A 115,343-nucleotide genomic window follows, 5' to 3' on the forward strand; every position below is an offset into this window, starting at 1 on the left:
CGGAAGAGGCGGCGATCAGGAACATCACGATGGCCGTCGTCTCCACGGCCTTCACCAGGATGGCCGGCAGCTGGTCGACCTTGATCTCCCGGTAGATGAGTACCGACAGCAACAGCGAGTACAGGACCGCGATGGCGCTGGCCTCGGTGGCGGTAAAGAAACCGCTGATGATACCGCCGATGACCAACACGATCAGGAACAGGCTGGGTACCGCGTCCAGTGAAATCTTCAGTGCCTCGCGCCAGGGAGTGACCTCACCCACCGGGTAGCCCTTGGCCTTGGCCCAGACTCCGCACACCATCATCAGCCCCAGCGCCACCAGCAGGCCCGGCAGGTAACCGGCGATAAACAGCGCCGCAATGGAAACGCCGCCACTGGCCAGGGAGAATACGATCAGGATATTGCTGGGCGGAATCAGCAGGCCGGTGGTGGATGAGGCCACGGTGACCGCGGTATTGAAGTTCTTGTCGTAACCCTCCTTGTTCATGGACGGAATCATGAAACCGCCCACGGCCGAGGTGGCCGCTACTGCGGAACCGGAAATGGAACCGAACAGGGTGCAACTGATGATATTCACAAAGGCGAGCCCGCCCGGCAGCATACCGACAAGCACCCGCGCAAAGGCGATGATCCGCCGCGCAATACCACCGCCGCCCATCAACAACCCGGACAGGATAAAAAACGGAATCGCCAGCAGTGCAAAGCTGTCGATACCCGTGGCCATCCGCTGGGCCATGGTGATCAGCGCCGGCAGCGGATCGATGGTGACCAGCATGGTCAGCAACGTGGCCACACCAATGCTGATGGAGATGGGGACGTTCAGAGCCAGCAGGATCAGGAAGCTGGCCAGCAGTACCGCAATTGAAATTTCCATGGAGTGCTCCCTTTCTACGCCTGCGCCGGGGCGAGTTCTGCCGATTGGTCGCCGGACGGATGCACGACACCTTCACCGCCCAGTACTTCAAGCAACTGCGTCACACCGAAAATACAGATGAGTGTGCCGGACAGGGGAATCACGCCGTAGACATACCCCATGGGAATATTCAGTGCGGCAGACACCTGGTTCAGCTCGAAGGTGAGCATCACCAGTTGGATACCGCCGAAGACCATCACCGCCGCGGCAAACAGGAAACACACACTGATGGTAAATAGCTGCGATACCTTGCGCGCCTTCGGCGGCAGGTTGCTGGTGAGCAGGTCGATGCCGATATGGGATCTGGTCCGATAAGCGTAGGCGGCGCCGAGCAGGCCGATCCACACCAGCAGGTAGCGCGCCAGCTCCTCGGTATAGGAGCTCGGGCTCATGGGCAGGAAACGCGTCAGTATCTGCCAGGTGACATCTAGCACCATCAGTGCCATCAGGCTGCCGAGGGTTATTTCGAGCAGCCGGTCTACTCTCTTCATGATCATCTCTGCTGTACCTTTTTATCTTTATTTTTTATGCCCCCACCACTGTTATTGGAGGGGGAGAAAAAGGGAGCGCTACATGCTGGCGATCTGCTTCAGCAGTTCGCCCACTTCCGTTCCTTCGTAACTCTCGTGCAACGGCTGCACCGCATCGATAAACGGCTGCTTGTCGGGCCGGATCACTTCGACGCCGGCGGCCTTCACCGCGGCCAGAGACTCGCGCGTGGACTCCTGCCACAACTTGCGCTGGTACTCGACGGACTCGTCCACCGCCTGCTGCAGCCAGGCCTGCTGCTGGCTGTCGAGCTTGTCCCACACCTCTGTGCTGATCAGCAGCATGTCCGGCACATAGGTGTGCTCGTCGAGAGTGTAGTAACGGGAAACCTCGAAGTGCTTGGAGAGATAGAAACTGGGAGGGTTGTTTTCGGCCCCCTGCACCACGCCCTGCTGCAGGGCGGTGTAGAGTTCGCCCCAGCTCACCGGTGTGGCGGCGCCGCCGAGGGTATTGACCATCTTGATCGCGGTCTGGCTGTTCTGCACACGGATCTTCAGGCCATCGAGATCGTCCGGGGTGCGGATGGGCCTGTCGTTGACATAGAAACTGCGACTGCCGGCGTCGTAGTATCCCAGCCCCCGCAGGCGCGCCACTTCCCCGGCTTCCAGCAGGCGGCGGCCAATGTCGCTCTGCAGTACTTTCCAGTAGTGCTCCGAATCGCGGAAAACGTAGGGAATATTGAAGATTTTCATCTCCGGCACGAAGCCCTCCATGGGGCTCGCGGAGACCTTGGTCATGGCCAGGGTGCCAATCTGCAGCAGTTCGATCAGTTCGCGCTCGCCACCCAGCTGGCCGCCGGAGTAGATATCCACCTTCATGGTGTCGCCGGACAGCTCCCGCAACCGTTTGTCCATGAACTCCATGGCCCGGTGCACCGAGTGCTGCTGGTCGAGGGTGTGCGCCAGTTTCAGCGTTACCTGCGACTGTTCGAAACCACAACTGCCAAGCAGCAGAAGCAGGCTCGCCATTGCCACCGCTTTCAGCGGCAGTGCTCTCTTCATCATCTTGTGTACCTGCTGTCTATTGTTATTACTACAGGCTTTGGGCATTACCAGAGGTCAAACAGGGACCAATGGGGCAGACCAGATTGGTCTTACCATTCTATCCATAGAAGGGCTGGAGATGCAATGCGCTTGCAAACACGCATGATAGCGCTACCATAACGCTTTGTTCAGGCGCGCGCCAGGCCGTCGATCGGTGCACCGTTGTCCGGCTGGTAGCCGGCCGCGGGAATGATGGCCCCGCGGTGGCGGATCACCTGGGCGGCACAGCGGTTGCCGGCCGCGACAGCCAGTTCCGGTTCCACCCGTTTGAGGCGCGCCGCCAGGTAACCGGCATTGAAAGCGTCACCGGCGCCGGTGGTGTCGACGATATCGCTCACCGGCGGCACATCCAGCGCCGTGAGCTCGCCGTCGTATTGCAGCAGTACCGGCTCGGGGCCGCGCTTGAGTACCAGTTCTGCCAACTGGTGGCGACCGTTGCGGTCCAGGCATTTGCCGGCGTTGCGATCGCCCCACAGCAGCTGTTCGTCCTCCAGGGTCAGCAGCGCGATGTCCGACTGCTGCAGGGTGGCAGCCACCGCCTCCCGGGCAACCTCCTTCGAGGCCCACAGGCGGGGGCGGAAATTGCTGTCGAAGGCGACGCGACCACCGTCGTGTCGATACTGGCGCAGGAATGCGAGTAAGTGCTCACGCGCCTCCGGTGCCATGATTGCCAGGGTGATACCGGACAGGTAGAGACAATCCATCTGTCGCAGGTGGTCCTGCAGCTGCGCGCGGCGATGCCCGTCGGCGAACAGCTCGCGGGCCGGTGACTCGCGGCGCCAATAGGTGAACTGACGCTCGCCGTCGGCGCTGTTCTGGATCGTATAGAGCCCCGGGCAGCGGCCGGGAAGCTGTTCGATCGCCACGGTGTCGATCCCCTCGGCGGTCATCGCCTGCAGCATGCGCTCGCTGTAGGGGTCGTCACCGAGCAGGGTCGCGTAGCTGACCTGGACGCCATTGCGGGCGATATAGATAGAGGTGTTGTAGGTATCACCGGCGAAGGATTGCGCGAACAGCGGCGCGGCGGCGCCCTGCCCCTGTTGCGGCGCAAATTCCACCATGACTTCTCCCAGTGCTGCCAGTTTCAATGTGACCCCCTTTTATTGTCTGCTTATGATCGTCGATTGTTTAACCGTTTAGGTCTTACCATAATGGTTGACTGGTATAACCAATTTTTGGCACCATGACAACACCAGCCAAATGCTGCTGGGTTTCTCCACGCCTGGTGCGGCCAGTCCAAGGGCCGCACAGTTTCCCGCCCCCGCTGTATCCGGGGCGGGCCTTTTCCAGGTGTGCGCTACCGCATTATGCTTCAGGAACACCGATAACAAGAGCCACGCCCCTATGACACGCCCTCTGCAATTGCATCCGGACCGCCTGTTCCCCGCCGACAAGACCAGCCGGGATATCGCACGCAAACTCTACGAGAGCGTCGTGGACCTGCCGATCATCAGCCCCCACGGACACACCGACCCGTCCTGGTTTGCCGACAACGACCCCTTCGGCAACCCCGCGGACCTGCTGATCAAACCGGACCACTATGTCTTCCGCATGCTCTACAGCCAGGGTGTGCCGCTGCAGAGCCTGGGTATTCCCGGCCGCGAGGGCACGCCGGCGGAATCCGATCCGCGCGCCATCTGGCAGAAGTTCGCTGAACACTACCACCTGTTCCGCGGCACCCCGTCGCGCATGTGGCTGGATACCGTTTTCCACGATGTGTTCGAACTCGATGTGGCCCTGGATGGCGAAACGGCCGAACACTACTACGAGCGTATCGACAGCTTCCTGAAAAAACCGGAATTCCTGCCGCGGGCACTGTTCGAGCGTTTCAATATCGAGGTGATCGCCACCACCGAATCGCCGCTGGACGACCTGCACCATCACCAGAAGATCCTCGACAGCGGCTGGGGCGGCCGGGTGATCACCGCCTACCGCCCGGATCCGGTACTGGATCCGGAATTCGAGGGCTTCGCCGATAACCTGCGCCGGCTCGCGGAAATCACCGGCGAGGACACCGGCAACTACGCCGGCTACCTGGCGGCACTGCGCAACCGGCGCGAGTATTTCAAGAAGTTCGGCGCCACCTCCACCGACCACGGCCACGCCACCGCCACCACCGCCAACCTGGGCCGCACCGATGCCGAGGCGCTGTTCCAACGCGTGCGCGACGGCGGCGCCTCTGCGGAAGATGCGGAACTGTTCCGCGGCCAGATGCTGACGGAAATGGCGCGCATGAGTATCGACGACGGCCTGGTGATGCAGATTCACCCGGGCTCGGTGCGCAACCACAACCCGTGGCTGTTCGAACATTACGGCCGAGACAAGGGCGCCGATATCCCGTCGCGCACCGACTATGTACACGCCCTGCGGCCACTGCTGGAAGCGGTGGGCAACGAACCGGACCTGACCATTATCCTGTTTACCCTCGACGAGACCAGCTACAGCCGTGAACTGGCACCGCTTGCCGGTCACTACCCGGCGCTGAAACTGGGCCCGTCCTGGTGGTTCCACGACAGCCCCGAGGGCATGCGCCGCTTCCGCGAACAGGTGACCGAGACCGCCGGTTTCTACAATACCGTCGGCTTCAACGACGACACCCGCGCCTTCCTGTCCATCCCCGCGCGCCACGACGTGGCTCGACGTATGGACTGCACCTGGCTGGCACAACTGGTGACTGAACACCGGCTGCCGGAAGACGAGGCCTTCGAAGTGGCGCAGGACCTGAGTTACAACCTGGCGAAGAAGGCTTACAAGCTCTGAGACAAACGGGACTCGGGACTCGGGACTCGGGACTCGGCCAAAAGTATTCGATTTATCTCTCCAGCCTAAAACAATCTCCCCCTCTCACTACGAGAGAGGGGGGAAAGGGATCCAGACGAAGCCTGCTCCGCTAATAACGACTGGTAGCTGTGATCCTTTGCCTATCCTACGAGGGAAACAGAAAATCAATGACTGAAAAAATCCTGAATAACCACACCCTGGAACAACTTCCGGCCTCCGTCACCAGACCTGGCTACGACCGCAACGCCGTCACCCCCGGCATCGTTCACCTGGGTACCGGCGCCTTCCACCGCGCCCACCAGGCGCGCTACACCGAGGAGGTACTGGAAAACGGCGAGACCGGCTGGGGCATTATCGGCTCCAGCCTGCGTTCGCCCACGGTGCGCGACCAACTGGCGCCACAGGATTATCTCTACTCGCTGGTGGAAAAAGGCAATGACGGTGAGAAGATCCGCGTGATCGGCTGTATCCAGGACTTGCACGTCGCGCCGGAAAGCCCGCGCGCACTGCTCGATACACTGGCCCGAGACGAAATCCGTGTCGTCTCCCTGACGATTACCGAAAAAGGTTACTGTCACGATCCCGCCACCGGCAACCTGAACCTGGACCACCCGGATATCCGCCATGACCTGGACAATCCCCAGGCACCGAAAAGCGCGCTGGGTTTTATCGTCTACGCACTGCGCGAACGCATGGAGAAGGGGCTGCCCGGCTTTACCCTGCTCTCCTGTGACAACCTGCCCAGCAACGGCAAACTGCTGGAGCAGATGGTGTCCGGGTTTGCCCGCGCCGTGGATTCCGGGTTGGCGCAGTGGGTGGCGGAAAACACCAGCTGTCCCTGTACCATGATCGACCGCATCGTTCCCGCCACCACCGATGCCGACCGCGATGCACTGGAAAAAACACTCGGTGTGCGCGACAACGCCGCGGTCATGGCCGAGCCCTTCACCCAGTGGGTGGTCGAGGACAATTTCGTGCGCGGACGCCCGGGCTGGGAAAAGGCCGGCGTGACCTTTGTCGACGATGTGGAACCCTACGAGTGGATCAAGCTGCGCCTGCTGAATGGTTGCCACTCGCTACTGGCCTACAGCGGTTACCTGGCCGGTTTCGAAACCGTCGCCGACGTCATGGCCGAACCGGCGTTTGCCGCCCTGGCGAAGCAATTTCTGGCCAATGAGGCCAGCGCCGCGGTAGAGGCGCCGGAGGGCTTCGACCTGCAGCACTACCAGCAGCAGCTGCTGGAGCGCTTCTCCAACCGCGCACTGCGCCACCGTACCTGGCAGATCGCCATGGACGGCTCGCAGAAAATTCCGCAACGCTGGCTGGGCACCCTGCGCCACCAGTTGGAAAACGGCGGTGCCATCGACCTGCTGACGTTCGCCCTGGCCTGCTGGATCCGCTATGTCGGCGCCGAGGACGATGCCGGAAAACCGATCGAGGTCTCCGATCCCCTCGCTGTGGAACTGAAGGCACTCTGCGACCGCCACCGCGATACCCCGCGCGAACTGGCCGACGCCTTCCTCGCCTACACGCCGGTGTTCGGCAGCGACCTGCGGTATAATCAGCGGCTGCAGGAGGCTCTCACAAATTGGCTCACCACACTCGGCAGCCAGGGTGTGTTGAAGAGTGTGCGCATGCAGATGCAAACCAGCGTGGCCTGATCTCACGGACCCCGGCAGCGCCGGTACCGGCCCTCAAGCTGCCGCAGAACACTAACCTCCGCCCACAAAAAAGGCGGGTCAAACAGCCCGCCGAAAGATTCACGACCAAGAAAGGTAGAAAACGCTCCCCTCCGCTGTGCGGAGGGGAGCGGATTACTGCCGCATCAGAAGTTCGCCCTCAGACCCACCAGTATTTCCCGACCGGTGGTGTTGTATTCACGCACCAGATCCATATCGCCCAGCGGGCCGGTGGTGTAGAGCCGCTCGGTCTCATTGGTGAGGTTGATGCCCTCCAGTGTCAGCTGCAGGTAGTCGGTCAGGTTGTAGAACGCCGACATGTCCACCCGGGTCGGGCCGGTAGTGCCGTGGGAGGCGTTGCCATTGGAGCCGGTCTGGTCGGTGACATAGTCGTCGCGACCATTGACCATCACACGGCCACCGAACAGGTCGGTTTCGTAGTAGAGGCCGAAGTTGTAACTGTTCTCCGACAGCCCCTCCAGCGAACCGCGCACACCGTTGCCGAAATCCGCGCGGGATTTCACGTGGGTGAAATTGGCCAGCACACCGAAGTTGCTCGCCCAACCCGGCAGGAAGCGCAACGGCTGCTGGTAGCCGAGCTCATAGCCCTCCAGGCTGGCCCCCTCGCCGTTGACGCTGGTGGTGATATTCCAGCCCTCGGCGCCCGGCTGGATCGCATTTTCCTCGTACAGGGCGCTACCGGGATCATACTCGGGGCGCGCGGCCACGATTGCCAACAGGTCCGACGGCAGTGCCTGGTCTTCCAGGGTTTCGCCGGTGATAAAGCTCTCGATCTGCTTGTGGAAAACCGTGAATGCCAGCACTGACTCGTCGGCGAAATACCACTCCAGCCCCAGGTCCGCGGAGTTTGCACGTACCGGCTTCAGGTCCGGGTTGCCGATGCTCACATTGCCATTGATCGGTGTGACCTCCACAGTGCCGGCCAGGCTGCCCAGTCCCGGGCGGGACATATTACGGGCCAGACTCAGGCGCAGCAGCAGGTCTTCCTGGAATTCCCACACGAAGTTGGTGGACGGCAGGATCTCGGTGTAGCTGCCCTCCCGCTCGGTGGGCACAAAGTTGCCGGTGCCGTCGTTGGCCACGCCGCGGGACGTCACCTCGGTATCCACCACCCGCACACCGGCATTGACCGTCAGAGGCAGCCCCAGCAGTTCCGTTTCCACATTGCCCTCGACATAACCGCCCAGGGATTCCTCCTCGATGTCGTAAGTACTGGAGTCCTCCGGGTTCAGCTCCCACTCGCCCACGCCCCAGGCCTCGGCGGCCGCGTCGTAGTCCGCCACCAGCCAACTGGTGGGATAGCCGGAAGGCGCGTCGATACCATCGGCGTAATCGTCGATCACATTGCCGAGCCCGTCGGACAGGTTCGCGGCCACCACCTCGCCATTCAGGTCATTGATATTGATGGCGTCCCAACGTTCCGACTGGACCGCGCGGCTGTTCCAGATAAGGCCGGTCTTGATATTGGAAGTGTCACCCTCGATCGTCAGGTCGGCGCGGAAGGTGTCGTTATCCCGCTCGACAACATCCCGGCGCAGGGTCGGGCCGGTCCATTCGTACTGCGATGGGTCGAGGATATCGAATCCGTAGGACATCTCGGCGATATTGCTGTCCTCGAGGAAGGAGTAGGAAAAGCTGTGTCCCTCACTGGCGGTCTGGTTGAAACGGAGCTGGTCTTCCGTGTGCTCGGAAACCGCATTGCCGTACATCACGTCCAGCACCATGCTGTCGCTCAGGTCAAACTGGCCGGACAAGACGACCTGGCGGAAGTCCGTCTCGCTGAACTGGCCGCGGCTCTCGGAGCGCGGTGTGACGTTATCGAATTCACCGGCGACGATATAGCGGCCGCTATCATCCAGCGTCACACTGGTGGGCACTATCTGGTCGTAGGTATTGCGGAACTGGGCAAAATAGTTGTACGACGTAACGTCCGCTTTCAGGTTCGACGTCAGTACATCCAGGGAGAACTCCATTGCGTCGGTGGGGCGGAACTGCAACGACGTGGTCAGGCCCAGGCGCTCCTGGTCGCGGTTGAAGGAATCCATACGCGGCAGGCGTGGAGTCCACATATAATCCAGCGGCAACCTGTCCCCGGCGACCGAGTCGCCGTTGGCGGACGGATTCGGTGTGCCACTAATTGCCGGGTCCATAATATTGTTGTGTTCATAACCGGTAATTCTCTCGGGATCTTCCGGATCCTCATACAGGGCCGTACAGTCCCAGCACATGCCGTTGGCATCCGGACTGGTCCAGCGCACGGAGCCGAACCCCTCCTGGCGCACCGTGCGTTCGGAGTAGGCGGCACTCACCAGCACACCGAACCTGTCGTCGAGAAAGGTATTGCTGTACAGGCCGGTCAGGCGCGGATTCGACTCGCCGGCGAAGCTGTCGGCCATAAACTGGCCGCCGAAGTGTACCTGCTGGCCCGGGTTATCGAAGGGTTTTGCCGTGGACAGTTCCACGGTCGACGCCAGGCCGCCCTCCTCTACGGAAGCGATCGGCGACTTGTGAATGGTGATGCGGTTGAACAGCTCCGAGGCGAACACATTGAAGTCGAAATCCCGCCCGCGGTTGACACCACCGGACGAGTCCAGGCCACCGGTGCTGGCCGGTACTTCCATGCCGTTGAGCGTGGTGCGGGAAAAACCCGGCCCCAGGCCGCGCACGGTGATATTGCGGCCCTCACCGCCCTCGCGGGAAATGGCAACGCCGGGCACCCGCTGCAGGGATTCCGCCAGGTTCAGGTCCGGCATCTTGCCGATGTCCTCGGCGATGATACTGTCGGTATTGTTGGCGCTCATGCGCTTGGTATCGAGCGCGCGTTCCAGCGACTGGCGGAAACCGGTCACGGTGATCTCCTCCAGGGATGCACTGCCGGGCGCCTCCTGATCCTGGGCCATCGCCGGAGTCGCGACTGTCATGGCCAGTACGAGCGGTTTGAGTGGGTATCTCATCATCTGGTCTCCTTCTCTCATTTGTGCAGGACTTGTAATGCTTATTTCTCTTTGCCCTTACTTCTTTTTTATTCTTCTCGCCAGCTCAGTACACCATCGATCTGCTGGCTTCCGAGCCTGACCTTTTCAAACGTCAGGCCGGCTGCGTTTTCGACAATCAGGGGCGTATCCACCTTTTCGACACGAACATTCCGGAACTGCACTTCCTGCAGCGGGGCCGCCGCCGGTGCGTGCACTTCCAGAAAAGTGCCGACTTCCCGTGCCCGGATGTTTTCAAACACGATGTCCCGGTATCTGGACGGAAAAAAACCGCCCAACTCACCGGGATAATTCAGCTGGAACCAGAAGAGATTGTCGAAGGATTCCACCTGCAGGTTGCGCAGGTGGATATTCTCCACCAGGCCGCCGCGATCCAGGTTCGCCTTGAACCGGAACGCGGATTTTCCCTGGCGCAGAATATTGTCGCTAAAGAAGACGTCGCGGATGCCACCGGACATTTCGCTGCCGAGCGCGATACCGTCCTCCCCTCCCATATCGTTGTTGCGCACGACGATGCGCTCGCTGGGCACGCCGATGGTGCGGCCGTCGAGATCGCGCCCCGACTTGACCACCACCGAGTCGTCGCCGGTGCGGAACCAGCTGTCTTCCACCAGGACATTCCTGCTGGACTCGATATCCACACCGTCATTATTGGGAAAATGGCTGTCGACGCGGATACCGCGTACTGTCGCGTCCTCGGTATAGACCAGGTGATTGACCCAAAAAGGGGAGTTCAGCGCAGTGTAGCCCTGCAGCAGTACGCGCTCGGCGTGGAAGAACTGTATCAGCGGCGGGCGCAGGAAGGCGCCCTCACCGAACCGCCGCTTCTCCACCGGCACACCGCTGGCACCCATTTCGCGCAGCTTCTGCATATCCGGGCGCGCCTTGCGATACCACGGCAGGAACGCACTGTCCGCATTGCCATCGATGGCACCTTTTCCGGTAATCGCCACGTCCTCGACGTCGGCGGCATAGATCAGCGGCGAATAGGTATAGACCTCGGTGCCCTCCCAGCGCGTCTTCACTACCGGCAGGTAATCTTCGGGATCGGGAGAGAACAGCAGTTTTGCGCCCTCGGCCAGGTGCAGCTCGATGCGGCTCTGCAGAACCAGTGGACCGGAGACTGTCCAGGTGCCCTCCGGCACCAGCACGCGACCACCGCCGTCTTTCGAGGCGGCCTCGATTGCCGCCAGTATTGCCGCGCGCGCATCGGCAGAGGCGCCGAATTCGGTAATCGGATAGTCGCGCTCGGGGATTTCCGGCTGGCGGATTTCCTCCACGATCTGCGTGGCCAGCGCCCAGTCTTCGGCACTGGCGGACAGCGTGCCGCACAGGAAAATTGCCGCCCACAGCAGCGGAGCGGGGATACCCTTTCTCATCATGGCAGTTGACCATTGGTCGTTATTATTATGCGGAGGAGTACTGCCCCTCTCTCCTCCGCTTTGCGATAGCAGGTTCCGGCGCGCATCCGCGCGCCGCGGTGACTATTCGTTCGAGGGCTTGCCGATGGTCGCCAGTATGCCGCCGTCGACATAGACGATCTGGCCGGTGACAAAATCACTCGCCTCGCTGGCGAGGAATACGGCGGTGCCCTGCAGGTCCTCCGGGTTGCCCCAGCGTCCAGCCGGCGTACGGCCGATGATGAATTCGTTCATCGGGTGGCCATCGACGCGGATCGGCGCCGTCTGGCTGGTGGCAAAGTAGCCGGGGCCGATACCGTTGACCTGCACATTGTGCCTGGCCCACTCGGTGGCCATGTTGCGGGTCAGCATTTTAAGGCCGCCTTTGGCGGCGGCGTAGGCAGAGACCGAATCGCGCCCCAGCTCGCTCATCATCGAGCAGATATTGATGACCTTGCCGGCGCCGCGCCCGATCATGCGCTTGACCACCGGGCGGCTCATGGTGAAGACACCGGTCAGATTGGTATCGATCACCTGCTGCCAGTCCCCCAGCTCCATTTCCAGCAGTGGCACGCGGCGGATGATGCCGGCGTTGTTGACCAGGACATCGATCGGTGCGACTTCGCTCTCGATCTGGCCCACCGCGTCGGCAACCTGTGCCTCGTCGGTGACATTGAACAGGTAACCGTGGGCGTCGAAGCCCTTTTCGCGCAGCTGGGCGACGGCGCCGTCGAGTTTTTCCCGGGACGAGTGGCCGGTAATCACCAGCGTCGCCCCGGCGTTACCCAGGCCTTCTGCCATGGCCATACCCAGGCCGTGGGTGGCGCCGGTGACCAGGGCGAGTTTTCCGGTTAAATCAAATAGGGAACTCATAAAATTGAACCTCTAAATTCGAATCATGAACCATGAAACTTCCACAATCGTCATCCCGGACTTGATCCGGGTCGGAGTTCCTTGATTCCGGCCTTCGCCGGAATGGCGACAAAAGGGTCAGCGCAGCTGGTTCGGCTGCACGAAATCCATATCGCTGTAATCCTGGTTCTCCCCGGCCATCCCCCAGATAAAGGTGTAGTTGCAGGTGCCGACACCGGAATGCAGCGACCAGGTGGGCGAGATGACCGCCTGCTCGTTGGCCATCCAGATATTGCGGGTCTGCTGCGGCGGCCCCATGAAATGGCACACGGCCTGGTCTTCCGGCAGGTTGAAATAGAAGTAGGCTTCCATGCGGCGACTGTGGGTATGGCAGGGCATGGTGTTCCAGACGCTGCCGGGCGCTATCTCGGTCATGCCCATCTGCAGCTGGCAGGTTTCCAGCACATCGCTGACCAGCAGCTTGCGCAGCGTCCGCTGGTTGCAGGTTTCCTTGCTGCCGAGTTCGATTACCTGTGCGTCGCCCTGCCCCACCTTGCGAGTGCTGTACTCGCGGTGCGCAGTGGTGGAGTTCAGGTAGAACTTGGCCGGGGCAGAACTGGAGTTGCTGCTGAATTTCACCTCGCGCGCACCGCGAGTCACATACAGCGCCTCCCTGGTACCGACTTCGAATACCTCGCTGTCCACCTCGATGCAGCCGGGTCCGCCGACATTGATCGCGCCCAGCTCCCGGCGCCGGAGGAAGTACTCCGCTTTCAGCGGGGCGATTGCCTCCAAGGGCAGTACCTTGTCCACCGGCATGGCACCGCCGATGATGATGCGGTCGATATGGGTATAGGTCAGGCGAATCCTGTCCTGCTCGAATACCGTCGGTACCAGGAATTCCTCGCGCAGGCGATCGGTATCGTAATTTACGTAATCGCGCGGATGTACAGCGTAACGCTCTTCGTAAACGGTGGTCATGACTGGCCCCACTTTTCCGGATGAATCAGTTGTATTTGCTCAGTAGTTTATGCATCTCGACACCGGCCATAATGAAGGGACCGGTACCTTTCGGATCGTCGGTAAAGACCGGTTCGCTCATGTAATAGCGGTAGCTGCCATCGCGGCCGTAACCGAGGCCGGCCACCTGGCACATGCTGGTGATACTGACAGTGCCGTCGGCGTGAACCTGTACAAACTCATCCAGCAGGCCCCGGTAGGCCTTCTTCGCCGTGCCGACATAGTCCTCGGGCAGGTAGCCGTTGTTGATGGCCTTGGCATAGAAATAGGTGAACATGATGCTGGCGGTGGACTCGCGGTAGTTGCCGCGCTCTGCAGCCATATCGATCATCTGCCACCAGGTGCCGGTCTCTGCATCCTGGTATTTCTGCAACACCGGTGCCAGGCCAGCGATCATGTCCAGCAGGTACTGGCGATCCTCGGTATTGTCTTCCGGTATGAACTCCAGCACGTCGACCAGCGCCATCGCCAGCCAGCCCATGCCGCGGGACCAGTGGTAGCCGGACAGGCCGGTTTCCGCATCGGCCCATTCCTGCGCGCGCTTTTCGTCCCATGCGTGGTAGAAAAGGCCGGTCTCGGGATCGCGCAGCTTTTCATTGACGACCTTGAATTCCGCCAGCACCTCTTCGAAATCCGGATCTTCGTGCATCAGCTGTTCGTAGTGCGCCAGGAACGGAATACCCATATAGACGCCGTCCAGCCACACCTGGCCCGGGTAGCGCTTCTTGTGCCAGAAGGCGCCGGCGGTCGTGCGCGGGTGGTTTTCCAGTTGCTGGTACAGGGTATCCACCGCGGCCTTGAAACTCGGCTTCTGGTTGCGCTCGAACAGACGCAGCAGCATCTTGCCAGCGTTGATGCTGTCGATATTGTATTTCGACTGCACATAGCCGTTGATGCTGCCGTCGGGATTGACGAAGGACCCCATGACTTCCTTCACCGCCCGGCTGTAGCGGGGATCCGGCGCGACCTGGTTCAGGTCGTCGTAGCCCTGCATCAGCAACCCGGTGGTGTACTCGAAATAGGACGGGCGCTTGCGGATCGGGTCGAAGCCGCCAAACGCGTAATCCATGGTTTTGCGTTCCAGTTCCGAATCCGCCACGCGCTGGCTCCAGCGCAGCGCGGACTTCGCCGTCAGCGGCTGTTCAGTCAGCGCCTCGCTGGCGGCGGTGGTGAGGCGGCGGCGCAGCGGCATGGTGAGCTTTTCCGCCTCGTGTTGCAGGTAAGTGCGGAACTGCTCGACATCGGTGATCGGGCCGTGTTCGCTCGGAACTTCCTTTTCCCAGGCGGCGGTGAAGTAATACTCGATCTCACTGGCCTTTGGTTCGAGTACCAGCAGGTGGTTGTGTTCATCCTCGGCAACCTTCTCGATTGCCTTGCGTTTCGCCAGCAGGCCCATGCCCAGTTTGCTGCCGTCCAGGCTCTGCTCGCCGTATGTGCCGAGATAGGTCCACTCATTGCCGGGAATATCCAGGTCGCCGACAATCAGCTCGGTGCCCGGATGCTTGACCAGGCCGGCCACCATGGGGCCGATTTCAGAAGCCGTTTTCGCACGGACCTTCACCAACCGGCTGCCGGCGTGCATGGACAGCACCGTGTCCAGGTCGGTCTGCTTTTCCGCCGCAGGTTTCCAGCCGGCATACTGCAGCGCAAACGACGAGTAGAGATCGCCGTTGTCGACGATCTGCGCGCTCCAGTCCTGCACATCGCTGACACGCACGGCCTTTTCGCCATCCCAATAGCCATAGCCGCCCATGCCCAGCGCGTCGCCGACCTTGAGGATATCCATGCCCCAGTCGGACATTTCATGGTAGGAGTCAAATCCATCCTGGCCCACGCCCTGCAACACCGGCTCCCGCGTGCGCTTGCCAAAAATGTCGAAGCCGTTGCGCCAGTCCAGGTAGACCCGGTAGCCCACCAGATCGGACTCGATACCCGGGCCCTCGTAGCGGATAAACCACGAGTGGTCGGTGTGTTCCGGCGGTACATCCAGCGCATTCACATTTTCGAAACGGCCACCCTGGTATTCGCGCTCGACCCACTCGCCGCCGGTCTTGCGGGAGATTTCCGCCTGGGTGCGCTTGTCGCCCTGCGCCGGCTCGCCGCCGGTGATACGGAGCTCCAGTTCCTGGTCCACAGCCACGTCGACGGTAAACAGGATACCGTCGTCGATGCCATCGGCATCGCTGTCGACAGCCTGTGCCGGAATTTTCTCCTGCTGCTGCCATACTGCCAGCGCCTGTGACTGGTCCGCCGGCAGGCCAAGCTCGTGATAGCTCAGGTAAACGGCTTCATCGAGGCGCGCGAAATCCGACGGGTTGGAGAGCTCCAGGCGCGCGACCTCCGACGGGCCCGACGCGGCCACCTCGCTTTTTTCCGCTTTCGCAGCCGAAACCGCACTGCTTGCTGGCTTGTTTGCCTCACCGCAGGAAGCGAGTGTCGCCAGCGCTATGGAAATCAGACTGAGTTTTCCCAACAGTTTCACAGCTATCTCCAGAAATCCGGTTTGTTTATATGCTCTAGTGGGCCTTCTCCCGATCAATTCAGGTTCGGGTAACCGTCACCGGTAAGCAGGCTCCTGTAAAAACAGCAAAAAGGCGGGGCGCCGTTGCCGGCGCCCGCCTTTTTTATTCAAGCCCTTGTCAGAACTTGTATTGGGCCCCGACGTAGTACTGTCGACCATAGGTATGGTCCACCACGATACGACCGGAGCTATCGATCATCTGGCGGTTGGGCTCGTCGGTCAGGTTGATCCCTTCGAGACTCAGCTTCCAGTTGTCGTTCAGGTGATAGCTGGCAACGAAATCGATATTGGAAGTACCTTCGGTGTACTCGATATCGTTGTCGTTACGACCCTGCCCCTGTGCCTTGGTGTTGTAGTCATCCCGTGCGGCATAGGACAGACGCGCGCTGAAGTCGTCGTCTTCATAGTAAACGGTGGCGTTGTACGAATTTTGGGACTGGTTGTTCAGCGGGCCGTAGTTCGGCTCGTCCTGGGTACCGTGGTTCATTTCCGAATCCACGTAGGTGTAGTTCAGGATCAGGCCGTAGTTGTCGAAGAACACCTGCTGGTACTGCAGCTCGAGACCGGAGATCTCACCACCTTCGCCGTTGAAGTTGCGTTCGATATCCCATTCATCGTTTTCGTCGTAGGTCCCCTCATCGGTCAACGTGGAAGCATCCAGGCCGGTATCGGCCCAGGACTGGTTCTCAAAGGTATCGGACTTGATGAAGGTCTCCACGTCTTTGTAGAAGTAGGCCGCCGCAAAAACCGCATCCTCGGAGAAATACCACTCGTAAGAGAGGTCGTAGGCGCGCGCACGGAACGGATCCAGTTTCGGGTTGCCGTATTCGACCACACCGTTGTACTGATCGATCTTGCCGCCGGGGGTCAGATCACCCAGAGCCGGGCGGGCCATCACGTCGGACACAGACGCGCGCAGGATCATCTCGTCGTTCAGGTCGTAAGCCAGGTTCAGTGACGGCAGGGTATCGGTGTACTCGTTTTCCACCTGTACCGGGATCAGCTCACCACCGAGGTCGGTCAAACCACTGGAGACCACTTCGGTTTTGACCTGGCGCACACCGAAGTTACCGCGCACCGGCAAGCCGGCAATTTCGCTCCAGCCCAACTGCAGGTAGTAACCGGTATCGTCTTCCTGCACGTTGCGGATATCGCTGGCGCGCGGCGCCATGCTGTCGGCCACCGCATCGGCGTAGGCATCCAGGGTGGACCCCACATCCGGGGAGAACCAGGTAATACCGTTCATACTGGTTGTGCTGCCCTGCAACTCGGTCGCCGAAATACCGCTGAACTTCGGTCCCGCGCGGTTTTCCTCCACGTCGAACTCGAAGCTCTTGCTGGAGAAACCACCTTTCAGGGACATGGTGTCGTTCAGGTCGAACTCCAGGTTGAAGGCAACCGTGTCGAAGGTGTTGTCGACGGTATTCGGACGGTGGCGCAGTTCGACGAAGTCGAAGTTTTCCGGGTTGGAGGTATCGAAGTCGGCAAAGTCGATGGTGCCGCCGCTGGTAGTGGCGTTGTAGGTGAACTCGTTCTGGACGTTGATCGCATCGACAATCGCCGTGGTCTGCATCGGGTTGCTGAAGTTGGACTCGGAAGAGCCCCACAGCACATCGCCGCGCAGGCGATCGGTAAACTCGTGTGACGCGCGCAGCGAGAGCTGGTCGAACTTGGTTTCCAGTTCGTCGTAACGGTGTTCGACACGCAGGTCGTAGTTGTCGACGGTCATGGAGGTGATGGTGTTATTGCTGTCCATCACATAGTCAGTGACATCGTACTCCGGGAAGTTGCCGCCGTCTTTCAGGCTCACGGATACGAACTCTTCCTCACGGGTCGCGTCGAAGCGCGAGGTCAGGTAGTCCAGCAGGATCTCGGTTTTTTCCGTGGGGCGGAACTGCAGGGTACCGGTAAAGCCCTGGCGTTCCTGCTCGTGGGTGAACTTGCCGTAGCGCGGGATACGCGGGAAGAAACCTTCGTTCAGCGCTGCCAGCTCGGCATCGTCAGCACAGGCGGAACAGTTGGCGATCTCCTCTTCCCTGGTCCAGCGCACGGTGGAGAAGCCCTGCTCCAGCACGTTGCGGTCGGACTGGGAGTAGGTCGCCAGCCAGCCGAAGGTGCCTTCGTCGTTCTGTCCACCCACCATGAACGAGGTGCGTGGGTCCGCTTCCTCGGAGGCGCTGTTGTAGCCCATCTGCGCATTGGCGGCGAAGATGAAATCGTCCGCCATATCCAGCGGCCGGCCGGTGTTCAGGTCTACCGTGGCACCCAGGGACCCCTCGTCCAGCTCGGCGGAGGAGGTCTTGTGCACGGTCAGGTTGGAGAACAGCTCGGAGGCAAAGGTGTTGAAATCGAAGGTGCGGTCGCGGTTGGCGCCACCGGAGGAATCGGCACCACCGGTGGTGGAGACCGCTTCCAGGCCGTTGATCCGCACGCGGGTAAACTGGGCACCCAGGCCGCGCACGGAAATATTGCGGCCCTCACCGGCGTCGCGGGTAATGGCCACGCCGGGAATCCGCTGCAGGGACTCCGCCAGGTTCAGGTCGGGGAAATCGGCGATATCTTCCGCCAGGATTGCATCCTTGCTGCCCACCGAATTGCGTTTCTGGTCGAGCGCTTTGGCGAGGCTGTCGCGATAGCTGGCGGTGACCTCGATTTCCTCGAGGACTGCATCGCTCTCTGTTTGTGCCAGTGCCGGAACCGCGATGACGGTCATGGCAAGGGCCAGGGGTTTGAGTTCGAATGTCTTCATGACTCTCATCTCCGCTTCTCATTTATTTTTGGTATACCTTTCTGGTAATACCACTTATTAGTAAAGCGAGCTGATAATGGCACACGGATGACCAACTGACAACATTTTGGGCTGACCAATTCTGGTTAAAGCCGTTTTCTGCCGCCTGACCGATGAATATAGCGCCAATCATCAGTTGCTACCGGCCTTGCCCGCGGGTCAGCCGGGGCGGAAAGCCTCCCCGTTGATACTGACGCGACTGACGGTCAGGCCGGTTACCTCCTCGATCACCCCCAGCGAGGCCGCCTGCTGAATGGCGCTGTCGGAGATGTGGAGGCCGCGGATCGGCGCCCGCTCGAAGCCGCGGATATGGAAGGCGCGCTCGGCCCGGTCGCAGCGCAGGTTGTCGACGAAGATGTTGTAGACCTCCGGGTCGAACTGGCCCCGATCCCCCTCTTCGTAGAAGAAGTTGATCACGATCACGTCCTGCACCTGGCCGATACTGACGTTGCGCACGTAGATATCGTGAATCTCACCACCGCGCATGGCATTGGTCTTGATACGCAGGCCGCGCTTCAGGTGGGGGCTGCTCATGACACAGTTTTCCAGGAACACATTGCGCACGCCGCCGGAAATCTCGCTGCCCATCACCAGGCCGCCGTGACCATCGCGCATCTGGCAGTCCCTGATGACGATATTTTCACTGGGTGCGGCCAGTCGGCGGCCGTCGGCGTTGCGGCCGGACTTGATCGCGATGCAGTCGTCGCCGTTGTCGAACAGGCACTTCTCGATCAGCACGTTGCGGCAGGACTCGGGGTCGCAGCCGTCGGAGTTGGGACCGTGGCTGCGGGCGGTGATATTGCGCACAGTGACACTTTCGCAGAGCACCGGGTGCACGACCCAGAAGGGGGAGTTCTCCAGGGTCACATCCTCGATCAGCACATTGCGGCACCCGTAGAACTGCACCAACGGCGGGCGCAGGTAGCTGCCGTCGGCATAGAGGCGCTCGGCCACCGGCACACCCCGCTCCGCATCGGCGAACAACGCCTGCCGGCCGGGCTGCTGGGTCGGGCTTTCGACGAACTCGCACTTGGCGTTCTCGCCCTTCCAGGGCCACCAGGTGTCGCAGTCGGCGCCGCCGTCGATACGCCCCCTGCCGGTGAGCGCGATATTTTCGCAGTCGCGCGCGTAGATCAGCGGTGAATACCCCATCAGCTCCACGCCTTCCCAGCGGGTCTTGACAGCTGGCAGGTAGCGCTCGGGCTCGGGGATGAAATGCAGGCTGGCGCCTTCCTCGAGGTGCAGCTCGGTGTTGGACACCAGATGGATCGGACCGCTGCGGTAGTCGCCCGCCGGAACCACGATACGACCGCCACCGACCTTGCCACAGGCGGCCAGGGCAGCGGCAAAGGCCGCACTGTCGTCGGCGACGCCGTCGCCCCTGGCGCCAAATTCGCGGATATTGAAATCCCGCGCGGGAATGCGCGGCAGTTGAATACTGTCCAGGATTTCCGGTACCCGGCCCCAGGGGCCACTGTAATCCGCCGCCGGCGGGCGGCTCATGGCCCGCGGCACTACCGGAATCGCGGCCGCAGCCAGCCCGGACGCCAGGAAATTGCGTCTGCTCAGTCTCATCATTTGCCCCCTGGGAATTTATTCTTTTGCTGCAGAACCCCGCCCCTGCCAAAGCGGCAAGACCAGAGTGGAGGTTTCGCTCAGTCTGTCATACCAATTCTGGGAGGTCAAAGACCGGATCACAAAAAAACGGATAGAGGAAAAGCGTCATTGCGGAGCGATCGGGGAGAGCGAGAAGGGCCGAAAGCCGGGAAAATCCGGGGAGGAGTGGATAGGCAAATGGCCGACAGTGCCGGCCACAAAAAACGGTCTGCTTGTGCCCGCTTCGGCTTCAGGGCATCGCGAAGCGTTCGCGGGCGGCGTTGACCTCGCGGCGGGCGGCCTCCAGAGCCTCCGCCTCGGTTGCATCCAGCAGCTGCTGCACCACCCGCGACAGGTGGTCGCGCATGGCGTTGCGCGCGGCGTCGGCGTCGCGGTTCTTGATCGCGTTGAGGATATTCAGGTGCTCCTCGATGCGCGGCTTGGAGCCGGCCTGGCGCACCTTCTCCAGGATGCGCGCGGACACCGTGGAACTGTTGCGCAGCTGCCACAGGTGTTCACAGACGGAGACCACCGCATCGTTGTGGGTACCGCGGGCGACATGCAGATGGAACTTCTCGTCCGCCACTTCCGCCTTGGCCTCGGTGGCATTCTCGGCGATCATTTCCTGCAGGATACGCTCCAGCCCGGCGATCTCCTCTTCGGACATCTGCCGCGCGGCCAGGCCCGCGGCCTCCCCCTCGAACATGATGCGTGCCTGCAGGATCTCGAAGGGGCCGATATCGGAATCTGCGGCCTTGAAGGAGCCCGCCTCGGCGTCCACCACATAGACCCCGGAGCCGCCCTTCACTTCCACGCAGCCCGCAAGCTCCAGCGCGATGATCGCCTCGCGCACCGTCGGCCGGCTGACCTCGAAACGCTCGGCCAGCTTGCGCTCCGCCGGCAGGCGTGTGCCCGGGGGATAATCCCCGGCGGCGATGGCGGCGGCCAGCTGCTCGGCCACCTGTTGGTAGAGTCGCGCACCCTGCATGAGGTGTGTCTCCCTTTAGGGTAGTTACGGTGTCGGGCGAGTTTAGCAGATGGGGTTAAACCGCCACAACAGATTATCTGCCACCACAGTCTTACCAAAATCTTGTAAAATCAAGATTGCGGCCTTACCAATATAGTGCTAGATTGCAACCATTCACAGAGTTAACGGTTTGCCTGGATACCGGGCCGCGAGCTGCTCGCGGCCGGTTGGCGGCGGGGAACCCGGACACAGGTTTGCGCACCTGCCCCGGGCCCTTCAAGAACAATAAGATTTCCAGCCGCCGGCAGCGCTGTAGATTACCGGCCCGGTACGGAGTCAGTGCACAGATGGATCTAATTCATATACACGAAAACGACAATGTGGCCCTGTGCCGCGCCAGGCTGCCCGCCGGCAGCCTGGTGAACTGGCGCGGTTCCATGCTGGAACTGGTGTCGGCAGTACCCGCCATGCACAAGGTGGCGGTGAGCCCGATCGCCGGCGGCGAGCCGGTACTGAAATACGGCCAGGTCATCGGTTTCGCCGCCCGTGCGATCGCCGCCGGCGAACATGTGCACGAGCACAATATGGTGGCCAGGAGCCATCACGCCGACTACGCCTTCTGCAGCGAGGCCAGCCCCACCGATTTTGTCAGCGACGGTGAGCGCGCCACCTTCATGGGCTTCCGGCGCCCCAACGGGCGCGCCGGCACGCGCAATTTTCTCGCCGTGGTCTCCACCGTCAACTGCTCGGTCACCGTGTCCCGCGCCGTCGCCGCGCACTTCCAGCACAGCGGCAAGCTGCGCGACTATCCCAATATCGATGGCGTCGTGGCCCTGGGCCACGACAGCGGCTGCGGCATGTCCACTGCCGACGAGGGCTACCGCACGTTGATGCGCACATTGAACGGCTATATCGGCCACCCGAATTTTGCCGGAGTCCTGATGATCGGCCTCGGCTGCGAGGCGATGCAGGTCAACAGTGTTCTGCGGGAAAACGGCCTGGAGGTCGGCCCGCTGTTCCAGACGCTGACCATCCAGCAACAGGGCGGCACCCGCGCTGCGGTGGAAGCCGGTATCGAAAAGCTCACCGATATGCTGCCGGCCGCAAACGCCTGCCGGCGCGAACCGGTGCCGGTATCGGAACTGACACTGGCGGTGCAGTGCGGCGGCAGCGATGCCTATTCCGGTATCACCGCCAACTCGGCGCTGGGCGCCGCGGCGGACCTGCTGGTGCGCCACGGCGGTACCGTGATCTATTCGGAAACCCCGGAAATCTATGGCGCCGAGCACCTGCTGACACGCCGCTCGGCGACGCCGGAGATCGCCCGGAAACTGGTGGACCGGATCCACTGGTGGGAACACTACACCGAGATCAACGGTGTGGCCCTGAACAACAATCCCTCGCCGGGCAACAAGGCCGGCGGCCTGACGACCATCGCGGAGAAATCCCTCGGCGCCCAAGCCAAGGGCGGCACCAGCACGCTGCAGGGCGTGTACCTGTACGCGGAGACGGTGCGCACCAAGGGGCTGGTATTCATGGACAGTCCCGGCTTCGACCCGGTGTCGGTGACCGGCCAGATCGCCTCCGGCGCCAACGTGGTCTGCTTTACCACCGGTCGCGGCTCCGCGTTCGGCGCCAAACCGGTGCCCAGTATCAAGCTCGCCAGCAATTCGGAGCTGTACCGGCGCATGAGCGAGGATATGGATATCGACTGCGGCGGTATCCTCGAGGGCGAATACACGGTGGCCGAACGCGGCGAGTTCATTTTCCAGCGTATCCTGGCCATCGCCTCCGGCGAGCAAAGTGCCAGCGAAAAACTGGACTACGGCGACAACGAGTTCGCACCCTGGCGTATCGGCGCGGTGATCTGAACGGTAGGAACGACCGTCAGGCACAGGAAAACAAACAGCCGTACGGGACTGGCATAGCGTACCCGACGCCGGGCGACATATTCACGCGACAGGCAACCGGGTCGGGCAATCAGGAAAACACGGCGCGCTGCCAGAAGGGCACTTTTTTGCGCAGGTGTGCCGGGGTTTCCTCCGGCGGGACCTTGTAGACAAACCTGCGCCGCGCCCGGTGATACTCCGATTGCGGGTCGAAAAATACGGCCGCCATTTTTTCCAGTTCCCGCTCGCGGTAGCCCTGCAGCGGGCTGCGCTTTTCATCCGCCTCGCGCATGGCCGCCTTGGCCCTGAGCTGCGCGTCCAGGTCCGCGCTCTGCGCGATGCGCTGGCAGAAACTGTCCAGTTCGCGCCAGTAGGCCTGCCAGTCCTCGTCGAACACTTCGTCGCCAAACCCGATCTGCAGCGCCTCGCTGGCGAGCAGCGGTAGGCATTTCCGGGTCAGCGCCGCGGCCGTCTTCTTGCCCAGGCGACGGGGTAGCAGGTAGGTCCAGTATTCGGAGCCGTAGAGCCCCACGGCCCGATAGTGCGGATTCAGGACCACTCCCTCCCGCAGCAGGATATGGTCGCAAGCCAGCGCCATCATGGCGCCACCGGCGGCGGCATTATTGCGCAGCGCCGCCACGGTAACCGTGTCGGTGGTATCGATCAGCGCCGCGACAAAATCGTCGATCGCATTGATGTTTTCCCAGGATTCCCGCCCCGGATCTTCCGCTGCCTCGATCCGGTTCAGGTCGATTCCGTTGCTCCAGAAATCCTCGCCGCCCATCAGCACGATCACGCGGGCATCGCCGGACTGCAGCTCGCGGTAATGTGCCAGCAGGCGGCGGCACTGGTCCGCGTCCATGGCGCCGCCGGCGAAATTGAAATGGAGGTAGGCCACATCCCCGAGCCGCTCGCTGTAGATATCCTCAATCGCAATGGGGATGGCATCGAGTGGGTCCGGGGTGCTGTCCAGCAGTGGCAACAACACCTGCGCGGCGGGTAACTTGATTCCGCCTTCCCGCCGGGCCTGCATGATCCAGACAGCACCATCAATGGTGGCGCGGCAGATGGCGCCGTTACTGTGGGCGATAAACTCACCGGGTGCGCCGCCCAGGGAATCCTCCCTGCGCACGCCATAGAGGAATACCGACTGGCCGCCGACCTCTTCCCGCACACCCGGTGCACTGTCGGCGGCGCGCAGGCGCGAGATGACGGCATCGGTGGTGTGACGCTGCCAGTCGATGGCCCTGTCCGCCTGGGTCATCGCCGGCAACAGGCGGCCGGGGGCGGCCTGCGGGTCGAGCGGGCGCGGGCGGAAATCCGGGTCCTGCAGTGCGGCAACGGCCTTTTTGACCAGGTCCGCAGCGGCGGCGGTGACCTCGCGCTGGTAGAGTCCAGTCTTGCTGGCGGCGCGCAGCGGAAATACCGCGGTGCCCCAGATATCCCCGGCATCCATTTCCCCACAGGCCTGCAGCAGGGTCACCCCCCACTCGATACAGTTGTATTCGATCGCCCAGTCCAGCGACGACGGGCCGCGATCGCCCTCGATGCCCGGGTGTACGACCAGGCACGGGATTTTTTTCCAGATGGCGGCGGGAATACGCCGGGTCAGGAAAGGACAGACAATCAGGCGCGGGCGAAAATCGGCGACCGCTTTTTTCATATCCGCCGCACCGGAGACCAGTTGTACCGACACATCGCAGCCGAGCAGCCGCAGCTCGCAGTGAATCCGCTGGCTGAGGCCATTGAAGGCATTGCACAACAGCAGAATGCGCATGAAGTGACACTCCTTGTTACTTTATTGCTTTTTTGACGGTATCTGCGCGCCACCGTTCCGAACCGGTTACCTGTCGCGCCGACGGCAGCGGCACGCCCTCGCCGCTGCATTCGCCCTGTATTTTTTACTGCTGTCGAAAAAATAAAGCAGGAACTGTGCCCGGTTTTGATGCACAGTTCCAGCGCCAATTACCGAACGGGGATTCAGCTTTCCTGCAGGAAGCGGGCAATGGTTCTCAGCCCGTGTCCTTTGGCGCCCTGGGCCCACAGGTCATTGGCGCCCGGCTGGTAGGAGCCGGACAGGTCCATGTGTACCCAGCCGCGCCCTTCATCGCGCACGAAGCGGGCCAGGAAGGCGGCGGCGGTGGAGGCCCCGGGGCTGCCGTCGGCACCCACGTTGGCGATATCGGCGAAGCCGGACGGGATCTGCTCCAGGTGGAACTTTTCCAGCGGCAGGCGCCAGGCCTTTTCATTTTCGCCGGCCGCGGCATCCAGCACTTTCTGCGCGGTGTCATCCTCGAAACTGAGCACCGAGTTGTAATCGCGGCCGACGGCAATTTTGGCGGCGCCGGTCAGCGTGGCCGCGTCCAGGATCCAGCGCGGGTCCTGTTCGGAGGCGGCGATCAGGCCATCCGCCAGCACCAGGCGCCCCTCCGCATCGGTATTCAGAATCTCCGCGCTGACACCGTTCTTGTAGCGGATGATATCGCCGAGCTTGAAGGCGTGGCCGGACACCAGGTTTTCCGCGCAGCACAGGTACAGCCGCACGCGCTTCTCCAGCCCGCGGGCAATCGCCAGCGCCAGGCCGCCGGTGACCATGGCGGCACCGCCCATATCGGATTTCATCGTCGCCATGCCGGCGGACGGCTTGAGGCTGTAGCCGCCGGAATCGAAGGTGATGCCCTTGCCCACCAGGCAGGTGTCCACCGGCGCGCTCTCATCGCCGGACGGGTTGTAGTCCAGTTGCAGCATCGCCGGCGGGCGTTCGCTGCCGCGGCCGACATTGTGGATACCGACAAATTGCTCCTCGAGCAGTTCGTCGCCGGCAATGATCCGGTAGCTGACGGCGTCCGGCGCCAGTTCTTTCAGCAGGTCCGCCGCGCTCTGTGCCAGCACTTGCGGCGAGACATCCTCCGGCGTGCCGTTGGTGATCTCGCGCACCCAGCGCGCGGCTTGCTCGCGCGCTCCGAGTTCGGCCAGTTCGATCTTGTCTGCGGTGCCCCAGTCCAGCGCATTGTCGCGCGTCGGGTTGTAGTAACCGGCCCAGAAGGCCCAGCGCCGCTCCAAGTCCCAGCCGTCGCCGGCCAGTTGCACCGCCGGCACCCCCATACCATCCAGGCGCCGCGCGGCGCGCTGCGCGGCCACCAGCGGGCCACCGGTGGCCTCAATGGCGTGAATCGTCGCGCCGCTGCCATCGAAACTGACCAGCGCCTTGTCGCCCCAGGCCTCCGCCGCCGCGGTCTCCGTCAGCTGTACCTGCATCGCGTTCGTCATACTGCAATCCTGTTTTTCCGTCATTTTCCGGGCTTTGCCCGCGATCCGGACAGTATTTTAACACCTGCGCTCCGGGGCGCAGTGCGGGCGGACAATTGCGCCGCCGCACCAGCGGCCGATAAACTGCGGGGCGGCATCCGGGCGCCGCCCGGTAACCAGGGAAATAACGATAACCGACAGGGAAAAATGTATGGCCGAGCCGTGTAACTATCACTCGGGGCGCGACGCCAGCTGGCATTGCCAACCCTGCGGGCGCCACTACTGCGGCCGCTGTATTCCCGGCGCCGCCGCCAACTATCCCACCGGCCGTCCGGACTGCCCGCTGTGCCACAAGCCGCTGGCATTCATCGGCGCCAGCAACAGCGCCCGCCCCTTCTGGCAGATGGGGCTCTTCTATTTCCGCTATGCGCTGCAACCGGGGCCGCTGACCGTGCTGGCGCTGGCCTCGGCGGCCAGCCTGATGATTTCCGGCCTGGGCATCCTGTCGTTGGTCATCCTGGTGGCCGCCATCGCGCTGGTCAGCCGCTACAACCTGCTGGTCATCGACACCCTGGCCCACGGCAACCTGGAGGCGCCGGCGTTCGGCGACGCGCTGGACGGCAACAGCGCGCCGCTGTTCGCCAAGGTGATCGGCATGACCCTGATCGCCGGTTTTGTCGGCTACCAGTTCGCCAAACTGGGCCAGGGTGCGCTGCAGCTCTACTCCATCGCCCTGTCGCTACTGGCGCCGGCGGCGATGATCGTACTGGCGCTGGAACGCAGCCTGCGCGCCGCCATCAACCCACTCAAGCTGTTGCAATTCACCCTGGTGATCGGCTGGCCCTACTGGTTGCTGTGGCTCGCCACCAGTACCATTTCCGCCGCGCCCGGCTACCTGGTCCAGATCGTCGCCAGCAAACTGCCGCTGTGGGCGCTGATGCCGGTGGTGGCCGCCGTCACCAGCTATTTCTATATCGTCACCAGCGCCATGATGGGCTACATCTGTCTGTCGCGGCAGCAGCGCCTGGGTCTCACCGCCGAGCTGGACGACGGAGACGACTATCTGGAGGAGGCGGAATTCAACCGCGCCCGCGCGCTGGCCGACGCGCAGATACTGATGCGCGAAGGCGACTTCAAGGCCGCCCGCCGCGCCCTGGTGGAGGCCCTGCGCCGCTACCCGGACGACGCGGCCCTGAACGAACACTACTACCGGTTGCTGCTGGCCACGCAGGATAAAAAGGCCCTGCGCGAACTGGGCCCGCACCTGTTGGACAAGTTCATCCGCATGAACCGCGCCCACAAGGCGGCCGAACTCTACCTGGCCACGGAGCCGCTGCCGACCATCGACAAATCCCACCTGCGCCACGGCCTGGCGGAGGCACTGTTCCGGCAACAGAAATACCGGCCGGCGGCACAATTGCTGGTCAACCTGCACAAAGAAGACAGCGACTACGGGCGCCTGGATGCGGCCTACCTGCTACTGGCACAGATCTATCTGGACGGTTTCAACCGGGAGGATATGGCCAAGAAACTGCTCGCATTTGTGCAGCAGAAGTTTCCCGACAGCCGGTTGCAGGAGCAGATTTCAACCCTGCGGGAAGTACTCGACAAGGCAGCCGTGCCCGGGTGAAGGGCCGGTATAACCCCTCAAAACCCTTCAAAAAAACACAGGAAAATACGGACCGCGAAATGGAATACAGGGACAGCAAGGGCAAGCTGGATACGGCCCGGAAAATCCTGAAGGTCAATCACGCCGGGGAGTTCGGCGCGATAAATATATACCGCTCTCAACTGTTGGTCGCCAGGTTGTTCATGCGCGACCTGGTGCCGCTTCTGGAATCATTCCTGACGGATGAAAAGCGACACCTGCAGGTGTTCTGGGACGAAATCTGTTCACGCAAGGGCGTCAAGTGCAAGAGCTTCTGGCTCTGTGGACTCGGCGGCTACTTCATGGGGTTTGTATCCGCCCTGTTGGGCCGGAAAGGCATCATGGCCTGTACCTGGGCCGTAGAATCCGTGGTCGTCGACCACCTGCGTACCCAACTCGCCTACCTCGAACGCAAGTCGGACAGGGCCGCCTACGATACCGTGGCCTATATTCTCGAAGACGAAAAGAACCACCGGGATATCGGCAGCCGACACGGCGGGGCCGACAATTTCTGGTACCACCCCCTCAGGTTTTCCATCAGTCTTTTTACCGAAGCGGTGATCCGGCTGGGGATGCGTTGAAAACTATCCTTACCACTGGTGTGCTGTGTGGGATTAGTGTGCTGTGTGGGATCCACTCTCACATTTCTCCACACTACGACTGCCCCGTCACCTCCAGCGACGGGAACAGCGCCATGACCTCCCGTGCCCGCGCCTCTTCGCCGCGACGCCGGTAGTGGGCCACCAGCGTATCGCTCAGTTTGACCAACAGCGGGTGCTGGACATTCTGGCGTCGCAACCGGCGCAGCAGCTCCTCCAGCCAGTTCCAGTTCCCATCCCTGGCGGCGCGGCGCGCCAGCAGCAGGCAGGCCTTTGGCGATAGTGCGCGGGGATTTTCACTGGATTGCAGGTAGCGGCGATAGCCCTCGGCGAGAGTGCGGCCGTCCACGTCGGGATCGTCGGCCAGCGCGAACAGTGCCAGGTTGGCGCGGTGGTGGGCCTCGCTGTCCGGGGCCGCCGCGGTCAGTTCCACTGCGCGCTCGACCAGCAACAGCGATTTGGGATACTGGCGCACGGCGGCGCTGGCCGCCTCCCCGGCCTCCAGCAGTTTGCCCTGCTCGCGGAGGCGCTCGATACGGGCCAGGGTGCGCTGCTGCGGCGAGGGCGATTCGGGCTCCACCGGCATCGTCTCCAGCGGCGGGCGGCGGCTGATCAACACCAGGGTGGCGACAAAGCCGGCCACCAGGCCGCCGGTGTGGGCCCAGTAGGCGATACCGGCATCGCCGTAGAAATAGCCGAAGATTTCCTTGCCCAGCCACAGCGGCAGTACCAGCAACGCCGGTGCCGTGAATTCGCCGAACACAAAGCCGGCGGTGTAGAAGAAGCGCAAGCGGCGCACACCGTAGACGGCCACGAACATGCCCATGATCGCCGATACGGCGCCGGAGGCGCCCACCATCGGCATGGGACTGCCCGCTTCCACGGCCATGTGCAGGCCGGCGGCGGCGAGGCCGCCGAGCAGGTATAAGCCGGCGAACCAGAGGCCCCCAAGGGCCAGCTCCACCGACAGGCCGAACAGCAGCAGGAATACCATATTGCCGATCAGGTGATCCCAGCTGCCGTGCAGGAACATGTGGCCGAACAGGCCGGACAGGGTCGGTTCCGCAGGAGTCAGGCCGTAGGCAAAACTGCTCAGCCGGTCGCGCAGCTCACCGAACCGCTGCCGTTGCCGCAGCCACTCGGCCTCGCCCTCGGCGCGCAACTGCGGCAGCAGCCACTGGTGGAACTCGCGGTTGGCGAGCAGCTCCCGGTAGACGAACTCCTCGCCCTGGGTGTCCACCTGCATGCGCCACTCGGGGTGTTCCTCGTTGACGTAGATCAGGAAGCGCTGCTCTTCGTATTCCGGCAGCTCGCTGGAGAAGTAGTACTCTTCGGCCTGCTGCCAGCGGGCCTCGTCGCGGCCCTGGTAGAGGGTGAACACCAGCAGGTTGAGCGCGATCAGCACAAAGCACATCAGCGGCGGCCGGCGCCAGTCGGGCCTGTTCTGGATGGGGATGATCAGCACGGGGCCGGCCTGTCTCTGGTTGCGTGAACAGCGTCCCAGAATACAGCGGGACAGGGTCCGGAACAAACCGCGGCGACGGCCCGCAGTGACCGGTCGGTACCCGCCCTCTAATCGCCGCTGCGGCGGGCCATCTTCACCGGCACATCCCAACTGCGCAGGTGCAGATCCCGCTGCGGGAAGGGAATCTCGATACCGCGGTCGTTGAACTCCCGCAGCAGCTCCAGGTTATAGAGCGCGTAGGGATCGTCCAGCGGCGACACCATATTGCTGTTGACCCACACCACCAGTTTGAATTTCAGTGCGTAGTCGCCGAACTCCATCAGCCAGACCTCGGTCTTGCGCTTCCAGTCGGTGTGGGTGATGTTGACCTGCTCGGCAGCTTCCGTGGCCGCCTCGCGCACCAGGTCCGGATCCGAGCCGTAGGCCACATTGAAAGACACATGGATACGGCGCACCGGATCGTCCAGCGTGTGGTTGATCACGCGACCGGCGACGAATTCGGTGTTGGGGACCAGGATGTCGATATTGTCGCGGGTGGTAACGCGGGTTGAGCGCACATTGATATCGCGGATACGGCCGAAGACCCCGGACTCCAACTCCACCAGGTCGCCGACCCGCAGCGGCTGTTCGAACAGCAGTATCAGCCCGGAAATGAAGTTGGAGAAAATCGCCTGCATGCCGAAACCGATACCCACGGACAGGGCACCGGCCACCAGCGCCAGCTTGGACGCGTCCAGCCCCAGCATCACCAGCGCCACCATCAGCGCGATCCCGATAATGCTGTAGTGCAGTACCCGCCCGAGGTTGTACATCGACTGTTCGCTGGCGTGCTTCTTGCGCACCAGGCGATTGAGGAAGCGGCGGACCAGCCCGGAGATCAGCCAGGCGATCACCAGCACGAAGATAATCCGCGCGATCCCCCGCAGCGTGATCGGGCTCTCGGCGATGGTAAACAGCTCGTGGTCAGCCAGCCCCCGCCAGCGGGTATAGGCCATATTGAAGAAGTGGCCGCTGCGTTCGCGCACCGTCGCCCACCAGCCCTGGCGCTCGCGGTAGACCTTCAGTTGCGCCGCCTCGTAGCGCACCACATCGTCGATCAGGTCGGCCGCGCGACCCAGCGCGCTGTCGATGCGCTCGAAGTAGCGCCACCAGCGGCTCATGTCCTCGCTCTCATCGTCCGTCCAGGCGACCACCTGGCGCTGGCGGATGTTGAGTTCGCGCGAGGTGCTGTCGATCAGGTTGCGCGCCGTTTCCAGCAAGTCGCGGTCCATCACCAACTGGTGGTCGGGAAGCTCGGGGTTGAGCACGCGGTTGATCGACTGCAGCAGCTCATCCTTGCGTTTTTGCAGGTAGTTCTCCAGCAGCCTGGTCTCCAGCTCCATCAACTGCAGGTCCCGCTGCATGTTCACGTCCGGCTCCGCGGACTGCAGGGTGCTGCTGCGCAGTTCCGCCCGCTTGGCGGTGAGCTGCTCTATCTTGTCGCTCTTGCCATTTAAGCTCTCCTGCAGTTTTTCCCCGGCCTCGGCGCTGTAGCGGATCTCATTCAGCATGCGCGCAAGCTGGGCCTCTCCCAGGTCGATCTGCTCCTGCCAGACGCGCATCTGCTCTTCCAGCGCGGAACGCTGTTCGATGATGTTGATCTGGTTGAGCTGCGCGGCGAGCAGCGACAGGGCGGCCAGCTGCCGGTCGAGCCCCTCCGAGCCCGCCTCCCGCAATACCACCACACGCTGGCGCAGGCGACTGAGAGACTGGCCCAGGGTGTCGTCCACCTGCCGCACTTCCAACTGCAGGCTTACCAGCCGCTGGCGACCGCGCGCGACGGCGGCATCGGATTCCGCCCAGGCCAGTACACTGGGATTGCGGGGAAATTCGACCTCCGGCAATACCGCGACTTTCTGGTATTCGCCGAATTTATCCCAGGTGACGCGAATGCCCTTGAGACTTCTCTCGACTTCGTCGGCGCGCTCCTGCAGGTCCTCGTTGTCCGGCAGCGTGACGCGCCAGTCCCGCCAGGCCTCGTCCAGCGTATCGAGCCACTGCTTTTTCTCTTCCGTGGAGGCATCGGGCCAGCCGGTCCACCAATCGGCGCTGGGGGCACTGAAATCGGGAACGACCGGCTCGAACGACTCGGGCTTTTTGCCCGGTAGCTGCGCAGTGGTGGGAAGCGCGGAGCACAGGAACAGCGCGCCGAGCAGGAGGGCCAGCAATACTCGAGCGCCGCAACCGGAGTGACCGGAGTCACTGCGCGCAGTGCGAATGGGGGAAAAACTACAGTCGCCCGCCATAGCCCGTATCTATCCGTGACAGGGAATCCGACGCATCAACAAACGCGGAAGTGTGATGATCCGTTTTTTTCAGTGTAGCCGGGGCCGCGGCTGGCGTTCAGCGGGCGGAAGGACACGCCAACTAGTGGTCCATGCGGAAAGTTGTGTAACTGTTCGCGTCGCCAAAGCGCCCAGCTCTGCGTTGAGAAAGCTTGAAATAGAACCACTATTCCTGCGCTTTCTCGCCTTGATCTGAACACTTTGGCTGTGCTCCTTAGTCACCAAACTTTCCGCATGGACCACTAGCGCATGCAGCGCTCGTATTCGTCGCTGTAACTGCCCGGCTGGCGGCGATAGGGACCCACCCTGGCGCGGCGCGACTGGTCGTCGGCAATGCGACGGCAGGTGGATCGGCGCTCCTCATAACTTTCATCGCGAATATTGTCGCGGAAACCGTAGCGACCGTAGTAGCCGCCGCCGGGATAGCTGCCGTAGTAGTCGCTGCGGTAAGCCCCGCCCCCCGGCTCGGCGCGGTATCCGGGCTCTGCCCGGGGATAGGCTCGGGGAATTGCCCGGGGCTGTTCGGGCGCCGCGAGCGATTGCAGTTCCGGCGACCCGCGGTAGTAATCCCGCCAGCCGGGAGGCGGTGAGACAACCGAATAGTCGCCGCCGCGGGGATCGTACAGGAAGAAGGAACCGCTGCCGGTCACGACATAGCGATCGCCGCCGATGGTGAAGCTGCCGGCATCGCCGGGTACATCGGGTACCCGCGCGCCCAGTGGCGGATCCACGCGCAGGTAACCTCTGCCGTCGGGGCGGTAAAAGGCGCCGCCCGAATAGTAGTAGGTTTCACCGCGCACGAGCAGTTGCGAGGCACCGGCGGGCAGGGCGCCCGTCCGTTCCTGGGCCCAGGTCAAGGAGACTGCGAGGCCGAGCAGGAGTGCAATGGCGTAATGCATGACGGCATCCCCTCACTTGCAAACTACGGGAAGTCTACTCGGCGGCGACACCGATCCCCAATCGCATCAGCGCTATTCCCGAATCAAAAAAATCCGCCCCCGCACCGCAGTAGGCGGTACTGGAGCGGATTTTTTGTCCGGCAGATCCGTTGCCGCAATCACCGGTTTCCGTTTAGTTCTGCCTGGCCATATTCATGCAGCGGTTGAACTCCGCGATATAGACACGACCGCCGGTTTGCGGGTTGCGGTTGGCCAGGTCCGCAGCCTGGTTGCGGCAGCCGCGTTCGATGCTCTGATCGACGCTGGGACGCTGCTGCGACATGTCGCGGCGATATTCATGCGCCTGGCTGCTTCTGGAGGCAGTCGGCGGCACTACCTCATAGTAGTAGCCACCCTGCGGATGGAAGCGATAATAGGTATCGCCGTGTTGGTAGTATGTCTGTCCCCTTACCTGGATTTCCGAGGTATTGGCGGGCAGCTCGGTGAGTCGGTCCTGCGCCTGGCTATAGCCGGCGAGGGAACACATCAGTAGCAGTGGGATTAGAAAACGCATAGGGACTTTCTCCTCTCTTTCGTTTCGCCCCGAAGTCTATTTACTCCGGCGTCCAGTCCCCAACTTAATTGGGAAAACCGGCGATCGAGGGGAGATGCCCGCCGGACGCGGCGGGCGGGCAATCCCTACAGGAAATGCTGGACCTTGTTCTTGTAACTGCGGCTCATCTTCAGGCGCTCGCCGTTATTGAGCACCAGGTGGTATTCACCGTTGATATGGGCACAGATTTCGCGCACCCGGCTCAGGTTGACGATGGTCGAGCGGTGAATGCGCTGGAAGACCTTGGGATTCAGTTGCTGCTCCAGCTCCTTCATGGTGATGCGCATCACGTGGGTCTCGCCGTTGGCGTGCACACACATGTAGTCGCCGGCGGCGTCGATCCAGTCGATCTCGCGCGACGGTACCAGCGTGATCTTGCCGGAATCCTTGATCGCGATCTTGTCCGGGTACTGGCTGCCAGACAGTTCCCCGGCCACCAGTTTCTGCTCCAGGGCCTCGGGCGACTCACGGGTCAGGTCTGCCACCGCCTCCAGCAGCTGCTCGCGCTGGCTGGCGATATCGGCGCTGGCCAGTTTTTCCCGCACCCGCTCCAGCGCCCGCGCCAGGCGATCGTCCTCGATCGGTTTCAGCACATAGTCCACCGCGTTGACCTCGAACGCCTCCACGGCGTACTGGTCATAGGCGGTCACGAACACGATCTGCGGCAACTGGTCGCGGGGCAACTGCTGCACCAGTTGCAGGCCGTTGACGCCCGGCATCTGGATATCCACGAAAACCACATCCGGCCCATGCTCCAGTATCTGCCCGCGCGCTTCGCGGCCGTTGCCGCTCTCGGCGATCACCTCGATTCCCTCCATGGCCTCGAGCCGCAGGCGCAGACCGCGCCGCGCCAGGGGTTCGTCATCGACGACGATGGCTTTCAGTATCTGCTGTGCACCACTCATCCGGTTCTTCCTGTCTCGTAGGGAATTCTTATATGGACCGCCAGCCCGCCGCCATCGCGGTTGCGGAAGCGGACTTTCTGCTCCTCGCCATAGAGCGCCCTGAGGCGCTCGCAGGTATTGCGGATACCGACGCCGTAGCCGGAGCCCAGCGCCGCCAACTTGTCTTCCGGCATTCCGGGGCCATTGTCGCTGACCTCCAGCAACAGTTCACCGGCGAAGACCCGCGCCTTGATGGTGATCTCCCCGCCCCACTCGCACTGGGAGATGCCGTATTTGATCGCATTTTCCACCAGGGGTTGCAGCAACAGACTGGGCACCAGCGCGCGCGGGGACTCCCCCTCCAGGTCCAGGCTCACCCCCAGGCGATCGGCAAAGCGCACCTTTTCGATATCCAGGTAGAGCATCAGCGCCTCCACCTCCTTGGCCAGCGTGACCTTCAACATCGGGTCGTTGTCGAGTGAGTAGCGCAGGAACTGGGACAGCCGCGAGACCATGTCGTTGGCCGTGCGACCCTGCTTGTCGAGAATCAGGGTGGAAATCGCGTTCAGGGTGTTGAACAGGAAGTGCGGGTTCAACTGGTAGCGCAGCATTTTCAATTTGGCCTGGTGTGCCATGGATTCCGCCCGCAGGGCTTTCTCCTGCTGGGTCTGCGACGTCTGGTAGTACTTGATGCCGTAGTAGAGCGCCGCCCAGGTCATCATGATCAGGAACGAATAGGAGAACCAGTAGATGGCCAGCACCGCCGGGTGCTCGTCGCGCTCCTTGCCGTAGAGCCACAGGGAACCGCCGAACTTGATCGCCGCCCACACCAGCGCCGCCAGGATCACCACCCCCAGGGTCCCGAACAGGCGCGCGGCATCGGGCTTGTTCCAGAGACGCTGGAAACAGCGTCGCATGCACTCCGACAACATCACGCCGGAAGAGGTTGCCACGGCGATATAGCCGGAGTGCAGCCAGTGGTTCTCGACCCAGAAAAAGCTGCCGACAAAGATCAGCAGCGTATAGCCGCCCCAGCCGGACAGCTGCAGCGCCCAGTACTGCCACTGTGGTGCTGCCAGCCTTTCAGACAGCCATTGGAATGCGTTGTGACCCATAAAATCCCGTACTGCGCCGCTCAGCTCCGCGGCGGCCATTGATATATTGCCGGGCTTCATACTAAATGGCGATACCCGCTGGCGGAATACCATCGGGCGCAGCATCGGGACAGACTGCCGCAGGAGCACAGCGTGAATTACTGGCTTTTCAAATCCGAACCGGACGAATACAGCATCGATGACCTGGCGGCCGAACCCGGCCGCGTGGGCCGCTGGGACGACATCCGCAACTACCAGGCGCGCAACTTTCTCCGCGACCGGGTCGCCGGGGGCGACTGCGTCTTCTTCTACCACAGCTCCTGCAAAGTGCCGGCCATTGTCGGCACCGCCGAGGTGGTGCGTGCGGCCTATCCGGATCCGGCCCAGTTCGACCCGGAGAGCAAATACTTCGATACAAAGGCGAGCGCCGACCGGCCGCGCTGGTTCTGTGTCGATATCCGCTGGCTGAGCAAGTTTGCGCGGCCGGTGCCGCTGGCGGAGATCAAGCGGAACCCGGCACTGGCGGAGATGGTGCTGGTAAAGCAGGGGCGGCTGTCGATCCAGCCGGTGACGGCGCAAGAGTGGAAAACCGTGCTGGCGCTGGGCGATATGTAACCCGGATATCGCCGCACCACCTGCGGGGCAGGCTCCCACGCTTCAGCGATATACAGCGTCCTACAGTATCATTAGCTCGGCGGATGCACCCGCTCCCGCACCACCGCGGCCAACGCCCGCGTCAGCGTGGCGGTGGACACACCGATCATCAGCGCGCCGTTGATCGCCTCCAGCGGGCCCAGCAGGCGGTGCTTTTCCGACATCACGATATCCCCGTAGCCGAGCGTGGCGAAGTTCACGCCGGAATGATAGAAAGCCGCCTCCCAGTCCCCGAACTCGCCCAGTGCGTAAAACAGCAGCGCCCAGGCCGCGACCTGCGCGAGGCAGGTGAAAATCAGGATCAGCATCAGCCCGGCCACCACCGCCACCGCCCGGCGAAAGGTCGAGTGCAGCCGCTGTTCGCGGCGCGTGTAGTAGCGCAGCGCGGCCACCACGAGCAGACTCTGCAGCAACAGGCACAGCGTCATGACGGCGATACCGAGCAGCAGATCCAGCAGCATCAGCGCCACTCCCGGCGGGGCCCGCCACCCGCCCCGGTACGCCACCATTCCAACAGCGACATGGCCAGCAACGCGTATACGGTGACGCCCAGGAACAGGGCCATGCGCACGGCGAAGGCCTGGTAGACGTCCTTGCCGCCGGCGCTGTCCTGCACCGCGGCGCCGAGCAGGATCAGTGCCGTCACCAGCGCATTGATCCAGAAGCCGGGCGTCAGCCGGTTGCGGAAAACCCGGTAGGCACCGGCGGCCAGCAGCAGGCTGAGCAGCAGCATCCAGCCACTGAAAAACCACAATGTCACCGCCAGGCGCAGGCACCACCAGACACAGATTGCACAGGCGCCGCCGAGCAGCGTGGAGCCGACAAGCTCGCGGCTGGCACCGCGCAATTGTATGTCCCCGGCCTCGCGCCCCAGCAGGACGCTCTTTACCAGGAACGGCAGGTAACTGGCCGGGTTCACCAGCGTAAACACGAACGCCGGCAGTACGATCAGGGTCGCGCGCAGGGACCGCCAGTTCTGCTGCGCCGGCGCCGCCGGTTTCACCGGCGGCACCTCAGCGTCTTCCGGAAACAGCGGGTACACCAGCCACAGGCAGCCAATGGCCACCGCCATACCCAGCACCATGGCGGCAACGAGCGCCGCCGACAGCGCCGGGCTGGCGGCTTCGGCGGCGGGAATAACGGTAAAACCGAAGGTCAGCAGGGTGGCCGGGATTTCCCTGCCGGCGACCATGGCCAGCCGGTTGCTGAAAAACACCCCCAGGGCGATCAGCAGCAGCGCGGGCAGCGGCGCCCGCTGCAACAGCGGGCCGAGCAGCAGCCCGATCCCCAGCGCCAGTGCCAGCAACAGCAGCAACGCCAGCGCCTGTGCCGGCGCCGGCGGTCGCGCCGGCCGCGCCGCCAGCAGCACGGCGAACAGCGGCGCGACAAAGGGCACGCCCAGGTCCAGCCCATAGCACAGGGCCAGCGCCAGGCCGGTGGCGAATGCCAGCCGATAGCAGCGGCGCGCGGCCAGCGGCATCCGCCTGCGGGGAAATGGTCTCCTGTCACCGGGAATCGCCATCGTATGCCCCGTCAGTATGCGTAGGACAGGTAACTGAGCACGCGGATATACAGTTTGCCCAGCAGCCGCAACAGGCCGTCGTCGTCGCTGTAGGCAATCACCGAGGCCTGGCCACCGACGCGCAACTGGCGCAGCACTTCCGGCGGTGGCGGCGAGCTGAACTCGACCCGCACCGGAAACCGCTGTGCCCGGCGCAGCCAGTCGCGGTTGTTGTCCACGTCCGGCAGGGTACCGGGCGGTGGCGCGCGGCCGGCGCTGACACCGATACCGATATCGCGCACCCGCCCCCGCAGCACCTGCCCCGGCAGTGCGTCCAGCAGTATCTCCACCGGCGTGCCGCGGCGCAGGCGGCCCAGGTTGTTTTCCGTGTAGTCGGCGCTGATCCACAGGTCCTCGAATGCGATCAGCGTCAGTACCGGGCTGCCGGCGCCGGCGTACTGGCCGACCTCGGTGCGCAGGTCGGTGATGACGCCATCGGACTGCGCCAGCACGGTGGTGTTATCGAGATCCAGTTGCGCCCGGTCGACCTCGGCGCGGGCCAGTTGCAGCAGGGTGTTGGCGCCCTCGCCATTACCGCCCTTCTGTTCGATGGCCTGTACGATGGCCGCTTCCGCCGCCGCGACCCGGGCGCGCGCCTGCTCCAGGCCGGCGTGGGAGTTTTCCAGGCGGCGCTCGGAAATCGTGCCCGGGTCGTCCCGCCACAGGGCCGTGAGCCGCGTGTAATCCTGCTGCGCCTCCTGCAGGCCGGCGAGCGCGGCGCGCAAATTGGCGCGCTCCCGCTCCACCGCCGCGTCCCCGGCCGCCACCTGCTGCCAGGTGTTGTCGAGGTTGGCGCGCGCGCTCTGCAGTGCCAGTTGGTAGCGGGCGCGGTCGACGGCGAACAGTTTCTCGCCGGCCTTCACCGACTGGTTGTTATCGACCCAGACGTGGGTGACCACACCGGCGACCTCCGGCGCAACACCCACCACATAGCCCTGCACCCGCGCCTGGGAGGTGTAGGGGGTGAAGCGGTCCGCCAGCAGGGACCAGCAGAGCGAGGCCAGGATCACCGCCAGCAGGATCTTCACGCCGCGCGCCACCGCGACGCGCGATTCGGTTTCGGCGCTCTCCAGCGGCCCGGCCGGCGCGGCGCCGGCTCGCTCGTCGACCTCGCTCACGGCTCAGCTCTCCGTTCCGGCCCGGCCGGCAGGGGCGCGTCCAGCAGCCCGCCCCAGTCGGTGCGCTCGCGCATGCGGCGGCGCATCGCGGGCGGGATAATCCCGTCGATGGTCGCCGCCCGCCAGCCGCCGCCCAGTGACTTGTACAGGTCGATCACGGCCGCCACATGGTCGCCGCGGTTGATCACCGCCTGATCGGACTGGGCAAACAGTGCCGCCTGGGCGTCCAGTACCCGCTGGAAATCCGAGTAGCCCTCCCGGTAGCGGCGGCTGGCGATCTCCAGCGAGCGTTCCGCCGCCGCCAGGGATTCGTCGAGGATCCGCTGGCGGGCCGCGGTCCGCGCCATGCGGCTGGCGGCATCGTCTATCTCGCGGGCGGCGTCCAGGACCCTGGCCTGGAAGTTTTCCAGCGCCTGCTGCAGGCGCGCGTCCTGGACCCGTACATTGTTTTCCAGGCGCCCGTAGCTGAAGATGTTCCAGCTCAGCGCCGGCCCCGCCACCAGGCTCGACACATCGCCCACTTCATCGAGGCTGTTGCCGGCCCAGCCCACCGTGCCGAACAGCGAAATGGCCGGGTAGAGATCCGTCATGGCCACCCCCACCTGCGCCGATTGCGCCGCCGCCTGCCAGGCCGCCGCGCGCACGTCCGGTCGCCGCAGCAGCAGGTTCGCCGGCATCTCCGGCAGCGCGATGCGGTCCGCCGGCGGCAGGCTGCCATCGATCCCCGCCAGTTCCGGCAGCTCCCCCGGCGCCCGCCCCAACAGTGCGCAGAGCGCGTTGCGCTGCCGGGTCAGTTCCAGCTGCAGCGCGGGGATGATGGCCAGGGTGGCGAGGTACTGGGTGCGCGCCTGCTGCAGGTCTAGCTCGGATTCCTGGCCGCTCTCGAACAGCTTGCGCGTGATCTCCAGGCTGCGCTGCTGCACCGCGACATTGTCGCGCGCTATGGCGATGCGCTGCAGCGTGGTCTTGTAGCCGTAGTAGAGCGTCGCCACCTGCGCCGCCAGCAGCACCTGCACGTCGCGCTGGTTGGCAACGGAGGCGAAGAAAGCCGCATCGGCCGATTCGATGCCGCGGCGGAAGCGGCCCCAGAAATCCATTTCCCACTGAATGTCGAAGGCGATATCGCCGGTGCGGAATTCCCGATGGCCGTCGTCGGGGCCGCCGTCGATATATTCGGAGACGTAGGCCCCGGCCGCGTTGATCTGCTGCAGTTGCGGGTATTTCAGGCCGACGGCGATGCCGAGCGCAGCGCGGCTCTCGAGAATGCGCAGGCCGGCGATACGCAGCCCGGGATTCTCCCGCCGCGCCTGTTCGATCAGGCCCGCCAGCACCGGGTCGCCAAAGCGCCGCCACCAGCGGCCGATGTCATCCGCCTGCGGGTCCGGGGCAACCTGGCCATACAGATCCGGCTGCCAGGCCGCCAGCCAGTCGATATGCGGCTCGCTGAAGTCGGGCCCCAGCGGCGCGCAGGCCACCGCGCTCACCAGCAGCGCCGGCGCCAGCGGGCGTGCGCCGGGACGGACGGCCGCCCGGATCATCCGGCGTTCGCGTCCGGGCCCGTATCGGACGGGCGCTCCGGCTCCATCGCGTACACCCAGGCGCGGAAAATCCGGTAGGCCAGCGCGAGGGCGACGGCGCCGACGAACAGGCCGATCAGGCCGGCGGAGATCATGCCGCCGATGGCGCCCAGCAGCACCACCGGCATGGGCACGGCCAGGCCGCGCCCCAGCAGCAGCGGCTTGAGCACATTGTCCGCCAGCCCGGCCAGCAGCAGGTAGCCGGTGACCAGTGTATTGGCGCCGGTGGAAGCCTCCCCCTCCATCCACAGCCAGGCCAGCACGGGAATGACGAGCAGTATCGCCGGGACCTGGGCGATGCCCAGCAGCAGCGCCACCAGTGCCAGCAGACCGGCCGCCGGCACACCGCCGAGCAGGAAACCCACCCCCAGCAACACCGCCTGGATAAAGGCCACGCCGATCACCCCGGCCGTGACCGAGCGCACCGTGGCGACGGACAGTTCGAGCAGCTGCGGTCCGAACGCCGGACCGCAGATGCGGCTGAAGATACGCCGCGAGGATTCCTCGCCGGGCGCGGCGTAGGCCAGCATGATACCGGCGACGATGAAGGCGCCGACGAAGGCCAGCAGCCTGGCCATGGTGCCGCCCACCGCGGCGGCCGCACCGCGCGAGAGTTCGTGCAGTTGCGGTTGGTAATTGCCGGCAAACTTATCGAAATCGGCGGCGGCCGCCTGCCAGGCGGCGTACAACCGGTCGCCGACCAGCGGCCACTCCTCCAGCGCGGGATTCGGTGGCGGCAAAACGACGCGGCCCTCGGACAAGCCGCGATAGAGTTCCAGCGCATGGTCGACAAAGGAGATACCGAGCAACAGGGTGGGCGCGCCGAGCAACAGCAACATCAACAGTACCAGCAGTGTAGCGGCACGGCCCTTGGACGTTGCCAGCGCGGCGGCCAGCCTGCGGTTGAGCGGATACAGGGATACGGCCAGCACCAGCGCCCAGGCCATCAGCACAAGAAAGGGCGCAAAGGCGCGCGCGGCCAGCCACGCCAGCAGCGCAAACACGGCCAGGCGCACGGCGATATCGACGAAGGCATTGGGGCTGAAGGCGCGTTGATTGTTTTCGGGCGCGTCCATGCACTGAACTCCCTGTTCGGCGGGCGGGAGATCCGCTCCCCGGCACGGCCCGCTTGCGGCAGGAATTATAGCAGCCGGTCGATGGCGAACTTGGTCGCGGGCGTGCAGCAGCCCCCGACTGCGGCTGTCAGACCACGCCTTTGGTACGCGCGATCAGTACGCTGACCAGCGACAGCAGGGTGAGCACGCCGACGATCACCGCCAGCAGCAGCCAGGGCCGGAACGGTTTGCGCTCCACGTCGTTGACGCCGCTGTGCAGGTAGCTTTCGACCCTGGCCTGGTCTTCGTCGGAGAGTTTCTTTGCGGGGGTGTCGTCGGGCTTGTCGGACATGGTGGCGGCAGCTGGCTGGTTATTGTTTGCCACGAGTGTAGGAGAAAGGCCGGATACAAAAAAGCCCCGCGCTGCGGGGCCCGATCGGCAGATCGAATTTGTCCGGTGGGAACCGGCCCGCCGAATCTTCAGACTGTAGCCTGGATGGAGCGAAGCGGAATCCGGGATTCCCACCCCGCGCGCGCTCTCGCAATGCGGGAGAGCACGCGGGAGAGGGTCAGAAGAGCTCTTCCTCGATATCCATCAGCGTGGCACTGCCGGCGTTGACGCTGGCGGCCAGGGCCCGCGCCTGGGGCAGCAGGCGCGCGAAGTAGAAGCGCGCGGTCTTGAGCTGGCCCCTGTAGAAGTCGTCCCCGCCGGTTTTCGGCAGCGCGACCGAGGCGATCCTGGCCCACATGAAGGCGTAGGCCACGGTGCCGAACAGGTGCAGGTACTCGACTGAGGCGGCGCCGGGCGCGTGCGGGTCTTCCTTGGCCGCGGCCAGCACCTTGTCCGTCGCCTCGCGCAGGCGCTGCAGCTCGGCCGCCAGCGGCTGCACGAATTCCGCCATCTCCTCGCGGTCGACCTCACTGTCGATAAATGCCTGCACGTCGGCGGCAAACAGCTCGAACAGGGCGCCGCCGTTGGCGACCGTCTTGCGGCCCACCAGGTCCAGCGCCTGGATGCCATTGGTGCCCTCGTAGATCTGGGTGATACGCACGTCGCGCACCAGCTGTTCCTGGCCCCACTCGCGGATATAGCCGTGGCCGCCGAACACCTGCTGGCCGATCACGGTGCAGTCCAGGCCCTTGTCGGTGAAGAAGGCCTTGGCGACTGGAGTGAGCAGCGCGACCATGCCTTCGGCGTTTTTCTGCTCCTCGCCCTCGCCGAACTTGGCGATATCCAGCCACTGCGCCACGTAGGTGGACAGCGCCCGGCCGCCGCCAATCAGCGCCTTCTGGGTCAGCAACATGCGGCGCACGTCCGGGTGCACGATGATCGGGTCGGCGCTCTTGTCCGGTTGCTGCGCGCCCGCCGGTGAGCGGCTCTGCACCCGCTCGCGGGCGTATTCCAGCGCGTTCTGATAGCTGCGCTCGGAGGCGCCCAGACCCTGGATACCCACGCCCAGGCGCTCGTAGTTCATCATCGTGAACATGGCGGCGAGGCCCTTGTTTTCCTCACCCACCAGCCAGCCCTTGGCGCCATCGAAATTCATCGCGCAGGTGGCGGAGGCCTTGATGCCCATCTTGTGTTCGATGGAGCCGCAATTGACCGCGTTGCGCTCGCCGAGGCTGCCATCCTCGTTCACCAGGTACTTGGGCACGATAAACAGGGAGATGCCCTTTGGGCCCGGGGGTGCGTCCGGCAGCTTGGCCAACACCAGGTGAATGATGTTCTCGGACAGGTCGTGGTCGCCGCCGGTGATGAAGATCTTGCTGCCGGTGATGCGGTAGCTACCGTCGTCCTGCGGTTCCGCCCTGGTGCGGATGATGCCCAGGTCGGTGCCGGCGTGGGGCTCGGTCAGGTCCATGGCGCCGGCCCAGGTGCCCTCGTACATCTTCGGCAGGTAGCGCTCCTTGAGTGCCTCGCTGGCGTGGGCGTCGATCGCCAGGCAGGCGCCGGCGGTCAGGATCGGGTAGAGCGCAAAGGAGATATTCGCCGCGGTGATCATCTCTTCCACCTGCGCACCGAGCATCTTCGGCATGCCCATGCCGCCGTATTCGGGGTTGCCCAGCAGCGCGCCCCAGCCGCCCTCGCAGAAGGTGGCGTAGGCTTCGGGAAAGCCTTTTGGCGTGGTGACCTCACCGTCGTTCCAGTGACAGCCCTCCTCGTCGCCGGAGCGGTTGATCGGATCCAGGGTATTGGCGGCCAGCTTGGCCATCTCTTCCAGGATCGCGTCCGCGGTCTCGCGGTCCACGGCGCCGTCCAGCCCGGGCAGGCGCGCCCAGAGTTCGTCCGCAGCAAATACTTCGTGCAGCAGGAAGTTCATCTCCCGCAGTGGTGCCTTGTACTCGGCCATGCTCCCGGTCCTCATTCAAGCGTTTCAAACGGTTGTTTGAATCTAGGCGCGGACGCGGGGATTGTCAACTGGGAGCGGCGACCGGGGGCGTATTCGGCTTTTTCATGTGGGGTGGCTACGCGATGCGCGCGGCACCCCGGCGGGCTACAGGTTGTTGTAGCCCGGATGGAGCGCAGCGGAATCCGGAATCACCCGGGCAACAGTGGCGTCGGGTCCAGGTGGGCGGCGGCGCTGCGGTAGTCGGCCTGCGGGTCGAACGGCAGCACGCCCAGCAGCGGCGCGGGCAACAGGGTTTTCAGGGTGGCCAGGTTCTCATCCGGGCGCGACATTGGAACGGGAGAACGGAAGTTCGCCACCCAGCCGGCCAGCGCCAGGCCGTCGCGGTGGACGGCCTCGGCGGTCAGCAGCGCGTGGTTGATGCAGCCCAGTTGCATGCCCACCACCAGGATCACCGGAATATCCAGCTCCCGCGGCAGCTGCGACAGGAAAGTGCGCGGTCCAAGCGGCGTGCGCCAGCCACCGGCGCCCTCGATCAATACCAGGTCGGCGCCGGCAGACATGACGCCGCGGCAGACGCCCGCCATGCGGGATACATCCAGCCGCCTGCCCGCCTCCATCGCCGCGATATGCGGGGCAATGGCGGGTTCCAGTGCGATCGGGTTGACCTGCTGGTAGGGCAACTCCAGCGTCATCGCCCGCTGCAACAGCAGCGCGTCGGCGTTGCGCAGGCCGTCCGCCGTCTCCTCGCAGCCGGAGGCCACCGGCTTCACGGCCGCCGTCGTGAGGCCGCGCTGCGCGGCACTTGCCAGCAGTGCGGCGGTCACATGGGTCTTGCCGACTTCGGTGTCGGTGCCGGCGACAAAATAGCTCTTCACGATCGATCTCCGGTTTTTTGTTGACGCCCCTTTAAACGTCATCATATTGGTGATAAATTACCCAAACAGTGCAATTTTCATCCGCTCAACCCCCTTCTTTCTGTAGGGCTTTAGGATGACTGCCTAGAAACAGCAGAGGACAACGCTGTCACCGCATTGCGCCACAAATTTCCGTTGGGCGAGACTGCGGGAGCACGGAGGCCGCCGTTTTACGGAATAACTGAAAACGAAACCAGCTTGCCAAGACCATGAGATACCTGACATTTGCCCTGCTGATGCTGGCGCCTCTGTTCGCCTCCGCCACCATCAAACCCGTCGACCATGTGGTCGTGTATAAATCCAAAGGCCTGATGCAATTGATTCGCGACGAGCGCGTGGTCAAGAGTTACAAGGTGGTTTTCGGGGAAAACCCGAAAGGCCACAAGATGCAACAGGGCGACGAGCGGACGCCGGAGGGACGCTACTACCTCGACTGGAAGAACCCCAACAGCCGCTTCTACCGTTCGATCCATATCTCCTACCCCAACAAGCGCGACCGCGCGCGCGCCGCGCGCCGGGGCGTCGATCCCGGCGGTGCCATCATGATCCACGGCATCAAGCCGCAGTGGAAAGGCATGGAGACCTACCTGCAGAAAATGAACTGGACCGATGGCTGTATCGCCGTGACCAACCGCGAGATGGACGAGATCTGGGCGATGGTGAAGACACCGACACCGATCGATATCTATCCGTGAGGCCGGGACTCGGGACTCGGGACTCGGGACTCGGGACTCTCAGTAGGGTGCGCCGTGCGCACCGGCCGATCAATGCCGAAAAAGAGTTCCGAAGCCGAACCAGAAGGCCCTATCAACGGTGCGCACGGCGCACCCTGCCACTCCCTGTAGCGGCTTTTGCCAGCTTCAGGTAGATCACCTCGTAACTCGCCGGCAGCCCCGCCGGCGATCGCCATTCCTCATAGGCGTCAGCCAGGCGTCGCAGTTTTTCCCGGCCGGACAGCCCCTTGCCCGCATCGCGATTCACGTTGTGCGCGCCGATGCTTTTCAGTTCCCGCATCAGTTGTCGCACACCGTCGAAATGCAGTACCCGCTCTTCGCGCTGCACCCGGCCCGGCAGGCCGCTGTCGGCGGCGGCGCGCTGCCATTCGTGCAGGGGCAGGAAACGGTTTACGTGCACACAGTTGTCCACCCGCGCCCAACTGTGTTTCAGCTCCCGCAGGGTGCCGGGACCGAGGCTAGATACCAGGCAGTGGCCGCCGTCGGCCAGTACCCGCTGCAACTCGCCGAAAAGCTGCGGCAGCCGGTAGCACCACTGCAGCGCCAGGCTGGAAAACACCAGCTCCACACTGCCATCCGCGAGCGGCAGCTGTTCCGCGTCGGCGGCAATATGAAAATCCGCCGCCGGGCGCTCTGCGCGCGCATAGCGCAACATGCCCTCGGCCAGGTCCAGCGCGATGATCCGCGCCTGTGGAAAGCACCTGCGCAATAGTTCACTGCCGTAGCCCGTGCCGCTGCCCAGGTCGAGAATGGTGCTCGGCGCGGGCGCGCCGTCGAGTTCGGCCAACAATTGGCGGCAGACGGCCCGCTGCAGGTGAGCGGCATCGTCGTAGCTGGCGGCGGCGCGGCCGAAGGAGCGGGCCACGGCAGATTTGCTGAATGGGACCTCCCGGGAGCGCGGAGCTCCAGCTCCGCTTGCGGGCCGCAGGCCCGCCACAAGGCCGCGGAGCAACGCCGCAACCCGTTCCGGTCGCGAAACCTGCGGCGCGTGACCGCAACCGGGTAAAATCTCGACCTGCGCGCCCGCTGCGCGCATTTTCGCTGCCGCGGCCGCCGGGACCAGCGCATCGCGCTCGCCGAGCAGATGCAGCGACGGTATTTCCAATTGCCCCAACAGGTTCCGGTTATCGAGATGACCGAGGCAGTCGAGAGCGTCCAGCCACTGATCGCCGATCTCCCGCGGTCGCCAGCTTTTCAGCTGCTTCAGCAGCGGGCGCATGGCGCTGTCGCCGCGGGCCTGCAGGCCGCAGAATTTTTCCCGGGTTTGTTGCGGTTCACTGCGCATCGACTCGCGAAAATCCGCAAACACCTGCGGATTCATGCCCGGCCAGTCGCCGCGCTGTACAAAACTGCCGTTGGCGGCGATGGTGATCAGCCCGGCTATTTTTTCCTGCCCCGGCAATGCTGCCAGCCGCGCAGCGAGCATGCCGCCGAGCGAGTGCCCTATCAACAGGCAGTTGTGCGGCAACTGCCTGTAGAGACTCTGCAGCAGTGAGTCATCTCCCGGCCAGGCCTGGCGGTTGTCTCCAAAACCCGGCAGCTCCAGACAGGTTACCGGCCGATCGAAATCGCCGCAGTCGAGCAGCGGCTGCCAGATACGCGCGTCGCCGCCCCAGCCGTGCAGCAGCACCAGGTGTTCCACCCGCATCACGCGCCCACCGCCCGCTGCGCGCGCAGGGCTTCCGCCAGTGCCTCGAGCAGGCCATTGATCTGGTCCTGGCTGTGCGCGGCGCTCAGGGTGATACGCAGTCGCGCGGTACCGCCCGGCACCGTCGGCGGGCGTATCGCGCCCACCAGGAAACCGCGTTGCTGCAATGCGGCGGCGACTGCCATGACGGTTTTCTCACAGCCCAGCAGCAGCGGCTGGATAGCGCTGGCGGACTCCGCCAGCGGCAGGGCGAGCTGCGCCGCGCGGTCGCGCAAATAACGGATATTATCGGCCAGGCGCTCGCGGTGCCGCGGCTCGCGCTGCATCCGTTCGATCGCCGCCAGGCTGCCGGCGGCAACCGCCGGCGGCATGCCGGTGGTGTAGATATAGGGCCGCGCAAACTGCACCAGGTAGTCGATCAGCGCCCGCGAGCCGGCTATAAAGGCGCCGGCGTTGCCGACCGCCTTGCCCAGCGTGCCCATCATTACCGGTGCGTCATCCTGAGCCAGCCCCGCGGCGGCAACGCTGCCGGCAATGGGCAATCGCTCGCTGCCCATGACACCGAAGCCGTGGGCCTCGTCCACCATCAGCCAGGCATCGTAGTGGCGGCACAGCGCGGCGATTTCCGCCAGCGGCGCGCAGTCGCCGTCCATGCTGTAGACGCCGTCGACGGCGACCAGGATATTGCCGTCCGATTTCGCCGCCCGCTGCAACTGCCGTTCGAGCGCGCCCAGGTCGCTGTGGGCAAAGCGCAGGCTGGCGGCGCCGCACAGGCGCGCGCCATCGATCAGCGAGGCGTGGTTGAGTTTGTCGGAGATCACGGTGTCGCCGCGGCCGACCAGCGCGCCGATGGTGCCGACATTGGCCATATAGCCGCTGGAAAATACCAGTGCCGCCTCGCGCCCGGTCGCCTCGGCAATTTTGTCCTGCAGTTTTTCGTGAATCTGCAGGTGGCCGTTGACCAGGTGGGAGGCGGTGGCACCGGCACCGAGCTCGGCACCGGCCTGCTGGGCGGCGATCACGGCCGGGTGGGTGGCCAGGCCCAGGTAGTCGTTGCTGCTGAAGGCGATCAGCTCGCGACCGTCCACCTGCGCCACCGGTCCCGGCGCCGCGGCCAGGGTCTTCAGCTCGCGGTACAGATCGCGCTCGCGGCGCCGAGCAAGGCGCCGGCGCAGCGTGGTTTGCAGGTTCATTTTGCCGCGTCGTAGAAGAAGGGGTCGTTCTGCTGTTCACTGACCTGCGCTGCCAGGTCCGCTTCCACTTCGGCGTCGTCGGCGTACTGCTGGTATTCCTCCGGCTGGATCCCCAGGCGGCTGAACAGCTGCATGTCCTTGTTGGTTTCCGGGTTGGCGGTGGTCAGCAGTTTCTCGCCGTAGAAAATCGAGTTGGCGCCGGCGAGGAAGGCCAGCGACTGCATCTCGTCACTCATCTCTTCGCGACCGGCGGACAGGCGCACATGGGATCCCGGCATCATGATGCGGGCCACGGCGATGCAGCGGATAAACTCGAACGGGTCCAGGTCCTTCTCGCTTTCCAGCGGCGTGCCGGCCACCTTCACCAGCATATTGATCGGCACCGATTCCGGGTGCTCCGGCAGGTTGGCCAACTGCATCAGCAGGCCGGCGCGGTCTTTCTCGCCCTCGCCCATGCCGACAATGCCGCCGGCGCAGACCTTCATGCCCGCGTCGCGCACCCGCTGCAGGGTTTCCAGCCGGTCCCGGTAAGTGCGGGTGGTGATGATCTCGCCGTAGTATTCGGGGGAGGTGTCCAGGTTGTGGTTGTAGTAGTCGAGCCCCGCTTCGGCCAGCTCCCGCGCCTGCTCGTCCTTCAGCATGCCCAGGGTCATGCAGGTCTCCAGCCCCAGCGCCTTGACCTCGCGCACCATCTGCGTGACGTAGGGCATGTCCTTTTTCTTCGGCGAGCGCCAGGCGGCGCCCATGCAGAAACGCGTGGCGCCGCCGGCCCTGGCCGCGCGGGCCTCCTCCAGCACCTTTTCCACCTTCATCAACTGCTCCCGCTCCAGGCCGGTGTCGTAGCGGGCGCTCTGCGGGCAGTAGGCGCAGTCCTCCGGGCAGGCACCGGTCTTGATCGAGCAGAGGGTGCTGACCTGCACCCGGTTGGCATCGAAATGCGAGCGGTGCACCTGCTGGGCAGTGAACAGCAGGTCGTTGAACGGCAGCGCGAACAGGTCCAGGACCTGCTGGCGGGTCCAGTCGTGGCGTATCTGTGCGGTGGGCATTTGCCGGTTGGCGGTCACTGGGCTTAATCTCCCGATCATTATTGTTCCGTAAAGCGGCCAGTGTAGCCGGGGCCGGACCACTGTCAACCGGGAAGCCGGGTAATGGTTTACAGACTGTTTTCGCAGTTTTTGTCACGCAGCCTGGTGCGCTGCCTGCTGTGTGGCGACAGTTGCATGCATTCCAGCGGCCTCTGCGACGGCTGCCGGGCCGAACTGCCGCACCTGCACAGCGCCTGCGAGTGCTGTGCCCTGCCGCTGCCCCCGTCGCCATCCCAGTCCGGGCGCCAGTGCCCGCGCTGTCTGCAGCATCCGCCGGCCTTCGCCAGCGCCCGCGCCGCCTGGCACTACGCTTTCCCCATCGGCCAGCTGGTGCAGCGCTTCAAGTATCGCGGTGACCTGGTCGCCGGCCACAGCCTGGCGCGGCTGGCGGCCGCGCGCCTGGAGCCGATGGCGGACAGGCCCGACCTGCTGGTGCCGATCCCACTGCATTGGCGCAAATTCCTGTTCAAACGCGGCTTCAACCAGGCGCAGCTGATCGCGGCGGAGTTCGGACGCCAGTGGCGCATTCCGGTGGCGGCGCGATTACTGCGCAAGCGGGGTGCCGGCGCCAGCCAGCAGACGCTGACCCGCGCCCGGCGGCTGCGCAACCTGATTCGCAGCTTCGACGTGCGGCAACCGGTGCGGGGCCTGCATATCGGCCTGGTGGACGATGTCATCACCACCGGCGCGACGCTGGAGGCCGCCTCTCGCGCGCTGCTCGAGGCCGGCGCCTGGCGAATCAGCACCTATGCACTGGCCAGAACGCCATAACATCCCGTCCCCACAGTACATAGACCGGAATCGGCAATCCCGTCACAATAGCCGCCCTTTGCCTGCCTGGTACGGCCGTTTTGGTCGGGCCGGCGCTGCTAACGTTTAACTAGAGAAGAGTCGCTCGCACCCGCTCCAACTCTGCCGCGAGCCAAGGATTCAGCGATGAGTGAATACAAACTGCCGCGCGGTATCGCAATCAGCGGCACCGGCCTGTGGACACCACCGGAAGCCATTGGCAACGAGGAACTGGTGGATTCGTACAACACCTGGGCGGAGCGCTACAACCGCGAGCACGCCGGTGAAATCGAGGCCGGCGAGCTGGCGGCCAAGCCGCTGTCCTCGGCCGAGTTCATCGAGAAGGCCTCCGGTATCAAGAGCCGCTATGTGCTGAGCCGCGAGGGCATTTTGGACCCGGACCGCATGCGCCCCTACATCCCCGAGCGCGCCGACGACGAACTCTCCGTACAGGCGGAAATGGGCCTGAAGGCGGCGAAGCTGGCACTGGAGAAAGCCAACAAACGGCCGGAGGAAATAGACACGGTGATCGTCGGCGCCTCCTACCTGCAGCGCGCCTACCCGGCCATCGCCATCGAGATCCAGCATGCGCTGGGTATCGATGGCTTCGCCTTCGATATGGAAGTGGCCTGTTCCTCGGCCACCTTCTCGATGCAGCGCGCGGTGGACGCGGTCGCGGCGGGCTCCGCCGGCGCGGTGCTGGTGGTCAACCCGGAACTGGCCTCGCCGCAGGTGGACTACACCGATCGCGACAGCCACTTCATCTTCGGCGACGTGGCCGTGGCCAGCGTCATCGAGCGGCGCGAGACCTGCCGTGCGGACAGCGCCTGGGAGATTCTCGGCACGCGGGCGAAGACCGTCTTTTCCAGCAATATCCGCTCGAATTTCGGCTACACCGCCCGCGCCGCGGATGTGGATCCGTTCGGCGCCGGCAAGCTGTTTCGCCAGAACGGCCGCAAGGTGTTCAAGGAAGTGTGTCCCATGGCCGCGGCACATATCGAGGAGCACGTGCGCGCAACCGGCGTCGAACCGGGCGGGGTGCGCCGCTACTGGCTGCACCAGGCCAACCTCAACATGAACAACCTGATCATCAGGAAACTGATGGGCGACGACGCCAGCGAGGAGCGCGCACCGGTGGTACTGGATCGCTATGCCAATACCGCCAGCGCCGGCTCGGTGATCGCCTTCAACCTGCACAGCGACGACCTGCAGCCCGGGGACCGCGGTGTCATCTGCTCCTTCGGCGCCGGCTACTCGATCGGCAGCCTGGTGGTGGAGAAGTTCCACCCCTGATCCCTACCGCCTGCGGGGACAGGCCTGGATATCCGGCCCACCCCCGCTGCGCTCAACGCGGCAGCGCAGGATCCAGGCGAAGCGCAGCAGTGCGAAAGCGATGCGAAATATCCGGCCACCACCTCCCCGATCTCGGCAGGCTTGGCGGATGGGGGGTGTGGGTCGCGGCTGTCGCTCCGGCACAAAGCGCACGCGGCTTAGCGCTGGTCCAGCTCCCGCAACAGCTTCTCCGCCCACTGAATCCAGGTCTGCTCCGCCTCGATACCCAGCAACAGCGTCTGGTGTGCCAGCCAGTAGCGTTCCTGCAGGGCCGGGTCGCTGTTCAGCACCCGCTCGTTCTGTTCCACATAGCTCGCCAGCAGCGCCCGGTGCTCGTCCAGCTGCTTCCGCACCAACGCCCGCGCCTGGTCGTTTTCCAGATGGTGGCCGGCGAACAGTTGGATCAGGAAGGGCTCGCGGATCTTCTGCGCCGGCGCCGGCCGCCGCACCCAGTCCGCCAGCGCGGCGCGGCCGCTATCGGTGAGAGAGTAGATCTTCTTGTCCGGCTTGCCGGCCTGGGCCTGTTCGGTGCAATCCAGCAGCCCCTCGTCGTGCAGTTTGTGCAGTTCCCGGTACATCTGCTGGTGGCTGGCGCTCCAGAAGTGGGACACGCTGCGCTCGAACCTGCGTTTCAGGTCGTAGCCGCTGCCGGGCTCGATATCCAGCAGGGTGAGAACGGCATAGCGCAGGGACATTCGGCCTCCATGGATCGGCAACGGTTATGCAAAGAGTTTCATATCGCGGCCATGTTAACCGGCAATAAGGACGTTGCCCATCCTCAGCCGGTGCAGACTTGGAAAACAATGCAGACACAAAATTGACATAAAATAGGATGCATATATCAATATAGACAGAAAATTAAGATGTAAAGCTAGATCTTGAGCGGATTGTAGATATAATCGCCACCACTTTCCGGCCGCCGGCGCCGACCGGCGATCCGTTGTTTTTGAGAGGTACCGAACCGCCATGTCCACCGAAGTCCTGATGCCGGAGACCGACGACGCCCCGCCGCCGGCCGTGCCGCCGACTTCCCGGCGCCGCGAACTGCTGCTGGATATCTTTGCGATGAACAGCTTCTCCTGGGCCATCGCAATCCCGATCGAGCTGCTGCTGGCGGGCATGGGCTGGCGCGAGCACCTGAAGGTGCGGCTGCTGGCAGTGGTGTTCAATACGCTGATCGCGCGTCCGTTCAGCGTCTACCGACAGTGGGTGGCGAACCGCTTTGGCGGCCGCGGCGCGTTGAACGCCTATCTGGTGGACACCTTCGTATTCCTGAGTTTCCAGTTCCCGCTCTACCTGGGCAATATGCTGCTCGGCGGCGCCAGCTGGGTGGAGATCGCCACCGCCAGTGCCACCTTCATGCTGATTGCCGGCGGCCTCGGTCGGCCCTACGGAATTTACCTCGACTGGCTGCGCCGGTTGTGGATTAATAGCGCCCGGAGCGGGCCGCGTACACTGGCCCGACAGCCGGGATAACAGACAGCGAACAGATAACGAGAGGGCCGGGCCGTGTTGACCAACGCCATCGAAAACAGCGCAACGACCCTGGGCGTGGTCGCCGGCACCGCCATCGACACCCGTTTCGGGCTGGACTTTCTCGCCGCCCGCGACATCCGCGGCGTCGGGCTTTCGCTGTCTGCCTCGCCGCAGGCCCAGACCCAGTTGCAGGCCCTGGGCCGCGACGCGCTGACCCGGCAACTGATCGACGCCATCGCCGGGCTGCACGAGGCCGGCGCCGGGGCCGCGATGATCTACTGCAACTCCCTGTCCGGCGCGGTGGATATGGACGCGGTGCGCGCGGCGTCGCCGATCGAGGTGATATCGCCGCTGGAAGTCTACGCCGAGTTGACCGGGCGCTACCGCAACTTCGGCCTGCTGGCGGCCAACTGCCAGAGCTGCGCCAATATCGAGCGCGAGATCCTGTCCCGCAACAGCACCGCCAAGGTGATCGGCATCGGCAACCTGCAGATCGTGGAGGATATCGAGGACAGCGTGGCGCCGGAGATGATTGTGCAACAGCACGCCCTCGACGACCTGGCCGCGGCACTGACCAAGAGCGGCGTGCAGATACTGATCCTCGGCTGCACCCATTTCGACTACTTCTACCGCGAGCTGGACCGCCACTGCGATGGTATCCGCCTCTTTTCTCCGTCCGAGCGGATGCTGCAATTGCTCTGCGCACGCCTGCCCCGTGTCGCCTGATTCCCCGGCCCATTACACCCGCTTACATGGCTAGTACTTACGTACCTGGCAGGTCGTACCATTTCTCATTTTTTGCTTGAGTAAGGCGCCAGTTTGCAGTATCAATCGCGCTGAAGCCCTGAACTTCCGCCTTCACGACACACGACCCGGCGGGCGCCGGACAGCCCGCACCGACCACAGACCGACCACAGTGGTAACAAGGATGAACAAGACCCTTTTTCACCGGGAGCGGGCTCGCTCCGGTATCGCAAGTCGTCTGCGCATCGCGGCCGCCGCGGGCAGCGCCTGCATCGCTCCCGCCGCATCGGCACTGCCACAGCAGCTCTCCCTGACCGCGACACAGGTATCGCTCTACTGGCCGGCGGGGCTCGGTGCCGCCCTGCTGCTGGCGGGCGGCATCGCCATCCTGCTGCGGATACGCCTCGGGCGCACCATCGAGGACAGCGACAACCTGGCCGAGTCCCTGCGGGCCGACAACAAGAGTGTCTACCGCCAGCTGCAGTCCTACGGCAGCGAACTGTCCGTGCGCGAACGGGAGCTGGGGGAGGCGCGCGAAACCATCGCCCGGCAGCAGCGGGAGAAGACCGACCTGCAGGCGGTGATCGACCAGCGGCTGCGACGGCCGCTGGACGCCGTGCACAGCACCCTCAACCTGCTCGCCCGCAGCGGTGACCGGGACTCCGCGCAACTGGTGGGCATCGCCCAGCGCCAGTTGCAGAGCGGCCTGCAGTCACTGGATGAAATCCAGCGCCTGGGGGAACTGGAGGCGGCGGAGCCGAAGCTGCCCACGGACAGTCCCGACAGCACCAGCCTGTCGATCCTGCTGGTGGAGGCCTCGGCGGAGGGCTCGCTGATAGAGCCGCTGGAGACCCGCGGTCACCGGGTGCAGCGGGAGACCAACGGCATCGATGGCGCCGAAGCGGCGCTGCGACACAACTTCGACCTGATCCTGATGGACAGCAGGCTGCCGCTGCTCGACGGCGTCGAGGCCGCCGGCAGGATCCGCCGCGGCAACCCGGACCAGCCGATCTTCGCCATGGTGGCGGGCCCGCAGCCCGGCGACAAGGAGCGCTACCAGGCGCGGGGGCTGACCGGCGTCCTGGCCCGCCCGGTCAGTGACTACCAGTTGCAGCAGCTGCTCAAATGGACCGTGCGCCGCCTGCACAGGACGACCACCAGCCGCGAACAGCGGCCGCGCCCCACGCGCCTGCTGAACAACAGCACCCTGCTGCGCCAGCGCGACACTCTCGGCCACCTGCAGTTCGCCGAGCTGTTGAGCGACCGCATCGCCACACTGCCGAAGAAAATCACCGCCCTGACCAGCGCCCTGACCGGGCGCCACTGGATCGATGCGGAAAAATTGGCGCAGGCCCTCGGCGCCAGCGCCGGGGAAATCGGCCTGGAGGCCATCGCCGCGCGCCTGCAGGCGCTGGCGTCGCGGCTGGCCATCGACAGCGAGCGGGAATACGGCCGGCACCAGCGCACCGAATTGCTGAACCTGATGCGGGCGTCGATCCAGCAACTCAAAGCCTGGCGGGACAAGAATTTGAACTCCGAGTGGGCACTGCAGTAGCCGCCGCTGGCGGTCGGCGCGGGCCCATTCCGGCGGGAGTGCATCCGGACGTGGCGGTCGGGGCGTCTTGATAATGAATCGGGAGCCCCACACTATATATTGGAGAAACGCAATTGCGAGAAAATGCCATGTCCGAGCAGTATCCCACCAGAAGCCCGGAAGCCCGCGAACAGAGCGGTCGCGACCTTGCCACGCTGGTCTACCTGATACAGGCCATCGCCCTGTTTACCGCCGTGCCCTTCTTTATCGGTGTACTGATCAACTACTTCAAACGCGGCGACGTGCGCGGCACGCTGGCGGAATCCCACTTCCGCTGGCAGATCCGCACCTTCTGGTTCAGCCTGCTGTGGGTCGTGGTGGGCTGGGCCACCGTGTGGATTTTCGGGCTGGGCTTCCTGATCCTGGGGATCAGTTGGCTGTGGGTGGTGTACCGCGTGATTCGCGGCTGGCTGGTGCTGGCGGACAACCGGCCCGCCTACTGAATGACCTTTCCGGATCGGGGTGCGCTGCGCGCATCGGGTGCAGGAGAGGCCGCCGCAGCGGTCGATGCGCGCGATAGCGCGCAATTCAGAATTTGCCCATCAGCGCCAGCATGAACAGGTCCGGCGGCAGCAACTGGCCGTTGACCTGCAGTTGGCCCCGATTCACCTGCAGGTGCATCTGCAGCTCCCCGTCGTTTTCCAGCAACAGGCCGTAGTCGCGCAGGGTCATAGCCTGGCCCACCAGCGGCGACTGCAACAGCGCCTGTTCCGCGGCCGAGAAGGTCGCGGTGCCGGTCAGCGGCTCCAGCCACTGCGCCGGCGCCTGCGACACCGGCCGCGCGCCGGCGGCGATACCGGCCCAGTCGATATTCGCATCGAGCAGCACCGGGCCGTTGGCGGATTCGATCGCCAACTGCTGCTGCAGCTGCAGCGGGCGCCGCAGCACCCGCGGCCAGTTGCGATCCGCCGGTGCCTGCAACAGCGGGCGCAGGAAATGATTCAGGTCGGCAAGACTGATTTCCGGCAGGGTCATCTGCTGGCGCACCGAGCTGATCGGGGTGGCCGACTGGATCTGCGGTGCCCGCAGGTCCGATACCAGTTTCAGCTTGTGGGAGCGCAGGAATTCCGCCGCGATCTGCAGGGACAGGTCGCGGATTTCCAGCGGGCCCGAATCGGACTCGGCCCGCAGCAGCGGCAGTTGCAGGGATATCTCGCCGGAAACGCCCGGCTGGACACTGAAACGGCCCTGCAGCGGATCCGTATGGAGCCGCTCGCGACCGCCGCGGGTCCAGCGCACCGAGCCCATCTCGATGGTGCCCGCCGGCGCCGCGCCGCTGTAGTCGGTTTCCAGCCGCACCCGGCCGCCGTCAAACTGCAGCTCGCCGTTGCCATCGCGGCGGGTAAAGGGCTCCAGGCGCAGGGTATTGACCACGCGGTTGTTCGCCGCCACCAGCGATTCCAGCACCACCGGGCTGTGCTCCAGGCGGCCGTACAGCTGCTCCAGTTGCGCGCGCAGCTGCGGCGCCAGGCCCTCCAGCGACAACCGCGTCTCGCTGTAGACGGCGCCCACCCTGGGGCCACTGGCGGTAAACAACAGCGGGCCGTGCTGGATATCGCTCTGCAGCAGCGTGGTATCGCCGCCACTGCGGACCAGGGTATCGGCCTCGGCGCCGAACCAGCCGCGCTCGTAGCCACTGACCTCGCCGCCCTGCAGCCGCGACAGCTGCTGTTTCCAGATCTCCTCCACCTTGGGACCGATAAAGCCGGGCGCCGCCAGCGCGACGGCGACAATCAGGGCGGTGAGGGCAAACAGGGTCAGGCGCAGAAACTTCATGGGCAGCGGATCGGATTCAAAATTTGCCCGATCATAGCAGATTGGCTGTGACGCAGTCCCGCCGGCGCAGGGCCGTCAACCGGCTTTCTGCTGGCTCTCGATCATGTTCGGTTGCAGTATCTCAATCCAGTAACCGTCCGGGTCGCGGATGAACGCCAGGCCCTTCATCTTGCCGTCGTCCGGGCGCTTCTGGAACGGCACTCCCAGCGTCTCGAAACGCTCGGCCGCCCGGTACACATCGGGTACGGCGATACCGATATGGCCGAAGCCCTGGGGTTCGTCGTTGCCGTTGTGGTAGCTGAAGTCCGCATCCTTCTCGGTACCCCAGTTGTGGGTCAGCTCCAGCATTGCCTCGCGGCCGAAGGTGTAGGTGGTGCGCCGGCTGTCGTCCTCCGGCACCTGTTCGGCCTGCCGCTCGTCCAGGTAGCCGAGGAAATACAGCGTGAACTGCATTTCCGGGAAATCGAGTTTGCGCACCAGGCGCATACCCAGCACGCGGGTGTAGAAATCCAGGCTGCGCTCGGGGTCCTTGATGCGCAGCATCGTCTGGTTGAAAACGTAGCCTTCGGTATCCGGATCGGCGCTTTCCGCGAGGCCCGGGGCCTGTTCGAAGTGGCGGGACATCTGCTGACTCCTTGGAGGGATTCGGTGTTCCGCTAACGATGGGGGCCGGCGGCGGCGGTTTCAAGCGCGCCGCTGGGGAGAGCTCTCAGCCGGCCAGCGCCCGCGCCACGCGCGAGTTGCTGTCCCGGTCCAGCTTGTGGGAGATGAAGTTGCCGGCGTCCGCCAGCAGCTGCAGGTCGACACCGGTCTCGATCCCCAGGCCGTTCAGCAGGTAGAGCACATCCTCACTGGCGACATTGCCGGAGGCGCCCTGGGCATAGGGGCAGCCGCCGAGGCCGGCCACGGCGGAATCCACCACCGCCACCCCCATCTGCAGCGCGGCGTAGATATTGGCCAGCGCCTGGCCGAAGGTATCGTGAAAATGTACCGCCAGTTTTTCCAGCGGCACCTTCGCCGCCACCGCCCCGATCATACGCCTGGCCGCCTCGGGGGTGCCGACGCCGATGGTGTCGCCGAGGGAGATTTCGTAGCAGCCCATCTCCATCAGCGCCGAGCTGACTTCGGCCACCCTGGCCGGATCGATATCGCCCTCATAGGGACAGCCGAGCACACAGGAGACATAGCCGCGCACGCGGATACCATCTTTCTGAGCCCGTTCCAGCAGCGGCCGGAAACGCTCCAGGCTCTCCTCGATCGAGCAGTTGATATTTTTCTGCGTGAAGGACTCGGAGGCCGCACCGAAGACCGCCACCTCGTCGGCGCCGGCTGCGATCGCGCGCTCGTAGCCTTTCATGTTCGGCGTCAGCGCACTGTAGACGGTGCCGGGTTTGCGCTGGATACCGGCCAGTACCTCGTCGCTGGCGGCCATCTGCGGCACCCATTTGGGGCTGACAAAACTGCCGGCCTCGATCACCGGCAGGCCGGCGGCGCTGAGGCGATCGATCAGCGACACGCGAGTGGCCACGTCGATTTCGCGCTTCTCGTTCTGCAGGCCATCGCGCGGGCCCACCTCGACCATTTTTACTCTGCTTGGCAGGTTCATAATCATTTCCAAAAACTGGAGTTTACCTGTAGGAGCCTGCCTGCAGGCAGGCTCCTACAAGTCAGGCCTGACTTTCCGCGGCAAAGTCGATCAGCAACCGACCGCCATCCACCAGCTCGCCGGCGGCACAGAAAAACTGCTGCACGGTGCCGGCGGCGGGTGCGCGCAGCGTGTGCTCCATTTTCATCGCTTCCATGACCAGCAGCGGCTGGTCTTTCTCCACTTCTGCGCCCGCCTCCACCAGCAGTGTAACGATGGTGCCGTTCATCGGCGCTTCCAGCCCCTGCTGGTAGTCTCCGGCCTCGCCCATATCCGGCGGCAGCAGTTCAAACTCCACCTGGGTACCGTCGATGAAAATGGAGCCGCCCTGCCCGGTATCCACGCTGGAAAAACTCACCCGGCGGCCATCCACCAACGCCAGCTCGCGACCGCGCAGCAGGTGGATTTCGCCGGACAGCTCCCGGCCCTGCGTGTCGCGGCTCTGCCAGTTCAGGGTTTCGCCGTCGCGGGCGAACAGTATCTCGGCGTGCTGGCCGCGGTGATCGATACTGTGCCGGCGGCGGCCGGTCAGGTTGCCGCGCCAGTTGTCGCCGGTGTGCCACGGCGATTGGGGATCGGCCTGCGGAGCCCGGGCGCGCAGGTTGCACTCCTCGCGCTCGCTCAGGTAGCCGGCGATGGCGGCGCATTTCAGCGGCGTCAGTTCGTGTTCCCGCTGCAGGATTTCTCTTTCGTGATCCTCGATAAAATGGGTCGTGGCGCGGCCACCGGCAAATTCGCGGTGGTTGATGACGCGGCGCAGGAACTCGATATTGTGGCGCACGCCGGCGATCTGGTACTGCTGCAGTGCGCGGTCGAGTTTGGCCAGCGCCTCGCGGCGGTTGCGGCCGTGGCAGATCAGCTTGGCGATCATCGGGTCGTAGTGCACGCTGATCTCGTCGCCGCCCTGCACACCGGTATCCACGCGCACGCCGTCGCCCTCTTTCGGCGGACGGTGGCGCACCAGGGTGCCGGTGGCGGGCAGGAAGTCGTTGTCCGGGTCCTCGGCGTAGATACGCACTTCGAAGGCGTGGCCGAGTATCGTCAGGTCGTCCTGTTGCAGCGGCAACGGGTCGCCGGCGGCGACCGCCAGCTGCCAGGCCACCAGGTCCTGGCCGGTGATCATTTCGGTGACCGGATGCTCCACCTGCAGGCGGGTGTTCATCTCCATAAAATAGAAGGCGCCGCTGGCATCGAGCAGGAATTCCACTGTACCGGCGCCGACGTAGCCGATGGCGTGGGCGGCGCGCAACGCCGCCTCGCCCATGCGCGCCCGCAGGTCTTCGTTCATGCCCGGCGCGGGCGCTTCCTCGACCACTTTCTGGTGGCGGCGCTGCACGGAGCAGTCGCGTTCGAACAGGTAGACGCCGTTGCCCTGTTTGTCACAGAACACCTGGATTTCCACGTGGCGCGGCTCGACCACGTAGCGCTCCAGCAGCATCAGGTCGTCGCTGAAGGCATTCATCGCCTCGCGCTTGGCCGCTTCCAGTGCGCTGTGGAATTGATCCGCGCTGTCGACGCGGCGCATGCCCTTGCCGCCACCGCCGGCGGCGGCCTTCAGCAATACCGGGTAGCCGATGCGCTGGGCGTGGCCCTCGAGGATATCGGCGTTCTGGTTGGTGCCGTGATAGCCCGGTACCAGTGGCACGCCCGCCTCTTCCATGATGCGCTTGGCGGCGGACTTGGAACCCATGGATTCGATCGCGCCCGCCGGCGGGCCGACAAAGATGATACCGGCGCTGTCACAGGCGCGGCAGAATTCCGCGTTCTCGGACAGGAAGCCGTAGCCGGGGTGCACCGCGTCGGCACCGGTCTGTTGCGCGGCGGCAATCACTTTCCGGATATCCAGGTAGGATTCCTTCGCCGGCGCCGGCCCCAGGTGCACGGCCTCGTCGGCCAGTTGTACATGCAGCGCTCCGGCGTCTGCGTCGGAGTAGACCGCAACGGTGGCAACACCGAGCCGGCGGGCGGTCTTGATGATACGGCAGGCTATTTCACCGCGGTTGGCAATTAACAGTTTGCGAATCATGGTTCACTCTTTTTAACCACTTCCGGCCCACTTCTCAGTTGCCGGGGAACGATATACTTCTCAACCGAAGTTTCTGAATTGAATAAACCCACCGCTGCACAAGCCGCAACGAAACCCTGGCATTCCGATTTATTCGTTGCCACTGGGCATCCAATTGGGCGCACGTTTTTCCAGAAACGCACTCAGCCCCTCCTGCCCTTCCGGCGATACGCGCACGGCGGCGATCAGGGCGCTGGTCTGGCCCTGCAGTTCTTCGTTGATCACGCGATTGGACATGGACATCGCCAGCTGCTTGGCCATGGCCACGGCGCGCGGGCCGTTGTCGGTAATCGCATTGACGAGCTTCTGCACCGCCAGGTCCAGTTCCGCTTCGGGGCAGACTTCCGACACCAGGCCGATCTCCCGTGCGCGCTCGGCAGAGAAACGCTCGGCAGTGACGAAATAGCGCCGCGCCTGGCGCGCGCCCACCGCGTTGATCACATAGGGGCTGATGGTGGCCGGCAGCAGGCCGATCTTGACTTCCGACAGGCAGAAGCTCGCGCGCTCGCTGGCCACGGCCATATCGCAGCAACTGACCAGACCCACGGCGCCGCCGAAGGCCGCACCCTGTACCCGGGCGATGGTCGGGGCCGGAAAGGTATCCAGCTTGTACAGCATGGCCGCCAGCCCGGCGGCGTCGCGGCGGTTGTCCTCCTCGGAGTAGTCCGCCACGCGTTTCATCCAGTTCAGGTCGGCGCCGGCGGAGAAGCTCTTGCCGTTGGAGGCCAGCACCAGCGCGCGGATCCCGGGCTTTTGCGACAGCTGGTCGAAGGTTTCGCCCAGTTCGCGAATCAACGCATCGTCGAAGGCGTTGTGGACATCCGGCCGGTTCAGGGTAACCGTGGCCACGCCCTCACTGTCGATTTCGCACTGCAGTTTGTCGCTCATTGTGAATTCCTTGTTCGGTAAATGGGTGGGCTCACCCTACAGCAAAATTCTGCGGCCTTCGCCTGGAAGCCTCCCCGCTCATGGAGGCGGAGGGCTCTCGCTACATACGGAAAACGCCGAACTTCGTCTCCTGCGGTTCCCTGTGCGTCGCCGCCGCCAGGCACAGCCCCAGCACCCGGCGCGTATCCGCCGGGTCGATCACGCCGTCGTCCCACAGTCGCGCCGAGGCGTAGTATGGGTGCCCCTGGTGCTCGTAGTCGTCGACGATCGGCTGCCGGAACGCCTGTTCCTCCTCCGCGCTCCAAGATTCGCCGCGCGCCTCCATCTGGTCGCGCTTGACCTGCGCCAGTACGCCGGCGGCCTGCTCACCACCCATCACCGAGATGCGCGCGTTGGGCCACATAAACAGGAAGTTCGGGTCGTAGGCGCGGCCGCACATGCCGTAGTTGCCGGCGCCGAAGGAGCCGCCGATCAGGATGGTGATCTTGGGCACCCTGGCGGTGGCCACCGCGGTCACCATCTTGGCGCCGTGCTTGGCGATACCGCCGGCCTCGTACTGTTTGCCGACCATGAAGCCGGTGATGTTCTGCAGGAATACCAGCGGAATATTGCGCTGTGCACACAGCTCGATAAAGTGCGCGCCCTTTTGTGCACTCTCGGCGAACAGGATGCCATTGTTGGCGACGATACCCACCGGATAGCCGTGGATGCGTGCGAAGCCGGTCACCAGGGTGGTGCCGTAGAGCGCCTTGAATTCATCGAACTCGGAACCGTCGACGGTGCGGGCGATGATTTCGCGCACATCGTACGGCTGGCGGGAATCCGCCGGCACCACGCCGTAGATGTCCTCCGGCGGGTAGATCGGTTCGACCGGTTTGCGGATATCCAGGCCGGGATTCACAACCCGGTTCAACCGCGCCACCGAGCGCCGCGCCAGCTCCAGTGCGTGCGTATCGTTGTTGGCGTAGTGGTCGGAGACACCGGAATCCCGGCAGTGCACTTCCGCGCCGCCCAGTTCCTCCGCAGTCACTTCCTCGCCGGTGGCGGCCTTTACCAGCGGCGGGCCGGCCAGGAAAATCGTGGCCTGTTCCTTGACCATGATGGATTCGTCCGCCATCGCCGGCACATAGGCGCCACCGGCGGTGCAGCTGCCCATGACCACGGCGATCTGCGGGATGTTCTGTGCCGACAGGTTGGCCTGGTTGAAGAAGATGCGGCCGAAATGCTCGCGGTCCGGGAAGACCTCGTCCTGGCGCGGCAGGTTGGCGCCGCCGGAATCCACCAGGTAGATGCACGGCAGGTTGTTCTGTTCGGCGATGGCCTGGGCACGCAGGTGTTTTTTCACCGTCAGCGGATAGTAGGTGCCGCCCTTGACGGTGGCGTCGTTGGCGACGATCACACAGGGCTGGCCGGAGACGGTGCCGATGCCGGTGATGATACCGGCCGCCGGTACATCCTCGCCGTAGACGTCGTAGGCGGCCAGCTGGGAGAACTCCAGGAAGGGACTGCCCGGATCCAGCAGCGCATCGACGCGGTCCCGCGGCAGCAGCTTGCCCCGGGCGACGTGTTTTTCCCGCGCGCGCTCGCTGCCGCCGAGGGCAATTTTCTCCACCTTTTCGCGCAGGTCCGCGACCAGTTGCCGCATCTGTTCGCGGTTTTCGGCGAAAGCGGTGTCGCGGGTGTTAATTTTGCTTTGTAGTTGGCTCATAGATTCTGATTCACGTTTCCAGGCAGTCGCTAACAGCTCAGAGGTTAGATGCGAAGGCGCTGATGCCGGTACTGCCTTGCGAGACTGTCCGCGAGAGGGACCTCGCGGACAAGCCTACAGGGATGTATACACGGCGTGTCTCGCAAGGCAGTACCGGTAGCAGCGCCGCCACGAAGTTGGCTAATGGCACCGCAAAAACCTCAGGAGGCACCGACACCGCCCTCTCCCCCGGCCCCTCTCCGGCAAGCGGGAGAGCGGACCTGCGGTCCGCTTGCCGAGCTGGGGCTCTAGCGGGTCTCGTTAAACAGTTCGCGGCCGATCAGCATGCGGCGGATCTCGGAGGTGCCGGCACCGATTTCGTACAGTTTGGCGTCGCGCAGCAACCGGCCGGTCGCATACTCGTTGATATAGCCGTTGCCGCCCAGCGTCTGGATCGCCTGCAGGGCCATCTGCGTGGCGCGCTCGGCAGTAAACAGGATCACCGCGGCGGAATCCTTGCGCGAGTCCTCACCGCGGTCACAGGCGCGGGCCACCGCGTAGAGATAGGCGCGGCTGGCGTTCAGGTCCGTGTACATGTCCGCGATCTTGCCCTGCATCAGCTGGAATTCGCCGATCGCCCTGCCGAACTGCTTGCGCTCGTGCACATAGGGCACCACCACATCCAGGCAGGCCTGCATGATGCCGACCGGACCGCCGGACAGGATGGTGCGCTCGTAGTCCAGGCCGCTCATCAGCACGCGCACACCGCCGTTCAGTTCGCCGAGGATATTCTCCTCCGGCACCTCGCAGTCCTCGAACACCAACTCGCAGGTGTTGGAACCGCGCATGCCCAGCTTGTCGAGTTTCTGCGCCTGGCTGAAGCCGGGGAAATCCCGCTCGACGATAAACGCGGTGATACCGCCGGAGCTGACACCCGGTTCGGTGCGCGCGTAGATCACGTAGGTATTCGCATCCGGGCCGTTGGTGATCCACATCTTGTTGCCATTGAGGATATAGCGATCGCCCTTTTTCTCCGCGCGCAGCTGCAGGCTGACCACGTCGGAGCCGGAGTTGGGCTCGCTCATCGCCAGCGCGCCGACATGTTCACCGGAACAGAGCTTCGGCAGGTACTTCTCTTTCTGCGCCCGGGTACCGTTCTTGCGGATCTGGTTGACACACAGGTTGGAGTGGGCGCCGTAGGACAAGCCCACGGAAGCGGAGGCGCGGGAGATTTCCTCCATCGCCACCGCGTGGGCCAGGTAGCCCATATTGGAGCCGCCGTACTCCTCCTCGACAGTCATGCCCAGCAGGCCCAGCTCGCCGAATTTCTTCCACATATCGGCCGGGAACAGATTGTCCTCGTCGATCTGCGCCGCGCGCGGCGCCAGCTCGGCCTGGCTGAACCGGTAGACCATATCGCGCAGCATATCGATCTCTTCGCCGAGGCCGAAGTTGAGGGTCGGGTAAGCGGTGTTCATGACAACTCCGTTGGAAATTCTCTCGTCACTTGTTTTCGGCCTGCGCGAGCGAAGCCCGGGCGCGCGTCTCGGCGTCGTCCAGTTCGCCCATCAGGCTCTCGATATCGCGCAACTGCTGTTGCAGCTGCGCGCGCTTCTGTTCGATGTGCTGCAGCAACCGGTGCAACTGCTCCACGTTGCCGTGGGCCGGGTCGTACATGTCGATGATTTCCCGGCTCTCGTCCAGGGAGAAACCCAGCCGCTTGCCGCGCAGTATCAACTTCAGCCGCACCCGATCCTCCGGGCTGTAGACGCGGGTCTGGCCGCGGCGCGCGGGACTGATCAGGCCCTTGTCCTCGTAGAAACGGATGGTGCGGGTGGTGATATCGAACTCCCGCGCCAGCTCGGAAATGCTGTAGCTGGCGGCCTCGGCGGCGGATGCTGTGCTGGCGGCTTCGGATTTCATAGGGCGTCCTCTGGATGCACTGAAGCCTAGCAGAGGCTTACGTTAACGTAAACGTAAAGAAGGGGCGCAAACCGACCACAACTGGACAGCCGGTCACCATCGACCGACTGCCAACCGCGGCTCGGGAGTAAGTCAGGTATTCAGCAGTTGGCGCAGCTGGTTGTCGAGCAGCTTCTGGTAACTGGCCGCCAGGCCGCTGACCTCGGCGCCCCAGGCGGCACCGTAGCTCTCGATACGCCCCTGCAGCGAGGGATCGTCCAGCAGCTCGCCGTGCAGCGCCAGGCCGCGCGCCTGGGACAGCAGGTGCTCGCCGGAGAAGTCGAAGGCATCCGGCTCCACCGGCGCCACCGCGACCGACAGCTGCAGGCCGGTGGCACTCTGCAGTTCCCGCAGCAGCAGGCCGCAACAGACGGCGCGGAAAGCCGCATCTTCACCACAGAAGCCCAGCCCCCGGTGCGGGCCGGCGTGTTTCAGCGGTCGCGCGTCGTAGATCCGCCGCAGCAGCTGCAGCCGCTCCTGCAGGTCCCACTGCAACTTTTCCAGCGCGCTGCGGCTCAACTGGTTGCCGAGCTGCACCCAGTTCAGCGGGCGGAGATAGAGTCCCACCCGCACTTCGGGTTCGGGCTCCGGTGGTGGTTTCGCCTCCATCACCGGCAGCGGGCGCCGCGTGCCGGCACCCGACGCGAGCGAGGACAACTGCCCGGACACCAGCGCCGCGGCGGCACTGAACGGCAGTGCGAACACCAGCGCCAGCAGCAGGCTGGCCCAGGGAAAGCGCACCTCGCTGCCGGGTATCAGGTTCACGGTCACACTGCCGGCCAGGCTGTCGTGCAGCACCACCGGTGCCGTCACCGTCTCGCCGCGCTCCGGGTCGCCCACCTGCGCCAGCGGATTGGATTCCACATCCTGCACGGTGATGCCAGTGATGGCCGGCAGTTCCAGCAGCTGCCTGGTCAGCAGCTGCATGCTGATGCGATCGCCGGCGACGATCCGCTCCAGGCTCTGGCCGGCGAGAAACGTGGCCGCGGCGCGGGCCTCGGCGCGGTCGCGGGCGATGGTCGCGGCTTTCTGCTGGCCGTAGTAGTGGCCCAGCGCCGCGCTGCAGAAAAGCGCCAGCACCAGCCAGATCAGGCCCGCCAGCAACTGCTGGCGCCGGCGCTGTGGCAGCTGCGCGATCAGCTTCGGCAATTTCTGGCTGTTGTGGATAAGGGAGGCAATCATGGGCGGCCGCGGTTGGTTGTCGTTGTCGATCCGGGTCGATTTTAGCGAATAATCCCCCGGGAGCTATAATGCGCCTCCAATTCCGACCATCCCCAATTTCGACCGGACACAGGAAAGACCACTATGGGCACAGCGCCGACACTGCGCGAATTCAGAATGCCGCTGGAGGAGATCGCGCGGCAGCTCCCGGACTCGGACAGCGCCAGGGTCCGCTATCTCGAGCTCCACGGCAACCGTGCACACCTCGGCCTCGAGTACAGCGGCGCCTCGCCACTGGGCGAACGGGGCGATGCACCGGCTGCGGCGGCGGCCGAACCCGCCCCGGTGACCGGCCGCTGGTGCGTCACCCTGCTCTCGCCCCGCGTGGACCTCACGCAGCTGCAGCAACTACTGGCCTTCTTCGCCGGGTGCGAATGGACCCCGGTCGCGGTGGACACCCTGGCCCGTCGCGACGACCGCACCGTGCTGCGCTTCCAACTGGGGGCGGAGCTGGAGTTTGCAGCGGCCAGGCACGCCTGCCTGCAGCTGGCGGAAACACTGCAGGCGGACCTGGTGCTGCAACCCGGCAGCAGCCAGCGGCCGCCGCGGCTGGCGGGTTTCGATATGGACTCCACCCTGATCGACGCAGAGGTGATCGACGAGCTGGCCAGGGTCACCGGCATCGGCGAGCAGGTGGCGGCGATCACCGAGGCGGCCATGCGCGGCGAACTGGATTTCCGCCAGAGCTTCAGGAAACGCATGGCGCTGCTGCGGGGCTTCTCCGAACAGCGCCTGGGCGAGATCGCGGCGCGGCTGCCGCTGAAGGACGGCGCCGAACTGCTGCTGCGGGCGCTGCGCGCGCTGGGCTGCAAGACGGCGATCCTGTCCGGCGGCTTCACCTATTTCGCCGACTACCTGCAGCGGGAGCGGCTGGCGGTGGATTTTATCCACGCCAACCAGCTGGAATTTGCCGACGGTGCACTCACCGGTGGCGTGATCGAGCCGATCGTGGACGGTAACCGCAAGCGGTTATTGCTGGAACAGATGGCGGAAGAGCTGAAGCTGGGGCGCGATCAGGTGATCGCCGTCGGCGACGGTGCCAACGATATCCCGATGCTGAACCTGGGAGCGCTGGGCATCGCGATTCATCCCAAGCCGAAGGTACGTCTGGAGGCGCCGCAGGCGATTGTACATTTCGGCCTGGACGCAGCGCTGTACCTGTTCGGCCTCAACGATCGACAGATAGAAAAGCTGCTGTAGACGCCGGCGGGGCTATGCGGGAATCAGGCGAAGGCGTGTGGGAACGGCAGCGGACGCTGTTTCTCGCGATCGATGCAGACGCCACCGGTACAACTGCTGGCCAGCAGCACCAGCAGTACCATGAAGATCATTCGGTTTCGCATAAGTGTCTCCATTCACTCACCCAGCGCACGGATAAGTTTGCGACTGCAGGTTAGGCAAAGCGTTCCGCGCTGAACAGGGCAGAGAGGTATTAGCCGCCACTCTTTTGGCCGGATGCGACAAGGGTATCAGGCTTTCGCACACAATCCCCACAAAATTTGCCACAGCTCAGTCCACAGGCACAGGTGGGACATGCGTCCGCGCCATGCGGCCGCACGGCCCGGAGAGCATCCCCCACCGGCACGGGTGGGGGATGGATCGAAAGGAGCGGACGGGATCAGTCTTCGCTGTCGCCGTAGATGATCTTGCTGTTCACCTTGACGGTCAGCGGATGGTAACCCGGCTTGGCCTTCTCGAAGATGCGTTCGGCCATATCGCGCTTGCCGTTTTCCACCAGGCTGCGGTAGAGCGGACGCACGAACTTGTTGCGGCCGATGCCGACCATGAATTCCTCCAGGCGCGGGAAGGCCGGCTGGTAGTCGTTGCGCACGGCGATCATCAGCCAGCTGAAGGCGATCTCATTGTTTTTCGACTCGGTCAGGCCGAAGGTCTCGTCCAGCTCTGCCAGCTGGTCGTCACTGAGTTTCTCCGGCATGCCGTCGAGGAAGTACTTCCACTGGTGGAAGGTCCAGCCGCTGGTGTCGATATCCCCGGCCGCGATCTCGCCATCCAGCCACTGCTGGCGCACCGGGTCGATCCTGGCAAAGGCATCGGAGGTCGGGTGCGGAGCGCCCTCCGGCAGGCCCGGCTCGTAGATCCATTCGTGAATGCGCTCGGCACTCAGTTTGTCCGGGTACTGCTTCAGCAATGTCTCATTCAGGTAGTTCAGGAAATCTTCCGTACTGATGCTCTGGAACGAGAAGTGGTTGAAGTAATCGAGCAGGAACTGATCGAAGTTCTCGCGACCGACCTTCTGCTCCAGCTCGTACAGGAACAGGGAACCTTTTTCATAGGGGATATTGGAGAAGACCGCGTCCGGGTCCCGGCCGCGTACATCGGTCGCCAGGATTTCATCGCTGTCCGGGCGATCTGCCATATCCTCTTCCAGGTCCGCATAGCCCAGCGCCATTTCCATTTTGTAGCGCTCGTCGCCATAGACGTTCTGCATGATGCGATTGGTCAGGTAGGTGGTGAAGCCCTCGTTCAGCCACAGGTCGCGCCAGGTGGCATTGGTCACCAGGTTGCCGGACCAGGAGTGGGCCAGCTCGTGGGCGATCAGCGCCACCAGGCTCTTGTCACCGGCGATCACAGTCGGGGTGATAAAGCTCAGGCGCGGGTTTTCCATGCCGCCAAACGGGAAGCTGGGTGGCAGGATCAGCAGGTCGTAGCGGTCCCAGCGATAGGGGCCATAGACCTTCTCGTTGACCTCCAGCATCGACTCGGTGTCCTCGAACTCCTTCGCCGCCGCGTCCAGCAGGGACGGCTCGGCATAGACACCGGTGCGCTCGCCCATGGCCTTGAAATCCAGGTCGCCGACGGCCAGCGCCAGCAGGTAGGACGGGATCGGCTGCGGCATCTCGAATTCATAGACACCGTCTTTCTCTGCCTGCGGGTCGTTGTCGGCACTCATCACCGCGCGCAGCTCTTCCGGGGTTCGGATGGTGGCATTGTAGGTGATGCGCACCGACGGGGTGTCCTGCAGCGGCACAAAGCTGCGCGCGTGGATCGCCTGGGCCTGGGTAAACAGGAAGGGGTGTTGCTTGCCGGCGGTCTGCTGCGGCTCCAGCCACTGTACGCCGGAGGCGTCCGGGGAGGTGCGGTATTCGATGGCCACGCTGGTGGCGTTTTTCGGCAGCTGGATTTTGAGCGGTGTGCCCAGGTGATCGTCTTTCTCGCCCAGGGAGAACTTCACCGCTTCCATCTGCCCGCCGTGGCCGGCTTTCACCGCCTGGATATCCAGGTCGCGGGTGTCGAGTACCAGCGGCGGATTGCCATCGGTGAGGCGCTTGAACTTCAGCTTCGCCTCGCCCTCGAGCACTTTCTCGTCGAAGTCCACGGCCAGGTCCAGGTCCAGGTGCTCGACGCGGTAATCTTCCGTATTGGCGAAGGAGTGGTAGTCCACGCCGGGCTCCGGCCCCTTGCTATCGGCCTTCTGCCTGGCCGGCTCGGCCGCGGTCTCGGCGACAGCCTTGTCGGTAGCTTCCGGCTCGGAGACGGGTTCGGGTTTGGAACAGCCGGCCGCCAGCGCAAGCGCGCTGGCGAGCAGGCCGGTACAGAGTATACGGGGCAACATGCGGGGCTCCATGGGTATTCTGCTTATGAAATCGCGGCACAGGATACCCGAGGGGCGGGAAATGATGAATGCGAAATGCCAAATGGGCCAGACCCGGCCCTTTTGCAAAGTCGGTGAGCGCGGGCCCCGGATCCTTCAGTCGAGGCTGAAATCGAAATCCATTTCCTCGGCCGGCGCCTGCACGTAGTAACCCTGGATATAGTCGGTGCCCGTCTGCCACAGGGTCGGCAGCATGCTGGCCTGTTCGATATGCGGCACTATCACCCTGGTGTCGGCCTCGCCCAACTGCCTGACCAGATTGGCCAGGGTCTCGCTGCTCTCGCCCTCGTCCTGCACCTCGCGCACAAAAGACGGATCCACCTTGGCGATATCCACCTTGACGTGTTCCAGCGCCTTGAACGGATTGAGGCCGGTGCCGAAATGGCACACCGACACGCGGCAACCGAGTTCCTGCACCTGCCGGGTGAAATCCCGCGCGGCGTGCAGGTTGCTGTCGATATCCTCCTGGCGCAGCTGGAACACGACGCCCTTGGGCGGCACCTTGGCGGCCTTGAAGGCGACGCCGAGCCAGGCCGGCAGGCCGGTGTCGAGCAGCGAGGCGCTGGTGATATGCAGCAGCAGGGAGACATTCTTGCCGCCGGCGCGCTGTGCGGAGGCGGCCTTGATCGCGTTGAGAATCACCCAGCGATCCATCTTGGTGGCCAGGCTCGCCTCGCCCAGGGCCTCGAGGAAAGCCACCGGGGCCAGTTCCTCCTTGCCGTCCACCAGCCGCACCAGCACCTCGTAGATCTGTTCGCCGCTGCCCTGCAGGCTCAGGATCGGCTGGTAGAGCAGCTTCATATTGCCGTCTTCCAGCGCCTGCAGCACGCGCGCACGGTGATAGGTGTCGGCATCGCCCTGCTGGTCGGTATCCGGCTCGTAGAGGGCAAAGCCATTGCCTTTTTCCTGCTGCTGCAGGGCCAGCTCGTGGGCCTGCAGGGCCTGGTCGAGCACTTTCTGCGCCGCACCGGAGGCCTCGCTCAGCAGCGAAATACCCACCGAGGCGGTGATGTGCAGTGTCTTGCCGCCGGCCTCGAAAATGGTGTCGGAGATTTTTTGCAGCAGTTCGCGGGTGCGCTGCTCGGCGCTGTCCGGGGTGGTTTCCGGCATCAGCAGGCAGAAACTCTCCTCGCCGTAGCGGGCCACCAGGTCGCCGCGACGCAGGCTGGACTGCAACAGCTCGGCCATTTTTTTCTGCAGCGCATCGACACCCGCCACCCCCACGGTTTTCTCCACCGTCTCCTCGAAACGGTCGATCTCGATATACATCAGGCCGCCGGTGCGCTGGGCACCGGCAGTGGCGGCAATCGCCTTGTCCAGCAGTTGCAGGAAATACTGGCGGTTGTAGAGGCCGGTGAGCGGGTCGCGGTTCTTGATATCGCTGAGCTGGGCCTCCAGTTGCTCGGTATCGCCGCCGCGCGCGGCGATGCGCACCTGCAGGCAGCGCTCCTCGTCGTAGACGGTGGACAATACCTCGGCGCGGATCGGCAGCGGGCTGCCGGAAGCGGTCTTGGCGGTGAACTTCCACTCCTGCGCCTCCACCTCGTTATTGTCGATGGCGCACTGCTTGAGGAAGTCGCGCGCATCTTCCTGCTCGCCCTCGGTCAGCATGTCGATCAGCGGCTGGTACTCGATATCGTCGTTACTGGAATAGCCGAAGCGCTCGGCGAAGGAGTCGTTGGCGTAGACGATCAGGCCGTCGGAGACATAGGCGATGGCATCCTTGGAACTGTCCAGCAGCTCCTTGGCGCGCTGCAGGGTGGCGTGGTAACGGCGGTCGTGCAGGCGCGCCTTGCGGCGGTTCTCAAGCGCGATCATCTCGCGCTGGATCACCAGCAGCAGGTGCTGGTCCTCGTCCACAGTGACCACGTCGCGCGCGCCCACCTTGAGGCCCTCCACCACCGGCTGGGACCCGCTGCGCTCGCTCAGCAGCACCACCGGCACATCCTTCTGCAGCTTGCTGATGGTGCGCAGCGCCACCGCCGGCGGCACCTTCTCGCTGGTATCGGCGGCGATCAGCAGGTCCCAGGTCTTGTCCTGCAGCAACTTGACCAGCGCCTCGGCACTGGCCACATGCTGGGCGCGGTTCGGGCGCCCGGCATTGTGCAGCATGCTGACCAGGCGCTGGGCCTCGGAGGGAGTATCGTGAATTAACAGAAGTCGGATAGTGTCGTTGCTGCTCATTATGGTGCTCTTGCTACTGCTGCGACCGGCGCCTGGGCACGCCGGGCCGGCACCGCCGGGCGGCCGGCGGCGCGGGGCCATAAGTTTAGGGCGCGGCAACGGTGGCTTACAAGCGCTTACACGGGCCCGCCGGCGACGGGCTTCACACAAATTCAAAGCGGGCGAAGCTACCGGTGGCGAGAGTCTGCCGCTCGAGCGTGACCGGATGGGAATCGCCGCGCCCCAGCAGCTCGACCGTGTCGTAGCACTTGAACAGGGGAACCGGCAGCAGCAACGACGCCTTTTCCCCCGCCGATGTCTCCACCAGCAGCCCGGCGATGGGGGCGGACAGGTGGCCGGCGGCCGTGTGGCGCTGCACCTCCACCGGCAGCGATCCGGCGGCCTGAAGCTCCACCCCGGCGCGACAGTGGTCCGGCAGCGCGTGTTGCCAGCGGACCACCGCCAATTGCCAGGCGCTGTCGAGGCGCAGCCCCACCAGGTCGCCGACGCGCAACCGCTCGCGCATGGCCAGCGACAGGCTCAGGCCGATACCGCCGCCGCTGCTGTTGAGCATATTGGCCCTTTCCAGCCGGTAGCACCCGTCGTCACCGGCCCGCCAGTCCGGGTCGGCAGCCGCGGGCAGCACCACATCGTACTCGCCGACCGTCTCACCGGAACGGAAGTCCACGGTATCCACATCCAGGCACAGGCGCTGTCCGCCCCGCCCCGATCCGTTCGGGAAACTGCGCCGGCCCTGCCGCCGGCCGCTACCCATGTGATGGCAGATGGCGCTGATGCCGATGGCGATCTCGCAGTCCCGCTGCAGCGGCGATCGCCGCTCACCGCGGCCGGCCTGTTCGGCCCAGACCTGGCGGGTGCGCTCCAGCAGCGGATCGCGGCGCCGGTGCAGCTGCCGCTCCAGCAGTCCCAGGACACCGCCGAGATCCACCTTCCAGCCGCGCCCGCCGCTAAAGTGCCGCAGGTCCACTTTGCAGTTACCGAGGCGACTGGCCGGCACCGGCGGCTGGTCCAGCGCCAGCGAGACCAGCAGCGCATTGGACCTGTCGCTGTAGTGATCGACGATGGCGGCGGACCGGCACCAGTCGCCGCTCCGCTGCCAGAGCGCCTCCTGGTCGTCGGCGTCGAGCTGTAGCGGGTTGGCGCTGGCAAACAGCGCCGCCTGCAGGTAGGCATCGGCGGCACAGTCGCGCTTGCGGGGATGGCGGGCGTCACGGACGGTTTTGCCGGCCAGCTTCCACCGCCGAGCCAACTGCACCAGCAACTGCATTTCGCGCCAGCTGCGCGCCGGCGCCGCCAGGCCAAACAGGATATGCAACCGCACCGTGCGGCGATAGGCGTCGATCGCCCGCTGCAGGCTGCGCGCGCACTTCGCCCTAGCGAGAAAGCCGATGCCCCGCGCGCCGGCGAACTGCACCGCGACAGCGGCGAAAGCCCGCCCCAGCTTCAACTGCAGCCGCACCGCCGCCAGCACCGCCCTGCGCAATTCGGCCGTCTGCGACCGGGCGAGGGCCGCGCGCTGGATCGCCATTGAATCGACGCAGGCCAGGGTGTACTCCCGCAGCAGCTCGAGCATTGCCAGGCGGCGCGGAGCCGGCACCTGCCAGCGGGCCACCTCGTCGATCAGGGTAAACAGCATGACCGCCAGGCGCTGCTGGTCGGCCGGCTGGTAGGGCTGCAGATCGTAGGCCACCAGCCAACTGAGCAGCTGGCGTCCACCGGCGCAGCCACAACTCAGCGCCGGCAGGGTGCGCTCCGGCAATTGCAGGCCGGCGATCAGTTTTTCCGCGGGGAGGGCGTCGGCCGACGGACTGCCGGCCTCCGGAGAGACAGCTTCCTGCATGGGATTCGAACCATCCTTTGGTTTTCCCGCAGTATAAGAAAGCTGCAATTTTCTGGACAAGCTGAGCGAAAAGTATACGGCGCCAATTTTACGGATTGCGCCTAAGCTGCGTATCCGCCTGGCACAATCGCCTCAGAGCGGCGACTTGGAGCGCTCGCCGGGAATCTCGCGTACCAGTTTCGGCACCAGGTAACCCGGCAGCCGCTGCCGGATCTGCTCCACCAGCGCCAGTGCCCACGCGTCGTCCACCTCGAAATGGGCCGCGCCCTGCACCCGGTCCAGCTGGTGCAGGTAGTAGGGCAGCACGCCGGCGTCGAACAGTGCCTCACTCAGGTCTTCCAGCGCGACGGCACTGTCGTTGACACCTTTCAGCAGCACCGCCTGGTTCAGCAGCGTGACGCCGGCGGCGCGCAGTTTCTGCAGTGCCGCGCGCACGGCGCTGTCGATCTCGTTGGCGTGGTTGCAGTGCAGCACCAGTACCGGCTTCAGGCGCGAGCCAGTCAGCCAGCCGAGCAGTGTGTCGGTGATGCGACTGGGAGCGACGATCGGCAGGCGGCTGTGTATACGCAGCTTGTCCAACTGTGGAATCGCCGCCAGCTCATCCACCAGCCGCGCCAGCTGGCGGTCGTTCAGTACCAGCGGGTCGCCACCGCTCAGGATCACCTCGCGCAGGTCCGCCTGCGCGCGGATATAGTCCAGCGCCGCGCGCAGCTGGGCCCGGTTCAGGTGATTGTCGCCGTAGGGGAACTGGCGGCGGAAGCAGTAGCGGCAGTTGACCGCACACTGGCCGGCGGCGATCAGCAACAGCCGGCCGCGGTACTTGTGCACCACACCCGGCACCGGATTGGCCTCGCCCTCGGCCAGCGGATCGGCGCTGTAGCCCGGGCTCACCTCCAGCTCCGGCGCGCCGGGCAGTACCTGCAACAGCAGCGGATCGCGCGGGTCGCCGGGCCGGATACGGCTCAGGAAGGGCCGCGGTATCCTCAACGCGAACGCATCACTGGCGCCGAGCGCCGCCGGCAGTTGCGCGCGATCGAGCCCCAGCAGCGCCAGCAGCTCGGTCGGATCGGTGACCAGGTCCGCCATTTCATCCTGCCAGCGGCGGCTGTCGCGGTCGGGGGCGCTGTCGCGCGCGACAATTTCACTGGCGGCCATTTCACGGGCGGTATGGGCGTGCTGTATCATGGGCGGCTATCTGGATCTTGCGCAGGGCCTGTGCCCGCGGAAATTAGAACGCGCAAAGTTTAAGCAGTTGCGCAGAAATTGAAAGGGCGGATCGACAGTCCCGGCTGCCGCCGAAGTTTTAAGAGGATTTCATGGCTAGTTACTCCACCAACGAATTCAAGGGCGGCCTGAAGGTGATGCTCGACGGCGACCCCTGCTCCATCGTGGAAAACGAATTCGTCAAACCCGGCAAGGGCCAGGCATTCAGCCGCGTCAAGCTGCGCAACCTGAAGACCGGCCGGGTCTGGGAACGCACCTTCCGCTCCGGCGAGAGCCTCGAGTCCGCCGACGTCATGGATCTGGAGATGGAGTTCCTCTACCACGACGACGAATTCTACTATTTCATGGATCCCAACTCCTTCGAACAGTACCCGGCCAGCAACGCCGCCGTGGGCGATAACGCCAAGTGGCTGAAGGAGCAGGACACCTACGTGGTTACCCTGTACAACGGCGCACCGCTGGCGGTGACCCCGCCCAACCACGTGATCCTGGAAATCACCGACACCGACCCGGGCCTGAAAGGCGACACCGCCCAGGGCGGCTCCAAGCCCGCCACCCTGTCCACCGGCGCGGTGGTGAAGGTGCCGCTGTTCCTGGAGATCGGCGAGACCATCAAGGTGGATACCCGTACCGGTGAGTACCTGGGGCGGGCCAAAGAGGGCTGAAGGGTCGGGACTCGGGACTCGGGACTCGGGACTCGGGACTCGGGACTCGGGACTCGGGACTCTCAGTAGGGTGCGCCGTGCGCACCGGTCGATCAATGCCGAAAAAGAGTTCCGAGGCCAAACCCGAAGGCCCTGCTGCCGGGCCGTCCCGACATTCTCTTACCGGCGCCCGCCCTCAGCCACTCCACCAAAAAACCAAGCCCCATGTCGGAAATCAACTGGCAACCCACCGCCTCCCTCGAAGCCCTGCGCCGACGCGCTGCGCTGTTGGCGGATATCCGCCACTTCTTCGCCGCGCGCAACGTGCTGGAAGCCGAAGTGCCGCTGCTCTCCCGCCGCGCCACCAGCGACCCGCATATCGAATCCATCGCCGCCCGCTGCAACGGCGCCGACGCCTGGCTGGCCACCAGCCCGGAATTCGGTCTCAAGCGGCTGCTGGCCGCCGGCTTCGGCGACTGCTACAGCCTCGGCAAGGCATTCCGCGAGGGCGAGTGCGGCGGCCGCCACAACCCGGAATTCACCATGCTCGAGTGGTACCGCTGCGGCTGGGATGACCGCCGGCTGATGCGCGAGGTGGGCGAACTGCTGGGCCGGGTACTGGGTATCGACGATGTGCGCACACTCAGCTATCGCGCACTGTTCCAGCGCGAGCTGCAACTGGACCCGCATTCGGCTGCTGAAGAAGAGCTACTGGCCTGTGTACGGCGCGAACTGGAGCTGTCGTTCGAGCCGGCGGATCGCGACGAGTGCCTGGACCTGCTGATGAGCCACCGGCTGGAGCCGGCCATGGGCGGCGGCATCACCCTGCTCTACGACTTCCCCGCCTCCCAGGCGGCGCTGGCAAAAGTGCTGGATGACGATACCGGCACGCCGGTGGCGCGGCGCTTCGAGGCCTACGTCGGCGGTATGGAACTGGCCAACGGCTACTGGGAACTGACCGATGCCGATGAGCAGCGGCGCCGCTTCGGGGCCGACCGGCACTACCGGCGCGATCGCGGCCTGGCCGAGCGGCCATTCGAGGAACGGTTGATCGGCGCGCTGGCGGCGGGCATGCCGGAGTGCGCCGGCGTGGCGCTGGGTGTGGACCGGCTGCTGATGCTGGCCGGCGGATACCGGCGGATCGATGAAGTCATCGCATTTCCGATCGAGCGCGCCTGAAGCCCGGGCCCGGTTGCGCTTTGCCGCCTTCCAGGATTGAAAATCAGGGCTCGAACCGGTAACTGGCCACTTCCCCCACGGCAAAGAACCCCGCCTCCAGCATCAACGCCTGTCGGTCCTCCGGCGTCAGCGCCACCGCGTGCTTGTGATGGCTTTTCAGCGCCTGCGCCACCAGGTGGTGGAACATCGCCCGGCCGATTCCCCGGCCGCGGCAGTCCTCGCGGGTGACCGTGTCGTAGAAGCCCAGCGCATCGGCGGAGGCGAACAGGCAGCCGGCGGCAACCACCTCGCCCTCCAGCCGCGCCAGGTAGAACTTCAGACGGCTGCGCTTCTGCTCCGGCACCTCCTGCAACTGCCGGTAGAATTTGCGGATCTGCGGCCCCTCGCGCTCGCCGTTGTAGAGCGCCGCCTGCAGCTCGCCGTACGCGTCCAGGTCGGCGGTTTCGGCCGGCGAGATCTGCAGCCTGCCGTCCAGTTCCGGCGGCGGCGATTCATCCGCCGCCAGCCGCTGCACTTCCACTGCCATCGCCACCAGCGACGGGCCGCGCTTCAGTCCCAGTTCCAGCATCTCGCTGTCGTCGAAAGGCTTGTTGGCGCAGTGCCACAATGTGAAGGGACTGTGGCGTTCGGCAAAGTAGTCGACCACAAAACGCTGCAGTATCCGCGCCGGCATCACCGCGTTGGTCACCGCCTGGTTGAAGGTGTACGACAGCAGGCCGCTGTCGCTGCGCAGCACGCCGGTAATCTCCCGGGTGCTGTCCGCGTGCAGCAGGTCGGCGCAGTAACTGGCGCGGGACTCCAGGTTGCGGCAGACGAGGTTCTTGGCACTGAGACTGTATTTCATGCCCTAAGGATAGCCCCCGAATCGTGTGGCGCGCGGCTCAGGGAAGCTGCCGGTCCACCTGGGTCAGCGCGCACTGGTCCATCGACAGCGCCGGTTCGGCGCAACTCGCCTCACAGATCACCCGCGCGGGCACACCGGCCACCAGCTTCTGTGCCGGCACATCTTTCAACACCACACTGCCGGATGCCACCTGCGCGCACTGGCCGATTTCGATATTGCCCAGCACCTTGCTGCCGGCGCCGATCAATACACCGCGGCGCACCTTCGGGTGGCGGTCGCCGCTCTCCTTGCCGGTGCCGCCGAGGGTGACCGACTGCATGAGCGAGACGTTGTCCTCGACCACCGCGGTCTCGCCGACGACGATGCCGGTGGCGTGGTCGAGCAATATGCCCTCGCCCAGGATCGCCGCCGGGTGGATATCCACACTGAACACCACCGAGATACGGTGCTGCAGGAACAGCGCCAGGGAACGGCGATTCTGCCGCCACAGCCAGTGGGCCACGCGATAGGCCTGCAGCGCGTGGAAGCCCTTGAAGTAGAGGAAGGGTTCGTACAGGGCCTGGCAGGCCGAGTCGCGCTGCTGCACCGCGGCCAGGTCGGCGCGCGCGGCGCGACCGATGGCCGGGTCTCCCGCCAGCGCCTCGTCGATCACCTCGCGAATCAGCAGCGCCGGCGCCACCGGGCTGTCGAGCTTGTTGGCCAGATGGAAGCTCAGGGCGGATTCCAGCGTGGCGTGGTTGAGAATGGTCGCGTGCAGGTAGCTGGCCAGGATCGGCTCCCGCTCCACCTGCTGGGCCACGCCGCTGCGGATCTGCTGCCAGAGTTCGTCCGCTGTCAGCTCTGTCTGGATGGCTTCCATTTTTCCCAGCTCCTTTTTTTGGGGCCGCGGTTTCCGGGGCGTTGGATTGGCCCTGCCGCCGGTTGCCCTCCGGCAAAAAACCTCATCGGTAAACATTTGCCGGAGGGCAACCGGTGTCAGGGCCTCGCCTCGGTGCGGCCGGACAGTTTGGTGGTTTCGCTCATCAACATTCAGAATTCACCAACCGCGGAACAGGCAAAGCGCAGCGTGCCCATCACCCGGATGATGGGCACCTCGCTGCGCTCGTTGGCCCACCCTACGACCTGAACAGAAGCACATCACACCGCCCCCAGCGTCAACGGCGGCTCCTGCAGCACCGACTGCTGCTCGCGCAGCGCCAGTATATGCTCGGCCCAGTAGCGCGGGGTATTAAACCACGGGAACGCCATCGGGAACGCCGGATCCTGCCAGCGCCGCGCCAACCAGGCGGCGTGGTGCATCTGCCGCAGGCAGCGCAGCGGCTCAACCAGTTGCAGTTCCTGTGGATTGAAACGGGAGAAGGTCTCGTAGCCCTCGATCACCGCATCCAGGTAGGCGGTCTGGTCGGCGCGCGAGCCGGAGATCAGCATCCAGATATCCTGGATCGCCGGCCCGCTCAGGCAGTCGTCCAGATCCACGAACCAGGGCGTCTCGTCGCGCCACAGGAAGTTGCCGGCGTGGCAGTCGCCGTGCAGGCGCAATGTCTGCCACTCCTGTTCGAAAAACGGTTCGATACGCTCGATGATATCGCGGGTAATGGTGTCGTAGGCGTCGCGGTTTTCCCGCGGCAGGAAGTCGCCGGCAAGAATGAATTCGCGGCTGTCGATGGCGAAATGCTGCAGTGTCAGCGCCGGCCGGTATTCGAACGGGCGCGTGCTGCCCACGGCGTGAATACGGCCGAGCATGGTGCCCACCTGTTCCAGGTGCTCGAAATTGTCCAGTTCCACCTGGCGGCCGCCGCGGCGCGGGAAGAGCGCGAAGCGGAAGCCGTGGGATTCCATCAAGGTGCGGCCGTCGAATTCCAGCGGCGCCACCACCGGGATCTCCGCCGCCGCCAGCTCCAGCGTGAACTGGTGCTCCTCCCGGATCTGCTCGTCGCTCCAGCGCCCGGGCCGGTAGAACTTCGCAATCAGCGGCTCGCTGCCCTCGATCCCCACCTGGTAGACGCGGTTTTCGTAGCTGTTGAGGGGGAAGATGCGCAGGTCGGACATCAGCCCCATGCTCTCGACACAATCAATGACCACATCCGGTGTGAGGGCTTCGTAGGGGTGGCTCTGGGACATGGCGGATACCAACTGCGTTGTACGGGCGAATATGCTAACGCGCTGGCGGTGATTGGGACAATCGGAGAAGGTGGCGAGATAGTCGGGGATCGGCGTACGACGGAAAACGGCGGCGTCATCCGACACCGCCGTTTTCGGTGGCCGCAATCCGGTTGCGGCCGGGATCACATCCTGTGAGAGATGGGATTACTTCAGGTCGAAGCGGTCCAGGGTCATGACCTTGCTCCAGGCGTCGACGAAGTCCGCGACGAACTTGTCTTCGCTGTCGTTGAGGGCGTAGACCTCGGCCACTGCGCGCAGCTCGGAGTTGGAACCGAACACCAGGTCGACCGGCGTGGCGGTCCACTTCTTCTTACCGGTCTCGCGGTCGTAGCCCACGTAGAGACCATTCTCCTCGGAGGACTTGGACCACTTGGTGGACATGTCCAGCAGGTTGACGAAGAAGTCGTTGCTCAGGGTGCCCGGGCGGTCGGTGAAGACGCCGTTGCCGGAGTCGCCACTGGTGGCGCCCAGGGCGCGCATGCCGCCGACCAGCACGGTCATCTCCGGTACGCTCAGGGTCATCAGGTCCGCGCGGTCGATCAGCATGTCGACCGGCATCAGGTGGGCCTCCTCGCTGTAGTAGTTGCGGAAGCCGTCCGCCTTGCGCTCCAGGAAGGAGATGGCCTGTACGTCGGTCTGCTCCCGGGTGGCGTCGTTGCGGCCAGGGGTGAAGGGCACCTCGATATCGTGGCCCGCATCGGCGGCGGCCTTCTCGATCGCGGCGGCACCGCCGAGCACGATCAGGTCGGCCAGCGAGACCTTCTTGTTGCCGGACTGGTCATCGTTGAAGTCTTCGCGGATTTCCTCCAGCTCATCGAGCACCTTGTCCAGCTCGCGCGGGTCGTTCACGGCCCAGTCTTTCTGCGGTGCCAGGCGGATGCGCGCGCCGTTGGCGCCGCCGCGCATGTCGGTGCCGCGGAAGGTGGACGCGGAGGCCCAGGCGGTGCGCACCAGTTCCGGTACGCTGAGGCCGGCATCCAGGATCTCTTCCTTCAGTTCCGCGATATCGCCGTCGTCGATCAGGGTGTAGTCCACTGCCGGGATCGGGTCCTGCCAGATCAGCTTCTCTGCCGGCACCTCGTCACCCAGGTAGCGCGCGCGCGGGCCCAGGTCGCGGTGGGTCAGCTTGAACCAGGCCTTGGAAAAGGCCAGCTGGAATGCTTTCGGATCCTCGGCAAAGCGCTTGGCGATCTTGCGATAGGACGGATCGAACTTCAGCGCCAGGTCGGTGGTGAACATGATCGGCGCGTGGGTCTTGCCTTTCACGTGTGCGTCGGGCACGAACTTGAGCTTGTCGGCATTCTTCGGCACCCACTGGATGTGGCCCGCCGGGCTCTTGGTTTTCACCCACTCGAAGGCGAACAGGTTGGTCAGGTACTGGCTGCTCCAGCGGGTCGGGGTGGCCGTCCAGGCGCCCTCCAGGCCACTGGTGATGGTGTCCTCGGAGTGGCCCTTGCCGCACTTGTTCTTCCAGCCCAGGCCCTGCTGTTCCAGGCCGGCACCGGCGGGAGCATCGCCCATGCAGTCGCTGGCCTTGTGCGCACCGTGGGCCTTGCCGAAGGTGTGACCGCCGGCGATCAGCGCCACGGTTTCCTCGTCGTTCATGGCCATGCGGCCGAAGGTCTGGCGGATGCGGTCGGCGGCCAGTTTCGGGTCCGGGTTGCCCTGCGGGCCTTCCGGGTTGACGTAGATCAGGCCCAGTTGGGAGGCGGCCAGCGGTTTCTCCAGTTTGTCGTCGCCGGAGTAGCGTTTGTCGTTGCCCAGCCACTCGCGCTCGGAGCCCCAGTAGACAGTGTCGGCTTCCCACTCGTCGACGCGGCCGGCGGCGTAGCCGAAGGTCTTGAAGCCCATGGACTCCAGCGCCACGTTACCGGCCAGGACCATCAGGTCGCCCCAGGAGATCTTGTTGCCGTACTTCTGCTTGACCGGCCACAGCAGGCGTCGCGCCTTGTCCAGGCTGACGTTGTCGGGCCAGCTGTTGAGCGGCTCGAAGCGCTGCTGGGCACCGCCGGCGCCGCCGCGACCGTCGTAGACGCGGTAGGTACCGGCACTGTGCCAGGCCATGCGGATAAAGAAAGGACCGTAGTGACCGTAGTCGGCGGGCCACCAGTCCTGGGAGGTGGTCAGCACTTCCTCGATGTCTTTCTTGACCGCATCGAGGTCGAGGCTATTGAAGGCTGCCTCGTAGTCGAAGTTTTCATCCAGCGGATTGGACTTCTCGGAGTGCTGGCGCAGGGGTTGCAGGTCGAGCCTGTCGGGCCACCAGTCCCGATTGGACATGGGGGTGTCCGCGGCATCGACATTGGCGGAGATGGCTACAGCCAGTGCCGCCGCTATCGGTAGTGTTTTCTTGAGCATTGGATTGCGTCCCTTATGGTTTCGCTATTGAGCAGTTCCAGGCTATAGGGAAGCGCAATGATGGGGAAATTAGACGTAGTTATTGGCCTGATAGTAGGGGGCAATTCCTTTTTTGTTTAAAAAGCGAACGATTATACCAACCTGCGGCCAATCTGCCTGCGGCGCAATCAGCTCCCCGGGCGTTTTGGCATCAGAAACCACAGTACGATGGCAACCAGGAACAGCGCCGGCACATCGCCGAGCAGGTTGGCGCGCTCGGTTTCGTCGACCAGCGCCTGTACCAGCATGATGCCGCCGTGGACGATGCTGGACCAGACGGTAAACCAGATCAGGCTGGCATTGGCGGCCGGATCGCGGGCCGCGCGCAGCAGGAAGACGCCCAGCGTCGCGTAGATACCCATGATCATCTGTTCGTATTCCGGCTGCCGCGGCGTCCAGCCCCAGCCCGAAGGCCATATCCACATCATCATCGGATAGATGCCGAAGATAAAGATCAGGCCGATGACCACCAGTGCGATTTTCAGCAACCGGTTTGCACTCGTCACATCCATATCGATTTCCTCCGCCGTTGTGTCGGCGAAACCGTGCGTCACTCTCTGCCAGCGGCCGGACTGCTCTCCACCAGGGAGCCCCAGCCGGCCATGGCGCAGTCGGCCACCGCCAGTAATGCGCGCCGCGAGGCGCCGTCGCGGGCCTGTATCGACATGCCGTGCTGGACAGTGGCGAAATAATTGGCGATGGCCCTGCAGCTGATCTGCGGCGCTATTTCGCCCTCGGATACGGCGCGTTTCAGGCGCCGCTCCAGGGCCGCCACATTGCCGGCGCGCTCGGCTTTCAGGCGCTCGCTTACTGCGGCGTTGGCGCCCTCCATCTGCGGCGCCGCCAGTACGACCATACAGCCGCGGGAGCCGGGGCCCGCGCTATAACTCCTGGCAGTGGATTTTAGCAGGTGCTCCATCGCCGCGCGGGCGCTCGGCGCCGTGTCTATCCCGTCCCAGATATCCCGCCCCTGGCTGGACACGTAGAGATCCAGCGCCTCGTTGAACAGCGCCTCTTTGCCGCCAAACGCGGCGTAGATGCTCGGCGGCCTGAGCGCCATGGCTTCGGTCAAGTCGGCCATCGAGGTGTTGTCAAAACCTTTCCGCCAGAAGAGTTCCATTGCGCGGCGCAACGCCTGCTGGCGGTCGAAGTTGCGCGGGCGCCCGCGTTCGGCCATATCGATTCTCCAACAATTCTGTAGTGATCGTTTAATAACCCACTTGACCCGCAATGACAAGTCGCCCATATTAATATAACGATCACTACAGAATATGAGGTGGAGCAATGCAATCATTAGCAGGGAAAACCGCACTGATCACCGGTGGCGGTCGCGGTATCGGCGCGGCCATTGCCCGCAGGCTGGCCGGCGACGGCGCCAGGGTGGCGATCACCTACGGCCGGTCGCGTGACAGCGCCGAGGCGCTGGTCAGTGAGATTGTCGCCAGTGGCGGAGAGGCGCTGGCACTGCGGGCCGACAACCGCGACCCGCAGGCGCTGGAAGCGGCCGTGGAGGAAGTGGCGGTGCGCCACGGCACCATCGATGTGCTGGTCAACAACGCCGGTATTTTTCACACGGGTACCATCGACGAGCTGACGCTGGAAGATTTCGACCGCACCATGGATATCAACGTGCGCGCGGTATTCGTGGCCAGCAAGGCCGCCACCCGGCAGATGCCCGATGGCGGCCGAGTCATCACTATCGGCAGCAACCTGGCGCCGAGGGTGCCCTGGCCCGGCATTGGGCTCTATTCCATGAGCAAGGCGGCGCTGGCCGGTTTTACCCGCGGCCTGGCGCGGGACCTGGGCGGGCGACGCATCAATGTCAACGTGATCCATCCCGGCTCCACCGACACCGACATGAATCCGGCCGATGGCGAGATGTCCGATGCCCAGCGCGGCCTGATGGCCATACCGCGCTACAGCGATCCGTCGGACGTCGCCGGCATGGTGGCCTGGCTGGCGGGCCCCGAAGGTCGCTCGGTGACCGGCGCCGAGTTCACCATCGACAACGGCGCCAATGCGTGACAGCGCCACGCAGCGCGGCGATTGCCGCGCTCGCCGCCGCTACCGCGGTGATCGCAACGGTGGAACTTATCGCCATCGGGCTGCTGCGCCGGCCCCGCTTCCTGGCTCACCTGCTGCTGTGTGCGCTCGGATTGCAAGGGGTTGCGCGGGTTCAGGCGGCGGGCTCCGGCACCTGTTGTTGCGCTTCGCCGGAATAGCGGCTCGCCGACTTCAGCCGGCGCAGGTAGCCGTGTAGCAGCTCCGCGTCCAGCCCGTGCAGCATCAGGCGAAAACCCGCCTGCAGTGTCGTGTGCGGCACCATCGGGTGGCGGTTGCTGACCAGCGACAGGGCCATGCCGTCGTTGAGAAGTTTGCCGATATAGATGGAGACGGTCTCGTCCAGCTGCAGGGAATTGCTGGCGCGCCAGAAATCGTGATCGGACAGGAACAGCGCGTAGAGCGGCGTGTACATCTCGATGGCGGTCTGCAGGTCGAGTAGGTTGGTGATGTGATTACCGCCCGGTTCCAGATCGAACTCGCCGTCGGTAATCGCGGAAAAATCCAGGTCATCGACCGCCACGATATCGCGGTTGTCCCGGCGCAGCTGTGTGTTCAGCTCGGCGATAAAATTGTAGATATTCAGGTCGTGGATCAGGAAGGTGTCGTCGAGCAGGTCGCGCAGTCTTTGCGGGCGCAGGGGTCTTGTGCTGTCGATGCGGATACCGTCGATATTATCGGCGATAAACTGCAGCAGTTCGGTGCCGATATGGAAGTGGCGCAGTATCAGGTAGTTGGCGTCGCGGCGGACAAAATACTTGAGTCCCCAGTAGATGGTTCTGTGCAGCAACCGCGACGAATTCCAGCGCTCGGGAATAACGATGCGCAGCAGCTGCACCAACACGATGCTGAGCCGCGCCAGCGGTCGTACCACCGGCAGCAGCAGGCGCCGCGACCAGGTATTGTTGCCGGCCAGCAGAGCCTTTTTCGCCGGCTCGTGGATCGGCAGGCTGCGATCCAGGTAGAGCGCCAGCCAGGGATTGGGGTCGCGGCGGTCGATGCGCTCGTTTTCGAAATCACTGTTCCAGCTCATGGCCATCCCTGTTTTTATAGGTTAGTTCCGGTGGAGATAAGCGAATATATTGGCGACCCTGAAGCCGGTGGCTGTTTGCGGGACACGCTGTGAATACGTCCCTGTACGCTCGTAATCGACATCCCTGTCTCATACGGTCCCGCAAACAGCCACCGGCTCCAGGGCCTTAGCATCAAATTCCGATGTTCTTCTCAGGCTCCCTGGAAGCAATTCAATCAAGAGGTCAATCATTCCGGCGTAGCCCGGATGGAGCGTAGCGGAATCCGGGACAGGGGGCGGCCTGGCACCACATTCCCGGATTCCGGCGCTGCGCGCCTCCATCCGGGCTACAGCTCTGAAACTTGAGTTAGTAGTTCCCCAACTCTTCCAACTGCAGCAAATAAAGCCGCCCGGTCACCCGCGCCGTCTCCGCTATTCGTTCCGCCAGGCCGTCGACCTGCAGCACGCCCGATTCCAGCACTGCCTGCAGTTCCGCCAGGTGGTCTTCGTCGTGCTCGGCGTGATAGTGGTAGAAAGACACCTGGCGGGGTTCGAGCGCCAGGTGCTGCTGCAGTGCACGGGCGAAGATACAGGCAAAGTGTTTGCCCAGGCCCTCGATAATAAACATGGCACCGAGCAATTCCAGCGGATTCGGCCGCGCCGCACACTGGAACATCCAGGCAGACAAGGCGCGGGAACCGATATTCTGGCCACCGTTGTGCAGAACCGCGATATCACCGCCGGCGGCAGCGTAATCCCGCTCCAGCATTTCGTAATCGCGGTGCTCGGTGCGCGCGTGTTCGAGAAACCGCGAGCGCAGTTCCAGGTGATCGCGATCGATGGACGACACCGCGCGGGCAATCCAGCGGGAGCCGTCGAGCACCTGCTGGTAGTGGTCGTGCAGCAACAACCGGTAGTCCTCGAGGCGCAGGGCGCCGCGCAGGGCCCGGGCAATGATCGGCACCCTGACCAGGCGCCCTTCGAAATCCGCCCAGGTTTTACCGGGTTCGCGCATTACCGCCGCGGATTCGCTGTGTACCGTTTCCATTTCCATCATGCCTTCCTTAAACCACGGTCATGCCCATAAACGATGCCAGACAGCGACCGCTCTCCGGCACGAAACACAGGATGCGATCGCCGCGCCGCAACTTTTCCTGCCGCAGCAGCCGGTCGATCAGCAGGAAGATTGTCGCGGCGCCCACATTGCCGCTGTCCGACTGGTGATTGTGCCAGCGCTCTTCCGGGATCATGGCGGCGGAGCGGGTCAGCAGCGACTTCATGCGCTCGCCCAGGGAGCGGGCCGAGTAATGCGGCAGGAAATAGCGGATATCCGCCGGCGACAGCTGGTGTTTGTCCAGCACTTCGAGGAAATAGCCCATCCACACCGGGAACATCTGCTCCAGCAGATCGAAATCCTGCCGCAGTATGATGGCGCCCTGCCCATAGGCCGCGCCGGGGGAATCGTAGTGGGACCAGGGTCGCGATTCCTCCGGACTGTTGCCGGCGGCACCGGCGTACATGCAGTTGGGGAACCGGTCGGCGAAGGATTTCTGTTCGATCCAGTCGATCCTGAGGCCGGGGCGATCCGGGTCGGGCCGGTCCTCCAGCACCAGTGCCCCGGCGCCGTCGGACAGGGTCCAGCGCAGGAATTCGTACTGCATCGCCTGCGCGATGTCCATGCCGGAAAAATCCAGCCCGCGGTAGAAACCCGGCTGGAACCAGCGGCTGGAAAACTCGCTGCCGCTGGCGGCGGCGATGCGGTGCTGCCCGGCACGGATATTCAGCCAGGCGGATTTGATCGCCATCATGCTGCTGCCGCAGACGCTCTGGTGGGAACTGATTTCCAGCGGGGTGCCGCCCAGCGGGGTGCCGCCCAACTCGCCGTGGACACTGCTGGCGATACCGGGAACCAGCAGGTCCGCCTGGGTGGTGCCGCAGGCCAGGTACTGCAGCTGTGCCGGATCGCGGCGCGCGCTGTCGCAGGCGGCCTCGACCGCGCGGGCGGCCATCTGCGCATTGCTGAAGAGGTAGTTGCCGTCGGCATCGATGGCGTAGTGACGTGCGCGGATGCCGTTCTGGCGCAGGGCCAGCGCCTTGAGTCTGCGGCTGTGTTCACCGAGCAGGCCGATCCGGGATTCCATTTCGCGGTTGGCCACCGGTGCACCGGGCAGAAAACTGCCGCTCCCGGTGATAAAGACTTCCTGCATGAATCCGTTGCCCAGTTGTTATTCTATTCGGGCATCTTATCACTTAAGCGCGAGATTCACCGCCGCGCGAGCATGAATCTCCGCGGTATCGAACAGCGGTATCGGCACGTTCTCCGGCCGCAGCAGCAGCCCGATCTCTGTGCAACCGAGCACCACCGCCTCGGCACCGGCCCGCTGCAGCCGCGAGACGATGCCGCCGAATTCCCGCCGGGACACCTCCGTCACGGTGCCGCGGCAGAGTTCCTCGAAGATCACCCGGTGCACCAGCGCGCGGTCGATCTCCCCCGGGATATCGACCGCGATGCCGTGCTGCTCCAGCAGCCGCTTGCGGTAGAAATCCTGCTCCATGGTAAACGCGGTGCCGAGCAGGCCGACGCGTCGGATACCGGCCTGCTTGATGGCCGCCGCGGTGGCATCGGCAATATGCAGCAGCGGTACCGGCACCGCCGCTTCGATGGCCGGCGCCACTTTGTGCATGGTGTTGGTACACAGCACGAGAAAGTCCGCGCCGCCAGCCACCAGGGCTTCGGCCGCGTCCACCAGCAATTCGCCGGCCCGCTGCCACTGGCCGCTGCGCTGAAGGGGCTCGATATCGGCGAAGTCGATACTGTTCAGCAGCAGGCGCGCCGAGTGCAGGCCGCCGAGTTTTTCACGCACTGCTTCGTTGATAAGGCGGTAGTAGATCTGGGTGGATTCCCAGCTCATACCGCCGATCAGGCCGATCGTTTTCAAGGTTTTTCCAGATCCTGCGGTGTATGACAGACAACCTCTATGTTATGCCCATCCGGATCCAGAACGAAAGCCGCGTAATAGTTTTCGTGGTATTCGGGGCGCACAGCGGGCGCACCGTTGTCCCTGCCGCCCGCTTCCAGCGCGGCCCTGTGGAACTCGTCCACGGCCTCCCGATCGTCGGCGCGGAAGGCGATGTGCAGATTCGGCGCCGTACTCTTGCCGCCCTTGATCCAGAAATCCGGCTTGTCGGCCCAGCCGAAGCCGGCCCAGTCGTCGTATTCCAGGATCAGCTCGTAGTCCAGCGGCGCCAGCGCCAGGCGGTAGAACTCCTTGCTGCGCTCGTAACTGTGAATATGAATTCCGATATGATCGAGCATTCCCTGTTCCCTTGATCCAGTGACACAATCAGAATTTATAGCGCACCGACGCGCGCAGTGAGCGCGGTTCGAAGATATGGTAGTGGATATCCTCGACACCGCCGGCCGCTTCACCGGCCAGGCGGGACGCGTAGAAATAGTCCACGTCGTGGTCATCGGAATCCAGCGCGTTCAGCAGGTCCAGTTGCAGGCGCCAGCTCTGCAGGTCGCGACCGACGCGCAGGTTGAGCAGCGATGATCCAGCCGACTCGACACCGCCGTCCTCAACCAGCGGGTAGGAGCCGAAATGCCGCAGGTGCGCGGCCGCAAACCAGCCGCCGTCGCCGCGATAGTTTACGGCGGCACTGGCCACCAGCGGAATGGCGCCGGGAATGTCATCGCCAACCATCTCCCTGTCGGCAAAAGACGCATCGGTATACGACAGTTCCAGTTCCGCATCGAGGCGCTCGCTCGCGAACCAGTAGACCCCCAATTCCACACCGCTGCGCTCGCTGGGGCGGCTGGCCTCGGTGTTGCCGGCGTCGCCGACAAACAGCAGCTCGGAATCCAGTTCCAGGCTCCACAGCGCCAGGGTGCTGTGCAGGCGGTCGCTCACGAACACCCGCGCACCCAGTTCATAGCCGCTGGAGGCCACCAGCGGGTCCACCGGCTCCGCCGCTTCACCACTGGTTGGATCCAGCTGGATCACGGTGCCGCGGGCATCGTTGGAGTGCAGCCCCTGGCCAAAGCTGGCGTAGAACTCGGCGATATCGAACGGCTGCCAGGCAAGGCTCGCCTTGAACGAAGTGGCGCCATCGGATTCGGTGCCACTGTTCTGCGGCAGGGAGGCCTCCACATCGAAATCGTAGTGATCGTAACGCAGGCCGAGGTAGCTGCGCAGTGTATCGGTCAGTGCGTAGTTGTGCGCCGCGTAGAATCCGAGACTGTCTTCCATCACCGCGTCCTCGCGCACCCTGGCCACCGGCTCGCGCGCTTCGGTGCGATAGAGGCCGACGCGACCGATATCATCGCGCCGCCCCTGCAGGCCCAGCTCCCAACCATTGCGTTCACCGCGCCACTGCCGGCTGAGATCGAAACCGTAGATCCTGCGATCGTCGAATTGCTTGAACTGGTCGCCGCGCGCGGCATCGTCGAGCCCATAGGTAAAATTGGACCAGAGGGAAAATTCGTAGTCGATGATATAGGCGTTGGCACGGAAGGCGCCATCGTCGAGCGGCGCATCCCAGTTCGCGGACAGGCTGCGTCGCGATGTCTCGCCGCCCAGTGCGCCGTCGATGGAACCGTAGGCATCGATGATGCCCTGCTCCACTGCGCGCGCGGGGATCTGGTCCGGGGAGTTCCAGTCGTTGTCGTAACTCATCGCCGTGACACTGCCGCGCCCGCCCCCCAGTTCGCCGCTGAGCTTCGCCAGCAGGTTGAGTTTGTTCACGTCCTCGTCGATATCGCTCCAGGGCCCCGCGTAAGTCTGCCACTCGGCGGCGTAGAGCAATGCACTGGACTCCAGTTCACTGGAGTCGGCGATCACACCGCGACGCCAGCCGTATTCACCCAGGCTGAGCTCTGCCAGGCCCTCCGGCAGGGTGTCGGCAGTACTGAACGCCGCCGCCCCGGCGGAGGAGAAATCCCCCACATCCGCGTAATAGGGCCCCTTGCGATAGTGCAGCCGCCCGACGGTCTCCGGAATGACGAAGTTGAGATCCGTATACCCCTGGCCGTGACCGTGGGTGCGCAGGTTGACGGGCATGCCGTCGACGGAAGTGGCGAAATCGGTGCCGTGATCGAGATTGAAGCCGCGCAGGAAATACTGGTTGGCCTTGCCGCTGCCGGAGTGCTGGGTGGCGACCATACCGGGGACGAATTCCATCAGGTCGCCGGTGCGCAGCAGCGGCCAGCCCCCGATCCCCGTGGGGCCGACTTCCCCCTCCGAGGCGGAGATCGCCTCGCCGGTCAGGTCGAGACGCCGGCCGATAACCGACACCTCTTCAACGGATTGTGGGCTGCCCGTTGCGGCGGCGAGTATCAGTGGAAGCATCGGGCTCATGATAATTCCTTGCAATATAGAAATATCAGCTGCATCGCGGGGGTACGCGGACCGCTATCTCGCAGCGCCGGGAAGAACAGGATCAATACAACGCGTATCGGGCGAAACTGCAGGACCAAGAAGCTAGTGGGCCGTGCGGGAAGTTCGCAAACAGTTCGCTGTGCCAAAGCGCCCAGCTCTCATCTCTGCGTTGAGAAAGCTTGAAATAAACCTGCTATTCCAGCGCTTTCCCGCTTTGACCTGAACGCTTTGGCTGTGCTCCTTTGTTCGTGAAATTCGCGCACAGCACATTAGGCCCAGGGCCATACCCCGTCAATGCGTCAATTACCGCATTGCGGCCACCTGCCGGAAGCGATATGCGGAGCGACAAGCCGGGACCTACAACCCCAGCTTGTTGCGCGCAATGATAGCCAGCATGAGTAGTATCAAAGTCGCAATCCAGACGGAAATATAGATGCGCATCGCCCGTCGCGCAGACTTTTTCTGCCACCAGGTGCGCGGTGCAATGCCCTTGAGCAGGAATACCAGCTTGCAGGCGAGGTTGACGCAGACGATATTGACCGAGAGCAACAACCCCGCGCCAGCGGCCAGTTGCCAACGGCCGCAACCGAGCATCAGGCCCACTGTGGCCGCTGGCGGCAACAGTGCCACCGCGACCATGACGCCCACGAGTACCGCGGAGAGCCCGGTCGTCATCGATAACGCCGCCGCGGCGCCGGACGCCAGCGCCAGCACTACAGCGGCGAGATTGACCTCGGTGCGCGCCAACAGTTCATGGTTGAGGGTGTCGATTGGCCACAGGGCGCCGATGGCCACGGATATGACAATCGCAATGACGATACCGGCAGAGAGTGATTTGAACGCCTGCTTCATCAGCGCCGTATCCCCCAGCGCGGTACCCATGCCAAATGCCATATTCGGGCCCAGCAGCGGCGCAATCACCATGGCGCCGATGACGACCGGTATATTGTTTTCCAGCAGGCCGATGGCCGCCACCAGCGTCGATAGCAACACCAGGGTGACGTAGTCCCAGTCCAGCCGCGCGCTTTTTTCGGCAGAGGCATAGAGTGCTTCGCGTGCCGCCACGGCGGCATCTTCTTTTTTGCGCGCCTCATCGGTCGCCTGGGGCAGCGAAACCTCGACCGGGATCACCAGCACACGCGCATCGGGTTGCGCGTTCAGTACGTCCTGCAGAGCATCGAGAATCGGCTGCATATGGTCGTCACTGGCCAGCATGCGCATGCTGTGCAGGCCGGACTGGTCCGCTGACCCCAAACGGAAATCCTGGGCCTGCTGTTCTTCGGCAATGGCGGAAATTCGCCCGATCGATTCGGCCGTGGCGGTGATCTCAATCAACTTCATGGCGCTTGGGAAAGGCCCACTGTAAAGGAAACCCTTCCAGTGTAATTCAGCGCTGGCTTTTCACCGCTGGGGCTAATCGATAATCGCGCGCCACAGGGCCAGCTTCTGCGAAAAGCGCAGCGCGGCGTGCGCGGGGCTGGTGGACGGCAGTCGCCGCGTCGGGATCGCGACGAGCGGGGCCGGCAGTTGCGGTTGTACGTATTTGTTGTACATCTGCTCGGCCTTGGCGCCGTTGAAATAGATATGTTCTATCCGCGGGTGGCGGGCCAGAAAGCCGGCGAAATCGTTGGGCACTATCGACGACTCGACAATCGCCGAATCCAGGCTGCCGGAACGCGTACAGGTTCTCAGCACATCCCAGAGCGCGATGCGGTTTGCACGCAATTGTTCACAACAGGTGGCGTAGCTGGAGTCGCCATCCAGCCCCAGCAGCTCGATGACAATCCGCCAGAAGGCATTGCGCGGATGCGCGTAATAGCGCTGCGCGCGCAGCGAGGCGACCCCGGGCATGGAACCGAGCACCAACCGCGTGGCGTCCCCGGCGGCGATGGGCTCGAAACTGTGTACATGACTCATCGACAGCTCCGGAACATTGGGGCCTGGCGGCATCCCCGGATTCCGCTGCGCTGCATCCGGGCTACGCGAACACCTCGCCGGGCAGACATCCATTGCCCGTTTTTTACGATTTTCCGCCGGAATTACAGGCGCGCTCAAGCCAATCCCGCTGCAACAGGCCGAACAACATCGCATCCTGGATTTCGCCCAGGTGGAAGTAGCACTCGCGCCGCAACCCTTCGCGCCGGAAGCCGAGTTTTTCCAGCAGGCGGATGGAGGCACCGTTGCGCGGATCCGCATCGGCGCCGAGCCGGTGCAGGTTCAGCCGGCCAAATGCAAAATCGATCACCGCGGACACGGCGCGCAACGCCAGTCCCCGGCCCCAGTGCTGCCGACCCAGTGCAAAACCGATCTCGGCACAGCGATTGTCGCGGTCGATCGCGGCCAGCGTGCAGGTACCGACAATCTGCCCGGCCAACACGATACCCCACTGGTAGAGACTGCCGGCGAGAAAGCCCTCGCGGATCGACAGCAGGTACTGTTCCGCCGCGGCGCGTGTATCCAGTGGTTCAGTGGCCATATAGCGCACGACTTTGCGATCCGAAAAGATCGATTCCAGCACCGGCAGGTCGCGCCCGGTCAGCCAGCGCAACTGCAGGCCATCGCCTTCCAGTGTCGGCAACCGTGCGCCCAGCTCGTCCGGATTCACGGGGCAAACCGCCACTGGTAGAGACCGTAAGCGGCAACGCCGCTGCCGAAGATAAACTGCGCGATCAGCAATGTGCGAATCGCAAAGGTATAGCGGACCAGGGTACCGCGCCGGCTGCTGTCGCGGATAAACGGCCGGCTCCTTTCCGGCAGTTCCTGTTCGAGCTGCCGGAGGCCGGGCGTCGCCAGGCTCAGCAGCTCGCGGCTGCGCGCATCCACCAACCAGAAAACCGTCGACAGGATCACGACAAAACCGCCGATCAGCGCCAGGCTCAACGGATGGAACCCCTTCTCCACCGCGGTGAAAATGCCACCCTCGGCAAACATCGACAACACCACGAAGAAGTTGAACGCCTTCAATCGCTGCTCGGCATTGAACCGGTAGTGCTCCCACAGATACGCGCGCTGTTCCAAATCCATTTTCCCCAAAGTACTGCAGGCCGGAGAGGCCAGTTCAAACCCAGTCGGGCCGCTCCAACCGAAACACGAAACAGTCATCATCGCCGAACCGGCGTGGCCCGACAAACCGGAAACCGAGACGTTCATAGAAGCGGTGCGCGCGGACGTTGCTCGCCAGCGGATCGATCAGCACCGCGGTGACCTCCGGTGGAGCGAAGCATTTTTCCAGGGCCAGTTGCATCATCCACGTACCATAGCCGCGCCCCAGGTCGTCGGTCTCGCCGATCCAGATATCGATCGCGCGCAGCCTGTCCGGCACATCGCCCCAGTAGCGGCTCTCTTCCCGCGCCGGGTCGATAATCTGCATAAAGCCGATCGGCCGGCCTTCCAGCTCGGCGATCAGCTGTTCGCGCCAGTCCGGACTGCGCGCCAGCTCCACTTCCCAGCCCCAATCGTCATTCGGGTCCGCGGCGATCACATGCGGCTGCTTATCCCAGTGGCGCAGTAGTTGCAGGTCGCCTGGTGTCGCGGCGCGCAGTGTTACTCTGCTCATGACTCCCCCGTTTGGCAGGTCCAATTGCCGAGACGCCCCGCGACGATGGTTTCACTGGAATCCAGATAGGTCGACACCGACTTCACTCCGCCGTCTCCCGCACCTTGTCGTGGGAGCCGGGGTAGTCGTCGTACTGCGGCAGGTCGTCGTCGATTTCAAACCAGGGGGATTTGGAGCCGACAAAGAAGTGGCCTTCCACGGTATTGTTCGGGCGCTGGTCCAGGCCGCCGAGCGGAATACCGATTTTATCCGGACTCTCGTCATAGGTGCTGATCAGGCTGGAACCGCAGATGGAGCAGAAATTCTTGACGGTATTTTCCGACGAGTGGTAGCGGGACAGGTACTCCTCGCCCTTCAGCCATTGGAACTGGCTGCTTCTGATCGTCGCGCGGGTGCGGAAGGCGGCGCCGTGCCAGCGGCGGCACTTGGAGCAGTGGCAGTTAAAGATCGGGCCCAGTTCACCGGTGATCTGGTATTCGATGGCTTCGCAGAGACATCTGCCGGTCAACTTCTGCATGGCGACCTCCGTTATCGTCGGTTTTTACCAAGCCTTTTATACAGGGACCGGAGACAAATAAACAGGTGGGGATGAATCGCGGTTCGCCTGCAAGGCAGGCTCCTACACATGCCTGGAGAAAAGGCGCAGGGGAATAGAGAACGGGCGAACGCAGGGTTCGCCCGTACAGGCGGCCATTCAACGATGCACAGTTCTACCGATTCGCGCGTTGCTCGATCAGCTCGTCGACCACAGACGGATCCGCCAGTGTGGAGGTATCGCCGAGGCTATCCAGCTCGTTGCCGGCAATCTTGCGCAGGATGCGGCGCATGATCTTGCCGGAGCGGGTCTTCGGCAGGCCCGGCGCCCACTGGATGATATCCGGTTTGGCAATGGGGCCTATCTCTTTTACGCACAGGTCGATCAGTTCCTGCCGCAATGCGTCGCTCGGCTCGTGGCCGGCCTTCAGGGTCACGTAGGCGTAGATGCCCTGGCCCTTGATATCGTGCGGGTAGCCCACCACGGCGGCCTCGGCGGTGTCGTCGTGCAGCACGATGGCGCTCTCGATCTCGGCGGTGCCGAGGCGGTGGCCGGAGACGTTCAACACGTCGTCGATGCGGCCGGTGATCCAGTAGTAGCCGTCGCTATCGCGCCGCGCGCCGTCGCCGGTGAAGTAGTAGCCGGGGAAGGTGGAGAAGTAGGTGTCGATCATGCGCTGGTGATCGCCGTAGACGCTGCGGATCATGCTCGGCCAGCTGGCTTTCATGACCAGTGCACCGGAACCTTCGCCATCGATTTCCCTGCCCTGCTCATCCAGCAGCGCCGGCTGCACGCCGAAGAACGGCCTAGTGGCGGAGCCGGCTTTCATATCGATGGCACCGGGCAGCGGCGTGATCAGGTGGGCGCCGGTTTCGGTCTGCCACCAGGTGTCGACGATTGGGCAGCGCTCCTCGCCGACGACCCTGTAATACCACTCCCAGGCCTCCGGGTTGATCGGCTCGCCGACAGTGCCCAGCAGTTTCAGCGAGCTGCGATCGGTTTTGGTCACATACTCATCGCCGGCACCCATCAATGCGCGGATGGCGGTGGGCGCGGTGTAGAAGATATTGACCTTGTGCTTGTCGACCACCTGCCAGCAGCGCGATGCGTCCGGATAGGTGGGCACGCCCTCGAAAACGAGCGAGATGGCACCGGCACTCAGCGGACCGTAGACGATATAACTGTGGCCGGTGATCCAGCCCACGTCGGCGGTACACCAGAAGACATCGCCCTCCTTGTAATCGAAGGCGTACTTGAAGGTCATGGTCGCCATCAACAGGTAGCCGGCGGTGGTGTGCATCACGCCCTTCGGCTTGCCGGTGGAACCGGAGGTGTAGAGGATAAACAGCGGGTCCTCGGCATTCACCGGCTCCGGCGCGCAATCGCTGCTCTGTTCGGCGACCGACTCCGCGTACCAGATGTCGCGCTTGCTGTCCCAGTCCACGTTGGCGCCGGTGCGCTTGACGACGATCGCCGTGTGCACGTCCGGGCAGCTGGCCAGCGCCTTGTCGACGTTCGCCTTCAGCGGCACGGTGCGGCCACCGCGCACGCCTTCGTCGGCGGTGATCACCAGGCGGCAGTCGGAATCGAGAATGCGGTCTTTCAGCGAGTCCGGCGAGAAGCCGCCGAATACCACCGAGTGCACGGCGCCGATACGGGCGCAGGCCAGCATGGCGTAGGTGGCCTCGGGAATCATCGGCATGTAGATGCAGACGCGGTCACCCTTCTTCACGCCGCGGGCTTTCAGCAGGTTGGCCAGCCGGCAGACCTGCTCGTGCAGCTCGGCGTAGGTGATGTTTTTGCTGTCGGCCGGGTCGTCGCCCTCCCAGATCAGCGCGGTCTGCCCGGCGCGCGCCGGCAGGTGGCGGTCGATGCAGTTGACGCTGACATTGAGCTGGCCGTCGGCAAACCAGGCGGCGTGACCTTTTTCCAGGTCTTCCTCGACCACCTTCGTGAACGACTTCTCCCACTGCAGGAAATCCTTGGCCTGCTGCGACCAGAAGGCCTCGGGGTTTTCCACCGACTCGCGGTAGAGCTTTTCGTAATCCTCGGCGCTGACATGCGCCTGGCGGGCAAATTCGGCGGGCACGGGGTGAATGTGGACTTCTGACATCGTTTTCTCCCTTATTAGAATTATCCGGCGGCCGGGCGGGCGCCACGGTTCGACCATGGGGCCAGTTATAACATTGGCACCGGATAAATGACAACGCTGTCAATCAGCGTTTCCCTTCATGATAGCCCGCTGCACGCGGGCTTTCACACCGGATGCGATGAATTGGCGCCGATCAGTCCCTGCAGGTGAGCGACCACACTGCGGCCGAGCGCGCTCAGCGCATAGCCACCCTCCAGGGCGGATACGATCCGGCCGTCCGCGTGGCGGTCGGCGACTTCCCGGATTCTTTCGGTCACCCATCGGTAGTCGTCCTCGACAAAGCGCAGCTGCGCCATATCGTCCTCGCGGTGGCCGTCGAAGCCGGCGGAGACAAACAGCATCTGTGGCTGGAAATCGTCCAGCGCCGGCAGCCAGGTTTCCTCGACCAGGCGGCGCAGTTCGGCGCCGCCGGCACCGGCCTCCAGCGGCGAGTTGATGATATTGCCGGGCAGTTCGCCGGTACCGGTGAACGGATAGAACGGGGACTGGAAACTGGAGCAGAGCAGGTAGCCGTCGCGCCCCTTGACGAAATCCTCGCTGCCGTTGCCGTGGTGCACATCGAAATCCACGATCGCGACCCGCTGCAGGCCGAAATGCCCGCGGGCATGGGCGGCGCCGATGGCGATATTGTTGAACAGGCAGAAGCCCATGGCCTTATCCCGCTCGGCGTGGTGGCCCGGCGGGCGCACGGCGCAGAAGGCCGACGGCACTTCGCCGGCCATCACCCGGTCCACCGCCGATATCACCGCACCGGCGGCGTGCAGGGCGGCGTCCAGCGAGCCCGGATTCATGCAGGTGTCCGGGTCCAGCCGCTCGATACCCGTCTCCGGCGCGCGCTCGAAAATCGACGCGACGTAATCCGGATCGTGTACCCGTTCCAGTTGCTCCCGCGTGGCTGCCGGCGCATCGAAGTGGCGCAGCACGAAGTCGATCCCGCTGGAGAGCAGCTGGTCCCGAATGGCATCGAGACGAGCCGGGCACTCGGGGTGCCCGTCGCCCATTTCGTGGCCGGCGCAGGCGGGGCTGCTTATAAATCCGATGGACATATTTTATTCCTTGTTCGATAACACTGACAGTAGCCCGGATGGAGCGCAGCGGAATCCGGGATTCCGGCTACAGGCCTTAGCTTACCCCGGGCGGCCCTGCTGCCGGGAGCACCTCTCCATAGGCAAATGCCCCGTATTCTGTAGGAGCCTTCCATGCAGGCGATTCAGGTCGGCGCCGGCAACTCGGCCATAGCCTGCAAGGCAGGCTCCTACAGCGCTCTGTTCAAGCCCTGTCTTTCGCTTGCAGATTCAACTCCAGATAAACCTCATCCAGTTCACCACCGGACGCAGGCTTAAAACCGCAGTTCTCAAACACCGCCAACATTGGGTGATTGTCCCGGCGCACACAGGCGAACATTTTTGCGATGCCACGCTCGCGGGCAATCGCCTCCATCTCCCGCAGCAGCGCAGTGGCGATACCCCGGCCGCGGCGGCTCTCCTTGATCACGAACGCCACCTCGCAGCTGTTGTCGGCTTCGTTCAGATAGTAGCGCCCCACGCCCTGGATCACTTCGGCGGCGCCTGCGCGATCGGTAAAACACAGCGCCAGGTCGCGCTGCTGGTCCACACTGACCAGACTGCAGGATTTCTCCCGCGACATCTGCGTTACATGGTGGTTGTAACGCATCATCAGGGTTTCCTTGTTGTGGGTGTAGAAGAACTCCTGCAGGCGCCGCTCGTCGGCGGGCCGCAGCGGTCGCAGTGTGTAGCGGATACCGTGGAAAGTGAAATGCTTCTCTTCCACCGGCCCCAATTCCGGCACCGGTGTCGGCGCCTGCTCCTGGTATTCGGGCACCCAGTAGAACTGGCGCACTTCGTTCAGCAGTTCGCGGCGGAACTTTGGGTGCGCGATGCGGATCAGTTCCAGCGCCCGCTCGCGGATGCTCTTGCCGTGCAGCGAGGCGATGCCGTATTCGGTCACGACATAGTGCACATGGCCGCGGGAAGTCACCACGCCGCCGCCCGGCGCCAGCGTGGGCACGATGCGCGAACGATCGCCACTGCGGGTGGTGGACGGCAGCGCGATCACCGGCCGTCCGCCGCGGCTCAGTGCCGCGCCACGGATAAAATCCACCTGGCCGCCGATACCGCTATAGAACTTCCGGCCGATCGAATCCGACACCACCTGTCCGGTCAGGTCCACCTCGATGGCGCCGTTGATCGAGACCATCCTGTCGTTGCGGGCGATGCGGGTGGGGGAATTGACGTGCTCGGCCGGGTAGAACTCGATATGCGGGTTGCCGTCGACAAAGTCGTACATGGCGCGGGTACCGATACAGAAACTGGTGACCACCTTGCCGCGGTGAAAGGTTTTCTTGCGATTGTTGATCACGCCGCTGCGCATCAGGTCCATGATGCCATCGGAAATGACTTCGCTGTGCACCCCCAGGTCGCGGTGCTTGCCGAGGTAGCGCAGCACCGCCGCGGAGACCCGGCCGACACCCAGTTGCAGCGTGGCCCCGTTGTCCACCAGCAGCGACACATACTGACCGATCTGTTCCGTGACCGGGTCCAGTTCCGGCAGCGGTCGCTCCGGCAGTTCCTCGGTCTGCTCCACCCAGGCGTCGATCTGGTCGACATGGATAAAGCTGTGGCCGCAGGTACGCGGCATGCGCGGGTTGATCTGCGCCACGACCACGCGCGCGGCGCGCACCGCGGCGGACACCACGTCGACGCTGACACCCAGCGAACAGTAGCCGAACTCGTCCGGCGGGCTGACCATGACCAGCGCCGCGTCCAGTGGCAGCAGGTGCTCGCGGAACAGTTGCGGAATTTCAGACAGGAAGCAGGGCGTGTAATCGGCGCGCCCCTCGGCAATGGCCTCGCGCACATTGGCGCCGCCGATAAACAGCGCATTGACCTTGAACAGCTCGCTGTAGCGGCGCTCGGCCCAGACGTTGTCCGACAGCGTCTGGATATGGGTCACTTCGATATCGTGCAGGCCGCGGCTGTGGGCGATCAGGTCGGTTACCAGCGCATTGGGGACGGCGGCGTTGGAACCGATGAAAATCCGGCAACCGGATTTCAGCAGATCGCCCCAGGCCACCGCCGTATCGGTCTTGGGATTGGTGAGCATGGTGGAGCCTGTCGGTTGAACACCGACAGGATAGCGGGTGGGGCCAGGGTTCGAAAGACGCGCAGGATGGGCACGCTGTGCTCTGCCCATCCTATGTGCCCGGGGAGAAAATCAGGCCCCGGCCAGCTGTACCGGGATGGTGTTGCTACTGCGCTCGACGCCGTTGTGTTGGTCGAGGTAGACGAGTTTCGGTTTGAAGCTGTCGGCCTCCTCTTCCGTCATCTGCGCGTAGGAGGCGATGATGATGCGGTCGCCCACCTGCACGCGGCGCGCGGCGGCACCGTTCATGGAGATGGTGCCGGAGCCGCGCTTCGCCAGGATCACGTAGGTGTGGAAGCGCTCGCCGTTGGTCACGTTGTAGATATCGATCTTCTCGAATTCCCGCAGGCCGGCCAGCTCTACGAGATCCCGGTCGATGGCACAGGAGCCGTCGTACCAGAGCTCGGCCTGGGTCACCGCAGCCATATGCAGCTTGCATTTCAGCAGTTCGATTTGCATGGCGCTTCTCCTGTCAGAGTTCCAGGGATACGTTGTCGATCAGCCGCGCGGCGCTGGTGTACATGGCACCGAGGATGGTGATCTGGTGGTCGTCGTCGGCGGCCGGCTGCAGGTCCCTGCTGTTGCAGATGGAGAAATAGTCCACGCGGAAGCCGGACTGCTCGATACGCTGTTTCGCCTCGCCCTCCAGCGCGGCAAAATCCCGGCGGCCGCCGGCGATCTCGTCTTTGACCCAGTTCAGGCACTGGTTCAGCACCGCCACCCGCGGGCGCTCCTGGGCGGTGATATAGCTGTTGCGAGAGCTCATCGCCAGGCCGTCGGCCTCGCGGTGCACCGGTGCGCCGATGATCTCCACCGGCATGCACAGGTCTTCCACCATACGCCGCACCACCGCCAACTGCTGGAAATCCTTGATCCCGAACACGGCCGTATCCGGCTGCACGATGTTGAACAGCTTGGTGACGACGGTGGTCACGCCCTCGAAGTGGCCCGGGCGGCTGGCGCCGCAGAGCACATCGGTCATCGCCGGACAGACCACGCGGGTCTGCTGGTCCATCCCGTTGGGATAGATCTCGCTCTCGTCCGGGTGGAACAGGAAATCGCAGTCCACGGCCCGCAATCGCGCCATGTCCGCTTCCATGGTGCGCGGGTAGGTGTCCCAGTCCTCGTTCAGGCCGAACTGCAGCCGGTTGACGAAGATGGATACGACCACCAGGTCACAATGCTGTCGGGCGGTCTTGACCAGCTCGATATGGGCATCGTGCAGGTTGCCCATGGTGGGGACGAAACCGACACTCTTGCCGGCGACACGGGCCTCGGCCAGCGCCTCGCGCAGGCTGGCGATATGGTGGAATACTTGCATGGCGTTCACTGCGACTGAATCCTGATCAGCGCGGCATCATACTCGCTGCACCCGGGAGCGACAATTGCCAGACCGGGCAAAATGTCGCGCATCTTCGGCAAACAATGACTTTACTGACGGAAAAATGCCGCCAACGGCGTCAAACCAGAACCATCATTCGGTTTTGCCCGGCGGCGCGCGCCGATATTTCCCCCTGAAAAACCATACCCCGGTTCAGGAAGGATTCAGTCGACAACCGGCAGACTGGCCCCCACATTACGAGATACCGCCCGCCGGCACGGGAAAACACCACCGGCGGCTGTGGAAAGAGTGCCTCCAGCACTCGGGCCAGAGAGCCACCGGGGCTCGGGAGAAAGCAGCCATGTATAAACTGATCACCGCCGTCGCCACCGCCAGCCTGCTGCTCGCCGGTCCGGCATTCGCCGACCGCGCCGGGCACGGCAAAAACCAGCTGAGCGGTTCGGCACTGGAACAGGCCTACAACAAACACCGCGACGCGCGCCGCGACGGCTGGCGCGGCGACGACCGCAAGAAGCGGGTAGTCGGGCACCGGCCGGCGCGCAACGATCACAATGGCCACCGGGACAGGGGCCGCGGACACGATCGCGATCGCGGCAACCGCGGCTGGGGCCACAACGGGCGCGGCCGCGATCACGACCGCGGCCGCTCCCACCGCGACAAGTACAAACACCGCTATACCTACAAGCACCGCGACCGCGGGCATCGCGGCAAACGCTACAGGAAATACCACCGCCATCACTGGCGCCCGGACCGCTTCCGCTACGGCTACCGCTGGCGCCACCTGCCGCGCAACTTTGTGCGCATCAGCTTCGGCAACCTGGGCCTGTTCTACAACGACGGGGTCTTCTACCGCCCCCACAGCCACGGCTATGTTGTCGCCCGGGCGCCAATCGGTGCCGTTGTACACAGCCTGCCCGGCACCGCCATCAGCGTGGTATTTGGCGGCCACAACTATTACGTCGCCTACGACACCTACTACCTGTGGGACACGACCCGGCGCGGCTACCGCGTGGTCGCCAACCCCGGATTCTACTGATTCCATGCCACCCCAACTGCCAGCGGCCTCCGGGCCGCTTTTTTTTGGCCTGCTGAAAACCGAATAAAAATTCAAAACAAGCACGACTCCCCGCCAATAAAGTTGAATAAATATTTGATTTCCCAGCGCTAAAAATTCAGCCTTTTCTTATCTATAGTTATTGCTTTCCGCCCCGCTTGGGCCCAACATTCGCGCCCGCCACCGACCACCCGATACAGGCAATAAACAGGCGCCATGAAGCAGCAACAAGTACAAGACTGGACTTGCGAAGACTCCGCAGAGCTCTATGGAATCCGCAACTGGGGCGCCGGTTATTTCGACCTGAACGAAGCCGGCGAAATCACTGTGCGCGTGGAAAACCCCGCCGGTGAAAACCGCAGTGTCTCCCTGATGGATATCGCCCGCGGCGCCACCGAGCGCGGCCTGGGCATGCCGCTGCTGCTGCGTATCGAGAATCTGCTGGATGCGCAGATTGCGCGCATCAACCAATCCTTTGCCAGGGCGATCGAATCCTGCGGCTACGGCAACGTGTTTCGCGGCGTCTTCCCGATCAAGGTGAACCAGCAGTGCCAGGTGATCGAGGAAATCGCCAGGGCCGGCCGCCCGTTCAACCACGGCCTCGAGGCCGGCAGCAAGGCGGAGCTGATTGCGGCCCTGTCGGTGCTCGACAACACCGACTCGCTGATCGTCTGCAACGGCTATAAGGACGAGGAATTCATCAACCTGGGCCTGCAGGCGCAGCGTCTGGGTGTACAGGTGTTTTTCGTCGTCGAGACCCCTTCGGAGGTGGAGACCATCATTCGCTGCGCCGAGCGCGAACAGGTGCGTCCCAATATCGGCGCGCGGATCAAACTCGCCTCCAAGGTGGGCGGCTACTGGAACGCCACCAGCGGCGACCGCAGTATTTTCGGCCTCGGCAGCAACGACCTGATCGCGATGGTGGACCAGCTGCGCCGGCACGATATGCTCGACTGCCTGAAACTGCTGCACTACCACCTGGGCTCCCAGGTGCCGAATATCCGCGATATCCGCACCGGTGTGCTGGAGGCCTGCCGCTATTACGCCGACCTGGTGGAGGAAGGCGCGGCCATGGGCTACCTCGACCTGGGCGGCGGCCTGGCGGTGGACTACGACGGCTCCAAGACCAACTACACCCACTCCAAGAACTACTCGCTGGATGAGTACTGCGTGGACGTGGTGGAAGCCATCATGGGCACGCTGGACAGCGAGGGCGTCGCCCACCCGACCATCATCACCGAATCCGGCCGCGCCACCGTGGCCTATTCCTCGGTGCTGCTGTTCGACATCCTCGACACCACCCGCTTCGAGCCGGTGGAGCTGGAGCACACGAAGATCACCGGTGAAGACCACCAGATGCTGCGCCACCTGCAGGACGCGGTGAACAGCATCAACCCGAAAAACCTGCAGGAAAGCTACAACGACGCGCTCTACTACCGGGACGAAATGCGCTCGCTGTACCTGCACGGCCAGGTCAGCCTGCGCGAACGCGCCAATGCGGAAAACCTGTTCCTGCAGGCCGCACAGGAAATCCGCAAGCTGCTGGACGAGGCGGAGGAGGTGCCGGTGGACCTGCAGGCACTGCCGGAGGTACTGTCGGATATCTACTATGCCAACGTCAGTGTCTTCCAGTCGCTGCCGGATATATGGGCCATAGACCAGGTCTTTCCACTGGTGCCGATCCACCGCCTGGACACCGCCCCGACCCGCTCGGCGATTATCGCGGATATCACCTGCGACTGCGACGGCAAGATCGACCGCTTTATCGGCAAGCAGGAGGAGCAGAAAACCCTGTGCCTGCACGAACTGGAAAACGGCGAGGACTATATTCTCGGCACCTTCCTGGTGGGCGCCTACCAGGAAACCCTGGGCGACCTGCACAACCTGTTCGGCGATACCAACGTGGTCAGCGTGCGCATCCAGGACGACGGCAGTGTCGACTACAGCCGCGAGATCCACGGCGACAGTATTTCCGACGTACTGAGCTATGTGGAATACCGGCCGCAGGAACTGTTCGAGCGCTTCCGTAAACTGGCGGAGCGGGCGGTGAAGGAAGGTCGGATCTCGGCGCAGCAGCGCAAGCAGATTCTGCACACTTATACGGCGAGCATGAGCGGTTATACATATTTTGAGAAGTAACTGCAGGCGCCCTCGAGAAGTAGACAGGACACCTGGAGCTCGCGGTAACCGGTGCGCACGGCGCACCCTACGACCGGAAAGAAATATCAAACTACAACGCGAAAGCGTCGATGGCGTCGCCTCAGAATGTGAAAAGAACGGATGGGGCGCTCCGTAGCCCCAAAATTCCAACAGATTTTAGCTCCGCGAAGAATAAGGAGATTTCGATATGGCCAATGTACTGATTATCGGCGCCGGCGGCGTCGGCCAGGTGGTCGCGCACAAGTGCGCCCAGGTCGAAGAGGTTTTCGAGAATATCACCCTGGCCAGTCGCACCAAGAGCAAGTGCGACAAGATTGCCGACATGCTGCCGCGCAAGATCGATACCGCCGAGGTGGACGCGGACGATGTGCCGCAGCTGGTAAAACTGATCGAAAAGGTCAAGCCGGACATGGTGATCAACGTCGCCCTGCCCTACCAGGATCTGCACATCATGGACGCCTGCCTGGAAACCGGCGTGCACTACCTGGATACCGCCAACTACGAACCGCCGGAAGAAGCCAGGTTCGAGTACAAGTGGCAGTGGGCCTATCAGGACAAGTTCGAGAAAGCCGGCCTGATGGCGCTGCTGGGCTCCGGCTTCGATCCGGGTGTGACCAGTGTTTTTACCGCCTATGCGAAGAAACACCATTTCGACCGCATCAGGACACTGGATATTCTCGACTGCAACGCCGGCGACCACGGCCTGCCGTTTGCGACCAATTTCAACCCGGAAATCAATATCCGCGAGATCACCGCCAACGGCCGCTACTGGGAAAACGGCAACTGGATCACCACTAAGCCGATGGAGGAAAAGCGGGTCTTCGACTTTCCCGAGGGAATCGGCGAGAAAGACCTGTACCTGCTCTACCACGAGGAGCTGGAGTCCCTGTCCAAGCATTTCCCGGAAATCGAGCGCGCGCGCTTCTGGATGACCTTCGGCCCCAGCTACCTGAAGCACCTGGAAGTGCTGCAGAATGTAGGCATGACCAGCATCGAGCCGATCGAGTTCCAGGGGCAGGAAATCGTGCCGATCCAGTTCCTGAAAGCGGTATTGCCGGACCCGGCCAGCCTGGGCCCGCTGACCAAGGGCAAGACCTGTATCGGCAATATCGTGCGCGGCACGAAAGATGGCGAAGAGAAAATCTACTACATCTACAACACCTGCGATCACCAGGCGTGTTACAAGGAGGTACAGTCCCAGGCCATCTCCTACACCACCGGCGTGCCGGCCATGATCGGTGCCAAGATGATGCTGGAGGGCAAGTGGATGAAACCCGGTGTCTGGAACCTGGAACAGCTGGACCCGGACCCGTTTATGGACGATATGAACAAATACGGGTTGCCGTGGCACGAGACCTGGCTGGATAAGCCGTTCCAGTGATTTTTTTCGGCGGGCTTCGGGGCGGCGCTGCTACCGGAGTTCGCACCGCCCTGCCTGCTTTCGAGTAGCGCGTAAATAACGGTTCTATCTATGGATCTGACTCCCCGCATAGACTATTTCGGCAACTTCGACCCGCATCGGGTGCCGTCGCCCTGCTTCGTCGTCGACGAGCGGGCCCTGCGCGACAATCTCGCAGTGCTGGCCGATGTACAGAAACGCAGCGGCGCCAAAGTGCTGGCCGCGCTGAAAGCCTTCTCCATGTGGAGTACCGGCCCCATTGTCGCCGATTACCTGTCCGGTATCGCGGCCAGCGGCCTGCACGAGGCAAAACTGGGTTTCGAGGAATACGGCGGTCGCGACCGGGGCAGGGAGGTGCACGTGTTCAGCGCCGGTTACAAAGAGCGCGAACTGGCAGAAATACTGCAGTTCGCCCACCACGTGATCTTCAACTCCTTTCCCCAGTGGAAGCGCTACAAGGCACTCTGCCTGGAAGCGCAGCGGCGGCGCCCGGAATTGCGCTTCGGCCTGCGCATCAACCCGGAACACTCCGAGGGCCACACGGACCTGTACGACCCCTGCGCGCCCTGCTCGCGGCTGGGCATCGTGCGCTCACTGTTCGAGGGCGAGGCGCTGGATGGTATCAGCGGCCTGCATTTCCACACACTGTGCGAACAGGATTTCAAACCGCTCCAGCGTACCATCGCCGCGGTGGAGGAAAAGTTCGCCGACCTGTTGCCGCAGATGGAATGGATCAATTTCGGCGGCGGCCACCATATCACCCGCTGCGACTACCAGGTGGACGAACTGGTGGACGCGGTGCGCGGCTTTTCCGAGCGGCACGGGGTACAGGTCTACCTGGAACCCGGCGAGGCGATCTCGCTGTTCGCCGGCATCCTGGTGGGCGAGGTGGTGGATATCACCTGGAACGGCGGCAACCAGGCAATCCTGGATGTCTCCGCCACCTGCCATATGCCGGATGTGCTGGAAATGCCCTACCGCGCGGAAATCACCGGCGGCGCCCGCCCCGGCGAGCTGCCCCACGACTACCGCCTCGGCGGCCAGAGCTGCCTGGCCGGCGATACCATCGGCGAGTACAGTTTCCAGGATCCGCTGCAGGTCGGCGACCGGCTGGTGTTCGAGGAGATGGCCTACTACACCATGGTCAAGACCAATACCTTTAACGGTATTCCGCTGCCGGCGATCGCGCTGTGGAACTCGGAGACCGACGAACTGAACCTGGTCCGGGAATTCGGTTACCGGGACTTCAAGGAACGGCTGTCCGGGCACGACTGGCAGGAGCTCGGGCCGGCCTCCCCCACCGAAGGCGGCGGCTGCGTGTAGGGCGCACCCTGCGGCACAAAATTCGAATGCATCGCTCCCTTTTCCCTTTGGGAGAGGGGATCCTCAACCCAAGGCTGCCACCATGCTGTCAGAAAACGACTATCCCATCTTCCTCGGCTCCGAGATCGAGCAACCGAAGCCCGAGGAGGCCCTGTTCCACATCATCCCGATTCCCTACGAGGAAACCGTCTCCTACGGCGGCGGTACCGGCAAGGGGCCGGCGTCGATCCTGGAGGCCTCCTGGCAGCTGGAGACCTACGACAACTTCTCCTATCCCAGCGAACTGGGTATCTACACCCGCAGCCCGGTCAACGTCTCGGGCCCGCCGGAGCAGGTCATGGACAATATCGCCGCCGCCACCCGCGAGGTGCTTGAGATGGGCCGCATGCCCGTCGGCATCGGCGGTGAGCACTCGGTCACCTGGGGCGTCATCAAGGGCTACCTGGACGCCGGAATCGAGGACTTCGGTGTCGTCCAGATCGATGCCCACGCAGACCTGCGCGACCGCTACGAGGGCCAGAAGCACAGCCACGCCAGTGTCATGCGACTGGTGGTGGAGGCCGGCATACCGCTGTTCCAGTTGGGGATTCGCGCCTACTGCGAGGAGGAGATGGGCGCACGGGACAAGTACGGTGTCCACTACCTGGATGCGCACCAGCTGGTGCCCACCAATGTGCAGGAATTCCAATTGCCGGAAGATTTCCCGGAGAAAGTGTTCTTCACCCTGGATGTAGACGGCATAGACCCCTCGGTCTTCCCGTCCACCGGCACGCCGGTACCCGGCGGCCTGGGCTGGTACCAGACGTTGAACCTGTTCGAGTGCGTGGCGAAACAGCGGCAGATCATCGGTTTCGACCTGCTGGAATTCGCCCCCATCGAGGGCTTCCACGCCTACGACTTCGCCGCCGCGCAGCTGCTCTACAAGCTGATGGGTATCGTGCAGCGCAGCCGACCGGCTGTTCCCCGGACTTTTCACACTTCTTAACGCGAAAGCGTGGTGACGTGGCGTGAAGAAGGGTTAAAATTTAACCTGATAGTAAGCAATTGCTTCGCCGGAGATATCGTGAAAACGTTAAAAGTCGTGCTGGGCACCTTCGCCATCGTGGCGCTGGGCGCCTTCGCCTTCAGCCCCCCCGCCGACGCCGGCACCCTCGGTCACGAGCGGGGCGGGCACGGCTGGCACCACGGCCACCACTACAAACGCTGGCACCGGCACCACCGCCACGGCCCGCGCATTTCGCTGGGTTTCACCGCCCCGATACTGCCGTTCGGTTTCGTGAGCCTGGCGGTCGGCGGCAACCCCTACTACTACCACAGTGGCTACTTCTACCGCCCGGCACCGACCGGATACGTAGTGGTCACGGCCCCGCTGGGCGCCGCCGTGGCCAGTCTGCCCGGCAGTGCCGTGCGGGTGCAGATCGGCGGTACCGCCTACTACCAGTACGCCGACGCCTACTACCAATGGTACCCGGCCAGGCGGGCCTATGTGGTAGTGCCGCCACCGGCGGGGGCGCCCGTCGCCGTCACCACAGCGACACCGGCCGCACCGGCAACCGTACCCAGCGGCCCCAACGGCGGCTATGCGCCGGGCCAGGTGCTCGAGGAGCTGCCGGTCGGCTATACCGCCGAAGTCGTCAACGGCGTGCAGTACTACCGCTATGGCGGCAACTACTTTATGCCGACACAGCGCGACGGACGCGAAGTCTACGTAGTGGTACAGATCTGATCCCGGCCCCTGGTGCAGCCGTTCAGTCCAGCTTTCGCCTGAACAGTGCCAGCATCCGGCTCCAGGCCCTCTCTGCCTGGACCTCGTTGTAGGCCGCGGAGTCCGTCGGACACCAGCCGTGCAGCGTCCCCTCGTAGACCTCGATCTCGGCATCGCCACCGGCGCTGGCGAACGTCTCCTTCAACACCGTCTTCGCCTCCGGCTGGCGCGCGTCGTCGTTTTCGGCAATGGCGATCAGCACGCCCGCATCGATCTCCGGCGCCAGCCGGTGCGGGCTGTCGGCGCCGTCGGTCACCAGGCCGCCGCCGTGGAAGGAGGCCGCGGCGCCGATACGCTGCGGCATGGCCGCCGCCAGGCGCAGGGCGTAGGAGCCGGTCATGCAGTAACCCATGACGCCGATCCTGCTGCCGGTATCCACTGACGGCTGCGCATCCAGGTATTGTACGAAAGCGCGGCCATCGCTGACCGCCGTCTGCGGCGACAGGGTGCCGGCCAGCTTGCGCGCCCCCGGCATCACCACTTTGCGCACGTCCGCATCGATCACCTCAGTGCCCGCCGGCACCACCGGGCCGCGGTGGTTGCGGTAATACGGGTTGACCACCAGCACCGCGTAACCCTGCTGCGCCAGGCGCCTGCCCATCTGCCGGAAGGCCGGGCGGATGCCGAAGATATCCGGCCACAGGATCACCGCCGGGTGGCGGCCCTTGGCCGGGTGCACGAAGTAGGCGTCCGCCTCGCCGTCCGGCGTCGTCACGCTGACGTCTGATTCCACCACGTCCGCGGCGGCGGCCAGTGGCGGCAACATCGCACCCAGCGCGGCCCCCAGGCCTGCCTTGGTGACAGCCTTGTTGAAAGTGCGGCGGCTCATCCCCTGGCGGCGCAGGTATTCCTCCGCCTCTCTGGCTGTTGTTTCATCACACATGATTCCCTCCCCTGTGAAAGTGGCGGCCCGGGCGGGCCGGATCAAGACTGATTGTCCGCCTCCAAGATACCAGTATCCCGCTGCCTTCAGGCCATTCGCGCGTCGAACTGCGGCACTGGTGGTGAAATCCGTCACTGCGGACAGCCACCGTTTCGTGGCACAGTAATACGAAATACCGCAATCGAAGTCGAGTCACCTCCGCACGATGTACAGAAATACCCTGCTCCGTTTCCCGTCTTTTGCCTGCCTTGCCCTTTTCCTGGCCGGCTGCAGTCTCACAGAGTCACCCCGCCCACCGTTTGAGGGACTGGGCGACCTGCCCGGCGGCAAGATCTCGTCGTCCGCCTCGGCCGTCTCTGCGGACGGCCGGGTGGTGGTCGGGCAGAGTTCCAGCGCAGAGGACAGCGTGGAAGCCTACCGCTGGGAAGACGGCGAGATGACACCCATCGGCACCCTGAGACCCGGGGACCTGTCCTCCGCCAACGATGTTTCCGCGGATGGCGCCACGGTTGTGGGCACCAGTTTCAACTTTTCCGGTGGCTCACCGTCGCTGGCGTTCGTCTGGCGGGACGGGGATATGCGCACCCTGGACGATTTCCCCTGCGGCGATATGGGCTGCTCGGCCCTGGCCGTCTCCGGCGACGGCAGCATTGTGGTCGGCAAGAGCGGCTGGCGATACGGCGAGAAAGAGCGGCCATTTATCTGGACGGAAGGCGCGGGCATGCGGAACCTGCAGGACGTCCTCGAGAACCGCTACGGGGTCGATCTGCACGATTGGGTGCTGGGCCACGCGGAGCATATTTCCGACGACGGCAGCGTCATCGCCGGATCGGGCCTGTGGGACGATACCGCCTACGACGCCTTCCGCTGGACCGAGGGCGACAGCACGGGGGTCTCCCTGCCCGGGATGGGCTCGGCGAATGCCATCTCCCCGGATGGCTCGGCCCTTGTGGGCAACAGGAGTACAAGGCTCGAGCGCGCCGGCGAGCTGGTGCTGTGGAAAGAGCGCGAGGCGGCGGTGCTGGCCAGCGTACAGGACGGCGGCCCGTTTATCGCCCGCGGGGTTTCCGCCTGCGGCTCGGTGGTGGTGGGCTTCGGAAACTTCGGCGACGGTGAGGAAGCGTTTATCTGGAGCGAGACCGATGGCATGCGGAAGCTGAAAGGCGTGCTGGAAAACGAACACCACCTGGAGCTGGCAGGCTGGACGCTCAAAAGAGCCGAGGGCATTTCCAATGACGGCACCGTGATCGTCGGCTCCGGCACCAATCCGCAGGGCAATCGCGAAGCCTGGCGGGCGGTACTGCATGCGCCGGAAGCACCGACTGCAAACCTTTCCGCCCCGGAGGCGGGTTGCAACTGAGCACGGATCAGCGCGCCGGGGACTGCAGCCCATGGAAACGGGCAAAGCGGACCAGTGCGCGGTCGAAACTGGCCCGCAGCCCCGGGCCCGGCTCGCGGGTCCAGTGCAGGGAGTCGATCCGCAGCAAGCCCGCGCCGCGATCCGCCTTCAGATCCACGACACCGGCAAAGCGGTCGCCGTACAGGATCGGCAGGCCGAAGTAACCGTAGCGGCGCTTGTGGGCCGGCAGGTAGCACTCCAGCTGGTAATCGAAATCGAACAGCCTTTTCAGGCGCTTGCGCTGCAACAACAGTGGATCGAAGGGTGACAGCAGCCGCACCCGGCGCGGCGGCTTGGCCGGCTCCTCGACCTCGTCCCCGGCCAGTATCAGCTCCCTGCCCTGCGGCAGCAGTTCACCGCTTTTCAGCATCGCCTCCACCGCGCCCTTGATCAATGGCCTGTCGTGCTTGCGCAGATAGCTGATCTCCTCGATACGGCCGACACCCTGGCAGCGCAGGAAAGTGCGCACCAGGTGGCGGCCGTAGTCCAGGTCGCTGGCGGTTTCGGTGCGGATATCGGACGGCAGCAGCCGCTCCGGCAGGTCGAAGACTTTCTGGAAACCGTCGCGATGGCTGACCATCAGCTCGCCCTCGTGGAACAGCTGCTCGAGGGCCTTTTTCTCGTCCGACCACTCCCACCAGCCACCCTTGGCTTTGACGAAATCGCTGGCTCTCAGGGCGCCCTCGGCGCGCACCCGGTCCAGTACATAGCGGCAGAGCTTCGCGTTCTTCTCGAACCAGTGCCGCTGGCCGTCGCGGATGCGGTCCATGCGCACTCGGGCGTAGCGGTAGTGCTCCATCGGCAGGTAGGCGGCGGCGTGGGACCAGTATTCGAAGATCTCGCGCCGGCGCTCCGCCTGTTCCAGCTGCTTTTCCCGGTAGCGCGGCAGGCGGTTGTAGAGCTGGTGATGGTGGGCCCGGGTGATGCGCTGGATGGCGTCCAGCTGCAGGGCGCCCAGGTGACGGACCAGCGACGGCAGGTCGCCGGACCAGGGGCTGTGGAGTTGCTGGCGCTCGATAGCCAGCGCGCGGATTTGGGATTGGTTAAGCACAGGGGCTCCCCAACTGTTTCAACGAATGCACGATCTGTAGGAGCCTGCCCTGCAGGCGAATCCCTGTGGCTCTGCCGGTTCGCCTGCAGGGCAGGCTCCTACAAAAAGGTTGTTAGTCGCCCTGGTAGTACTCCGGCGCCAGGTTGTCGAAGCGGGTGTATTTGCCCACGAAGGCGGCGCGGCAGGTGCCGATTTCGCCGTTGCGCTGCTTGCCGATAATCAGCTCGGCCATGCCCTTGTCCGGGCTGTCCTCGTTGTAGTACTCGTCGCGATAGATAAACAGGATTACGTCGGCGTCCTGCTCGATAGCGCCGGATTCCCGCAGGTCGGAGTTCATCGGCCGCTTGTTGGGGCGTTGTTCGACGCCGCGGTTGAGCTGCGACAGGGCGATTACCGGGCAGTCGTATTCCTTTGCCAGCGCTTTCAGCGAGCGGGAGATCTCGGAGATCTCCTGGGTGCGGCCCTCGTTGCTGCCGGCCACCTGCATCAACTGCAGGTAGTCCACCATGATCAGCGCCGGCATGCTCTTCGCCTCGGCGTCCTCGCGGGTCATCTGCGGGTTCTCCCGCATCAGCTTGTTGGTGTGGTCGCGCACGGTGCGTTTGGTGCGCGCGCGTACCTCGCTCGGGGTCAGTGCCGGCGTGTCGTCGATATAGAGCGCCTTGCCCTTCATCTTCTGCACCGCACTGGAGAGTTTGGGCCAGTCGTCTTCCTGCAGCTTGCCGTTGCGGATGCGGCCCTGGTCGATGCGGCCTATGGAGGACATCATCCGCATCACCAGGCTGTCGGACGGCATCTCCATACTGAACACCAGAGTCGGGTTCACCTGACTCAGCATCGCGTGCTCGATAAAGTTCAGCGCCAGCGCGGTCTTGCCCATCGACGGGCGCGCGGCCAGTACGATCAGCTCGCCCGGCTGCCAGCCGGAGGTGCGCTGGTCCAGCTCGGTGAGGCCGGTGCCGAGGCCGGTGATATCGCCCTCGGTCTTGAACAGCTCGTCGATGCGCTCGACGGTCTTTTTCAGCAGCGTGTCGACACCGACGAAACCGCCGTCCTTGGCCCGCCCCTCGGCGATCTCCGCCACGCGGCGCTCGGCCATCTGCAGCAGGTCGGCGGAGGCCAGGCCGCCGGGATTGAAACTGGTGCGGCTGATCTCGCCGGCAGCGGCGATCAGCTGGCGCAGCATGGAGCGCTCGCGCACGATCTTGGCGTAGGCGACGATATTCGCCGCCGACGGGGTGTTCTCGGCCAGTTCGGCCAGGTAAGCGGGGCCGCCCACTTCCGCCAGCAGGTCGCGGCTGGCCAGCGCTTCGGCGAGGGTGACGATATCCAGCGGCTGCTCGCCGTTGGACAGCGCCAGCATCACGGCGAAGATCTTGCGGTGACTGGCGGAGAAGAAGTCCACCTCGCCCAGCTGTTCGGCGACCGCATCGATGCGGCCGGCATCCAGCATCAGGCCGCCCAGTACCGACTGCTCGGCCTCGATCGAGTGCGGCAGCGGCGAGGCCTCTTCGGTCTGCGCTTCTTCGGGGACGGCGTATTCGTTCATACGGGTTTACTGGTTACCGGGCCGGAAACAAAAAACGGGCGCTGGACACCCCCATCAGCAATGGGGAATCCAGCGCCCGATTGTAGCGCGACTTGGGCAGCCCCTACAGGGGCCAGGGGCTGCCCGCATCAGGCCGGGGCGAGCACAGGGCTCCCCCCTAGTGAGCGGAATCAGCGCGCAGCGCTTATTCGGCCTCGATCACCACCTTGACGGTGGTGATGACGTCGGCGTGCAGCTGTACGTCGACATCGAACTCGCCCACTTCGCGCAGCGCGCCTTCCGGCAGCTTGACTTCGGCCTTGGCCACTTCGACGCCGGCAGCGGTGATCGCCTCGGCGATGTCGCGGGTGCCGATGGAGCCGAACAGCTTGCCTTCGTCGCCGGCGTTGGCGGCGATGGTCACAACCACGTCGGCCAGTTTGGCGGCGCGCTCTTCAGCGGTACCCACCTTGGCGGCGGCCGCGGCTTCCAGTTCGGCGCGCTTGGCTTCGAACTCGGCGACATTGGCTGCGGTGGCGGCTACGGCCTTACCGGTCGGCAGCAGGAAGTTGCGGCCAAAACCGGCTTTGACTTCAACGCGGTCGCCCACATTGCCCAGCTTGCCTACTTTATCGAGCAGAATAACTTCCATCTCGGTTT

General features: G+C 64.0%; 97 protein-coding genes (1 of these 97 cut by a window edge). 24 read left to right on the forward strand and 73 right to left on the reverse strand.

Translation table 11 applies throughout. From position 1 onward, the window contains the following. The 4 genes from MWN76_RS11165 to MWN76_RS11180 all read right to left on the reverse strand — a co-directional run. Positions 1-874, reverse strand: partial view of a TRAP transporter large permease gene (locus MWN76_RS11165; protein ID WP_250461498.1) — the 5' portion only. It extends 428 nt beyond the left edge of the window; only the first 874 of its 1,302 coding nucleotides appear in the window; the start codon lies at positions 872-874; its stop codon lies off the left edge, out of view. Between the two features lie 14 nt (positions 875-888). Further along, positions 889-1,404 carry a TRAP transporter small permease gene (locus tag MWN76_RS11170; RefSeq protein WP_250461499.1) on the reverse strand — a complete coding sequence of 172 codons (516 nt, stop codon included), beginning with the start codon at positions 1,402-1,404 and terminating at the stop codon, positions 889-891. 78 nt (positions 1,405-1,482) lie between these two features. Beyond that, complete coding sequence (locus MWN76_RS11175; RefSeq protein WP_250461605.1) at positions 1,483-2,463, reverse strand: TRAP transporter substrate-binding protein; 981 nt, start codon at positions 2,461-2,463, stop codon at positions 1,483-1,485. A 170-nt stretch (positions 2,464-2,633) separates the two neighbouring features. Next, entirely contained in the window at positions 2,634-3,593 is a 960-nt protein-coding gene (locus MWN76_RS11180) for a sugar kinase (RefSeq protein WP_250461500.1), read from the reverse strand. 256 nt (positions 3,594-3,849) lie between these two features. On the opposite strand from MWN76_RS11180, the gene uxaC reads away from it, so the two are divergent. Both uxaC and MWN76_RS11190 read left to right on the forward strand, forming a co-directional pair. Next, positions 3,850-5,265 (forward strand): glucuronate isomerase, encoded by a 1,416-nt coding sequence (uxaC, locus tag MWN76_RS11185; protein ID WP_250461501.1) that lies wholly within the window; start codon positions 3,850-3,852, stop codon positions 5,263-5,265. 188 nt (positions 5,266-5,453) lie between these two features. Then, positions 5,454-6,947: a mannitol dehydrogenase family protein gene (locus MWN76_RS11190; RefSeq protein WP_250461502.1), complete on the forward strand. Its 1,494-nt coding sequence runs from the start codon at positions 5,454-5,456 to the stop codon at positions 6,945-6,947. 164 nt (positions 6,948-7,111) lie between these two features. On the opposite strand, the gene MWN76_RS11195 is transcribed toward MWN76_RS11190, so the two are convergent. The 8 genes from MWN76_RS11195 to MWN76_RS11230 form a co-directional block, all read right to left on the reverse strand. Beyond that, complete coding sequence (locus tag MWN76_RS11195; protein WP_250461503.1) at positions 7,112-9,943, reverse strand: TonB-dependent receptor; 2,832 nt, start codon at positions 9,941-9,943, stop codon at positions 7,112-7,114. Positions 9,944-10,008: 65 nt separating this feature from the next. Then, the gene (locus MWN76_RS11200) at positions 10,009-11,361 is read right to left on the reverse strand and encodes a glycoside hydrolase family 28 protein (protein ID WP_250461504.1); all 1,353 of its coding nucleotides are present in this window, start codon (positions 11,359-11,361) and stop codon (positions 10,009-10,011) included. 102 nt (positions 11,362-11,463) lie between these two features. Next, positions 11,464-12,252 carry a gluconate 5-dehydrogenase gene (locus MWN76_RS11205; protein ID WP_250461505.1) on the reverse strand — a complete coding sequence of 263 codons (789 nt, stop codon included), beginning with the start codon at positions 12,250-12,252 and terminating at the stop codon, positions 11,464-11,466. Positions 12,253-12,369: 117 nt separating this feature from the next. Further along, positions 12,370-13,212 (reverse strand): 5-dehydro-4-deoxy-D-glucuronate isomerase, encoded by an 843-nt coding sequence (gene kduI, locus MWN76_RS11210; RefSeq protein WP_250461506.1) that lies wholly within the window; start codon positions 13,210-13,212, stop codon positions 12,370-12,372. Between the two features lie 25 nt (positions 13,213-13,237). Beyond that, positions 13,238-15,733, reverse strand: coding sequence for a DUF4861 family protein (locus MWN76_RS11215; RefSeq protein WP_250461507.1), 2,496 nt, complete (start codon positions 15,731-15,733; stop codon positions 13,238-13,240). Positions 15,734-15,890: 157 nt separating this feature from the next. Next, the gene (locus tag MWN76_RS11220; protein ID WP_250461508.1) at positions 15,891-18,521 is read right to left on the reverse strand and encodes a TonB-dependent receptor; all 2,631 of its coding nucleotides are present in this window, start codon (positions 18,519-18,521) and stop codon (positions 15,891-15,893) included. A 198-nt stretch (positions 18,522-18,719) separates the two neighbouring features. After that, positions 18,720-20,135: a glycoside hydrolase family 28 protein gene (locus tag MWN76_RS11225; RefSeq protein WP_250461509.1), complete on the reverse strand. Its 1,416-nt coding sequence runs from the start codon at positions 20,133-20,135 to the stop codon at positions 18,720-18,722. A 271-nt stretch (positions 20,136-20,406) separates the two neighbouring features. Further along, on the reverse strand, positions 20,407-21,144 hold the full coding sequence (locus MWN76_RS11230; RefSeq protein ID WP_250461510.1) for a FadR/GntR family transcriptional regulator: 738 nt from the start codon (positions 21,142-21,144) through the stop codon (positions 20,407-20,409). A gap of 326 nt (positions 21,145-21,470) precedes the next feature. On the opposite strand from MWN76_RS11230, the gene MWN76_RS11235 reads away from it, so the two are divergent. Next, entirely contained in the window at positions 21,471-22,994 is a 1,524-nt protein-coding gene (locus tag MWN76_RS11235) for a UxaA family hydrolase (RefSeq protein ID WP_250461511.1), read from the forward strand. On the opposite strand, the gene MWN76_RS21300 is transcribed toward MWN76_RS11235, so the two are convergent. The 3 genes from MWN76_RS21300 to pepB all read right to left on the reverse strand — a co-directional run bounded on the left by MWN76_RS21300 (position 22,946) and on the right by pepB (position 26,282). Beyond that, positions 22,946-23,215: a DUF3667 domain-containing protein gene (locus MWN76_RS21300; protein WP_425606618.1), complete on the reverse strand. Its 270-nt coding sequence runs from the start codon at positions 23,213-23,215 to the stop codon at positions 22,946-22,948. The two genes, MWN76_RS11235 and MWN76_RS21300, sit on opposite strands and share 49 nt — an antisense overlap. After that, positions 23,104-24,789, reverse strand: coding sequence for a hydrogenase maturation protein (locus MWN76_RS11240; RefSeq protein WP_250461512.1), 1,686 nt, complete (start codon positions 24,787-24,789; stop codon positions 23,104-23,106). Before MWN76_RS11240 ends, MWN76_RS21300 begins: the two co-directional genes overlap by 112 nt. 203 nt (positions 24,790-24,992) lie before the next feature. Then, entirely contained in the window at positions 24,993-26,282 is a 1,290-nt protein-coding gene (gene pepB, locus MWN76_RS11245; protein WP_250461513.1) for an aminopeptidase PepB, read from the reverse strand. 190 nt (positions 26,283-26,472) lie between these two features. Between pepB and MWN76_RS11250 the strand changes: the two genes are divergently transcribed. Both MWN76_RS11250 and MWN76_RS11255 read left to right on the forward strand, forming a co-directional pair. After that, complete coding sequence (locus MWN76_RS11250) at positions 26,473-27,891, forward strand: tetratricopeptide repeat protein (RefSeq protein ID WP_250461514.1); 1,419 nt, start codon at positions 26,473-26,475, stop codon at positions 27,889-27,891. 59 nt (positions 27,892-27,950) lie between these two features. Further along, a complete protein-coding gene (locus tag MWN76_RS11255; protein WP_250461515.1) occupies positions 27,951-28,490 on the forward strand; it encodes a demethoxyubiquinone hydroxylase family protein in 540 nt (179 codons plus the stop codon). 73 nt (positions 28,491-28,563) lie between these two features. Here the strand turns inward: MWN76_RS11255 and MWN76_RS11260 are convergent, their stop codons facing one another. The 6 genes from MWN76_RS11260 to MWN76_RS11285 all read right to left on the reverse strand — a co-directional run bounded on the left by MWN76_RS11260 (position 28,564) and on the right by MWN76_RS11285 (position 35,787). Next, positions 28,564-29,973 (reverse strand): rhomboid family intramembrane serine protease, encoded by a 1,410-nt coding sequence (locus MWN76_RS11260; RefSeq protein ID WP_250461516.1) that lies wholly within the window; start codon positions 29,971-29,973, stop codon positions 28,564-28,566. Positions 29,974-30,080: 107 nt separating this feature from the next. Then, complete coding sequence (locus MWN76_RS11265; RefSeq protein WP_250461517.1) at positions 30,081-32,180, reverse strand: mechanosensitive ion channel family protein; 2,100 nt, start codon at positions 32,178-32,180, stop codon at positions 30,081-30,083. 359 nt (positions 32,181-32,539) lie between these two features. Further along, positions 32,540-33,196, reverse strand: coding sequence for a DUF6515 family protein (locus tag MWN76_RS11270; protein ID WP_250461518.1), 657 nt, complete (start codon positions 33,194-33,196; stop codon positions 32,540-32,542). A 172-nt stretch (positions 33,197-33,368) separates the two neighbouring features. Then, complete coding sequence (locus MWN76_RS11275; RefSeq protein WP_250461519.1) at positions 33,369-33,749, reverse strand: hypothetical protein; 381 nt, start codon at positions 33,747-33,749, stop codon at positions 33,369-33,371. Between the two features lie 125 nt (positions 33,750-33,874). Next, entirely contained in the window at positions 33,875-34,693 is an 819-nt protein-coding gene (locus MWN76_RS11280; RefSeq protein WP_250461520.1) for a LytR/AlgR family response regulator transcription factor, read from the reverse strand. Further along, on the reverse strand, positions 34,690-35,787 hold the full coding sequence (locus MWN76_RS11285; RefSeq protein ID WP_250461521.1) for a sensor histidine kinase: 1,098 nt from the start codon (positions 35,785-35,787) through the stop codon (positions 34,690-34,692). Before MWN76_RS11285 ends, MWN76_RS11280 begins: the two co-directional genes overlap by 4 nt. Positions 35,788-35,919: 132 nt before the next feature. Between MWN76_RS11285 and MWN76_RS11290 the strand changes: the two genes are divergently transcribed. Further along, entirely contained in the window at positions 35,920-36,381 is a 462-nt protein-coding gene (locus MWN76_RS11290) for an EVE domain-containing protein (RefSeq protein WP_250461522.1), read from the forward strand. 71 nt (positions 36,382-36,452) lie between these two features. Here the strand turns inward: MWN76_RS11290 and MWN76_RS11295 are convergent, their stop codons facing one another. The 8 genes from MWN76_RS11295 to bioD all read right to left on the reverse strand — a co-directional run bounded on the left by MWN76_RS11295 (position 36,453) and on the right by bioD (position 44,960). Further along, complete coding sequence (locus MWN76_RS11295) at positions 36,453-36,881, reverse strand: potassium channel family protein (protein ID WP_250461523.1); 429 nt, start codon at positions 36,879-36,881, stop codon at positions 36,453-36,455. After that, a complete protein-coding gene (locus MWN76_RS11300) occupies positions 36,881-37,942 on the reverse strand; it encodes a DUF2955 domain-containing protein (protein WP_250461524.1) in 1,062 nt (353 codons plus the stop codon). The genes MWN76_RS11295 and MWN76_RS11300 overlap by 1 nt, the downstream gene beginning before the upstream one ends. A gap of 11 nt (positions 37,943-37,953) precedes the next feature. Then, positions 37,954-39,099 (reverse strand): HlyD family secretion protein, encoded by a 1,146-nt coding sequence (locus tag MWN76_RS11305; protein ID WP_250461525.1) that lies wholly within the window; start codon positions 39,097-39,099, stop codon positions 37,954-37,956. After that, entirely contained in the window at positions 39,096-40,637 is a 1,542-nt protein-coding gene (locus MWN76_RS11310; protein ID WP_250461526.1) for a TolC family protein, read from the reverse strand. Before MWN76_RS11310 ends, MWN76_RS11305 begins: the two co-directional genes overlap by 4 nt. Beyond that, positions 40,634-41,752 carry an AI-2E family transporter gene (locus tag MWN76_RS11315; protein WP_250461527.1) on the reverse strand — a complete coding sequence of 373 codons (1,119 nt, stop codon included), beginning with the start codon at positions 41,750-41,752 and terminating at the stop codon, positions 40,634-40,636. The genes MWN76_RS11310 and MWN76_RS11315 overlap by 4 nt, the downstream gene beginning before the upstream one ends. Positions 41,753-41,879: 127 nt before the next feature. Beyond that, a complete protein-coding gene (locus MWN76_RS11320) occupies positions 41,880-42,083 on the reverse strand; it encodes a DUF3094 family protein (protein WP_250461528.1) in 204 nt (67 codons plus the stop codon). 217 nt (positions 42,084-42,300) lie between these two features. Next, complete coding sequence (locus MWN76_RS11325; RefSeq protein WP_250461529.1) at positions 42,301-44,082, reverse strand: acyl-CoA dehydrogenase C-terminal domain-containing protein; 1,782 nt, start codon at positions 44,080-44,082, stop codon at positions 42,301-42,303. A gap of 188 nt (positions 44,083-44,270) precedes the next feature. Beyond that, positions 44,271-44,960, reverse strand: coding sequence for a dethiobiotin synthase (gene bioD / locus MWN76_RS11330; protein ID WP_250461606.1), 690 nt, complete (start codon positions 44,958-44,960; stop codon positions 44,271-44,273). Positions 44,961-45,205: 245 nt separating this feature from the next. Here bioD and MWN76_RS11335 point away from each other — a divergent pair, with 245 nt between their 5' ends. Beyond that, positions 45,206-45,691, forward strand: coding sequence for a L,D-transpeptidase family protein (locus MWN76_RS11335; RefSeq protein ID WP_250461530.1), 486 nt, complete (start codon positions 45,206-45,208; stop codon positions 45,689-45,691). A 112-nt stretch (positions 45,692-45,803) separates the two neighbouring features. On the opposite strand, the gene bioC is transcribed toward MWN76_RS11335, so the two are convergent. From bioC to bioB, 3 genes are read right to left on the reverse strand one after another with little or no spacing between them, the layout of a single operon-like run. Continuing rightward, positions 45,804-47,378, reverse strand: coding sequence for a malonyl-ACP O-methyltransferase BioC (gene bioC, locus MWN76_RS11340; RefSeq protein ID WP_250461607.1), 1,575 nt, complete (start codon positions 47,376-47,378; stop codon positions 45,804-45,806). Beyond that, a complete protein-coding gene (bioF, locus tag MWN76_RS11345; RefSeq protein ID WP_250461531.1) occupies positions 47,378-48,571 on the reverse strand; it encodes an 8-amino-7-oxononanoate synthase in 1,194 nt (397 codons plus the stop codon). Before bioF ends, bioC begins: the two co-directional genes overlap by 1 nt. Next, positions 48,568-49,656, reverse strand: coding sequence for a biotin synthase BioB (gene bioB / locus MWN76_RS11350; protein ID WP_345780072.1), 1,089 nt, complete (start codon positions 49,654-49,656; stop codon positions 48,568-48,570). Before bioB ends, bioF begins: the two co-directional genes overlap by 4 nt. Before the next feature lie 63 nt (positions 49,657-49,719). Here bioB and MWN76_RS11355 point away from each other — a divergent pair, with 63 nt between their 5' ends. Further along, positions 49,720-50,427, forward strand: coding sequence for a ComFC family protein (locus tag MWN76_RS11355; RefSeq protein ID WP_250461532.1), 708 nt, complete (start codon positions 49,720-49,722; stop codon positions 50,425-50,427). Between the two features lie 165 nt (positions 50,428-50,592). Then, complete coding sequence (locus MWN76_RS11360; protein WP_250461533.1) at positions 50,593-51,738, forward strand: beta-ketoacyl-ACP synthase III; 1,146 nt, start codon at positions 50,593-50,595, stop codon at positions 51,736-51,738. A gap of 197 nt (positions 51,739-51,935) precedes the next feature. On the opposite strand, the gene MWN76_RS11365 is transcribed toward MWN76_RS11360, so the two are convergent. Then, a complete protein-coding gene (locus MWN76_RS11365; RefSeq protein ID WP_284500401.1) occupies positions 51,936-52,472 on the reverse strand; it encodes a PadR family transcriptional regulator in 537 nt (178 codons plus the stop codon). Positions 52,473-52,743: 271 nt separating this feature from the next. On the opposite strand from MWN76_RS11365, the gene alaE reads away from it, so the two are divergent. The 4 genes from alaE (at position 52,744) to MWN76_RS11385 (ending at position 56,034) form a co-directional block, all read left to right on the forward strand. Continuing rightward, positions 52,744-53,253 (forward strand): L-alanine exporter AlaE, encoded by a 510-nt coding sequence (gene alaE / locus MWN76_RS11370; protein WP_250461534.1) that lies wholly within the window; start codon positions 52,744-52,746, stop codon positions 53,251-53,253. 33 nt (positions 53,254-53,286) lie between these two features. Continuing rightward, entirely contained in the window at positions 53,287-53,979 is a 693-nt protein-coding gene (locus MWN76_RS11375) for an aspartate/glutamate racemase family protein (RefSeq protein WP_250461535.1), read from the forward strand. Positions 53,980-54,181: 202 nt separating this feature from the next. Further along, positions 54,182-55,552 (forward strand): response regulator, encoded by a 1,371-nt coding sequence (locus MWN76_RS11380; RefSeq protein WP_250461536.1) that lies wholly within the window; start codon positions 54,182-54,184, stop codon positions 55,550-55,552. A 128-nt stretch (positions 55,553-55,680) separates the two neighbouring features. Beyond that, positions 55,681-56,034 carry a DUF4870 family protein gene (locus MWN76_RS11385; RefSeq protein WP_250461537.1) on the forward strand — a complete coding sequence of 118 codons (354 nt, stop codon included), beginning with the start codon at positions 55,681-55,683 and terminating at the stop codon, positions 56,032-56,034. Between the two features lie 85 nt (positions 56,035-56,119). Here the strand turns inward: MWN76_RS11385 and MWN76_RS11390 are convergent, their stop codons facing one another. The 9 genes from MWN76_RS11390 to MWN76_RS11430 form a co-directional block, all read right to left on the reverse strand. Then, on the reverse strand, positions 56,120-57,367 hold the full coding sequence (locus MWN76_RS11390) for a DUF945 family protein (RefSeq protein WP_250461538.1): 1,248 nt from the start codon (positions 57,365-57,367) through the stop codon (positions 56,120-56,122). 75 nt (positions 57,368-57,442) lie between these two features. After that, positions 57,443-57,991 (reverse strand): lactoylglutathione lyase, encoded by a 549-nt coding sequence (gene gloA, locus MWN76_RS11395; RefSeq protein WP_250461539.1) that lies wholly within the window; start codon positions 57,989-57,991, stop codon positions 57,443-57,445. Positions 57,992-58,076: 85 nt separating this feature from the next. Further along, positions 58,077-58,973, reverse strand: a complete 897-nt coding sequence (locus MWN76_RS11400) for a hydroxymethylglutaryl-CoA lyase (RefSeq protein WP_250461540.1) — start codon at positions 58,971-58,973, stop codon at positions 58,077-58,079. 61 nt (positions 58,974-59,034) lie between these two features. Next, positions 59,035-61,038, reverse strand: a complete 2,004-nt coding sequence (locus tag MWN76_RS11405; RefSeq protein ID WP_250461541.1) for an acetyl/propionyl/methylcrotonyl-CoA carboxylase subunit alpha — start codon at positions 61,036-61,038, stop codon at positions 59,035-59,037. Positions 61,039-61,167: 129 nt separating this feature from the next. Continuing rightward, positions 61,168-61,965 (reverse strand): enoyl-CoA hydratase/isomerase family protein, encoded by a 798-nt coding sequence (locus MWN76_RS11410; RefSeq protein WP_250461542.1) that lies wholly within the window; start codon positions 61,963-61,965, stop codon positions 61,168-61,170. 100 nt (positions 61,966-62,065) lie between these two features. Continuing rightward, positions 62,066-63,673 carry a carboxyl transferase domain-containing protein gene (locus MWN76_RS11415; RefSeq protein WP_250461543.1) on the reverse strand — a complete coding sequence of 536 codons (1,608 nt, stop codon included), beginning with the start codon at positions 63,671-63,673 and terminating at the stop codon, positions 62,066-62,068. A 287-nt stretch (positions 63,674-63,960) separates the two neighbouring features. Further along, positions 63,961-65,130, reverse strand: coding sequence for an isovaleryl-CoA dehydrogenase (locus MWN76_RS11420; RefSeq protein WP_250461544.1), 1,170 nt, complete (start codon positions 65,128-65,130; stop codon positions 63,961-63,963). A gap of 25 nt (positions 65,131-65,155) precedes the next feature. Continuing rightward, entirely contained in the window at positions 65,156-65,575 is a 420-nt protein-coding gene (locus MWN76_RS11425) for a MerR family transcriptional regulator (protein ID WP_250461545.1), read from the reverse strand. 132 nt (positions 65,576-65,707) lie between these two features. After that, on the reverse strand, positions 65,708-66,796 hold the full coding sequence (locus tag MWN76_RS11430) for a hypothetical protein (RefSeq protein WP_250461546.1): 1,089 nt from the start codon (positions 66,794-66,796) through the stop codon (positions 65,708-65,710). A gap of 123 nt (positions 66,797-66,919) precedes the next feature. Here MWN76_RS11430 and serB point away from each other — a divergent pair, with 123 nt between their 5' ends. Next, entirely contained in the window at positions 66,920-68,035 is a 1,116-nt protein-coding gene (serB, locus tag MWN76_RS11435; RefSeq protein ID WP_250461547.1) for a phosphoserine phosphatase SerB, read from the forward strand. Positions 68,036-68,453: 418 nt separating this feature from the next. Here the strand turns inward: serB and MWN76_RS11440 are convergent, their stop codons facing one another. The 4 genes from MWN76_RS11440 to epmB all read right to left on the reverse strand — a co-directional run bounded on the left by MWN76_RS11440 (position 68,454) and on the right by epmB (position 75,627). Further along, positions 68,454-70,409: a M1 family metallopeptidase gene (locus tag MWN76_RS11440; RefSeq protein WP_250461548.1), complete on the reverse strand. Its 1,956-nt coding sequence runs from the start codon at positions 70,407-70,409 to the stop codon at positions 68,454-68,456. A gap of 135 nt (positions 70,410-70,544) precedes the next feature. Then, positions 70,545-72,632 (reverse strand): EAL domain-containing response regulator, encoded by a 2,088-nt coding sequence (locus MWN76_RS11445; protein WP_250461549.1) that lies wholly within the window; start codon positions 72,630-72,632, stop codon positions 70,545-70,547. A 142-nt stretch (positions 72,633-72,774) separates the two neighbouring features. Further along, the gene (locus tag MWN76_RS11450; protein ID WP_250461550.1) at positions 72,775-74,472 is read right to left on the reverse strand and encodes a hypothetical protein; all 1,698 of its coding nucleotides are present in this window, start codon (positions 74,470-74,472) and stop codon (positions 72,775-72,777) included. 132 nt (positions 74,473-74,604) lie between these two features. Then, positions 74,605-75,627 carry an EF-P beta-lysylation protein EpmB gene (epmB, locus tag MWN76_RS11455; RefSeq protein ID WP_250461609.1) on the reverse strand — a complete coding sequence of 341 codons (1,023 nt, stop codon included), beginning with the start codon at positions 75,625-75,627 and terminating at the stop codon, positions 74,605-74,607. Between the two features lie 161 nt (positions 75,628-75,788). Between epmB and efp the strand changes: the two genes are divergently transcribed. After that, on the forward strand, positions 75,789-76,361 hold the full coding sequence (gene efp, locus MWN76_RS11460) for an elongation factor P (RefSeq protein ID WP_250461551.1): 573 nt from the start codon (positions 75,789-75,791) through the stop codon (positions 76,359-76,361). Positions 76,362-76,565: 204 nt separating this feature from the next. Next, positions 76,566-77,519 (forward strand): EF-P lysine aminoacylase EpmA, encoded by a 954-nt coding sequence (gene epmA, locus MWN76_RS11465; RefSeq protein ID WP_250461552.1) that lies wholly within the window; start codon positions 76,566-76,568, stop codon positions 77,517-77,519. Positions 77,520-77,562: 43 nt separating this feature from the next. On the opposite strand, the gene MWN76_RS11470 is transcribed toward epmA, so the two are convergent. The 6 genes from MWN76_RS11470 to MWN76_RS11495 form a co-directional block, all read right to left on the reverse strand. Continuing rightward, on the reverse strand, positions 77,563-78,363 hold the full coding sequence (locus MWN76_RS11470; protein ID WP_250461553.1) for a GNAT family N-acetyltransferase: 801 nt from the start codon (positions 78,361-78,363) through the stop codon (positions 77,563-77,565). A 37-nt stretch (positions 78,364-78,400) separates the two neighbouring features. Further along, on the reverse strand, positions 78,401-79,222 hold the full coding sequence (gene cysE / locus MWN76_RS11475) for a serine O-acetyltransferase (RefSeq protein ID WP_250461554.1): 822 nt from the start codon (positions 79,220-79,222) through the stop codon (positions 78,401-78,403). 278 nt (positions 79,223-79,500) lie between these two features. After that, positions 79,501-80,484 (reverse strand): serine/threonine protein kinase, encoded by a 984-nt coding sequence (locus MWN76_RS11480; RefSeq protein WP_250461610.1) that lies wholly within the window; start codon positions 80,482-80,484, stop codon positions 79,501-79,503. 186 nt (positions 80,485-80,670) lie between these two features. After that, positions 80,671-82,884 carry a catalase/peroxidase HPI gene (gene katG / locus MWN76_RS11485; RefSeq protein WP_250461555.1) on the reverse strand — a complete coding sequence of 738 codons (2,214 nt, stop codon included), beginning with the start codon at positions 82,882-82,884 and terminating at the stop codon, positions 80,671-80,673. A gap of 167 nt (positions 82,885-83,051) precedes the next feature. Then, a complete protein-coding gene (locus MWN76_RS11490; RefSeq protein ID WP_250461556.1) occupies positions 83,052-83,435 on the reverse strand; it encodes a DUF6632 domain-containing protein in 384 nt (127 codons plus the stop codon). A 38-nt stretch (positions 83,436-83,473) separates the two neighbouring features. Further along, positions 83,474-84,100, reverse strand: a complete 627-nt coding sequence (locus tag MWN76_RS11495) for a TetR/AcrR family transcriptional regulator (protein ID WP_250461557.1) — start codon at positions 84,098-84,100, stop codon at positions 83,474-83,476. A gap of 107 nt (positions 84,101-84,207) precedes the next feature. On the opposite strand from MWN76_RS11495, the gene MWN76_RS11500 reads away from it, so the two are divergent. Continuing rightward, positions 84,208-84,948 (forward strand): SDR family oxidoreductase, encoded by a 741-nt coding sequence (locus tag MWN76_RS11500; RefSeq protein WP_250461558.1) that lies wholly within the window; start codon positions 84,208-84,210, stop codon positions 84,946-84,948. A gap of 151 nt (positions 84,949-85,099) precedes the next feature. On the opposite strand, the gene MWN76_RS11505 is transcribed toward MWN76_RS11500, so the two are convergent. The 17 genes from MWN76_RS11505 to panC all read right to left on the reverse strand — a co-directional run bounded on the left by MWN76_RS11505 (position 85,100) and on the right by panC (position 102,100). After that, entirely contained in the window at positions 85,100-86,017 is a 918-nt protein-coding gene (locus MWN76_RS11505; RefSeq protein WP_250461559.1) for a DUF6999 family protein, read from the reverse strand. A 346-nt stretch (positions 86,018-86,363) separates the two neighbouring features. Next, positions 86,364-87,044 carry an iron-containing redox enzyme family protein gene (locus MWN76_RS11510; protein ID WP_250461560.1) on the reverse strand — a complete coding sequence of 227 codons (681 nt, stop codon included), beginning with the start codon at positions 87,042-87,044 and terminating at the stop codon, positions 86,364-86,366. 16 nt (positions 87,045-87,060) lie between these two features. Beyond that, entirely contained in the window at positions 87,061-88,203 is a 1,143-nt protein-coding gene (locus MWN76_RS11515) for a 3-oxoacyl-[acyl-carrier-protein] synthase III C-terminal domain-containing protein (protein ID WP_250461561.1), read from the reverse strand. A 39-nt stretch (positions 88,204-88,242) separates the two neighbouring features. After that, positions 88,243-88,935 (reverse strand): aspartate/glutamate racemase family protein, encoded by a 693-nt coding sequence (locus MWN76_RS11520; protein WP_250461562.1) that lies wholly within the window; start codon positions 88,933-88,935, stop codon positions 88,243-88,245. Next, complete coding sequence (locus MWN76_RS11525) at positions 88,932-89,312, reverse strand: VOC family protein (protein WP_250461563.1); 381 nt, start codon at positions 89,310-89,312, stop codon at positions 88,932-88,934. The genes MWN76_RS11520 and MWN76_RS11525 overlap by 4 nt, the downstream gene beginning before the upstream one ends. 28 nt (positions 89,313-89,340) lie before the next feature. Then, positions 89,341-91,353: a TonB-dependent receptor gene (locus tag MWN76_RS11530; RefSeq protein WP_250461564.1), complete on the reverse strand. Its 2,013-nt coding sequence runs from the start codon at positions 91,351-91,353 to the stop codon at positions 89,341-89,343. 378 nt (positions 91,354-91,731) lie between these two features. Further along, positions 91,732-92,715 carry a TIGR00341 family protein gene (locus MWN76_RS11535; protein ID WP_250461565.1) on the reverse strand — a complete coding sequence of 328 codons (984 nt, stop codon included), beginning with the start codon at positions 92,713-92,715 and terminating at the stop codon, positions 91,732-91,734. A gap of 72 nt (positions 92,716-92,787) precedes the next feature. Next, complete coding sequence (locus tag MWN76_RS11540; RefSeq protein WP_250461566.1) at positions 92,788-93,291, reverse strand: DNA-deoxyinosine glycosylase; 504 nt, start codon at positions 93,289-93,291, stop codon at positions 92,788-92,790. 103 nt (positions 93,292-93,394) lie between these two features. Next, the gene (locus MWN76_RS11545; RefSeq protein WP_250461567.1) at positions 93,395-93,979 is read right to left on the reverse strand and encodes a GNAT family N-acetyltransferase; all 585 of its coding nucleotides are present in this window, start codon (positions 93,977-93,979) and stop codon (positions 93,395-93,397) included. Further along, positions 93,976-94,392, reverse strand: coding sequence for a RipA family octameric membrane protein (locus MWN76_RS11550; RefSeq protein WP_250461568.1), 417 nt, complete (start codon positions 94,390-94,392; stop codon positions 93,976-93,978). Before MWN76_RS11550 ends, MWN76_RS11545 begins: the two co-directional genes overlap by 4 nt. A 40-nt stretch (positions 94,393-94,432) precedes the next feature. Continuing rightward, complete coding sequence (locus tag MWN76_RS11555) at positions 94,433-94,930, reverse strand: GNAT family N-acetyltransferase (protein ID WP_250461569.1); 498 nt, start codon at positions 94,928-94,930, stop codon at positions 94,433-94,435. 82 nt (positions 94,931-95,012) lie between these two features. Further along, a complete protein-coding gene (locus MWN76_RS11560; protein ID WP_250461570.1) occupies positions 95,013-95,447 on the reverse strand; it encodes a GFA family protein in 435 nt (144 codons plus the stop codon). Positions 95,448-95,640: 193 nt separating this feature from the next. After that, entirely contained in the window at positions 95,641-97,578 is a 1,938-nt protein-coding gene (acs, locus tag MWN76_RS11565; protein WP_250461571.1) for an acetate--CoA ligase, read from the reverse strand. Between the two features lie 143 nt (positions 97,579-97,721). Beyond that, the gene (locus MWN76_RS11570; RefSeq protein ID WP_250461572.1) at positions 97,722-98,663 is read right to left on the reverse strand and encodes a histone deacetylase family protein; all 942 of its coding nucleotides are present in this window, start codon (positions 98,661-98,663) and stop codon (positions 97,722-97,724) included. A 223-nt stretch (positions 98,664-98,886) separates the two neighbouring features. Continuing rightward, the gene (locus MWN76_RS11575; protein WP_250461573.1) at positions 98,887-100,740 is read right to left on the reverse strand and encodes a GNAT family N-acetyltransferase; all 1,854 of its coding nucleotides are present in this window, start codon (positions 100,738-100,740) and stop codon (positions 98,887-98,889) included. A 111-nt stretch (positions 100,741-100,851) separates the two neighbouring features. Next, positions 100,852-101,238 carry an aspartate 1-decarboxylase gene (gene panD, locus MWN76_RS11580; RefSeq protein ID WP_250461574.1) on the reverse strand — a complete coding sequence of 129 codons (387 nt, stop codon included), beginning with the start codon at positions 101,236-101,238 and terminating at the stop codon, positions 100,852-100,854. A gap of 13 nt (positions 101,239-101,251) precedes the next feature. Continuing rightward, a complete protein-coding gene (panC, locus tag MWN76_RS11585) occupies positions 101,252-102,100 on the reverse strand; it encodes a pantoate--beta-alanine ligase (RefSeq protein ID WP_250461611.1) in 849 nt (282 codons plus the stop codon). 361 nt (positions 102,101-102,461) lie between these two features. Between panC and MWN76_RS11590 the strand changes: the two genes are divergently transcribed. The 6 genes from MWN76_RS11590 to MWN76_RS11615 all read left to right on the forward strand — a co-directional run bounded on the left by MWN76_RS11590 (position 102,462) and on the right by MWN76_RS11615 (position 109,783). After that, positions 102,462-103,157 carry a DUF6515 family protein gene (locus MWN76_RS11590; RefSeq protein WP_250461575.1) on the forward strand — a complete coding sequence of 232 codons (696 nt, stop codon included), beginning with the start codon at positions 102,462-102,464 and terminating at the stop codon, positions 103,155-103,157. Between the two features lie 234 nt (positions 103,158-103,391). Next, positions 103,392-105,314, forward strand: a complete 1,923-nt coding sequence (speA, locus tag MWN76_RS11595; RefSeq protein WP_250461576.1) for a biosynthetic arginine decarboxylase — start codon at positions 103,392-103,394, stop codon at positions 105,312-105,314. A gap of 208 nt (positions 105,315-105,522) precedes the next feature. Next, positions 105,523-106,716, forward strand: a complete 1,194-nt coding sequence (locus MWN76_RS11600; RefSeq protein WP_250461577.1) for a saccharopine dehydrogenase family protein — start codon at positions 105,523-105,525, stop codon at positions 106,714-106,716. A 90-nt stretch (positions 106,717-106,806) separates the two neighbouring features. Then, positions 106,807-108,057 (forward strand): carboxynorspermidine decarboxylase, encoded by a 1,251-nt coding sequence (gene nspC, locus MWN76_RS11605; protein WP_250461578.1) that lies wholly within the window; start codon positions 106,807-106,809, stop codon positions 108,055-108,057. A gap of 82 nt (positions 108,058-108,139) precedes the next feature. Next, on the forward strand, positions 108,140-109,042 hold the full coding sequence (speB, locus tag MWN76_RS11610; protein WP_250461579.1) for an agmatinase: 903 nt from the start codon (positions 108,140-108,142) through the stop codon (positions 109,040-109,042). A 78-nt stretch (positions 109,043-109,120) separates the two neighbouring features. After that, positions 109,121-109,783, forward strand: a complete 663-nt coding sequence (locus MWN76_RS11615; RefSeq protein WP_250461580.1) for a DUF6515 family protein — start codon at positions 109,121-109,123, stop codon at positions 109,781-109,783. 22 nt (positions 109,784-109,805) lie between these two features. Here the strand turns inward: MWN76_RS11615 and MWN76_RS11620 are convergent, their stop codons facing one another. Then, on the reverse strand, positions 109,806-110,705 hold the full coding sequence (locus MWN76_RS11620; protein ID WP_250461581.1) for a dienelactone hydrolase family protein: 900 nt from the start codon (positions 110,703-110,705) through the stop codon (positions 109,806-109,808). Between the two features lie 205 nt (positions 110,706-110,910). Here MWN76_RS11620 and MWN76_RS11625 point away from each other — a divergent pair, with 205 nt between their 5' ends. Beyond that, positions 110,911-112,065 (forward strand): hypothetical protein, encoded by a 1,155-nt coding sequence (locus MWN76_RS11625; RefSeq protein WP_250461582.1) that lies wholly within the window; start codon positions 110,911-110,913, stop codon positions 112,063-112,065. A gap of 7 nt (positions 112,066-112,072) precedes the next feature. Here MWN76_RS11625 and MWN76_RS11630 read toward each other — a convergent pair whose 3' ends face one another. The 3 genes from MWN76_RS11630 to rplI all read right to left on the reverse strand — a co-directional run bounded on the left by MWN76_RS11630 (position 112,073) and on the right by rplI (position 115,335). Further along, positions 112,073-113,155: a winged helix-turn-helix domain-containing protein gene (locus MWN76_RS11630; RefSeq protein ID WP_250461583.1), complete on the reverse strand. Its 1,083-nt coding sequence runs from the start codon at positions 113,153-113,155 to the stop codon at positions 112,073-112,075. A 112-nt stretch (positions 113,156-113,267) separates the two neighbouring features. After that, positions 113,268-114,704 (reverse strand): replicative DNA helicase, encoded by a 1,437-nt coding sequence (gene dnaB / locus MWN76_RS11635; RefSeq protein WP_250461584.1) that lies wholly within the window; start codon positions 114,702-114,704, stop codon positions 113,268-113,270. A gap of 184 nt (positions 114,705-114,888) precedes the next feature. Then, positions 114,889-115,335 carry a 50S ribosomal protein L9 gene (rplI, locus tag MWN76_RS11640; protein WP_250461585.1) on the reverse strand — a complete coding sequence of 149 codons (447 nt, stop codon included), beginning with the start codon at positions 115,333-115,335 and terminating at the stop codon, positions 114,889-114,891. Between the last annotated feature and the right edge of the window lie 8 nt (positions 115,336-115,343).

Source organism: Microbulbifer litoralis, from assembly GCF_023634065.1.
Classification (GTDB): Bacteria; Pseudomonadota; Gammaproteobacteria; order Pseudomonadales; family Cellvibrionaceae; genus Microbulbifer; species Microbulbifer litoralis.

Coding starts and splice junctions, on each gene's coding strand:
- MWN76_RS11170 (WP_250461499.1), bottom strand. CDS start 1,404: ATGAAGAGAGTAGACCGGCTGCTCGAAATAACCCTCGGCAGCCTGATG.
- MWN76_RS11175 (WP_250461605.1), bottom strand. CDS start 2,463: ATGAAGAGAGCACTGCCGCTGAAAGCGGTGGCAATGGCGAGCCTGCTT.
- uxaC (WP_250461501.1), top strand. CDS start 3,850: ATGACACGCCCTCTGCAATTGCATCCGGACCGCCTGTTCCCCGCCGAC.
- MWN76_RS11190 (WP_250461502.1), top strand. CDS start 5,454: ATGACTGAAAAAATCCTGAATAACCACACCCTGGAACAACTTCCGGCC.
- MWN76_RS11195 (WP_250461503.1), bottom strand. CDS start 9,943: ATGATGAGATACCCACTCAAACCGCTCGTACTGGCCATGACAGTCGCG.
- MWN76_RS11200 (WP_250461504.1), bottom strand. CDS start 11,361: ATGATGAGAAAGGGTATCCCCGCTCCGCTGCTGTGGGCGGCAATTTTC.
- MWN76_RS11205 (WP_250461505.1), bottom strand. CDS start 12,252: ATGAGTTCCCTATTTGATTTAACCGGAAAACTCGCCCTGGTCACCGGC.
- kduI (WP_250461506.1), bottom strand. CDS start 13,212: ATGACCACCGTTTACGAAGAGCGTTACGCTGTACATCCGCGCGATTAC.
- MWN76_RS11220 (WP_250461508.1), bottom strand. CDS start 18,521: ATGAAGACATTCGAACTCAAACCCCTGGCCCTTGCCATGACCGTCATC.
- MWN76_RS11225 (WP_250461509.1), bottom strand. CDS start 20,135: ATGAGACTGAGCAGACGCAATTTCCTGGCGTCCGGGCTGGCTGCGGCC.
- MWN76_RS11230 (WP_250461510.1), bottom strand. CDS start 21,144: ATGCAGGGTGCGCGACTCTACCAACAGGTGGCCGAGCAGCTGGCCGCC.
- MWN76_RS11235 (WP_250461511.1), top strand. CDS start 21,471: ATGGATCTAATTCATATACACGAAAACGACAATGTGGCCCTGTGCCGC.
- MWN76_RS11240 (WP_250461512.1), bottom strand. CDS start 24,789: ATGCGCATTCTGCTGTTGTGCAATGCCTTCAATGGCCTCAGCCAGCGG.
- pepB (WP_250461513.1), bottom strand. CDS start 26,282: ATGACGAACGCGATGCAGGTACAGCTGACGGAGACCGCGGCGGCGGAG.
- MWN76_RS11250 (WP_250461514.1), top strand. CDS start 26,473: ATGGCCGAGCCGTGTAACTATCACTCGGGGCGCGACGCCAGCTGGCAT.
- MWN76_RS11255 (WP_250461515.1), top strand. CDS start 27,951: ATGGAATACAGGGACAGCAAGGGCAAGCTGGATACGGCCCGGAAAATC.
- MWN76_RS11270 (WP_250461518.1), bottom strand. CDS start 33,196: ATGCATTACGCCATTGCACTCCTGCTCGGCCTCGCAGTCTCCTTGACC.
- MWN76_RS11275 (WP_250461519.1), bottom strand. CDS start 33,749: ATGCGTTTTCTAATCCCACTGCTACTGATGTGTTCCCTCGCCGGCTAT.
- MWN76_RS11280 (WP_250461520.1), bottom strand. CDS start 34,693: ATGAGTGGTGCACAGCAGATACTGAAAGCCATCGTCGTCGATGACGAA.
- MWN76_RS11285 (WP_250461521.1), bottom strand. CDS start 35,787: ATGGGTCACAACGCATTCCAATGGCTGTCTGAAAGGCTGGCAGCACCA.
- MWN76_RS11295 (WP_250461523.1), bottom strand. CDS start 36,881: ATGCTGCTGGATCTGCTGCTCGGTATCGCCGTCATGACGCTGTGCCTG.
- MWN76_RS11300 (WP_250461524.1), bottom strand. CDS start 37,942: ATGGCGATTCCCGGTGACAGGAGACCATTTCCCCGCAGGCGGATGCCG.
- MWN76_RS11310 (WP_250461526.1), bottom strand. CDS start 40,637: ATGATCCGGGCGGCCGTCCGTCCCGGCGCACGCCCGCTGGCGCCGGCG.
- MWN76_RS11315 (WP_250461527.1), bottom strand. CDS start 41,752: ATGGACGCGCCCGAAAACAATCAACGCGCCTTCAGCCCCAATGCCTTC.
- MWN76_RS11320 (WP_250461528.1), bottom strand. CDS start 42,083: ATGTCCGACAAGCCCGACGACACCCCCGCAAAGAAACTCTCCGACGAA.
- MWN76_RS11325 (WP_250461529.1), bottom strand. CDS start 44,082: ATGGCCGAGTACAAGGCACCACTGCGGGAGATGAACTTCCTGCTGCAC.
- MWN76_RS11335 (WP_250461530.1), top strand. CDS start 45,206: ATGAGATACCTGACATTTGCCCTGCTGATGCTGGCGCCTCTGTTCGCC.
- bioC (WP_250461607.1), bottom strand. CDS start 47,378: ATGCGGGTGGAACACCTGGTGCTGCTGCACGGCTGGGGCGGCGACGCG.
- bioF (WP_250461531.1), bottom strand. CDS start 48,571: ATGAACCTGCAAACCACGCTGCGCCGGCGCCTTGCTCGGCGCCGCGAG.
- bioB (WP_345780072.1), bottom strand. CDS start 49,656: ATGATCGGGAGATTAAGCCCAGTGACCGCCAACCGGCAAATGCCCACC.
- MWN76_RS11355 (WP_250461532.1), top strand. CDS start 49,720: ATGGTTTACAGACTGTTTTCGCAGTTTTTGTCACGCAGCCTGGTGCGC.
- MWN76_RS11360 (WP_250461533.1), top strand. CDS start 50,593: ATGAGTGAATACAAACTGCCGCGCGGTATCGCAATCAGCGGCACCGGC.
- MWN76_RS11365 (WP_284500401.1), bottom strand. CDS start 52,472: ATGTCCCTGCGCTATGCCGTTCTCACCCTGCTGGATATCGAGCCCGGC.
- alaE (WP_250461534.1), top strand. CDS start 52,744: ATGTCCACCGAAGTCCTGATGCCGGAGACCGACGACGCCCCGCCGCCG.
- MWN76_RS11380 (WP_250461536.1), top strand. CDS start 54,182: ATGAACAAGACCCTTTTTCACCGGGAGCGGGCTCGCTCCGGTATCGCA.
- MWN76_RS11385 (WP_250461537.1), top strand. CDS start 55,681: ATGTCCGAGCAGTATCCCACCAGAAGCCCGGAAGCCCGCGAACAGAGC.
- MWN76_RS11390 (WP_250461538.1), bottom strand. CDS start 57,367: ATGAAGTTTCTGCGCCTGACCCTGTTTGCCCTCACCGCCCTGATTGTC.
- gloA (WP_250461539.1), bottom strand. CDS start 57,991: ATGTCCCGCCACTTCGAACAGGCCCCGGGCCTCGCGGAAAGCGCCGAT.
- MWN76_RS11400 (WP_250461540.1), bottom strand. CDS start 58,973: ATGAACCTGCCAAGCAGAGTAAAAATGGTCGAGGTGGGCCCGCGCGAT.
- MWN76_RS11405 (WP_250461541.1), bottom strand. CDS start 61,038: ATGATTCGCAAACTGTTAATTGCCAACCGCGGTGAAATAGCCTGCCGT.
- MWN76_RS11410 (WP_250461542.1), bottom strand. CDS start 61,965: ATGAGCGACAAACTGCAGTGCGAAATCGACAGTGAGGGCGTGGCCACG.
- MWN76_RS11415 (WP_250461543.1), bottom strand. CDS start 63,673: ATGAGCCAACTACAAAGCAAAATTAACACCCGCGACACCGCTTTCGCC.
- MWN76_RS11420 (WP_250461544.1), bottom strand. CDS start 65,130: ATGAACACCGCTTACCCGACCCTCAACTTCGGCCTCGGCGAAGAGATC.
- MWN76_RS11425 (WP_250461545.1), bottom strand. CDS start 65,575: ATGAAATCCGAAGCCGCCAGCACAGCATCCGCCGCCGAGGCCGCCAGC.
- MWN76_RS11430 (WP_250461546.1), bottom strand. CDS start 66,796: ATGATTGCCTCCCTTATCCACAACAGCCAGAAATTGCCGAAGCTGATC.
- serB (WP_250461547.1), top strand. CDS start 66,920: ATGGGCACAGCGCCGACACTGCGCGAATTCAGAATGCCGCTGGAGGAG.
- MWN76_RS11440 (WP_250461548.1), bottom strand. CDS start 70,409: ATGTTGCCCCGTATACTCTGTACCGGCCTGCTCGCCAGCGCGCTTGCG.
- MWN76_RS11445 (WP_250461549.1), bottom strand. CDS start 72,632: ATGAGCAGCAACGACACTATCCGACTTCTGTTAATTCACGATACTCCC.
- MWN76_RS11450 (WP_250461550.1), bottom strand. CDS start 74,472: ATGCAGGAAGCTGTCTCTCCGGAGGCCGGCAGTCCGTCGGCCGACGCC.
- epmB (WP_250461609.1), bottom strand. CDS start 75,627: ATGGCCGCCAGTGAAATTGTCGCGCGCGACAGCGCCCCCGACCGCGAC.
- efp (WP_250461551.1), top strand. CDS start 75,789: ATGGCTAGTTACTCCACCAACGAATTCAAGGGCGGCCTGAAGGTGATG.
- epmA (WP_250461552.1), top strand. CDS start 76,566: ATGTCGGAAATCAACTGGCAACCCACCGCCTCCCTCGAAGCCCTGCGC.
- MWN76_RS11470 (WP_250461553.1), bottom strand. CDS start 78,363: ATGAAATACAGTCTCAGTGCCAAGAACCTCGTCTGCCGCAACCTGGAG.
- cysE (WP_250461554.1), bottom strand. CDS start 79,222: ATGGAAGCCATCCAGACAGAGCTGACAGCGGACGAACTCTGGCAGCAG.
- MWN76_RS11480 (WP_250461610.1), bottom strand. CDS start 80,484: ATGTCCCAGAGCCACCCCTACGAAGCCCTCACACCGGATGTGGTCATT.
- katG (WP_250461555.1), bottom strand. CDS start 82,884: ATGCTCAAGAAAACACTACCGATAGCGGCGGCACTGGCTGTAGCCATC.
- MWN76_RS11490 (WP_250461556.1), bottom strand. CDS start 83,435: ATGGATGTGACGAGTGCAAACCGGTTGCTGAAAATCGCACTGGTGGTC.
- MWN76_RS11495 (WP_250461557.1), bottom strand. CDS start 84,100: ATGGCCGAACGCGGGCGCCCGCGCAACTTCGACCGCCAGCAGGCGTTG.
- MWN76_RS11500 (WP_250461558.1), top strand. CDS start 84,208: ATGCAATCATTAGCAGGGAAAACCGCACTGATCACCGGTGGCGGTCGC.
- MWN76_RS11505 (WP_250461559.1), bottom strand. CDS start 86,017: ATGAGCTGGAACAGTGATTTCGAAAACGAGCGCATCGACCGCCGCGAC.
- MWN76_RS11510 (WP_250461560.1), bottom strand. CDS start 87,044: ATGGAAACGGTACACAGCGAATCCGCGGCGGTAATGCGCGAACCCGGT.
- MWN76_RS11515 (WP_250461561.1), bottom strand. CDS start 88,203: ATGCAGGAAGTCTTTATCACCGGGAGCGGCAGTTTTCTGCCCGGTGCA.
- MWN76_RS11525 (WP_250461563.1), bottom strand. CDS start 89,312: ATGCTCGATCATATCGGAATTCATATTCACAGTTACGAGCGCAGCAAG.
- MWN76_RS11530 (WP_250461564.1), bottom strand. CDS start 91,353: ATGAGCCCGATGCTTCCACTGATACTCGCCGCCGCAACGGGCAGCCCA.
- MWN76_RS11535 (WP_250461565.1), bottom strand. CDS start 92,715: ATGAAGTTGATTGAGATCACCGCCACGGCCGAATCGATCGGGCGAATT.
- MWN76_RS11540 (WP_250461566.1), bottom strand. CDS start 93,291: ATGAGTCATGTACACAGTTTCGAGCCCATCGCCGCCGGGGACGCCACG.
- MWN76_RS11555 (WP_250461569.1), bottom strand. CDS start 94,930: ATGAGCAGAGTAACACTGCGCGCCGCGACACCAGGCGACCTGCAACTA.
- MWN76_RS11560 (WP_250461570.1), bottom strand. CDS start 95,447: ATGCAGAAGTTGACCGGCAGATGTCTCTGCGAAGCCATCGAATACCAG.
- acs (WP_250461571.1), bottom strand. CDS start 97,578: ATGTCAGAAGTCCACATTCACCCCGTGCCCGCCGAATTTGCCCGCCAG.
- MWN76_RS11570 (WP_250461572.1), bottom strand. CDS start 98,663: ATGTCCATCGGATTTATAAGCAGCCCCGCCTGCGCCGGCCACGAAATG.
- MWN76_RS11575 (WP_250461573.1), bottom strand. CDS start 100,740: ATGCTCACCAATCCCAAGACCGATACGGCGGTGGCCTGGGGCGATCTG.
- panD (WP_250461574.1), bottom strand. CDS start 101,238: ATGCAAATCGAACTGCTGAAATGCAAGCTGCATATGGCTGCGGTGACC.
- panC (WP_250461611.1), bottom strand. CDS start 102,100: ATGCAAGTATTCCACCATATCGCCAGCCTGCGCGAGGCGCTGGCCGAG.
- MWN76_RS11590 (WP_250461575.1), top strand. CDS start 102,462: ATGTATAAACTGATCACCGCCGTCGCCACCGCCAGCCTGCTGCTCGCC.
- speA (WP_250461576.1), top strand. CDS start 103,392: ATGAAGCAGCAACAAGTACAAGACTGGACTTGCGAAGACTCCGCAGAG.
- MWN76_RS11600 (WP_250461577.1), top strand. CDS start 105,523: ATGGCCAATGTACTGATTATCGGCGCCGGCGGCGTCGGCCAGGTGGTC.
- nspC (WP_250461578.1), top strand. CDS start 106,807: ATGGATCTGACTCCCCGCATAGACTATTTCGGCAACTTCGACCCGCAT.
- speB (WP_250461579.1), top strand. CDS start 108,140: ATGCTGTCAGAAAACGACTATCCCATCTTCCTCGGCTCCGAGATCGAG.
- MWN76_RS11620 (WP_250461581.1), bottom strand. CDS start 110,705: ATGTGTGATGAAACAACAGCCAGAGAGGCGGAGGAATACCTGCGCCGC.
- MWN76_RS11625 (WP_250461582.1), top strand. CDS start 110,911: ATGTACAGAAATACCCTGCTCCGTTTCCCGTCTTTTGCCTGCCTTGCC.
- dnaB (WP_250461584.1), bottom strand. CDS start 114,704: ATGAACGAATACGCCGTCCCCGAAGAAGCGCAGACCGAAGAGGCCTCG.
- rplI (WP_250461585.1), bottom strand. CDS start 115,335: ATGGAAGTTATTCTGCTCGATAAAGTAGGCAAGCTGGGCAATGTGGGC.